This is a genomic window from Telluria sp. ZT3P26 (assembly GCF_059686035.1).
Genome location: NZ_JCASII010000007.1, coordinates 115,344 through 229,331, shown reverse-complemented (window position 1 = coordinate 229,331; position 113,988 = coordinate 115,344). Strand labels below are relative to the sequence as shown.

The 113,988-nt window shown below is 66.3% G+C and carries 97 protein-coding genes, 9 tRNA genes and 1 pseudogene (2 of these 107 running past the window's edge); 56 read left to right on the top strand and 51 right to left on the bottom strand.

All coding sequences use genetic code 11. The features are described 5' to 3' along the window. The 3 genes from AC56LN_RS21230 to AC56LN_RS21220 all read right to left on the bottom strand — a co-directional run. Positions 1–1,802, bottom strand: the 5' portion of a protein-coding gene (locus AC56LN_RS21230; RefSeq protein ID WP_499574575.1) for a helicase C-terminal domain-containing protein. 547 nt of this gene lie to the left of the window's left edge; the window shows 1,802 of its 2,349 coding nt (coding positions 1–1,802); it begins with the start codon at positions 1,800–1,802; its stop codon lies beyond the left edge, outside the window. Further along, positions 1,741–3,396, bottom strand: coding sequence for a VRR-NUC domain-containing protein (locus AC56LN_RS21225; RefSeq protein ID WP_499574574.1), 1,656 nt, complete (start codon positions 3,394–3,396; stop codon positions 1,741–1,743). Before AC56LN_RS21225 ends, AC56LN_RS21230 begins: the two co-directional genes overlap by 62 nt. Positions 3,397–3,483: 87 nt before the next feature. Then, positions 3,484–4,197 carry a hypothetical protein gene (locus AC56LN_RS21220; RefSeq protein ID WP_499574573.1) on the bottom strand — a complete coding sequence of 238 codons (714 nt, stop codon included), beginning with the start codon at positions 4,195–4,197 and terminating at the stop codon, positions 3,484–3,486. Positions 4,198–4,257: 60 nt separating this feature from the next. On the opposite strand from AC56LN_RS21220, the gene AC56LN_RS21215 reads away from it, so the two are divergent. From AC56LN_RS21215 to AC56LN_RS21200, 4 genes are all read left to right on the top strand, one after another. Next, positions 4,258–5,106: a M15 family metallopeptidase gene (locus AC56LN_RS21215; RefSeq protein WP_499574572.1), complete on the top strand. Its 849-nt coding sequence runs from the start codon at positions 4,258–4,260 to the stop codon at positions 5,104–5,106. Between the two features lie 119 nt (positions 5,107–5,225). Beyond that, positions 5,226–8,984 carry a type VI secretion system membrane subunit TssM gene (gene tssM, locus AC56LN_RS21210; RefSeq protein WP_499574571.1) on the top strand — a complete coding sequence of 1,253 codons (3,759 nt, stop codon included), beginning with the start codon at positions 5,226–5,228 and terminating at the stop codon, positions 8,982–8,984. Beyond that, positions 8,984–9,931 carry a type VI secretion system-associated protein TagF gene (tagF, locus tag AC56LN_RS21205; protein WP_499574570.1) on the top strand — a complete coding sequence of 316 codons (948 nt, stop codon included), beginning with the start codon at positions 8,984–8,986 and terminating at the stop codon, positions 9,929–9,931. Before tssM ends, tagF begins: the two co-directional genes overlap by 1 nt. Position 9,932: 1 nt before the next feature. Then, entirely contained in the window at positions 9,933–10,697 is a 765-nt protein-coding gene (locus AC56LN_RS21200; protein ID WP_499574569.1) for an OmpA family protein, read from the top strand. Between the two features lie 42 nt (positions 10,698–10,739). On the opposite strand, the gene icmH is transcribed toward AC56LN_RS21200, so the two are convergent. From icmH to tssJ, 3 genes are read right to left on the bottom strand one after another with little or no spacing between them, the layout of a single operon-like run. Further along, positions 10,740–11,504, bottom strand: a complete 765-nt coding sequence (gene icmH / locus AC56LN_RS21195) for a type IVB secretion system protein IcmH/DotU (protein WP_499574568.1) — start codon at positions 11,502–11,504, stop codon at positions 10,740–10,742. Continuing rightward, complete coding sequence (gene tssK / locus AC56LN_RS21190; RefSeq protein WP_499574567.1) at positions 11,501–12,883, bottom strand: type VI secretion system baseplate subunit TssK; 1,383 nt, start codon at positions 12,881–12,883, stop codon at positions 11,501–11,503. The genes icmH and tssK overlap by 4 nt, the downstream gene beginning before the upstream one ends. Positions 12,884–12,937: 54 nt before the next feature. After that, a complete protein-coding gene (tssJ, locus tag AC56LN_RS21185) occupies positions 12,938–13,501 on the bottom strand; it encodes a type VI secretion system lipoprotein TssJ (protein WP_499574566.1) in 564 nt (187 codons plus the stop codon). A gap of 203 nt (positions 13,502–13,704) precedes the next feature. Between tssJ and AC56LN_RS21180 the strand changes: the two genes are divergently transcribed. The 7 genes from AC56LN_RS21180 to tssA all read left to right on the top strand — a co-directional run bounded on the left by AC56LN_RS21180 (position 13,705) and on the right by tssA (position 21,140). Next, positions 13,705–14,286, top strand: a complete 582-nt coding sequence (locus tag AC56LN_RS21180; protein WP_499574565.1) for a tetratricopeptide repeat protein — start codon at positions 13,705–13,707, stop codon at positions 14,284–14,286. Between the two features lie 37 nt (positions 14,287–14,323). Next, positions 14,324–14,839 carry a type VI secretion system contractile sheath small subunit gene (gene tssB, locus AC56LN_RS21175; RefSeq protein ID WP_499574564.1) on the top strand — a complete coding sequence of 172 codons (516 nt, stop codon included), beginning with the start codon at positions 14,324–14,326 and terminating at the stop codon, positions 14,837–14,839. Position 14,840: 1 nt separating this feature from the next. Continuing rightward, positions 14,841–16,331: a type VI secretion system contractile sheath large subunit gene (gene tssC, locus AC56LN_RS21170; RefSeq protein WP_499574563.1), complete on the top strand. Its 1,491-nt coding sequence runs from the start codon at positions 14,841–14,843 to the stop codon at positions 16,329–16,331. Positions 16,332–16,386: 55 nt separating this feature from the next. After that, entirely contained in the window at positions 16,387–16,878 is a 492-nt protein-coding gene (locus tag AC56LN_RS21165) for an Hcp family type VI secretion system effector (RefSeq protein ID WP_183551309.1), read from the top strand. Between the two features lie 76 nt (positions 16,879–16,954). After that, entirely contained in the window at positions 16,955–17,443 is a 489-nt protein-coding gene (gene tssE, locus AC56LN_RS21160) for a type VI secretion system baseplate subunit TssE (RefSeq protein WP_499574562.1), read from the top strand. Positions 17,444–17,455: 12 nt separating this feature from the next. Continuing rightward, complete coding sequence (gene tssH / locus AC56LN_RS21155; protein ID WP_499574561.1) at positions 17,456–20,113, top strand: type VI secretion system ATPase TssH; 2,658 nt, start codon at positions 17,456–17,458, stop codon at positions 20,111–20,113. Between the two features lie 16 nt (positions 20,114–20,129). Further along, entirely contained in the window at positions 20,130–21,140 is a 1,011-nt protein-coding gene (gene tssA / locus AC56LN_RS21150; RefSeq protein WP_499574560.1) for a type VI secretion system protein TssA, read from the top strand. 25 nt (positions 21,141–21,165) lie between these two features. Here the strand turns inward: tssA and phaP are convergent, their stop codons facing one another. Together phaP and AC56LN_RS21140 are read right to left on the bottom strand one after the other, a co-directional pair. Further along, positions 21,166–21,729 (bottom strand): TIGR01841 family phasin, encoded by a 564-nt coding sequence (gene phaP / locus AC56LN_RS21145; protein WP_482898379.1) that lies wholly within the window; start codon positions 21,727–21,729, stop codon positions 21,166–21,168. A 73-nt stretch (positions 21,730–21,802) separates the two neighbouring features. After that, entirely contained in the window at positions 21,803–22,018 is a 216-nt protein-coding gene (locus tag AC56LN_RS21140; protein WP_499574559.1) for a hypothetical protein, read from the bottom strand. A 115-nt stretch (positions 22,019–22,133) separates the two neighbouring features. Between AC56LN_RS21140 and cueR the strand changes: the two genes are divergently transcribed. Then, positions 22,134–22,523 (top strand): Cu(I)-responsive transcriptional regulator, encoded by a 390-nt coding sequence (cueR, locus tag AC56LN_RS21135; RefSeq protein WP_499574614.1) that lies wholly within the window; start codon positions 22,134–22,136, stop codon positions 22,521–22,523. A gap of 99 nt (positions 22,524–22,622) precedes the next feature. On the opposite strand, the gene AC56LN_RS21130 is transcribed toward cueR, so the two are convergent. The 4 genes from AC56LN_RS21130 to AC56LN_RS21115 all read right to left on the bottom strand — a co-directional run bounded on the left by AC56LN_RS21130 (position 22,623) and on the right by AC56LN_RS21115 (position 23,090). After that, positions 22,623–22,707 (bottom strand) — tRNA-Leu (locus tag AC56LN_RS21130). 52 nt (positions 22,708–22,759) lie between these two features. Continuing rightward, positions 22,760–22,844, bottom strand: a tRNA-Leu gene (locus AC56LN_RS21125). Between the two features lie 37 nt (positions 22,845–22,881). After that, positions 22,882–22,966, bottom strand: a tRNA-Leu gene (locus tag AC56LN_RS21120). A gap of 39 nt (positions 22,967–23,005) precedes the next feature. Beyond that, a tRNA-Leu gene (locus tag AC56LN_RS21115) sits at positions 23,006–23,090 on the bottom strand. A 398-nt stretch (positions 23,091–23,488) separates the two neighbouring features. On the opposite strand from AC56LN_RS21115, the pseudogene rnr reads away from it, so the two are divergent. The 3 genes and pseudogenes from rnr to AC56LN_RS21100 all read left to right on the top strand — a co-directional run. Continuing rightward, positions 23,489–25,748 (top strand): annotated as a pseudogene (gene rnr, locus AC56LN_RS21110) (ribonuclease R); the annotation flags it as partial. Positions 25,749–26,972: 1,224 nt separating this feature from the next. Further along, the gene (gene rlmB, locus AC56LN_RS21105; RefSeq protein ID WP_183551326.1) at positions 26,973–27,716 is read left to right on the top strand and encodes a 23S rRNA (guanosine(2251)-2'-O)-methyltransferase RlmB; all 744 of its coding nucleotides are present in this window, start codon (positions 26,973–26,975) and stop codon (positions 27,714–27,716) included. Between the two features lie 186 nt (positions 27,717–27,902). Beyond that, positions 27,903–28,568 (top strand): YceH family protein, encoded by a 666-nt coding sequence (locus AC56LN_RS21100; protein WP_258837690.1) that lies wholly within the window; start codon positions 27,903–27,905, stop codon positions 28,566–28,568. Here AC56LN_RS21100 and AC56LN_RS21095 read toward each other — a convergent pair. The 7 genes from AC56LN_RS21095 to AC56LN_RS21065 form a co-directional block, all read right to left on the bottom strand. Continuing rightward, a complete protein-coding gene (locus AC56LN_RS21095; RefSeq protein ID WP_499574558.1) occupies positions 28,528–29,316 on the bottom strand; it encodes a hypothetical protein in 789 nt (262 codons plus the stop codon). The two genes, AC56LN_RS21100 and AC56LN_RS21095, sit on opposite strands and share 41 nt — an antisense overlap. 5 nt (positions 29,317–29,321) lie before the next feature. Beyond that, the gene (locus tag AC56LN_RS21090) at positions 29,322–30,305 is read right to left on the bottom strand and encodes a hypothetical protein (RefSeq protein WP_482898383.1); all 984 of its coding nucleotides are present in this window, start codon (positions 30,303–30,305) and stop codon (positions 29,322–29,324) included. After that, complete coding sequence (locus AC56LN_RS21085) at positions 30,302–31,174, bottom strand: ABC transporter ATP-binding protein (protein ID WP_499574557.1); 873 nt, start codon at positions 31,172–31,174, stop codon at positions 30,302–30,304. The genes AC56LN_RS21090 and AC56LN_RS21085 overlap by 4 nt, the downstream gene beginning before the upstream one ends. Then, positions 31,171–31,539 (bottom strand): GntR family transcriptional regulator, encoded by a 369-nt coding sequence (locus tag AC56LN_RS21080; RefSeq protein ID WP_499574556.1) that lies wholly within the window; start codon positions 31,537–31,539, stop codon positions 31,171–31,173. The genes AC56LN_RS21085 and AC56LN_RS21080 overlap by 4 nt, the downstream gene beginning before the upstream one ends. A gap of 163 nt (positions 31,540–31,702) precedes the next feature. Beyond that, a complete protein-coding gene (locus AC56LN_RS21075) occupies positions 31,703–32,461 on the bottom strand; it encodes a UDP-2,3-diacylglucosamine diphosphatase (protein ID WP_499574555.1) in 759 nt (252 codons plus the stop codon). 31 nt (positions 32,462–32,492) lie between these two features. Then, positions 32,493–32,984: a peptidylprolyl isomerase gene (locus AC56LN_RS21070; protein ID WP_482898387.1), complete on the bottom strand. Its 492-nt coding sequence runs from the start codon at positions 32,982–32,984 to the stop codon at positions 32,493–32,495. 59 nt (positions 32,985–33,043) lie between these two features. Further along, positions 33,044–33,661: a peptidylprolyl isomerase gene (locus AC56LN_RS21065; RefSeq protein ID WP_499574554.1), complete on the bottom strand. Its 618-nt coding sequence runs from the start codon at positions 33,659–33,661 to the stop codon at positions 33,044–33,046. 287 nt (positions 33,662–33,948) lie between these two features. Between AC56LN_RS21065 and cysS the strand changes: the two genes are divergently transcribed. The 8 genes from cysS to AC56LN_RS21025 all read left to right on the top strand — a co-directional run bounded on the left by cysS (position 33,949) and on the right by AC56LN_RS21025 (position 43,017). Beyond that, a complete protein-coding gene (gene cysS, locus AC56LN_RS21060) occupies positions 33,949–35,349 on the top strand; it encodes a cysteine--tRNA ligase (protein ID WP_499574553.1) in 1,401 nt (466 codons plus the stop codon). Then, the gene (locus AC56LN_RS21055) at positions 35,349–36,038 is read left to right on the top strand and encodes a DNA-3-methyladenine glycosylase family protein (protein WP_482898390.1); all 690 of its coding nucleotides are present in this window, start codon (positions 35,349–35,351) and stop codon (positions 36,036–36,038) included. Before cysS ends, AC56LN_RS21055 begins: the two co-directional genes overlap by 1 nt. A 100-nt stretch (positions 36,039–36,138) precedes the next feature. Beyond that, the gene (locus AC56LN_RS21050) at positions 36,139–37,116 is read left to right on the top strand and encodes an acetyl-CoA carboxylase carboxyltransferase subunit alpha (RefSeq protein WP_482898391.1); all 978 of its coding nucleotides are present in this window, start codon (positions 36,139–36,141) and stop codon (positions 37,114–37,116) included. Between the two features lie 26 nt (positions 37,117–37,142). Continuing rightward, positions 37,143–38,567: a tRNA lysidine(34) synthetase TilS gene (tilS, locus tag AC56LN_RS21045; RefSeq protein WP_499574552.1), complete on the top strand. Its 1,425-nt coding sequence runs from the start codon at positions 37,143–37,145 to the stop codon at positions 38,565–38,567. A gap of 147 nt (positions 38,568–38,714) precedes the next feature. After that, positions 38,715–39,962 (top strand): aspartate kinase, encoded by a 1,248-nt coding sequence (locus tag AC56LN_RS21040; protein ID WP_343027264.1) that lies wholly within the window; start codon positions 38,715–38,717, stop codon positions 39,960–39,962. 97 nt (positions 39,963–40,059) lie between these two features. Beyond that, a tRNA-Ser gene (locus tag AC56LN_RS21035) sits at positions 40,060–40,152 on the top strand. 418 nt (positions 40,153–40,570) lie between these two features. Further along, positions 40,571–41,692 (top strand): Gfo/Idh/MocA family protein, encoded by a 1,122-nt coding sequence (locus AC56LN_RS21030; RefSeq protein ID WP_499574551.1) that lies wholly within the window; start codon positions 40,571–40,573, stop codon positions 41,690–41,692. Positions 41,693–41,793: 101 nt separating this feature from the next. Continuing rightward, a complete protein-coding gene (locus AC56LN_RS21025; protein ID WP_499574550.1) occupies positions 41,794–43,017 on the top strand; it encodes an MFS transporter in 1,224 nt (407 codons plus the stop codon). Positions 43,018–43,029: 12 nt separating this feature from the next. Here AC56LN_RS21025 and AC56LN_RS21020 read toward each other — a convergent pair whose 3' ends face one another. Together AC56LN_RS21020 and AC56LN_RS21015 are read right to left on the bottom strand one after the other, a co-directional pair. Continuing rightward, positions 43,030–43,527, bottom strand: coding sequence for a hypothetical protein (locus tag AC56LN_RS21020; RefSeq protein ID WP_499574549.1), 498 nt, complete (start codon positions 43,525–43,527; stop codon positions 43,030–43,032). Then, the gene (locus tag AC56LN_RS21015) at positions 43,524–46,892 is read right to left on the bottom strand and encodes an nSTAND1 domain-containing NTPase (RefSeq protein ID WP_499574548.1); all 3,369 of its coding nucleotides are present in this window, start codon (positions 46,890–46,892) and stop codon (positions 43,524–43,526) included. The genes AC56LN_RS21020 and AC56LN_RS21015 overlap by 4 nt, the downstream gene beginning before the upstream one ends. A gap of 309 nt (positions 46,893–47,201) precedes the next feature. On the opposite strand from AC56LN_RS21015, the gene AC56LN_RS21010 reads away from it, so the two are divergent. The 5 genes from AC56LN_RS21010 to AC56LN_RS20990 all read left to right on the top strand — a co-directional run bounded on the left by AC56LN_RS21010 (position 47,202) and on the right by AC56LN_RS20990 (position 52,683). Then, positions 47,202–48,023: a hypothetical protein gene (locus AC56LN_RS21010; RefSeq protein ID WP_499574547.1), complete on the top strand. Its 822-nt coding sequence runs from the start codon at positions 47,202–47,204 to the stop codon at positions 48,021–48,023. Between the two features lie 4 nt (positions 48,024–48,027). After that, positions 48,028–48,459: a hypothetical protein gene (locus AC56LN_RS21005; RefSeq protein WP_499574546.1), complete on the top strand. Its 432-nt coding sequence runs from the start codon at positions 48,028–48,030 to the stop codon at positions 48,457–48,459. Positions 48,460–48,648: 189 nt separating this feature from the next. Further along, the gene (locus tag AC56LN_RS21000; protein ID WP_482898399.1) at positions 48,649–49,080 is read left to right on the top strand and encodes a DUF2231 domain-containing protein; all 432 of its coding nucleotides are present in this window, start codon (positions 48,649–48,651) and stop codon (positions 49,078–49,080) included. Between the two features lie 29 nt (positions 49,081–49,109). Beyond that, positions 49,110–50,369, top strand: a complete 1,260-nt coding sequence (locus AC56LN_RS20995) for a PQQ-dependent sugar dehydrogenase (RefSeq protein ID WP_499574613.1) — start codon at positions 49,110–49,112, stop codon at positions 50,367–50,369. A 259-nt stretch (positions 50,370–50,628) separates the two neighbouring features. Beyond that, positions 50,629–52,683, top strand: coding sequence for a TonB-dependent receptor (locus AC56LN_RS20990; RefSeq protein ID WP_499574545.1), 2,055 nt, complete (start codon positions 50,629–50,631; stop codon positions 52,681–52,683). 5 nt (positions 52,684–52,688) lie between these two features. On the opposite strand, the gene AC56LN_RS20985 is transcribed toward AC56LN_RS20990, so the two are convergent. From AC56LN_RS20985 to AC56LN_RS20975, 3 genes are all read right to left on the bottom strand, one after another. After that, the gene (locus tag AC56LN_RS20985; RefSeq protein WP_499574544.1) at positions 52,689–53,318 is read right to left on the bottom strand and encodes a Rossmann-fold NAD(P)-binding domain-containing protein; all 630 of its coding nucleotides are present in this window, start codon (positions 53,316–53,318) and stop codon (positions 52,689–52,691) included. A gap of 97 nt (positions 53,319–53,415) precedes the next feature. After that, positions 53,416–54,045, bottom strand: coding sequence for a superoxide dismutase (locus AC56LN_RS20980; protein ID WP_499574543.1), 630 nt, complete (start codon positions 54,043–54,045; stop codon positions 53,416–53,418). A gap of 249 nt (positions 54,046–54,294) precedes the next feature. Continuing rightward, positions 54,295–54,783 (bottom strand): nuclear transport factor 2 family protein, encoded by a 489-nt coding sequence (locus AC56LN_RS20975; RefSeq protein WP_499574542.1) that lies wholly within the window; start codon positions 54,781–54,783, stop codon positions 54,295–54,297. A gap of 180 nt (positions 54,784–54,963) precedes the next feature. On the opposite strand from AC56LN_RS20975, the gene AC56LN_RS20970 reads away from it, so the two are divergent. The 3 genes from AC56LN_RS20970 (at position 54,964) to AC56LN_RS20960 (ending at position 60,714) form a co-directional block, all read left to right on the top strand. Further along, entirely contained in the window at positions 54,964–55,302 is a 339-nt protein-coding gene (locus tag AC56LN_RS20970; RefSeq protein WP_499574541.1) for a hypothetical protein, read from the top strand. A 59-nt stretch (positions 55,303–55,361) separates the two neighbouring features. Next, a complete protein-coding gene (locus AC56LN_RS20965; RefSeq protein WP_499574540.1) occupies positions 55,362–57,815 on the top strand; it encodes a heavy metal translocating P-type ATPase in 2,454 nt (817 codons plus the stop codon). A gap of 163 nt (positions 57,816–57,978) precedes the next feature. Then, positions 57,979–60,714: an ATP-binding protein gene (locus AC56LN_RS20960; RefSeq protein WP_499574539.1), complete on the top strand. Its 2,736-nt coding sequence runs from the start codon at positions 57,979–57,981 to the stop codon at positions 60,712–60,714. Here the strand turns inward: AC56LN_RS20960 and AC56LN_RS20955 are convergent. From AC56LN_RS20955 to AC56LN_RS20940, 4 genes are read right to left on the bottom strand one after another with little or no spacing between them, the layout of a single operon-like run. Then, complete coding sequence (locus AC56LN_RS20955; RefSeq protein ID WP_499574538.1) at positions 60,711–62,123, bottom strand: multicopper oxidase family protein; 1,413 nt, start codon at positions 62,121–62,123, stop codon at positions 60,711–60,713. The two genes, AC56LN_RS20960 and AC56LN_RS20955, sit on opposite strands and share 4 nt — an antisense overlap. Next, entirely contained in the window at positions 62,120–63,511 is a 1,392-nt protein-coding gene (locus AC56LN_RS20950; RefSeq protein WP_499574537.1) for a TolC family protein, read from the bottom strand. Before AC56LN_RS20950 ends, AC56LN_RS20955 begins: the two co-directional genes overlap by 4 nt. Next, positions 63,511–63,852 carry a hypothetical protein gene (locus AC56LN_RS20945; RefSeq protein WP_499574536.1) on the bottom strand — a complete coding sequence of 114 codons (342 nt, stop codon included), beginning with the start codon at positions 63,850–63,852 and terminating at the stop codon, positions 63,511–63,513. Before AC56LN_RS20945 ends, AC56LN_RS20950 begins: the two co-directional genes overlap by 1 nt. A 59-nt stretch (positions 63,853–63,911) precedes the next feature. Further along, positions 63,912–64,328 carry a hypothetical protein gene (locus AC56LN_RS20940; RefSeq protein WP_499574535.1) on the bottom strand — a complete coding sequence of 139 codons (417 nt, stop codon included), beginning with the start codon at positions 64,326–64,328 and terminating at the stop codon, positions 63,912–63,914. Positions 64,329–64,440: 112 nt separating this feature from the next. On the opposite strand from AC56LN_RS20940, the gene AC56LN_RS20935 reads away from it, so the two are divergent. The 3 genes from AC56LN_RS20935 (at position 64,441) to AC56LN_RS20925 (ending at position 68,145) form a co-directional block, all read left to right on the top strand. After that, positions 64,441–64,851, top strand: a complete 411-nt coding sequence (locus AC56LN_RS20935) for a hypothetical protein (protein WP_499574534.1) — start codon at positions 64,441–64,443, stop codon at positions 64,849–64,851. A gap of 148 nt (positions 64,852–64,999) precedes the next feature. Further along, positions 65,000–67,705: a bifunctional acetate--CoA ligase family protein/GNAT family N-acetyltransferase gene (locus tag AC56LN_RS20930; RefSeq protein ID WP_499574533.1), complete on the top strand. Its 2,706-nt coding sequence runs from the start codon at positions 65,000–65,002 to the stop codon at positions 67,703–67,705. 134 nt (positions 67,706–67,839) lie between these two features. Beyond that, positions 67,840–68,145 (top strand): hypothetical protein, encoded by a 306-nt coding sequence (locus AC56LN_RS20925; RefSeq protein ID WP_499574532.1) that lies wholly within the window; start codon positions 67,840–67,842, stop codon positions 68,143–68,145. Positions 68,146–68,155: 10 nt separating this feature from the next. On the opposite strand, the gene AC56LN_RS20920 is transcribed toward AC56LN_RS20925, so the two are convergent. From AC56LN_RS20920 to AC56LN_RS20900, 5 genes are all read right to left on the bottom strand, one after another. Further along, positions 68,156–69,400, bottom strand: coding sequence for a DEAD/DEAH box helicase (locus AC56LN_RS20920; RefSeq protein ID WP_499574531.1), 1,245 nt, complete (start codon positions 69,398–69,400; stop codon positions 68,156–68,158). 109 nt (positions 69,401–69,509) lie between these two features. Continuing rightward, a complete protein-coding gene (locus tag AC56LN_RS20915) occupies positions 69,510–69,638 on the bottom strand; it encodes a hypothetical protein (RefSeq protein WP_499574530.1) in 129 nt (42 codons plus the stop codon). A gap of 82 nt (positions 69,639–69,720) precedes the next feature. Further along, positions 69,721–71,448, bottom strand: coding sequence for an ArnT family glycosyltransferase (locus AC56LN_RS20910; protein ID WP_499574529.1), 1,728 nt, complete (start codon positions 71,446–71,448; stop codon positions 69,721–69,723). Next, positions 71,420–72,124, bottom strand: a complete 705-nt coding sequence (locus AC56LN_RS20905) for a TVP38/TMEM64 family protein (protein ID WP_499574528.1) — start codon at positions 72,122–72,124, stop codon at positions 71,420–71,422. The genes AC56LN_RS20910 and AC56LN_RS20905 overlap by 29 nt, the downstream gene beginning before the upstream one ends. After that, the gene (locus AC56LN_RS20900; protein ID WP_499574527.1) at positions 72,121–72,885 is read right to left on the bottom strand and encodes a glycosyltransferase family 2 protein; all 765 of its coding nucleotides are present in this window, start codon (positions 72,883–72,885) and stop codon (positions 72,121–72,123) included. The genes AC56LN_RS20905 and AC56LN_RS20900 overlap by 4 nt, the downstream gene beginning before the upstream one ends. A 311-nt stretch (positions 72,886–73,196) precedes the next feature. Here AC56LN_RS20900 and AC56LN_RS20895 point away from each other — a divergent pair, with 311 nt between their 5' ends. The 3 genes from AC56LN_RS20895 to AC56LN_RS20885 all read left to right on the top strand — a co-directional run bounded on the left by AC56LN_RS20895 (position 73,197) and on the right by AC56LN_RS20885 (position 76,635). After that, complete coding sequence (locus tag AC56LN_RS20895; RefSeq protein ID WP_499574526.1) at positions 73,197–74,471, top strand: sensor histidine kinase; 1,275 nt, start codon at positions 73,197–73,199, stop codon at positions 74,469–74,471. Continuing rightward, positions 74,468–75,238: a LytR/AlgR family response regulator transcription factor gene (locus AC56LN_RS20890; RefSeq protein ID WP_499574525.1), complete on the top strand. Its 771-nt coding sequence runs from the start codon at positions 74,468–74,470 to the stop codon at positions 75,236–75,238. The genes AC56LN_RS20895 and AC56LN_RS20890 overlap by 4 nt, the downstream gene beginning before the upstream one ends. Positions 75,239–75,333: 95 nt before the next feature. After that, the gene (locus AC56LN_RS20885) at positions 75,334–76,635 is read left to right on the top strand and encodes an NAD(P)/FAD-dependent oxidoreductase (RefSeq protein ID WP_499574524.1); all 1,302 of its coding nucleotides are present in this window, start codon (positions 75,334–75,336) and stop codon (positions 76,633–76,635) included. A gap of 76 nt (positions 76,636–76,711) precedes the next feature. Here the strand turns inward: AC56LN_RS20885 and AC56LN_RS20880 are convergent, their stop codons facing one another. Continuing rightward, positions 76,712–77,431, bottom strand: coding sequence for a sensor histidine kinase (locus AC56LN_RS20880; protein WP_499574523.1), 720 nt, complete (start codon positions 77,429–77,431; stop codon positions 76,712–76,714). 192 nt (positions 77,432–77,623) lie between these two features. On the opposite strand from AC56LN_RS20880, the gene AC56LN_RS20875 reads away from it, so the two are divergent. Beyond that, a complete protein-coding gene (locus AC56LN_RS20875; protein ID WP_499574522.1) occupies positions 77,624–78,103 on the top strand; it encodes a hemerythrin domain-containing protein in 480 nt (159 codons plus the stop codon). A 224-nt stretch (positions 78,104–78,327) separates the two neighbouring features. Next, positions 78,328–78,747 carry a hypothetical protein gene (locus AC56LN_RS20870; protein ID WP_499574521.1) on the top strand — a complete coding sequence of 140 codons (420 nt, stop codon included), beginning with the start codon at positions 78,328–78,330 and terminating at the stop codon, positions 78,745–78,747. Positions 78,748–78,904: 157 nt separating this feature from the next. Here AC56LN_RS20870 and AC56LN_RS20865 read toward each other — a convergent pair whose 3' ends face one another. The 3 genes from AC56LN_RS20865 to AC56LN_RS20855 all read right to left on the bottom strand — a co-directional run bounded on the left by AC56LN_RS20865 (position 78,905) and on the right by AC56LN_RS20855 (position 84,055). Continuing rightward, on the bottom strand, positions 78,905–79,909 hold the full coding sequence (locus AC56LN_RS20865) for a response regulator (RefSeq protein ID WP_499574520.1): 1,005 nt from the start codon (positions 79,907–79,909) through the stop codon (positions 78,905–78,907). Positions 79,910–80,039: 130 nt separating this feature from the next. Beyond that, complete coding sequence (locus tag AC56LN_RS20860; RefSeq protein WP_499574519.1) at positions 80,040–83,060, bottom strand: ATP-binding protein; 3,021 nt, start codon at positions 83,058–83,060, stop codon at positions 80,040–80,042. A 161-nt stretch (positions 83,061–83,221) separates the two neighbouring features. Further along, complete coding sequence (locus AC56LN_RS20855; RefSeq protein WP_499574518.1) at positions 83,222–84,055, bottom strand: response regulator; 834 nt, start codon at positions 84,053–84,055, stop codon at positions 83,222–83,224. Positions 84,056–84,394: 339 nt separating this feature from the next. On the opposite strand from AC56LN_RS20855, the gene AC56LN_RS20850 reads away from it, so the two are divergent. Genes AC56LN_RS20850 through AC56LN_RS20840 form a run of 3 tightly spaced genes read left to right on the top strand, consistent with a single transcriptional unit; the run spans position 84,395 to position 88,831 of the window. After that, entirely contained in the window at positions 84,395–86,341 is a 1,947-nt protein-coding gene (locus AC56LN_RS20850) for a TOL_0244 family TonB-dependent receptor (protein WP_499574517.1), read from the top strand. Positions 86,342–86,357: 16 nt separating this feature from the next. After that, positions 86,358–86,939 carry a TOL_0243 family YfiR-like periplasmic protein gene (locus tag AC56LN_RS20845; RefSeq protein ID WP_499574516.1) on the top strand — a complete coding sequence of 194 codons (582 nt, stop codon included), beginning with the start codon at positions 86,358–86,360 and terminating at the stop codon, positions 86,937–86,939. Continuing rightward, positions 86,939–88,831: a sensor histidine kinase, YfiR-like protein-associated gene (locus AC56LN_RS20840; protein WP_499574515.1), complete on the top strand. Its 1,893-nt coding sequence runs from the start codon at positions 86,939–86,941 to the stop codon at positions 88,829–88,831. Before AC56LN_RS20845 ends, AC56LN_RS20840 begins: the two co-directional genes overlap by 1 nt. Before the next feature lie 132 nt (positions 88,832–88,963). Here AC56LN_RS20840 and AC56LN_RS20835 read toward each other — a convergent pair. The 5 genes from AC56LN_RS20835 to AC56LN_RS20815 form a co-directional block, all read right to left on the bottom strand. Further along, a tRNA-Arg gene (locus AC56LN_RS20835) sits at positions 88,964–89,040 on the bottom strand. Positions 89,041–89,190: 150 nt separating this feature from the next. Beyond that, positions 89,191–89,267: transfer RNA gene (locus AC56LN_RS20830), tRNA-Arg, on the bottom strand. 47 nt (positions 89,268–89,314) lie between these two features. After that, positions 89,315–89,977 (bottom strand): NUDIX hydrolase, encoded by a 663-nt coding sequence (locus AC56LN_RS20825; protein WP_499574514.1) that lies wholly within the window; start codon positions 89,975–89,977, stop codon positions 89,315–89,317. 89 nt (positions 89,978–90,066) lie between these two features. After that, positions 90,067–90,143, bottom strand: a tRNA-Arg gene (locus AC56LN_RS20820). A 239-nt stretch (positions 90,144–90,382) separates the two neighbouring features. Continuing rightward, positions 90,383–90,459: transfer RNA gene (locus AC56LN_RS20815), tRNA-Arg, on the bottom strand. Between the two features lie 109 nt (positions 90,460–90,568). Between AC56LN_RS20815 and AC56LN_RS20810 the strand changes: the two genes are divergently transcribed. Then, the gene (locus AC56LN_RS20810) at positions 90,569–94,453 is read left to right on the top strand and encodes a sensor histidine kinase (protein WP_499574513.1); all 3,885 of its coding nucleotides are present in this window, start codon (positions 90,569–90,571) and stop codon (positions 94,451–94,453) included. On the opposite strand, the gene AC56LN_RS20805 is transcribed toward AC56LN_RS20810, so the two are convergent. Next, entirely contained in the window at positions 94,450–95,391 is a 942-nt protein-coding gene (locus tag AC56LN_RS20805; protein ID WP_499574512.1) for a D-2-hydroxyacid dehydrogenase, read from the bottom strand. The two genes, AC56LN_RS20810 and AC56LN_RS20805, sit on opposite strands and share 4 nt — an antisense overlap. A 122-nt stretch (positions 95,392–95,513) precedes the next feature. On the opposite strand from AC56LN_RS20805, the gene ligD reads away from it, so the two are divergent. Continuing rightward, complete coding sequence (gene ligD, locus AC56LN_RS20800) at positions 95,514–98,072, top strand: DNA ligase D (protein WP_499574511.1); 2,559 nt, start codon at positions 95,514–95,516, stop codon at positions 98,070–98,072. Positions 98,073–98,092: 20 nt separating this feature from the next. Here the strand turns inward: ligD and AC56LN_RS20795 are convergent, their stop codons facing one another. Genes AC56LN_RS20795 through AC56LN_RS20785 form a run of 3 tightly spaced genes read right to left on the bottom strand, consistent with a single transcriptional unit; the run spans position 98,093 to position 100,359 of the window. Further along, on the bottom strand, positions 98,093–98,326 hold the full coding sequence (locus AC56LN_RS20795) for a hypothetical protein (protein WP_482898439.1): 234 nt from the start codon (positions 98,324–98,326) through the stop codon (positions 98,093–98,095). A 2-nt stretch (positions 98,327–98,328) separates the two neighbouring features. Then, on the bottom strand, positions 98,329–99,369 hold the full coding sequence (gene ku / locus AC56LN_RS20790) for a non-homologous end joining protein Ku (RefSeq protein WP_499574510.1): 1,041 nt from the start codon (positions 99,367–99,369) through the stop codon (positions 98,329–98,331). A gap of 24 nt (positions 99,370–99,393) precedes the next feature. Then, positions 99,394–100,359 carry an SDR family oxidoreductase gene (locus AC56LN_RS20785; RefSeq protein WP_499574509.1) on the bottom strand — a complete coding sequence of 322 codons (966 nt, stop codon included), beginning with the start codon at positions 100,357–100,359 and terminating at the stop codon, positions 99,394–99,396. Positions 100,360–100,536: 177 nt separating this feature from the next. Between AC56LN_RS20785 and AC56LN_RS20780 the strand changes: the two genes are divergently transcribed. The 10 genes from AC56LN_RS20780 (at position 100,537) to AC56LN_RS20735 (ending at position 109,565) form a co-directional block, all read left to right on the top strand. Continuing rightward, a complete protein-coding gene (locus AC56LN_RS20780; RefSeq protein WP_499574508.1) occupies positions 100,537–102,009 on the top strand; it encodes a GGDEF domain-containing protein in 1,473 nt (490 codons plus the stop codon). Positions 102,010–102,112: 103 nt separating this feature from the next. Further along, positions 102,113–102,952: an urease accessory protein UreD gene (locus tag AC56LN_RS20775; protein ID WP_499574507.1), complete on the top strand. Its 840-nt coding sequence runs from the start codon at positions 102,113–102,115 to the stop codon at positions 102,950–102,952. A 27-nt stretch (positions 102,953–102,979) separates the two neighbouring features. After that, positions 102,980–103,282, top strand: a complete 303-nt coding sequence (locus AC56LN_RS20770; protein ID WP_499574506.1) for an urease subunit gamma — start codon at positions 102,980–102,982, stop codon at positions 103,280–103,282. A 12-nt stretch (positions 103,283–103,294) separates the two neighbouring features. Then, positions 103,295–103,627 carry an urease subunit beta gene (locus tag AC56LN_RS20765; protein ID WP_499574505.1) on the top strand — a complete coding sequence of 111 codons (333 nt, stop codon included), beginning with the start codon at positions 103,295–103,297 and terminating at the stop codon, positions 103,625–103,627. Beyond that, complete coding sequence (ureC, locus tag AC56LN_RS20760) at positions 103,627–105,327, top strand: urease subunit alpha (protein ID WP_499574612.1); 1,701 nt, start codon at positions 103,627–103,629, stop codon at positions 105,325–105,327. Before AC56LN_RS20765 ends, ureC begins: the two co-directional genes overlap by 1 nt. A gap of 9 nt (positions 105,328–105,336) precedes the next feature. Further along, a complete protein-coding gene (gene ureE, locus AC56LN_RS20755; protein ID WP_499574504.1) occupies positions 105,337–105,879 on the top strand; it encodes an urease accessory protein UreE in 543 nt (180 codons plus the stop codon). After that, positions 105,876–106,541 carry an urease accessory protein UreF gene (locus AC56LN_RS20750; RefSeq protein WP_499574503.1) on the top strand — a complete coding sequence of 222 codons (666 nt, stop codon included), beginning with the start codon at positions 105,876–105,878 and terminating at the stop codon, positions 106,539–106,541. Before ureE ends, AC56LN_RS20750 begins: the two co-directional genes overlap by 4 nt. A 23-nt stretch (positions 106,542–106,564) precedes the next feature. Next, a complete protein-coding gene (gene ureG / locus AC56LN_RS20745) occupies positions 106,565–107,188 on the top strand; it encodes an urease accessory protein UreG (protein ID WP_482898448.1) in 624 nt (207 codons plus the stop codon). Between the two features lie 16 nt (positions 107,189–107,204). Next, positions 107,205–107,783 (top strand): HupE/UreJ family protein, encoded by a 579-nt coding sequence (locus AC56LN_RS20740; protein WP_499574502.1) that lies wholly within the window; start codon positions 107,205–107,207, stop codon positions 107,781–107,783. Between the two features lie 87 nt (positions 107,784–107,870). Continuing rightward, positions 107,871–109,565: a SulP family inorganic anion transporter gene (locus tag AC56LN_RS20735; protein ID WP_499574501.1), complete on the top strand. Its 1,695-nt coding sequence runs from the start codon at positions 107,871–107,873 to the stop codon at positions 109,563–109,565. Positions 109,566–109,603: 38 nt separating this feature from the next. Here the strand turns inward: AC56LN_RS20735 and AC56LN_RS20730 are convergent, their stop codons facing one another. Then, positions 109,604–110,464, bottom strand: coding sequence for a LysR family transcriptional regulator (locus AC56LN_RS20730; protein WP_499574500.1), 861 nt, complete (start codon positions 110,462–110,464; stop codon positions 109,604–109,606). A 145-nt stretch (positions 110,465–110,609) separates the two neighbouring features. Here AC56LN_RS20730 and AC56LN_RS20725 point away from each other — a divergent pair, with 145 nt between their 5' ends. Then, complete coding sequence (locus AC56LN_RS20725; protein ID WP_499574499.1) at positions 110,610–111,056, top strand: ester cyclase; 447 nt, start codon at positions 110,610–110,612, stop codon at positions 111,054–111,056. 25 nt (positions 111,057–111,081) lie between these two features. On the opposite strand, the gene AC56LN_RS20720 is transcribed toward AC56LN_RS20725, so the two are convergent. Then, complete coding sequence (locus AC56LN_RS20720) at positions 111,082–111,714, bottom strand: 1-acyl-sn-glycerol-3-phosphate acyltransferase (RefSeq protein WP_499574498.1); 633 nt, start codon at positions 111,712–111,714, stop codon at positions 111,082–111,084. Positions 111,715–111,904: 190 nt separating this feature from the next. On the opposite strand from AC56LN_RS20720, the gene arsC reads away from it, so the two are divergent. Continuing rightward, positions 111,905–112,252, top strand: coding sequence for an arsenate reductase (glutaredoxin) (gene arsC / locus AC56LN_RS20715; RefSeq protein WP_499574497.1), 348 nt, complete (start codon positions 111,905–111,907; stop codon positions 112,250–112,252). On the opposite strand, the gene AC56LN_RS20710 is transcribed toward arsC, so the two are convergent. The 3 genes from AC56LN_RS20710 to pepN all read right to left on the bottom strand — a co-directional run. After that, entirely contained in the window at positions 112,236–112,700 is a 465-nt protein-coding gene (locus AC56LN_RS20710) for an acyl-CoA thioesterase (protein WP_499574496.1), read from the bottom strand. The two genes, arsC and AC56LN_RS20710, sit on opposite strands and share 17 nt — an antisense overlap. A gap of 85 nt (positions 112,701–112,785) precedes the next feature. Next, positions 112,786–113,544 carry a hypothetical protein gene (locus tag AC56LN_RS20705; protein ID WP_499574495.1) on the bottom strand — a complete coding sequence of 253 codons (759 nt, stop codon included), beginning with the start codon at positions 113,542–113,544 and terminating at the stop codon, positions 112,786–112,788. A 7-nt stretch (positions 113,545–113,551) separates the two neighbouring features. Further along, positions 113,552–113,988, bottom strand: partial view of an aminopeptidase N gene (pepN, locus tag AC56LN_RS20700; protein ID WP_499574494.1) — the 3' portion only. Its footprint extends 2,218 nt past the window's final position; the window shows 437 of its 2,655 coding nt (coding positions 2,219–2,655); the start codon falls outside the window, past its right edge — the gene reads right to left on this strand; its stop codon occupies positions 113,552–113,554.

The following is a 113,988-nucleotide window of genomic DNA, read 5'->3' as shown; positions in this document are numbered from 1 at the left end:
GCGGCGCGCGCCTGGTAGCGGGTCGAGATGCCCTTGGCGACATGGACGTCGAGCTGGCTGGCCGTGAACGGCGAATCCACCTCGACCCAGGCCGTGTTGGCCGGCAGTCCAAGTGTATCGGTGCAGTATTGCCAGGTGCCGAGCGTACCGGAGAACAGCGTGCTCGAATGCGACGCAGCAAAGCGCGGACCGAGGAACGGCGCCGGCACCACGTTGCGGATGCAGATCGTCGAATCGCGCAGGGTAGGGCGGTCGGCGTCGCGCGACAGGTCCACGAGAGAGTGCGGGCCAAACGACTCGGCCAGGCGTGCAAACTGCAATGCGTCGAAGTGGAAACGCTGCAGGTCGGGGTCGAGCGGACCGGGGAACGCGGCCAGGTGTTCGTTGATGGTGCTGGACGCATCCTGCAGCGCGTCGACCAGTTTCGCCGGCATCGACTCGAGCAGCTGGTACGGCGCGGGGGCACCTTTGTCGACATTGGTCCAGGCGCGACCGACGCGTTCCAGCGCTTTCTTGACCGCGGGAGGCGCGACGGCGCGCGCGGCGCGCAGCAACTCGCGGTCGATCTCGGCGCTGTACATCGAGCGCGCGCGGTTGACCAGGTTGTGGGCTTCGTCGACCAGCACGCTGGCCTTCCAGCCGTTGGCCTGCGCCAGCGCGTACAGCATCGCGCCGCCGTCGAAATAATAGTTGTAGTCGCCAACGATCATGTCGACCCAGCGCGTCATCTCGCTGCCCAGGTAGTACGGGCAGACGTCGTGTTCGAGGGCGACGGTGCGCAGCGCTTCGCGGTCCAGCACCAACACATCAGCCGCAGCGGCGCGCGCGGCCGGCAGGCGGTCGTAAAAGCCACGCGCCAGCGGGCAGGCGTCGCCGTGGCACGCCTTGTCCGGATGCTCGCAGGCCTTGTCGCGCGCGGTCAGTTCCAGCACGCGCAGCGGGGTTGACGTTGCGGAGCACAGTTTGGCCGCGCCATCGAGTGCCAGGCGCCGGCCCGGCGTTTTCGCAGCCAGGAAAAACACCTTGTCGATGCCTTGCTGCGGCATGGCCTTCAACGTCGGGAACAGGCTGCCGACCGTTTTACCGATGCCGGTCGGCGCTTGCGCCAGCAGGCAGCGCCCGCTGGTATTGGCGCGGTAGATGCTCTCGGCAAGGTGGCGCTGGCCGGGCCGGAAGTCGGCATGCGGGAAGCGCAGGTGCGTCAGCGCGTCATTGCGCTCGGCGCGGTGCGCGCTTTCCTGCGCAGCCCAGCTGGAGAAGCGTTCGCACAGGCCCGCAAAATGGGTCTGCAGCCACGCGCGGTCGCGCTGTTCACGCAGCACTGTTTCAACGCCGCTGCCGATGTCGTAGTAGACCAGGGCCAGGTTGACTGCGTCCAGGCCGCGCTCCTGGCACAGCAGGTGGCCATACACGCGCACCTGCGCCCAGTGCAGGTAACGGTGGTTGTCGGGGATGGACTCGGGGCGGCCGCGGTGCGTTTTGATCTCTTCGATCAGGTTTTCGGTTTCGTCGTAGCCATCGGCGCGACCGCGCACGCGCAAGCCGTTCCATTCGCCGGACAGCGGCAGTTCGGCGCGGTAGCCGTCGCCCCGGCGTGCGGCGACGACGGCGTGGCCGGCGATGCCTTCCTGCGCGCTGGGCGAGGGCGTGAAGCGCAGGTCGAGGTCACCCGCCTTGGCGGTGAACTCGCACAGCGCGCGCACGGCGATCGTGTAGGCGGGTTGCGTGGTGCCGGTCAAATCAGGCCGCCATTTCGGGCGCCAGATCCCAGACCAGGTAGCAGACCGCCACCGGCATCGCATGCGCGGCGCAGTACTCGATCCAGCGCTGCTGGTTGTCCTGCAGGCGGTCGCCCGGGCCCTTCACTTCGATCATCGTGTAGCGGCCTTCGAGGGGGAAGAACTGGATCAGGTCGGGAAAGCCGGTGCGGTTTTCGCGCACGTCGGCCAGGATCCGCTCGCACCACTTGCGCAGGTGCGCGGCCGGGATGCAATCGAGGGCCAGTTCGACCAGCTCGAGGCTGATGCCGTCCCAGTGCACGAATGGGGACTGCAGGCCGGCCTTGTCGCGGTAGGTCGCGCGGATCGTGTCGCGGTAGGCGCCTGACTCGAGTTCGTCGAAGCAGGCAGAGAATTCGGCCAGGCGGCGCCCGTAGAAGTCGGCGCTGTACAGGTCGGCCGGCCCGCGGTGGAACGGGTGGAAGAAGGCGCCGGGGATGGCGGCGAAGATCGCGCGCCAGCACAGCAGGCCAAACAGCGTATTGGCCAGCGCGTTTTCGACATAGAACACGGGCGCGCCGTCTTGCGTCAGATGGTCGCGCACCGCGCCCTCGACCCAGCGCTCGCCGTTCGGCGGTGCCAGGCGCAGGTCGATGCGCTGCACCTCGGTCTTCGGCAGCCGGCCGAGGCGCGCGTGGCCCAGGCGGCGTGCCAGGCGCGGCGCGATGCGGGCCAGGTGCTGGCGCTCGGCGTCGTTTTCGGGTGCGGCCTGGGCCTCGGTCAGCAGGGCCCAGGCGTCGTTAAAGCGCTCGTGTTTTTCAAGGACGCGAATCGCGCGGCCCCGCGCGCCGGGGTAGCGGCAGCGTGCGTAGGCGGCAAACGCGCCGTCCCAGTCCTTTTGCTTTTCGTAGTGCTGGCCGATCTGGAACACGAGCTTTTCACGCCGGCTGGCCAGCCAATCGTTGTCGAACGCATGCTCGGGCAGGTCGCGCACGACATCCTCGACCGCTTCACCGGCAGCGAAGCGCTCGCGGCATGCGTGCAGCAGGATGTAGTGGTCGATGTCGGCGCGCTGGCGGAAACCGCGCGAGGCCGGTGAGATGTCGACCTGCTCGTAGCGGAACAGGCCCAGGTCGGACAGCACGAAGTCGGTCCAGCCCTGGCGCAGGTTGCCGAAAAAAACCAGACGCAGGCGGTCGCACAGCGGCTTGACGAGAATGCGCCAGGCGACGTCCGGACAATCGCCGTACCAGCCCGAGAAGCGGCGGGGATCGGCGCAGTCGGCGCGCAAGGTTTCGAGCAGGTCGCCCTTGCGCGCGCTTTTCTGGCGCAGGTGCGGGAAGGCCTGGGCAACTTCGGGCTTGGAGAGCAGGTCGAACAGCTCGTCGAGCGACAGTTCGGGATCGGCTTCGATCCAGCCGGTGCCGAGCAGATGGCCGGCGGCTTCTACCGGGCAGCCGATCTCGGCGTAGCGCAATTTGCTGGCGCGAAACAGCGTGCCTTTTCGCATGACCATGCGCACGAACAGCGCGCGTGCCGCATGCGGCAGGGCAGGGAAGGCGGCCAGGAACGCGTGCTCCTGCGCGTCGAGCAGGTCGGCATAGCGTTCGCCGATCCAGTCGAGAACGCGCTGAAAGTTGTCCAGATAATAAAACTCGTTTTCCAACAACCTGATCATGACCACCTGCGTTACTGTTCTTATGTACAGTATAAGCGCGGGTGGACGGGGAATCCAGCAGTTTCGGCGCGATCGTCCGGTGCGGTGCTAGCGCGTTGGCCGTGGACGACAGGCGTCGTCGGCGCAACGCGCCGGGTCCGCGTCGGGTTCAGGCACGGCGTGGCCATTGGCGTGATAGATGACGGCCGAAATCAAGGCGACATCGCTGTCCGGCACCTCGGCGATGCGTGCCGGTAACGCATGTTTTGCCGGCCGGGCTGGCTGGCGCGGTACGGCAGCGCGCGTGCGCGCCGGTGGCGGGACGGGCGCCGTGGCCCGCACGATGGCCACGCTGCGTTCCGTCACAGCGGGCGTGCGTGTGGGCTTGACTGGCGCCGGTTTCAGCAGGCGCAGCGGCGGCAGCGGATGGGGTGCGAGGTCTGCCGTCGCGACCACGGTCGACACCGGGACCGGCGGCGCGGCGTCGACGATCAGGGCAGACGCTGCCGGCGCAACCGGTTCTTCCGCCGCGACCATGCTGCGCGCCGCGTCGCCTGCGCGCGCGACTTCCAACCTGGGTAACGCGTCCTGCCCCGCCGCCAGCCAGGCCAGTGTGCAGGTCAGCCCCAGCGCGACGACGACGGCGCCGCCATACCAGGCCAGCCGCAGGCCGCTGCCGCCTGCCAAGGCGCGGCGGGCCGGCTCGCGTTCGAGCTTGGCGAGGATGCTGTCTTCGTTGCCGCCGCGCCGCGCCGATGACATCAGATTGGGCCGCAGGTGCGGGTGCGTGGGGTTCGCTTGATTTTCGTCGGGTGGACGCACGGCAGCACTCCTAAGATGGGATTTTTCTTGTTCCGATTAGAAACAATCCCGGAGGTACCGATGCTGATTTTTATCGCGCTTCTGTACGTTTGTGGCGCATCCGGCCTGATCTGGCTTGCCGTGTTCCCGGCCGGTCGCGCACTGGCAACGCGCAGCATCGGCAGCCTGCGCGCGCTGGCGCGGCGTGCCGGTGCCTGGCGTCACGCGGGTGGAAGGGCGCTGGATGCCGCACGCAACACCGCCGGGCTCACCGTCCGCGAGCGGATCGTGCGCACCGTGCGCGCCGTGCGCCGGCATCGGGTGCTGCTTGCCATCGGCGCGCCGGTGATCCTGATTCCGTCGCTGCTGGCGCTGGCGCTGAGCAATCCCGCCATGCTGCCCGTGTACGAAGGCAGCGCCGCCATGCCGGACGAGCAAGTGGCGGCGCTGCTGGCCGGCGAACAGCTGGCGCCCCCCGTGGCGCTGCCGCCCGACGTGTTTACCACAGCCGAAGTGGAACTGGTGCGGCCGATGCTCGTGGGCGCGAGCCGCAACTGGGGCCTGCTGCACCCCGATTTCAGTGCGCGCCTGCTGCTGGCATTCAAGATCATGAAGGAGCAGCACGGCTACGAGATGGCGCTGCTCGAAGGCTACCGCAGCCCGGCGCGCCAGGATGCACTGGCCGCCAGTGGCAGCAACGTCACCAATGCGCGCGCGTTCCAGAGCTGGCACCAGTACGGCCTGGCCGGCGACTGCGCGTTCCTGCGCGACGGCAAGCTGGTCATTTCAGAAAAAGACCCTTGGGCGATGCGCGGCTATCAGGTCTACGGGCAGGTGGCCGAATCGCTGGGGCTGACCTGGGGTGGACGCTGGAAAGTGATGGATTTTGGCCACACCGAGCTGCGCCTGCGCGGGGTGATGCAGCGGTGACGCAGCGATGACTGAGCGTTGCACCAAGTCCGCCGTGTTGCGCCCGCTCAAGCGACGGCGGCCATGCGCATGCGAGCATTTCCTGTGAGACTCTTTTTTCAACGGACCTGGGCCCCGCCATGGCACGATTCTGGAAGTTCCTGTCCGACAGCCGCCTGCCGATCCTGATCCTGATCGGCGTGGCGGCCGTCGCGGCGCTGCTGGTGCTCGGCGCCGTGGCGCTGGACATTGGCCTCGTGTGGTCTGCCATCGTGGGCCTGGCCTTGCTCGGTATCTGGGGCGTCGGGTGGATGATCCGGCGTGCCTGGCGTGCGCGCGAAGGGCGCAGGCTCGCGTCGGCCATCGCCACGGAGGATGCCGGGGACGATGGCGCGAACGATGGCAGCAAGGGCGACGTCGCCGTGCTGCGCAAGAACCTGCTCGATGCGGTCAGCACCATCAAGACATCCAAGCTGGGCCTGACGCGCGGGGCCGCCGCGCTGTACGAACTGCCCTGGTACATGGTCATCGGCAACCCGGCGGCGGGCAAGAGCAGCGCCATCGTCCGCTCGGGATTGACGTTTCCGATTCCCGGCAACAAGGCGCTGCAGGGTGTGGGCGGCACCCGCAACTGCGACTGGTTCTTCACCACCGATGGCATCCTGCTCGACACGGCCGGCCGCTATTCGGTCCAGGAAGACGACCGCGACGAGTGGTTCGGCTTCCTCGACCTGCTGCGCCGCCATCGCCAGCGCGCGCCGGTCAACGGCATCCTGATTGCCGTGAGCGTGGCCGAACTCATGGCTGGCCCGGCCACGGCATCGCATGAACTCGCCAAGAACCTGCGTACCCGCATGCAGGAGCTGACCGAGCGCCTGGGCGTGCATCCCCCCGTGTATGTCGTGTTCACCAAAGTCGACCTGGTGGCGGGATTCCTGGATTTTTTCAGTGACAGCGAACAGGCCGAGCGCGAACGCATCTGGGGCGCCACGCTGCGCTACAACCGCCGCAGCGCGCCGCAGGACGTGCTGGCATTTTTCGACGCGCAGTTCGAAGAACTCGTCGATGGCCTGAAAGAGATGAGCCTGGCCGGGATGGGGGCGAACCGCAGCACGCTGATGCGCCCGGGCGTGTTCACCTTTCCGCTCGAATTCGCGGCGATCCGCACGCCGCTGCGCGCCTTCCTGGCCACGCTGTTCGACGAAAACACGTACCAGTTCAAGCCCGTGTTTCGCGGCTTTTACTTTACCAGCGCGCTGCAGGAAGGCAGCGTGCAAGACCTGTCGAGCCTGCGCGTAGCCAGTCGTTTCGACCTGGCGCTCGGCGAACGCGAGGGCGCTGTCGCGACGCCGGCAGGCGAGCAAACGGGCTACTTTTTGCGCGACCTGTTTCGCAAGGTGATCTTCGCCGACCGCGACCTGGTCAAGCGCTACACGAAACCGGCGGCGGCGCGCTGGAAGCTGGGCCTGTTCTTCGGGGCCACGATCCTGCTCGGCTGCGCGATGGGCGGCTGGTCCTGGTCGTACCTCGGCAACCGCCAGCTGGTGGCCAATGTGCAGGCTGACCTCGATAAAGTCACCAGGCTGCAGGCCGGGAGGATCGACCTGCAGTCGCGGCTGGAAGCGCTCGACATCCTGCAGGACCGCATCGAGCTGCTGGGCGGCTACCAGCAGGACAAGCCGTGGGCGCTGGGCTTGGGCCTGTACCAGGGCGGGCAGCTATCGCGCAAGCTGCGCGACGAATACTTCGCCGGCGTGCGCGCGGTGATGGTCGAACCCGTGACGGCGGCGCTCGAAACCATGCTCACCGAGGTCAACGCCAACGCCGCCAGCCTCGATCCGTCGCGCCAGGCCGCCACGCCGGCGCCCAGGCCCGGCCAACCCTACCAGGATGCGTCGCCCACCAGTGTCGGCGACGCCTACAACGCACTCAAGACCTACCTGATGCTTGGCGAGAAAAGTCACGCCGAGCCGGGGCACCTGAACGACCAGCTGACGCGTTACTGGCGCGGCTGGCTGGAAGCGAACCGCGGCGCGATGCCTCGCGAGCAGATGATCCGCAGCGCCGAGCGCCTGCTGAGCTTCCACCTGGCCAATATCGATGACCCCGCCTGGCCGCAGATGACGCTCAAGCTGGGCCTGCTCGACACCACCCGCGAGCACCTGCGGCGCGTCGTGCGCGGCACGCCGGCGCGCGAGCGCGTGTACGCCGATATCCGCACGCGCGCCGCGACGCGTTTCCCGGCGGTGACGGTGGCGCGCATCGTCGGCGAACAGGATGGCGCCCTGGTGGCCGGCAGCCATGCGGTCAGCGGCGCGTTCACCCGCGCAGCGTGGGACAAGTTCGTGCTGGGCGCGATCCGTGAAGCATCGAGCCGCGAACTCAATACCGTCGACTGGGTGCTCAAGACCACGGCGCGTGACGACCTGACGCTCGAGGGCAGTCCCGAGCAGATCCAGAAGGCGCTGGTCGACCTGTACAAGGCCGACTACGCACGCGAGTGGGTCAAGTTCCTGCAGGGCGTGACGATCACCGACCTGCGCGGCTTCGATGCCAGCGTGCAGGCGATGAATCGGCTGGGCGATCCGCAATCCTCGCCCATCGCCAGGCTGCTGCGCACGATCCATGAAGAGACCGTTTGGGACAATCCGGGCGGATTGCGCCTGCCCGCGAGCAAGACCGAGCGCGGCGTCGCCGAGTGGATCAAGCAAAAAATCCTGCGCCGGGCCCCGTCCGACGCGCGCACGCTGGCCGACGCCATCGATCCCGGCGAGTTGGCGGGCGGTGCGCAAGGCGCCGGACCGATCGGTCGCGAATTTGCCGGCGTGGCGCGCCTGGTCGGTGCCAGGGAAAAGGAAGCGTCCCTGATGACGGGTTACCTCGATGCGCTGTCGCGCCTTCGCACGCGCCTGAACACGCTGAAAAACCAGGGTGATCCGGGACCCGGCGCCAGGCAGTTCATGCAGCAGACGCTCGAGGGCAGCGGCTCGGAACTGGCCGAGGCGCTGCGCTACGTCGACGAGCAGATGCTGACCGGGATGAGCGACAGCCAGAAAAGCGCGCTGCGGCCACTGCTCGTGCGTCCGCTGACGCAGACCTTCGCCATGATCGTGCTGCCGTCCGAGGCCGAGATCAACAAGACCTGGCAGGCGCAGGTCGTCGAACCGTTCACGCGCACGCTGGCGACCAAGTACCCGTTCGCACAGGGGGCCAGCGTGGAGGCCACACCAGGCGAGATCAGCCAGGTGTTCGGCCCCGACGGGGCAGTGGCCAAATTCGTGGGCACTGCCATGGGCCCGCTTGTGGTGCGGCGCGGCGACGTGCTGGCCGCGCGGACCTGGGCCGACATCGGCATCTCGCTCGTGCCGCAGGCGGTGGCTGCGTTCCCGGGCTGGATCGCGCCGCTGTCGAACAACGGCGTGGCGGCCGGCACGGCGGCGCAGACCGTGTTCCAGATACTGCCGCTCACGGCGCCCGGCACGCTCGAATACACGGTCGAGATCGACGGCCAGCAGCTCCGCTATCGCAACACCCCACCCAGCTGGAGCAATATGGTGCATCCGGGGCCGCAGGGCGTGTCGGGTGCGCGCGTGTCGGCCCTCACGTTCGACGGCCGCACGGTGGAACTGTTCAACCAGCCCGGCCAGTTCGGCCTGCAGCGCCTGTTCGAGTCCGCGCAGCGCACGAAGAAGGATGGCGGTGTGTTCGAGCTGCGCTGGAGCGCGGGGAATGTGACGGTGGCGGTCGACCTGAAGATCGTCAGCAGTGCGCAGGCGGGCGGCGGCGGGCAGGCGCAGGGCCAGGGTTTTCGAGGCATGCGGCTGCCGCCGACGATCGTCGGGCGCTTCGATGCGCCGCCGCCGGCGGCCCCGGCCCTGGCCAGCACGGGAGGCCAGTGATGCGCGCCGACCGCATCGGCTACTTCGGCAAGCTGCCGGCACGCGCCGACTTCGTCAAGCTGGCGCACGACCCGGCCGCGATCGGCATGCTCGATGCGTGGCTGGCGCAGGTCATGACGCTGCTGCCATCCGATGCGCGCTGGCGTTTTCATTACGACGCGCTGGCGCCGGTGAGCTTTGCCCTGGTCGGCCCGGCGCGTCACCACGCGGTGGCCGGGCACCTGCTGGCCAGCCATGACCAGTCGGGCCGCCGCTTTCCGTTCCTGGCCACGCGCACGCTGACGGTGGCCGATCCGGTGGCATTCGTGGCGAACTGCCCGGTGGCCTTCGCACCGCTGTGGGAGTTTCTGCAGGACATCTGTCCGAAGGTGCTGGCCGACGCCGATCCCACGGCCTCGCTGCAGGCGATCGCCGACAGCGCGATCGGCCTGGGGGACGCCGATGCTTACCTGCACTGGCTGGAGGCCGGCACGCTCGGTTCGCTCGACGCGCTGCTGGGCGGTTGCGGCGTCGAACGGCTGGTGCTGGCACTTGGCCTGCTGCTGCAGCCGGTGATGCACAGCCAGCCAGCCACGCTCGACAAGAGTCTCGTGCTGCCGCTGCCACTCGTCACGGCGGCGCGCTATCCGGTGGCTGCATTCTGGCTCGGGCTGATCGCGCCGTTCCTGCGGCGCGCCGGTTTCGACCTGGCGCTATTCATCACGCACCAGGACGAGCGGCCGGTGCTGGTGGTGGGTTTTTGCGCTGCGCTGGCCGACACGCTGCGCGCCATGATCGACCCGCTGGTGGGCGCCGAGCTGCAGGTACGCCTGCGCCACACCGCCTGGATCGACGAGCAGCTGCAGCTTGACCCCGACGTGCGCGCGCTGGCGAGCCAGCTGGCCCAGCCCGACCTGCCGCTGGCGCTGGCGCGCGAGCTGTTCATGACCACCTTCATCGGAGCCTGACATGCCACTTCGCACGCTGATCGTCATGCTGGGACTCGCGGGCCTGGCCCAGAGCGCCGCGTATGCCCAGGCCGAAGCGCCGGTCCTGATCACCGGCACCGTGGCCGACGAGGCCACCCGGGCGGCGCTGCTCGAGCGCCTGCGCAGCGTCTACGGTCCGGCGCGCGTGGTCGATCAGCTGTCCGTTGGTACCGTGTCGACGCCCGCCAACTGGAGCGCGTATGTCGGCCGCCTGATCGGGCCGAACCTGCGCCTGGTGAAAGGCGGCCAGCTGAAAATCGACGGCAACAGTGTCAGCCTGCGCGGCGATGTGCTCAACGAGGGCCAGCGCCAGCAGATCGCGGGCGACATTGCCGCGAGCCTGAATCCCACCTACACGGTCAACAACGGCCTGCGCGTGCAAGCGTCGCAGCAGGGCGTCCTGGACGCAGCGCTGGCCGACCGCATCATCGAATTCGAGTCAGGCAAGGCGACCCTGACGCCGGCCGGCACCGCCGTGCTGGACGGGATGACGGCCGCGCTGCAAAAGATCAAGGGCGTGAAGGTACAGGTGATCGGGCACACGGACAATGCCGGCTCGCGCGCCGGTAACCTGTCGCTGAGTCAGGCGCGCGCCGAAGCGGTCAAGGACTATGTGGTCGCGCAGGGGATTGCGGCCGAGTTGATTGCAGTATCGGGCGAGGGGCCCGACCGGCCGGTGGCTGACAACCGCACGCCGGAAGGCAAGGCGCGCAACCGGCGCATCGAGTTCAAGGTGATCCAGTAAGGCGCCCCGGCCCGCGGCCTGCGGGCCGGGGCCGCCGGCGCATCATGGCAGGGTGATCGTCACGTGCGCCGCTTTCGGCGGCAGCTTGACCAGATCGTTGTACTGCGCCAGCGCGTGGCGCGTGTCATTGCCCAGCACCGTCCGGAAGCCCACGTACGCGCCCAGGCCGGCCACCATGAACACCGCGCCCAGCACCCACAGCGACAGGTCGCTGCGCACACGGTTGATCACCTGGTCCGGCCGTTCAGCCTGCGGCGCGAAGCCGCGCGCGCGGCCGCGCATGCGGGCGATCTCGTCGCCCAGTCGCGCCACCAGGTAATCGAGCTTGTCCTTGCCGTCGAGCGCATAGCGCCCCTGGAAACCCAGCAGCAGGCACATATGGAAGACCTCGAGCGCCTCGACGTGCTGCGCACCGCGCGCGCGCAGGTCTTCGAGGCGGTGGAAGAAGTGTTCGCCGGCCAGCTGGTCGCCGAAGACCCGCAGTTGCAGGGGCCGCGTTTCCCACGCCTCGCGCACGTCGAAGGTCGAACGCAGGATGATTTCGTCGACCGCCGAGCAGAATGCGTATTTGGCCGCCTGGATATCGTCGGCGCTGATGCCGAGCGCCTTGGCGCTGCGGTCGACGTCGCCGAGAAAGCTGGTCATGTTGTCGGCGAAGGCGCCCTTGTCCTGCGGCCCGCACCCTGTCTTGAGCAGGAACAGCGCATAGAACCCCTCGTACATGATGTCGCTGAGGCGTTGGGTGCGGATGACGTGTTCGCCGGCATCGGCCTTGGGCGCGGCGCGGCGCTCGATGAACGCGCTCATGCCGACACCGCGATCAGTTCGAGCCGCAATTCGCGCAGTCCGTTGGGAACGTACACCGAGATCGCCTGCGCCTTGAGCATGGCCTCGTACAGCAGCGCGCGCGCCTCGAGCACGAAGTACACCAGGTCGGGCCGCACCGGAATCGCGCTGGGCACCTGCGGCGCGTGCAACAGCTTCACGCCCGGCAGTGCCGAGAGCACGCAGCGGTCGACGTCTTCGGGTGCGCCGACCTTGAATTGCAGCGGCACCGTCTCGACCAGGCGCAGCGCCGGCAGGTCGGCGGCCACCGCCAGGTACAGCGTGGTCTGGGGCGTGATGCGGCCCGAGTCGAGTACGCCATGGTAGTACGACGGCCGGTCGTGGCGCAGCGCGATGGTGAAGTAGCGCGACGAAATCACGGTGTCGAGCAGGTCGCGGATGATGTCGTCCAGGCGCGCGAACTGCGGCGCCGGATCGGCGTGGACATACGACGGCAGGTCGCCCAGGCGGTAGCTGCGCGAATAGGTCATCAGGCCACCGGCCAGGTGCAGCAGCGCGCTGAAGAGACGTTCGGGATGCAGATCGCGGTGGTGCAGGTAATGGGCCAGCGCCGCATAGCCGGCGCTGGCCGTGTGCAGGAGCCAGAACGACGACACGTCGCCGCCGCGGATCTCGACCACGTTGCGGCTCGGTTCGCGCAGGTCGCCATACAGCGCGGCCACCTTGGCCTGCAGCTTTTCCATCAGCCGCGCCAGGGCGCCGTACAGGCCCATCCCCGGGCCGGACACCGCATCGATCGACAGGCTGGGCGGGATGAAGCCGGGATCGGGCTCGAAGCCGCCGGTGGCCACGCGGCGCAGGCGCAGCAGCGGAAAACTCTCGTACGCTTCGAGCGCATCGCCATCGGCCACCAGCCGCAGCGCCTTGCGCAGATACGTGACGGGGGCCTCGGCGGCGGTGCTGTACAGGTCGTGTGTTTCGTGCGTAGCGCGCTGGTAACGGGCACAGCGCAGATCGCCATCGGCGTCATCCGGCGCGTCGTCGATCGCGATGGCGCAGTTGTCGCCATGGGTGCGCAGCGCCGGCAGGGCGGCGTGGTACGTCACGCTTTGCAGATCCGGCGGCAGATCGGCCAGGCGTACCTGTGGCGGCAGCAGGTCGCCGTCGGGCGCCCGGTACACCTCGCCCTCGGGGAACAGCAGCGAGAGCCCCTCGATGCGCAGCACGTCGTTCCTGAGCGCGTCGAGATCGATCGTCAGCCTTCGCACGCCCCAGCAATACGGATGCAGCGCGCAGGCAGTCTGGTGCAGGCGCGCCTCATGGTAGCGTTCCTGCTGCTGGAAATGCTGGGGCCGCAGAAACAACCCTTCGTCCCACAAGACCCTGGATGGCATGCTCACGTTGGCCTCGCTTAATGTCCGACACTGTTTAGCTTGCAGGAAGGATTTTGCCGTTTATTGACAGCGCGCAGACGCCAGCGCCGTCACCGCACTGGCGGGCCCGCCCGCCACATTCAGCGCACAGGCATGCAGGCCGATGGTGACGCCGTCGCGCTCGGCGTCCACGCTGCTGAGCGTCGTGCGCCAGTGGCCGGCTGCCGGATTGTGGAACAGCGCCACGATGCCGATATGGCGGGCTTCGCGCGTGACGCTTTCAGTGACCTCGTAACGTTGCCCCGGCACCAGCATGATTTCGCGCACGTCCACCAGGTCGGCGCCGAGCCGCTCGCGTTCCTGCTGCGGGTCGAGAAACGCTGCGTATGGCGCGCCCTCGAAGGCGTCCTTCTGGCGCAACTTGTACAGGCGCACGGCGAGTGCCAGCGGCTGGCCGCGCTCGCTGACGTTCAGGCGCGTCGCCGCATGCATGCGCAGCAGTACATTGCGTGGCGGCTTTTGCGATTCGGCCAGCGCGGTTGGCTTGCGCAGGTTTGCCAGTGGGCCGAGCGTCCCGCCGCCGCAACCGGACAGCGCCGCAGCGAGGGCAAACGTGAGCACCACACAGCGGTGGGTTGCCATCATCCCGTTCTCCTTGGAATTTTCCTGAGCACCAACGTTGGATTGAATCCGTTTCCAGCCGGGATGCGCTGCGCCAGCGCAAGTGCAGGCAGGTTCGGACCGCGATCCCACACGCGGTTGCTGAATTCGCTTGCCATTGACAGTGCGCAACTTCGCGTCGGTCTCGATGCGAATAATGGTGGCTTGTTTATCCACCGGAGCCGAACATGATTCGCCAACGACTGTTACCCATGCTGCTCGGCGTCGCCGTCCTGGCAGGGTGCGCCACAGAAGGGGCGGGCGGGAGCGCACCGCGCGCCGCCGTGTCCGGGAACCTCTACGCGCAGGCCGATGCGGCAGTGGCGGCGCGCCAGCCCGAACAGGCGATCCTGCTGCTCAAATCGGCCAGCGTGGCCCATCCCGTCGACAAGAAACCGTGGGTGCGCATGGCGCAGATCCGCTTCGACGCCAGCCAGTATGGCGAGGCGATCAGCAATGCCCAGGAAGCCCTGGCGCGCGATCCCAACGACACGCTGGCCTACAGCATTCTGGCCGTCAGCGGCCTGCGCGTGGCCAGCAAGGCGCTGGCCGACCTGACGCGCAAGAACAATCTGCAGGGCTCGGTACGCAGCGAGGCGCAGGATCTGGCCAGGCTGCTGCGCACCAGCCTGGGCGAGGAAGTGCTGGTCAACCCGCGCCCGGTCGTGCGCGCACCGGTGCGCAAACCACCGACCCAGACGGCGGTGGCGGCGCCAGCGCGACCTGCGCCGGCGCCTGCGGGCGGCAGTCCGTTCGATGTCCTGAAATAACGCCGCAGCCTTTACCCCATCCCCCACTGGAGTCGATATGGCCAAGAACGAGAGCGTACAAAAACGGTTGCAGAAAGTGCGCGCGCCGCGCGTGCAGATGACGTATGACGTCGAGATCGGCGACGCGACCGAAAACAAGGAGCTGCCCTTCGTGGTTGGCGTGGTCGGCGATTTCGGGACCGATCCGCAGGTCGAAAAAAAGCGGCTGAAGGACCGCAAGTTCGTCAATGTCGACGCCTCCAATTTCGACGAAGTGCTGGGCGGTGTTGCACCGGTGGCGAGCTTCCAGGTCGAGAACCACCTGTCGCCCGACGGCGGCACGTTTGGCGTGCAGCTGCAGTTTCGCGAAATGGCCGACTTCCGGCCCGAATCGGTCGTGCGCCAGGTGGCGCCGCTGGCCGGTCTGCTCGAGGCGCGCACCAAGCTGGCCGACCTGCGCAACAAGCTGGCCGGGAACGACAAGCTCGAAGACATCCTGACCGACGTGCTGGGCAATACCGAAAAGCTCGACGGCCTGCGCAAGCAGCAGGGCGACACCGGCAAGGAGGGTTGAGATGGCCGCAGTCCTCGAATCAACGGGTGCACAGCCGGGCGCCCCCGAACTGGATGCGACGCTGCTCGACCAGATTGTCGAACAAAGCCGCGTGGCCACGTCCAGCAGCGAGCATGTGCGGGCGCGCGACCTGATCTCGGAGCTGGTCAGCCAGGTCATGCAGGGCACGATGGTGATGTCCTCCAGCCTGTCGGCCACGATCGATGTCCGGCTGGCCGAGCTCGACCGTATGATCTCCGACCAGCTCTCCGCCGTCATGCACGCGCCCGAATTCCAGAAGCTCGAGCGCAGCTGGACCGGCCTGCAATACCTGGTCAGGAACAGCACGACCGGCGCGAACCTGCAGATCCGGATGCTCAATGCATCCAAGCGCGAGCTGGTGAAAGACTTCCAGTCGGCCATGGAATTCGACCAGAGCACGATGTTCAAGAAAATCTACGAAGAAGAATTCGGCACCTTCGGCGGCGCGCCGTACGGCACGCTGATCGGCGACTTCGAGATCTCGCGCCAGCCCGAAGACATCTACTTCCTGGAGCAGATGTCGCACGTGGCCGCCGCCAGCCATGCACCGTTCATCACGTCCTCCAGCCCCGAACTGTTCGGTGTCGAAAGCTTCGGTGAACTGGGCAAGCCGCGCGACCTGGCCAAGGTGTTCGACACCGCCGAATACGTGAAGTGGAAGGCGTTCCGGGAATCGGAAGACGCTCGCTACGTCGGCCTGACGCTGCCGCGCTTCCTGGGCCGGCTGCCGTACCACCCGGCCGACGGCATGACCACCGAGGGCTTCAACTACGTCGAGGATGTCGACGGCAGCGACCATTCCCGCTACCTGTGGTGCAACGCCGCGTATGCGTTCGGCGCGCGCCTGACGCGCGCGTTCGAGGATTACGGCTGGTGCGCGGCGATCCGCGGCGTCGAGGGCGGCGGCCTGGTCGAAAATCTGCCGACGCACACGTTCAAGACCGACGAGGGCGAGGTGGCGCTGAAGTGCCCGACCGAAGTGGCGATCACGGACCGGCGCGAGAAAGAACTGTCGGACCTGGGCTTCATCTCGCTCGTGCACTGCAAGAACACGTCGTACGCCGCGTTCTTCGGCGCGCAGTCGGCGCAGAAGGCGCGCAAGTACAACAACGAGGCGGCCAATGCGAATGCGGTGCTGTCGTCGCAACTTCAATACATCTTTGCCGTGTCGCGGATCGCGCACTACATGAAATCCATGATGCGCGACAAGATCGGCAGCTTCGCCGCAGCGTCCAATGTCGAGGATTATCTGAACCGCTGGCTCACGCAATACGTGCTGCTCGACGATAACGCGAGCCAGGACCAGAAAGCGCAGTTCCCGCTGCGCGAAGCCAGTGTGCAGGTCTCCGAAGTGCCGGGCCGGCCCGGCGTCTACCGCGCCGTGTCGTTCCTGCGCCCGCATTTCCAGCTCGACGAGCTGTCCGTTTCGCTCCGTTTGGTCGCGGAGTTGCCGCAATCGACCAAGAACTGACCGCTGCAACCATTTTGTTATTCAACCGACGTTTCAATCACACTTGGAGTAGAACATGGCAATTGACGTGTACCTGCAGATCGACGGGATCAAAGGCGAGTCGCAGGATGACCGGCACAAGGACTGGATCGAGTGCACCTCGGTGAACTGGGGCGTCAGCCAGCCCCGTTCGGCCACGGCATCCACCGGCGGCGGCCACACCGCCGAGCGCTGCGAGCACCAGGAAATCGCGCTGACCAAGCTCGCCGACCTGGCCTCGCCCATCCTGTTGCAGACCTGCTCCGCAGGCAAGACCATCCCCAAGGCCAAGCTGGAATTCATGCGCGCCGATGGCCAGGGCGAGCGCATCAAGTACTTCGAGATCGAGCTTGAAAACGTGCTGATCGGCGGCGTCCAGCCGAGCGTGGCCGAAGGTAGCATCATCCACGAAGCGGTGGGCCTGAAGTTCTCGAAGATCAAATGGAAATACACCCAGCAGAAGGTGACCGGCGGCGCCGGCGGCAACACCTCGGGCGGCTGGGACCTGGCGGCCAACAAGATCGTCTGAGCGGCGCCCGCCGCTTTCCACGCGGCGGCCGCGCGCCGCCGCGTGTTCGTCGTACTCAACCCCCATCGGAGACACCATGAAAGGCTGTACGCCTGGCCTGCTCGACCGCCTGATGGACGAGCGCCGCGACCTTGCGCCCGGTGCGCAGGCCGGTGTCGAGCGCGTCAAGGACAGCATCGCGCGCGACCTCGAAGCCTTGCTCAATACCCGCCTCGCGCCCGATGCAGCCTGCCTGGCCGGCTACCCGCATGCGCTGGCGTCGCTGCTGCATTACGGCCTGGCCGATTTCGCGGGCCTTTGCCTGACCAGCAGCATTGACCGTGCCGCCATCTGCGCCAGCATCGAAGCGGCGATCAAGGCGCACGAGCCGCGCCTGTCCGACGTGCGCGCCGTGCTCGAGCCGGATGCGGGCGACGTCAATCGCCTGCAGTTCGCGATCCACGCCTGTCTGGCGCCGGGCGGCCAGCCCGAAGCAATCAACTTCAACGCGGTGCTGCAACCGTCGTCGCTGCACTACGAGATCCACCGCACCGTCCGGCCTGGCAAAGGCCGCGAACCCACCTGACCAGGAGGCACGATGGACATCAACCTCAAGACGCTGATCTCGAAGCTCAACGACACCACCCGCGCGGCGGCCACGCGCGCGGCCGGCATCTGTGTCGGGCTGGGCCAGTATGAAGTCGACGTCGAGCATCTGTTCCTGGGCCTGATCGAGCAGCCGGGGAGTGACCTGGCTGCGATCGCGCGCCATTGTGATATCAGCCTGACCGGCCTCGAGACCGACCTGCGCCGCGAAGTGGCGCGCTTTGCCACCGGCAGCGCGCGCACGCCCGTGTTTTCCCGTCATCTGCCGCTGCTGTTCGAGCATGCCTGGCTGATCGCCTCACTCGGCGTCGGCGGGCCACCGCAGATCCGCAGCAGCCATCTGGTGCTGGCCCTCTTGAGCGAGCCGTCGCTGGCGCAACTGGCGCAGCGCGCGTCGCCGCTGTTCGCGCGCTTTCCGCTCGACCGCCTCAAGCACGATCTCGAACGCCTGACGCGCGGCTCGGTCGAGGCGCCTGGCATCGCGCCCGAGGTAGGCGAGTCGGGGCCGGACGCGGCGTCGGCGCTGGCGCAGTCTGCTGGTCGCGCGACGCCGGCCCTCGATCAGTACACGACGTGTCTCACTGCGCGTGCACGTGACGGCAAGCTCGATCCGGTCATTGGCCGCGACATGGAAATCCGCCAGGCGATCGACATCCTGATGCGGCGGCGCCAGAACAACCCGATCCTGACCGGCGAAGCGGGTGTCGGCAAGACGGCCGTCGTCGAAGGGCTGGCGCTGCGCATCGCGCTGGGCGACGTGCCGGAGGTGCTCAAGGGCGCCGAGATCCACACGCTCGACATGGGGCTGCTGCAGGCCGGCGCCAGCGTGAAGGGCGAGTTCGAAAACCGTCTCAAGAACGTGATCCAGGAGATCAGGCAGAGTGCCCACGCGATCATCCTCTTCATCGACGAAGCGCACACGATGATCGGCGCTGGTGGCGCGGCTGGCCAGAACGACGCGGCCAACCTGCTCAAGCCCGCGCTGGCGCGGGGTGAGCTGCGCACGATCGCCGCGACGACCTGGGGCGAATACAAGAAATACTTCGAAAAGGATGCGGCGCTCGCGCGGCGCTTCCAGGTGATCAAGGTCGAGGAGCCCGACGAAGACACGGCGGCGGCGATGCTGCGCGCGATGGCGCCGCTGATGGAGCAGCACTTCGGTGTGCGCATCTACGACGAGGCGATCACCGAGGCGGTGCGCCTGTCGCACCGCTACATCAGCGGACGCCAGTTGCCGGACAAGGCCATCAGCGTGCTGGACACGGCCTGCGCCAGGGTGGCGCTGGGCCAGAGCGCGACGCCGGCACTGCTGGAAGATTGCGGGCGCCGCATCGAGCGTTTCGACGCCCGCATCGGCGCGCTGCGCCGCGACACGAGCGCCGGGGACGATCACGCGCAAATGCTGGCGACGCTGGACGAGGACCGCGCCGCGGCGGTGGCCGAGCAGGCCGCGCTGCAACGCCGCTGGGCCGACGAGCAGGCGCTGGCGGGCCAGATCGGCACACTGCGCGCCGAACTCGAAGCGGCCGGATCGAACGCAGCAGGTGGCGGCAGCGCGCAACTGCGGGCGCTTGGCGAACGCCTGCGCAGCCTGCAGGGCGACGCGCCGCTGGTGCCGGTGCAGGTCGACGGGCACACGGTCGCCGCCATCGTCGCGGCCTGGACCGGCATCCCGCTCGGGCGCATGGTCAAGGACGAAATCCGTACCGTCGTCAATCTGCAGGCAATGCTCGACGAGCGCATCCTGGGCCAGCGCCACGCGAGCGGCGTGGTGGCCCAGCGCGTGCGCACGGCCCGTGCCCATCTCGACGATCCGAACAAGCCGAAGGGCGTGTTCCTGTTCGTCGGCACCTCGGGCGTGGGCAAGACCGAAACGGCGCTGGCGCTGGCCGACATCCTGTACGGCGGCGAGCGCAAACTCATCACGATCAATATGAGCGAATACCAGGAGGCGCACAACGTCTCCGGCCTGAAAGGCTCGCCGCCCGGTTATGTCGGTTATGGCGAGGGGGGCGTGCTGACCGAAGCGGTTCGGCGCAATCCGTACAGCGTCGTGCTGCTCGACGAAGCCGAGAAAGCGCACCCGGACGTGCTCGAACTGTTCTTCCAGGTCTTCGACAAGGGCGTGATGGACGACGCCGAAGGCCGAGAAATCGACTTTCGCAACACGATCATCATCCTGACGTCGAACGTGGGCGCCAGCCAGGTGATGGCCGCGTGCCTGAACAAGCCGGCCGCCGACATGCCCACGCCCGACGCGCTGGCCGACCTGCTGCGCCCGAGCCTGATGAAGCATTTCAAGCCGGCGTTCCTGGGCCGCTTGAGCGTGGTGCCGTTCTATCCGATCGGTGACGAGGTGCTGGCCAATATCATCCGCCTGAAGCTCGCGCGGATCGGCGCGCGCGTGCTGGACAACCACAAGGCCCTCTTCGAGTACGACGATGCACTGGTGGCGGCGGTGCTCAGCCGCTGTACAGAAGTCGATTCCGGCGCACGCAATGTCGACAATATCCTGGGTGGCACGCTGCTGCCGGAAATCGCCGACAGCGTGCTGGCGCGGATGATGGAAGGCGGCGCCATCGCGCGCGTGAAAGTCGGCGCCACCCGCGCCGGCAAGTTCAAGTATCTGATCGAACCGGTGCAGGCTTGATCCCACGGAGACACCCATGCTCGATATCGCCTCGCTTCTCAAACCAGTTACGCCCGACAATCCGTGCGGCGCCGACCTGGCGTTCGCGCCCGAAGTCGACGCCATTGCCCGTGCGCGCCTGGCCGACGATCCGTCGCTGGAGCAGGGCGCCTGGGTCACTGCGCTCAAGGAAGCCGACTGGAAATTCGTCGGCAAACACTGCGCCATCCTGCTCGAAACGCGCAGCAAGGATCTGCAACTGGCCGTCTGGCTGGCCGAAGCAACTACCCGGACTGGCGGCATGCGCGGGCTGGCCGACGGCGTGACTCTGGTGGCTGCGTTGTGCGAGCGTTACTGGGACGGCGTGCATCCGCAGGCCGACGAAGACGGCGTCGAGCGGCGCATCGGCATCCTGGCCTGGCTGGCGGGCCGCGTGGGACCACTGGCCAAGGGCGTTGCGCTGGACGAGGGCGGCGCGCTGACGCTGCAAGCGTGGGAAGTGGCGCGGGCACGCGGGCCGGAAGCGGTCGCTGAACTCGAGGCGCTGCGCGCGCGTGGCAAGCCGGCGTTTGTTCAGGCGCTGCTGGCCGACTGCGAAGCGTGCGTTGTGGCGCTGGACGAACTGGAACGCGTCGTCGACGTGCGGCTGGGCAACGATGGCCCGAGCTTTCGCGCGGCGCGCACGGCGCTGCGCGACGTCATCGACCTGATGTCCCCTGGCTTGCCGGCGGCCGTGGCAGAGCATGCGTTATCAACGCTGGGGGAGGGCGGCGCGATTGCCGTGGCACGCGCCTCGCGACAGGATGGGCCGGTCCAGGGGCGCGACCAGGCGCTGGCCCAGCTGCGCCAGGTCGCCGAGTTTTTCCGCCGCACGGAACCGCACAGCCCTGTCGCGTATCTGGCGGAAAAAGCAGCGCGCTGGGGCGAGCAGCCATTGCATGCCTGGCTGCGTGCGGTGATCAAGGATGAAGCGTCGCTGGCGCGGCTGGAAGACTTGCTGGGAATCGACGGCCAGGCGGACCAGCCGGTGAAGCTCCCGGCGCCCTGAGGGGCCGGGTTGCTGAAGGACGAGCTTACTCGGGTTTGTCCTGCTTGCCACCGCCCGGGGTGACGATGGTGCTGGCGCGTTCGAACTGCGCTTCGACCGTCTGCACGGCCTGGCGCGTGGCGGCGGTTACCTGTTCATACCCTTTGAAGGCGTTGTCGATTGCTGCCTTCATGATCTGGACCGCATTCTCTGACCCCGGCTTGACGTTCTGGGTGACGTCATAGATCAGCGCCGACAGCGTGTTCTTCGCTTCGACCGCATGCGCATCGGCCGCACCGCGGAACTCGTTGTGCATGTCGTCGATGATGGCTTTCAACTGCGTCGTGTACTCGGCCGCGTTGGTCACGCCGGCAGCCGGCTGCATGCGCGCCGCGAGCGTCTCGAATGCGGCTTTCGGATTGCCGGCCTGGGCGATGTCGCGGCCCGCCTGCAGGGTGCTGTCCATCGTGCTCTTGGCAGCGTTCATGTTCAGGGCGACGACCTGCTCGACGCCCTTGACGGTCTTGCCGGCCAGCGCGTTGAAGGTCTGCATCTGCAGGTCGAACAGGGTTTTCGTGGCGTTGGCAAACTGTTCCGGGCTGGTAAACATGGGGTGTCTCCTCAGTGGGTAAGCTGTTTTTGAAAGCTGAACAATGACAGACAAACGACGTCTGCCGCGTTCATTATTTAGCAACGATGGGTTTTTCGCAACGCGCGTCACGATACGGGCCGTTCGTCTTCACCCAGCCTTCACCCAGCGGCGTCGGGGAACAGGCCAGTGCGCCCGTGAGCTTGCTGCGCCATTGGTAATACGGCGCCGGTGCAGCCAGGCTGGAAGCGACAACGACGATGAGCGCCACCCCGAGGGCGGCAGAGCGAAGAATCTGCATGACTTCCATGCTCGACCGTTACGGCGTTCAAGTCAAGCGCGCACTTGTCCTTCCCATCGTGGGAAGGTGTAAGCTGGCGCATGAACCCGTACAGGAGCGCACCTTGCAAGCGACCCCATCCAGCATGAACATCGGCGACGCCGCCCGCGCGTCTGGCGTCACGGCCAAGATGATCCGCCACTACGAATCCATTGGCCTGGTGCCGGCGCCGCGCCGCACCGACGCCGGCTATCGCCTCTACAGCGAGCGCGAGGTGCGCGTGCTGCAATTCATCCACCGGGGACGAGCACTGGGCTTTTCGCTGGACCAGATCCGGAACCTGCTGGCGCTGTGGGAAGACGAGGGCCGGGCCAGCGCCGATGTGCGCGCACTGGCGCAGACGCATATCGAGGAACTGGACCGCAAGATTGCGGAGATGGCGGCGATGCGGCGCACGCTGGTGAGCCTCGCCGCGTCGTGCCATGGCGATGCCCGCTCAGCCTGCCCGATCCTCGATGATCTGGCGGCGCACTGAGCCTGCGCCAGAGGCAGGCACAACGCAAAACGCCGTAACCCTGTTTCAAAGGCTACGGCGTTTTGCGGGACACGGGGTCCACAAACTCACTACAATTTCTGGTGCCCACGGAGGGACTCGAACCCCCACACCTTGCGGCACATGGACCTGAACCATGCGCGTCTACCAATTCCGCCACGTGGGCACTGCAACTGCTGACAACGATACTGCGAACTACTTACTACGAGATAGACTTTTGGTGCCCACGGAGGGACTCGAACCCCCACACCTTGCGGCACATGGACCTGAACCATGCGCGTCTACCAATTCCGCCACGTGGGCACTGGGACTACTCAACAACGATACTGCCTGAAACCTTTGGTGCCCACGGAGGGACTCGAACCCCCACACCTTGCGGCACATGGACCTGAACCATGCGCGTCTACCAATTCCGCCACGTGGGCACTGCAACTACGGTACTACTGACAATCAGATGAACTATTTGGTGCCCACGGAGGGACTCGAACCCCCACACCTTGCGGCACATGGACCTGAACCATGCGCGTCTACCAATTCCGCCACGTGGGCACTGCAAGAACATCTCTGCTACAATAGCAGGGTTTGTCATTTTCCGCCAGATCAACTATTCCTGAAAATAGCTGACTTCGCATCAAACATCCTCTGCTACTGCTGCTTTTCATCGCCCCGGCGTTGTCGCCGTTGCTGAAGAGAGCGAGATTATAGCGGATCATTTTCAATAGTCAAAGACCCAAGGTGAAGTTCTCGACAAGAACTCACGTGCAAGCATCCCGCGCACGCATTCCGCGCATGCATCCTGTTGTACGGGCGCAGGTCGTTGGCGCACATCATGTTAGGCGAATCGGATAGACCTCCGTTACACTACGCCTGTCATGGTGTCAATTAACCACGCTGCCGCCCTTATGTGATGTGCGGCGCTCTACTGGCCAAAAGAAAAAAGAATCGATTTGAAGCAACCTACTCATACCATTCCAAGCCGCGAGGAAATCCTCGCTGTCTTCCGCGACGCCGCTGAATCGCTCGATGCAGCCGCCCTGGCACATGCCCTTGATGTTCAGCCCGCAGCGCAGGAAGTCCTCGGCCGCCGCCTGAACGCCATGGAGCGTGACGGCCAGATCCGTTCCGACCGCAGCGGCACCTATATGCTGGCCGATCATTCCGCCTTCGTGGCCGGCAAGGTCAGCGCGCATCGCGACGGTTTTGGCTTCGTGATTCCCGACGAACCAGGTCCCGACCTGTTCCTGTCCGACCGCGAGATGCAGAAAGTGCTGCACGGCGACCGCGTCATGGCGCGCGTGACGGGCATGGACCGCCGCGGCCGTCCGGAAGGCTCGATCGTCGAAGTCGTCCAGCGTGCCAACACGCACATCATCGGTCGCCTGCTCAATGAAGAAGGCGCGTGGATCGTTTCGCCCGAAGACCAGCGCATTGCCCAGGACGTGATCGTTACCGGGCCGACCGGCAACGCGCGTGCGGGGCAGGTCGTCAGTGTCGAACTGCTGGAGCAGCCAGGCCGCTTCCAGAAGCCGACCGGCCGCATCGTCGAAGTGCTGGGTGAGCTCGATGACCCGGGCATGGAAATCGAAATCGCCGTGCGCAAGTTCGGCGTGCCGCACATCTTCTCGCCGGCCGCGCTCAAGCAGGCAAACCGCCTGCCGAACGAAGTCATCGATGCCGATCTGGCCAACCGCGTCGACCTGCGCGACGTGCCGCTGGTGACGATCGACGGCGAAGACGCACGCGACTTCGATGATGCCGTCTACTGCGAACCGGTGACCATCAAGGGTGTGAACAGTTTCCGCCTGCTGGTCGCCATCGCCGACGTGAGCCACTACGTCAAGCCGAACGACTCGCTCGACGCCGACGCCATCGAACGCTCGACGTCCGTCTACTTCCCGCGCCGTGTGATTCCGATGCTGCCCGAGAAGCTGTCGAACGGCCTGTGCTCGCTGAACCCGGCGGTCGACCGCTGCACGCTGGTGTGCGACATGGTCGTGTCGCAGGACGGCGAAGTCACCGCGTACCAGTTCTACCCGGCCGTGATGCACTCGGCTGCGCGCATGACCTATAACGAAGTGGCCGACATCCTGGCTGACGCCAACGGCGAGCAAGCCAAGAACCGTCCAGGCATCGTGCCGCATCTGCAGCACCTGAACCAGGTGTTCCGCGCGCTGCTCAAGGCGCGCCAGGAACGCGGTGCCATTGACTTCGAAACCACCGAAACCTATATCGTTTGCAATGCGCTGGGCAAGATCGAGAAGATCATCCCGCGTACCCGCAACGATGCGCACCGCTTGATCGAAGAGTGCATGCTGTCGGCCAACGTGTGCGCCGCTGATTTCCTGCTGCGCCACAAGCACCCGGGCACGTTCCGCATTCACGCGACGCCGACCGAAGAAAAGCTGAACCAGCTGCGCACCTTCCTCAAGCAGGTGGGCCTGAATCTGGCCGGCGGCAACAAGCCGAGCGCGCGCGATTACGCCGCCGTGATGCAGCAGATCAAGGAGCGTCCGGATGCGCAACTGCTGCAGACGATGATGCTGCGCTCGATGCAGCAGGCCGTCTACAGCCCGGACAACGTCGGCCACTTCGGTCTGGCGTTCGAGGCCTATGCGCACTTCACCAGCCCGATCCGCCGCTATCCCGACCTGCTGACGCACCGCGCGATCAAGGCGATCCTGCTTGGCAAGAAGTATGAGCCGAAGGGCATTGACCTGGCCAAGCTGAACACGACGCAGTCGAACTCGGCCCGCAAGCAGGCCGCGAAAGACAAGGCTGACGGCAAGGCGCCGAAGAACGAAAAAGACCTGACCATCTGGGACGCGCTGGGTGTGCATTGCTCGGCCAACGAACGCCGCGCCGACGAAGCGTCGCGCGACGTCGAGAACTGGCTCAAGTGCTTCTTCATGCAGGACAAGATCGGCGAAGAGTACACCGGCACCATCGCTGGCGTGACCACCTTCGGCATCTTCGTGCAGTTGGACGAGCTGTTCGTTGAAGGCCTGGTGCACGTCACCGAGCTGGGCGCTGACTACTTCCAGTACGACGAAGCGCGCCACGTGTTGCGCGGCGAGCGTAGCGGCCAGAGCTATGGCCTGACCGACAAGGTGACCGTCAAGGTTGCACGCGTCGATCTGGAATCGCGCAAGATCGACCTGACGCTGGCGTCTACGCCGGGCGCCGAGTCGTCGGGCGACGATGCCGGGCGCGAGCGCAATCAGGGTGGCCGCAACAAGGAACAGCGCAGTAACGAGCCACGCACGAACGATGGCCGTCAGAACAATGGCGGCAACGGTGGTGGCAACGGTGGTGGTAACAACGGCGGCGGCAACGGAAATAACAACGGCAACAACAACGGCGGCAACGGCAAGCGTTCGCGCGGTGGTCGTTCGCGTGGTCCGAAGCCAGGCAACAACGGCGGCAATCACGATAACGGTCGTCCACAGCAGTCGCCACTCGAGATCGCGCGTCCGCTTGGTCAGGACGGCATCGAGCCGCAACAGGCCAAGCCGAAATCGCGCAAGGCCCGTCAAAAGGCCAAGGCGGCCGAGCGCGCTGCAGCAGCAGCAGCGGCACCAATGACGACAGCGACGCCACAGGCACCAGTGCAGGCAGCGAAGCCGGCGCCAGCACCAGCACCAGTCCAGGCGCCAAAGCCAGTGCAGACGCAAAAACCTGCGCCTGTGCCAGCACCAGCGCCAGTTGCAGCAGCGCCAGCACCAGCACCGGTCGCGCAGCCAAAGCCTGCCGAAGCAGTTGCTGCGCCAGCACCAGCCCGCAAGCCGCGTGCAACCAAGGCCGCCGTCAACGACGTGGTCGCGGCTGCACCAGCCGCTGCACCAGCGCCGGTTGCCGACGCCAAGCCAGTGAAAGCCGCAGCAAAGAAAGCGGTCGCGAAAGCGCCAGTTGCAGCAGCACCAGCTGCAGCGGCACCGGTCGTGGCAGCGCCAGCGGTCAAGGCCCCAGCCAAAAAAGCTGCTGCCAAGACGGCTGCCGTGAAAGCGCCAGTCGAGGCAGCACCAGTCGACGTGCCGGCCAAAGCAGCAGCGGTCAAGGCACCAGCGAAAAAGGCAGCGGTCAAGGCACCAGCCAAGTCAGCAGCAGTCAAGGCGCCGGCCGAAGCCGTTGCTGTCAAGGCGCCGGCCAAGGCGGCGGCAGTCAAGGCCCCGGCCAAGGCAGCAGCAGTCAAAACGCCAGCCAAGGCAGCAGCGACCAAGGCCCCGGCCGAGGCAGTCGCTGCCAAAGCACCGGCCAGCAAGGCAGCAGCTGCACCACGCAAGGCCGCAGCCAAGGCTGTCGCTGAGCCGGCCGCACCGAAAGCTGTCAAGGCCCCGGCCACGACCGCAGTGAAGACCGCGTCGAAGACTGCAGCAAAGACCGCAGCCAAAACCAGCAAGAAGTAAGTCCCTGAAAGTATTCGAAAAGTAGCAAATGAAAAATAAAATGATTTTCGGCTTCCACGCCGTGACCTCGCGACTGCGTCACGAGTCGCAGTCGGTGGAAGAAATCTTCGTCGATGCCGAGCGCAACGACGGCCGCATGAAGGACCTGATCGCCAACGCCAAGGCGGCCGGCGTGCGCGTGATGCCGGTCGAGGCAGCGCGCCTCGACAAGATCACCGGCACCCGCCGTCACCAGGGCGTGATCGCGTTTGCCAGCCAGCTCGCGCTGGCGCGCAATCTTGATGAGCTGCTCGACGCCATCGAAGGTCCGCCGTTGCTGCTGATCCTGGACGGCATCACCGATCCGCACAACCTGGGCGCCTGCCTGCGCGTGGCCGACGGTGTCGGCGCGCACGCGGTCATCGTGCCGAAGGACCGTGCGGTCGGCCTGAACGCCACCGCCGCCAAGGTCGCCAGCGGCGCCGCCGAAACGGTCCCTTACATCACGGTGACCAACCTGGCGCGCACGATGCGCGAGCTGAAGGAGCGCGACATTCTCCTGATCGGCACCACGGACGACGCCGACAAGGGCCTGTACGAAGCCGACTTCTCGGGCCCGGCCGCACTGGTCATGGGTTCCGAAGGCGAGGGCATGCGCCGCCTGACGCGCGAGACCTGCGATGTGCTGGTCAGCATCCCGATGTTCGGTTCGGTCGAAAGCCTGAACGTGTCGGTGGCCTCGGGCGTCTGCCTGTACGAAGCGCGCCGCCAGCGTATCGGCCGCGACAGCTGATTGTGCTTCATGCCCGGATTGCTGCGCTCGCGGCAATCCGGGCAGTTTCATCCCTCCGCAGCACCCAATTCCCATCCAGTAACGCTATTCCCGAACCGGCGACGAAGCACGCCAGGCCATCCTGCGCCAACGAGGGTGGTAAACTCGCTTCGAACAACTGAACCGTTTGGCATAACAAGGAATCGCATGACGAATGAAATGGTGGCGGTACTCGATCCTGTCGAGCTGCGCGTGCTGGCCGTGCTGGCCGAAAAAGAAGGCCTGACCCCCGATAATTATCCGATGTCGCTCAACGCGATCGTCAACGGCTGCAACCAGTTGTCGAGCCGTGATCCGGTCATGCAGATCAGCGAAGCGGTCGTGCTCGACACGCTGCAGCGCCTGGCCGAGCGCAAGCTCGTGAATGCCATCTCGCAGGCCGGTGCGCGCGTTGTCAAGTACGAACACCGCATGCGCATCAAGTGGACGCTCGAGCAGGACAAGCTGGCCGTGCTCACGATCCTGATGCTGCGCGGCCTGCAGACCGCAGGCGAAATCCGCACCCGCAGCGGGCGCCTGCACGAATTCAAGACGGTGGCCGATGTCGAAACGGCGCTGCAATTTTTGATCGACAAATACCCGCCGCTGGTCGTGAAACTCGAGCGCGCGCCGGGCACCAAGGAATCGCGTTACGGCCAGCTGCTGGGCGGCGAAATCACCATCGTCGCCGGCAGCGAGCAGACCTCAAGCAGCGCGAGCAACCTGACGCAGGGTGGTCGCATCGCGCAGCTCGAAGAAGAAGTCGCCGCGCTGCGCGGCGAGATGGAAGACCTCAAGGGCCAGTTCGAGGCGTTTCGCCAGCAGTTCCAGTAACCGGCTCGAACGCCAGTTCGATCAGCGCATCGTCGCCCCAAGCCGGGTCGTTCATGGCGGTGCGAAAGCTCCGCCCTTCGACTGGCAGATCCTTCGTGCGATCACCTTCACGCAAGGTGGCGCGCGCGAGGCGCTCCGGCGTGTCGAACTGAAAGCCCTCGCGCTCGGCATTGAAGAAGTTGCACCAGTTGGGCGTCAGCAGCACGCTGTTGACGAACAGCGTGCGCATCAGGCCAAGCTCCTCCTTGCCGATCGCGACCATCACGTGGCATTCAAGCCGCAGGTCGCCGAGGCGCCGTACGTTCTCCGGCAGGCCGGGCGAGCGCACCAGCGGCGTCACGCGGTACATGCGCCGTTTCCGATTGAGCACCAGTTCGCTGTCCGCCGCCAGCGCGGCGCTGCTGCGCGGCACGATCGTTTCGAAAGCATCGTTCAACACCAGCGGCAGCACGAAGTCGTCCTTGCCTTCCAGGCGCAGCGCCAGTGGCGCCTCACCCGGCTTGGGCGTCTTGTCGGTCCAGGCGCGGCGCTCGACGCGGAAGCGCAAGGCCTCGGCTTTTGGTGCCATGCTGTGATGGCGCTCGAAGGCGTCCAGGCCCGCGACGATCGCCGTGTACTTGCGCACTTCCGGTTTGCGGATCGCGTTGACGTGGATGGACTCGGGGCTGTCCGGTGGCGTGTCGGCAGCGCTGGCGCTGGTGTTCATACCCAGCAGCATGCTCAACATCAGGATGTGATGAAGTCGCATCGCGCTTACCCCTCGTCACGCCAGCGGCGCAGGCGGATCGCGCCGTAGATCATCGCGCAGCCAGCGGCCGCCGCGATCCAGACACCCGGCGTGAGCAGCGTGGCATACGACGTGCCCAACAGCAGCGGACCATCCAGACCGGCCTGTTGCTGCTGCGCTAGCGCCGCGCCATTGACTTCGCCAAACCAGATACCGGGGAACACGCCCAGCAGCACCCGCGCCACGATCTCTTCGCCGAACCACTTGACGTTCATCGATACCCCGGCAAACCGGCCAGCCAGGAAATCGAACCAGGCCAGGATGGCGAGCGCCACCAATGGCGCACCGACGGCCCACAGGAACACGCGCGACTTCGCCCAGCTCGACACCAGCAGCAGCCAGCCCACTGTCGGCAGCGCCCACAGGATGTACAGCGGCAGGAAGCTGATCAGATACACGGGCGCCAGGTAGAAGTCGACATTGGCCAGCACCGGTGCGATCAGGTTGATGCCCTTGATGGCGCCGCCCAGCAGGCCGATCACCAGCAGGATCAACGAGGCGGCGATGCCGATCGCGATCGTCGCCAGTGGCGCAACGAGCAGCGCCGTCGCGACCTTCGACAGCACGGTCTGCGCATCGGACATCGGCAGCGATTTCCAGAACAGGATGCTGCGGTCGCGCCGGTCGTCGTACAGCGCCGCCATGCAGTAGAAGAACACGACCACCGGCAGCACGAAGAACAGCGGCGCCGTGATCACCAGGTAGCTCGAGGCGGCGGCGGTGGCCAGCTTGGCCAGCACCGCGGGCGGCAAGCCATTGACCGTCATGACTTGTTCGCCGCTGACCTGCATGTGGAACGACGGGTTGGCGATGATCGCGTACAGGAAGCCGCCACCGAACAGCAGCACGATCACGGCGGCCACGGCCAGCGGCGCCCAGAAGAAGGCGCCCTTGTGTTCCCACAGTTCGCGCCGGATCAGCCATTTCATGGTGCTCATTGGCGTAGTCATGCGTAGGTTCCTTTCATGGTGGCGACGAACAGGTCGGCCACGCTCGGGTTGCGTACCTCGCCCAGTGCGGCCAGCTGGGTGCGGGACAGGCCGCCGGCGCGCAGTGCGTCGAACAGCATCACGGATTTGCCGAACACGGTGCGCTCGTCGATCGGTTGCAGCGCCCTGGCCGCCGCCACCTTGTCGGTGCCCACCATGACCTCGACGTAGCGTTCGCCGATTTCTTCCATCGACGCGGCCAGTGCGATCTTGCCATCGCGGATGAACAGCAGATCGGTCAGAATGTGCTCGACTTCCTCGACCTGGTGCGTCGTGATGACGATCGTCTTGTTCTCGTCAAAATAGTCTTCGAGCAGGTTCTGGTAAAACGTCTTGCGGTAGATGATGTCCAGCCCGAGTGTCGGTTCGTCCAGCACCAGCAGCTTCGCGTCGATTGCCATCACGAGCGCCAGGTGCAGCTGCACGATCATGCCCTTGGACATTTCCTTGACCTTCATCGTCGGCGTCAGCTTGGTATTGGCGATATAGCGTTCGGCCTTGCTGCGGTCAAAGCGCGGATGCACGCCCGCCACGAAGTCGACCGCATCCTTCACGCGCAGCCAGCGCGGCAGGATGGCGACGTCGGCGATGAAGCAGACGTCCTTCATCAGCTCATCGCGCTGGGTGCGCGGGTCCAGGCCCAGCACCGACAGCTCGCCCTCGCACTGGATCAGGCCAAGGGCCGCCTTGAGCGTCGTCGTCTTGCCCGAGCCATTCGGGCCGATCAGCCCGACGATGCGGCCGGCGGCGATCTCGATGTCGATGCTGTCGACGGCGACCCGCTTGCCGTAGTGTTTGGTCAAGCCCCTGGCGGAAATGACGGCGTTCATGCGGCACCGTCCTTGTCCGCGTTGTTCAGCAATTGCTTGATGTCCAGGCCCAGTCGGCGGATGCGCTCGAGCATCGCCGGCCACTCTTCACTGATGAAACGTTCGCGCTCGCTGGCCAGCAGTTTCTCGCTGGCGCCTTCGGTGACATACATGCCAATTCCCCTTCGTTTTTCCACCAGGTTGTCGTCGACCAGTTCCTGATAGGCCTTCGACACGGTGATTGGATTGAGTTGATAGTCGGCCGCGATCTGGCGCACCGAGGGCAGGGCGTCGCCAGCCTTGAGAACGCCGTCGAGCATCATGCCAACGACGCGTTCCTTGAGCTGGCGGTAAATCGGGGTCTTATCGTTCCAGCCGACGGTCATCTAGGGCCTCCGTGGTGGTTCGGTGCAGCGTCAGGGTGTTGCGCATGCCTGCCTCCTCATGGTGGTGTGTTGAAGTGGTGTTGTAGTTGAGTATAACAGTGGTCGCGCAAACGTCAATATGCAGACGCGAGATCATGCGGGGCGGGTAAAACGCGGGAGGACGTTAGAGAATGGCGCCGTCGACGTCGTGACGGACGAGGCTGCCGTCTGCGTGCAGCGCGATCCAGCCGCCACGGTGTGGCGCTTCGTCGAGCTCCCAGTCGGGCAGCACGTAGCGCAGCTTGTCGCCGTGCGCGTGCACGGCGGGCCGGTGCGTGTGCCCGTGAATGATGACGTCGGCATCGAGCGAAGCAAACACATCGGCTACCGCATCTGGTGTGACGTCCATCGTCTCGTAGGATTTGCCCGTGTGGGCTTCGCGTGAACCTTCGCGCAGGCCGGCAATAATGCCCTTGCGCTGCGCCAGCGGCATGCCGAGAAATTGTGCCTGCCAGTCGGGAGCGCGTACCTGGGCGCGAAACGCCATGTACTTCGTGTCGAGCGTGCACTGCGCGTCGCCATGCACGAGCGCGACGCGGCGTGTGCCGGCCTCGATGACATGGGGTTCCTGCAGCAGGGTCAGGTGCGCAGCGTGCGCAAAGCCTTCGCCAATCAGGAAGTCGCGGTTGCCCGCAATCCAGAAGACCGCCACGCCGGCATCGGCGACGGCGCGGATCGCCGTGATGATGGTCTGGTGAAACGGATCGGCAACGTCATCGTCGCCGGCCCAGTATTCGAAGATATCGCCGAGCAGATACAACTGCTCGGCATGCACCGCGCGCGCGGCCAGGAAGCGTAGAAACGCGTCCAGCGTGCGCGGGTGCGAGACCTGCAGGTGCAGGTCGGAGATGAACAGCGCGAACTGGCGCGCAGGCAGCGTCATGAGACTGGCTGAGGCTGGCGCGCGCCGCGCATTACAGGACTTCGATTTTCTCGATGATGACTGGGTCCACCGGCACGTCGGAGTGCATGCCGCCGCGGCTGGTCTTGACGTTGTTCAGTGCATCGACGACGTCCTGGCCTGCAGTGACTTTACCGAACACGGCATAACCCCAGCCATCCTGGCCCGGGTAGTCGAGGAAGGCATTGTTCTTGGTGTTGATGAAGAACTGGGCCGATGCCGAATGCGGATCCGACGTGCGGGCCATGGCCAGCGTGTACTTGTCGTTCTTCAGGCCGTTCTTGGCTTCGTTCTCGACGGTGGCCGGGGTAGGCTTTTGCTTCATGCCTGGCTCGAAACCGCCGCCCTGGATCATGAAGTCCTTGATCACGCGGTGGAAGATCGTGTTGCTGAAGTGACCCTTGTTGACGTAGTCGATGAAGTTGGCAACGGTCTTCGGTGCTTTTTCAGCGTCCAGTTCAGCGGTGATGTTGCCCTGGTTGGTGGTGATGAGAATCGTCGTCATGCGGTGTCCTTGTTGTTGGTTGATGAGCGTGCGCGCCGGATGCAGGCGCGGCGGAACCGTTATTTTACTAGCTTGTCGCCCTTGAGCAGCGTCACGGACGTAATCTTGATCGGGACGACCGGCACGTTCTGCATGCCGCGCACGTCGTCGACCACGACGGCCTTGATCTTGTCGACCGTTTCCTGGCCCTTGACCACCTTGCCGAACACCGTGTAACCCGAACCGCCGACGAACGGAAAGTCGATGCCCGAATTGTCGGCCACGTTGATGAACCATTGCGACGTGGCGCTGTCAGGATTGTCTTCGCGTGCCATCGAAATCGTGTACGGCTGGTTCGACAGGCCGTTGTTCGATTCGTTCTTGATGGGTTTCTGCGTCTTGCGGCCCTCGAACTTTTCGTTCATGCCGCCGCCCTGGATCATGAAGCCGTCGATCACGCGGTGGAAGATCGTGCCGTTGTAGGCGCCCGATTTGGCGTAGGCCGCAAAGTTGGCCACGGTCTTGGGGGCTTTCTCCTGGTCGAGTTCAACGACGATCTCGCCCATGCTGGTCTTGATCGCATACTGCGGCATGTCGGCTGCCAGCGCGCTGCCGGAGAACAGCATGCCGCAGGCGAGGGCGGCGGTCGCGCCGGCCATGCGCACGAGGGCAAAGCGGCGGGTGAATGACGATGACATCTGGCTTCCTCTGATGGACTGCGCACGGGGCGCTGTCAAGGGTTGTCCCGAAAATAAAGCTGGTCCTGATGGGGCCAGCCGGGTTTTTATCAATGCTATACTTTCCCGGAAGCGTTTAAGAGAAGCGTTTGCATCCGAACGTCCCATTCTATCAAATAAGAATAACACCGAGGACCCAGGCGAACCCCACGCCGCACCCGTCTGGCTGGCGCGCATGCAATGCTGCGCCGGGATGGTCGTTGCGGCGCCGGCGGCCGTTTGCCAGCCTCGTGCGAACCGAAAATTCAATGAGCCAACTCAAGATTTACAACACGCTGGCGCGTGACAAGCAGGTCTTCGTCCCGAAGGTCGCCGGCAAGGTCGGCATGTATGTCTGCGGCATGACCGTCTACGATTACTGCCACGTTGGCCACGCACGCATGATGATGGCGTTCGACGTCGTGTACCGCTGGCTGCTCGCGTCCGGTTACGAGGTCGAGTACGTGCGCAACATCACCGACATCGATGACAAGATCATCAAGCGCGCCGTCGAGAACGGCGAAACCATCGGTGCACTGACGGGCCGCTTCGTGCAATACATGGACGAAGACACGGCCGCGCTCGGCATCCTGCCGCCGACCGTCGTGCCGCGCGCCACTGAGTACGTGCCGCAGATGCTGTCGATCATCGGCAAGCTCGAACAGAAAGGCCTGGCCTATCAGACCGCGGACGGCGACGTCAATTACGCGGTGCGCGGCTTCGACGGCTACGGCAAGCTGTCCGGCAAATCGCTCGACGACCTGCGCGCCGGCGAGCGTGTCGACGTCAACACCGGCAAGCGCGATCCGCTCGACTTCGTGCTGTGGAAAGCGGCCAAAGCATCCGAGCCGGCTGAAGCCAAGTGGGATTCGCAGTGGGGGCAGGGGCGGCCGGGCTGGCACATCGAATGCTCGGCCATGTCGTGCGCGACGCTGGGCGAACACTTCGACATCCACGGCGGCGGCGCCGATCTGCAGTTTCCGCACCACGAAAACGAGATCGCCCAGTCCGAAGGCGCGTTCGGCGCGCCGATGGTCAACTACTGGATCCACAACGGGTTCGTGCGCGTCGATAACGAAAAGATGTCCAAGTCACTGGGCAACTTCTTCACGATCCGCGACGTGCTCAAGAAGTACGACGCCGAAGTCGTGCGCTTCTTCATCCTGCGCGCCCATTACCGCAGCCCGCTCAATTATTCCGATGTCCACATCGACGACGCGAAGGCAGCGCTGACCCGCCTGTACACGGCGCTCAATGGCATCGAGCTTGGCAGCGAGCCAGTTGCCGTCGACTGGGATGAAGCCCATGCGCGGCGCGTGCGCGACGCGATGGACGACGACTTCAACACGCCACTGGCGGTGGCCGCGCTGTTCGATCTGGCCGGCGAAGTCAACCGCACGCGGTCGATTGACGCAGCGCGCCAGCTCAAGGCGCTCGCCGCCGTGCTCGGCCTGCTCGAGCGGTCGCCGCAGGCGTTCCTGCAGGCAGGCAGTCCCGATGCGGGCGAGGGCGGGCTGGACGAAGCGGCGATCCGGGATGCGATCGCACGCCGCGCGGCCGCCAAGGCAGCGCGCGACTTCGCTGGCGCCGACGCCATCCGCAAGCAGTTGACGGAGGCGGGCATCGTCCTGGAAGACAAGGCCGACGGAACGACCTGGCGCCGTACATAATGCCAGCGAACAAGGACAAGTCGGGCAGCGTGGCTGCATTGGCAGGCGCGTCGCCGGCGCACGATGCGCTCGCCGTGCCGATCTACTGGGCCGAGGCCAAGCGCGAACTGATGCAGCGCGACCGCATCATGAACAAGCTGATCCCGCAGTTCGGCGACCTGCACCTGCGCGGCCAGCCCGACCCGTTCACGACGCTCGCGCGCTCGATCGTCGGCCAGCAGGTCACGCCAAAAGCGGCGGATCTGGCCTGGGGCAAGCTGCTGGCCGTCTGCCCGACCCTGGCCCCGAGCCAGATCATCAAGCTGGGCGCGGTCCAGCTGTCCGGCTGCGGGCTGTCCAAGCGCAAGACCGAATACATCCTCGACCTGGCCGACCATTTCAAGGCCAAACGCGTCCATGCGGACCTGTGGTCCGAGATGGATGACGAAGCCGTGATCGCCGAGCTGATCCGGATTCGCGGCATCAGCCGCTGGACAGCCGAGATGTTTTTGATATTTAATCTGCTGCGGCCGAACGTCCTGCCACTGGACGATCCCGGCCTGATCCAGGGCATCAGCCAAAACTATTTCTCGGGCGAACCTGTGTCGCGTAGCGATGCGCGCGAGGTGTCGGCCAACTGGGAACCCTGGCGCACGGTGGCGACCTGGTATTTGTGGCGCAGCCTGGACCCGGTCGCCCCTGCGGCCTGAGCCCCCGATCCGCCCGACACGCCACCGGCTTACGGTAGAATAGCGCCCTGATCCGCCGCGCAGCCACAGAGCGCGGCCAAGACATTACCCCGGAGTGACAATGACTAAATTAACTTTCCTCGATTTCGAGCAGCCGATCGCCGAGCTCGATTCCAAGATTGAAGAGCTGCGGTTCGTACAAGATGATTCCGCTGTCGATATCTCCGAGGAGATCGATCGCCTGGACAAGAAAAGCCAGCAGCTCACCAAAGACATCTATGCCAAGCTGACTCCGTGGCAAGTGTCGAAGATTTCGCGTCACCCGCAGCGTCCGTACACGATGGACTACGTGAATTCGATCTTCACCGATTTCCATGAACTGCACGGCGACCGCACGTTTGCCGACGACCAGTCGATCATCGGCGGCCTGGCCCGTTTCAACGGTCAGCCCTGCATGGTCATCGGCCACCAGAAGGGCCGCGATACCAAAGAGCGCGCGATGCGCAACTTCGGCATGCCCAAGCCCGAAGGCTACCGCAAGGCCATGCGCCTGATGAAGCTGGCCGAAAAATTCGGCTTGCCGATTTTCACGTTCGTCGACACGCCGGGCGCATTCCCCGGCATCGAAGCCGAAGAGCGCGGCCAGTCCGAAGCCATTGGCCACAACCTGTATGTGATGGCCGAACTGAAAGTGCCACTGATCGCCACCATCATCGGTGAAGGCGGCTCGGGCGGCGCGCTGGCCATCGCGGTGGGCGACGCCGTGCTGATCCTGCAGTACGCGACGTACTCGGTGATTTCGCCGGAAGGCTGCGCATCGATCCTGTGGAAGACGTCCGAGCGCGCGGCCGATGCTGCCGACGCACTGGGCCTGACCGCGCATCGCCTGAAGGCCATGGGCCTGGTCGACAAGATCGTCAACGAGCCGCTGGGCGGCGCGCACCGCGACCCGAAACAGATGGCGCAACTGCTCAAGCGCGCTCTGGCCGACACGCTGCGCCAGTTCCAGGGCATGAAGACCAAGGACCTGCTCGAAGCCCGTCACGCCAAGCTGATGGCGTATGGCAAGTTCAAGGAAACGTTGCCGCGCGAAGAGTAAGCAACAAGAGTAAGCGAGTCTCAACAGTGAGCAGAACCAATCGCGGGACCGATCCAGCCGGATCGGTCCCGGCAGCATGCAATGAGGCGCTCGCGCGCCTGTCCACCACCTACGCGCCCACCTCGATCGCGATCGCCTGCAGTGGCGGCCTCGATTCAATGGTTCTGCTGCACCTGGCCCATGCCTGGTGCGCGCGGCAGGGGATCCCCTTATTTGCCTTCCACGTCCATCACGGCCTGAGCCCGAACGCCGATGCCTGGCTCGCGCATTGCGAACGCAGCTGCGCAGCGCTGGGTGTGCCGTTCGACCACCGTCGCGTGACGATCCCGGTCGACGGTTCCGGCGTGGAAGCGGCCGCACGCCGCCCACGTTATGCGGCGCTGGGCGCCATGTGCCGTGAGCATGGCGCGACGCTGCTGCTGACCGCCCACCACCTCGACGACCAGGCTGAAACCGTGCTGCTGCAATTGCTGCGCGGCTCGGGCCCGGCCGGCTTGTCCGGCATGGAAGCGGCCAATCGTTCGCCAAACCTGTTGGGCGACGATGTCACCGTGATGGCGCGCCCGCTGCTGACGCAGTCGCGCGCAGCGCTCGAAGCCTACGCCGCGACGCACGCGTTGCGCTGGGTCGAGGATGAATCCAACCAGGATGCGCGCTATGCACGCAATGCGTTGCGCCATCAGGTGATGCCGGCGCTGGCCGCGAACTTCCCTGGCTTCCAGGCGCGCCTGGCGCGCGGCGCCGCGCACGTCGCGTCTGCCCAGCGCATGCTCGAAGAGCTGGCGGCGCAGGACTTGGCCGCTTGTCTGGATGGCGATGCGGTCGATTTGGCGGTGCTCGGCGCGCTTAGCGCCGACCGCATCGACAATTGCCTGCGTCACCTGTTCGCCGTACGCGGGCTGGCGATGCCGTCGACGGCGTGGCTGGCCGAAATGGTCTGGCAATTGTTCTCGGCGCGCGACGATGCACAGCTGAAGGTCACGCACCCTGACTGCCACATCCGCCGCCATCGCGGCAAGCTGTACCTGACGCCGCATTTGCCCGAACTGGAAGGCATGCGCGACCCCGACGACCTCGGCATCTTCGTCAAGGAAGGGCAGCGTTTCCGCTGGCAGGGCGAAGCGTCGATGGCGTTTCCGGCATATGGCGGCGTGCTGCACTTCGTGCCGGCCGCGCGCGGCTTCGACGCTGCCTGGCTGCGCGTGCTGCCGTTGATGATCGATTTCCGCAAGGGGGGTGAGCGCCTCAAGACCGCCGCCAACCGGCCCACGCGCGGCCTGAAGGCGCACTTCCAGGCGCTGGGCGTGCCGGCCTGGGAGCGCGAGCGGCTGCCCACCGTCAGCCGTGGCCGTGAGCTGCTGTTCGCCGCCGGCATCGGGATGGATTGCGCGCATGTGCTGGAAGGCGGCGAGGAGAGGATCGAATTGCGCTGGGAAATGGCTGCTGTCTGACACGCTTGGGCAGCTTCGATGCGAAACGCATTAGGTTATGTTCTTTTCGTATAGCTTTTGCGCCAACGAGCCTTGTGATGCCGCGCTGCACCATGCTAGAGTGAGGGTCCCTTTTTGATCCTTACCCTAGCTGGAACCCTTCCTGATATGGCTTTAATTGTCCACAAATATGGCGGGACGTCGATGGGATCGACGGACCGTATCAAGAATGTCGCGGCCCGTGTGGCCAAGTGGCACGACGCAGGTCACCAAATCGTCGTCGTACCGTCCGCCATGTCGGGCGAAACCAATCGCCTGATCGGTCTGGCCAAGCAGATCATGGACCAGCCCGATCCACGCGAACTGGACATGATCGCCTCGACCGGCGAGCAGGTGTCCGTTGGCCTGCTGGCCATGGCGCTGCTGGCCATCGGCAAGGACGCGGTCTCGTACACCGGCTGGCAGGCGGGCATCCGCACCGATTCGTCGTTCACGAAAGCACGCATCCAGTCAATCGACGACACGCGCGTCATGCGCGACCTGGCCAATGGCAAGATCGTCATCATCACGGGTTTCCAGGGCATGGACGAGGATGGCAATATCTCGACCCTGGGCCGCGGCGGTTCGGACACTTCGGCGGTGGCAATTGCCGCGGCGCTGAAGGCGGACGAATGCCTGATCTATACCGATGTCGACGGCGTCTACACGACCGATCCGCGCGTGGTCGACGAAGCACGCCGCCTGTCGAAGATCACCTTCGAAGAAATGCTCGAGCTGGCCTCGCTGGGCTCGAAAGTGCTGCAAACCCGCTCGGTGGAATTTGCAGGTAACTACCAGGTGCCGACGCGCGTGCTGTCGTCGCTGACCGATCCCCTGATGCCCCTGGCTGAAGAAGCCAGCTCCGGCACCCTGATTTCGTTTGAGGAAGAAAGCAATATGGAACAAGCCGTCATCTCCGGCATCGCCTTCAATCGCGATGAAGCAAAGATCACCGTCCTGGGCGTGCCGGACAAGCCGGGCGTCGCGTTCCACATCCTGGGCCCGATCGCCGAAGCCAATATCGAAGTCGACATGATCATCCAGAACCAGTCGGTCGACGGCAAGACCGACTTCACCTTCACGGTGTCGCGCAACGACTACGTGCAGGCAATGAAGGTGCTGGAAGACCAGAAGGACAACCTGGGCGCGGCCAAGATCGTCGGCGACGCCAAGGTGTCGAAGGTCTCGGCCGTGGGCGTGGGCATGCGCAGCCACGTCGGCGTGGCCTCGGACATGTTCCGCACGCTGTCGGAAGAGGGCATCAACATCCAGATGATCTCGACGTCGGAGATCAAGATCTCGGTGCTGATCGACGAGAAGTACATGGAACTGGCCGTGCGCGCCCTGCACAAGTCATTTAATCTGGAACAAAGTTAAGTCAGTCTGCAATTTTTTGGGTGTGTTTTCTTGACCAAATGAGCACCAACCCTTAAGATGCTTGCACTCAGCGCTGACGGAAACGTTGGTACTGATTGGAGACGTGGCCGAGTGGCCGAAGGCACATCCCTGCTAAGGATGCATACGGCTTATACCTGTATCGTGGGTTCGAATCCCACCGTCTCCGCCAAGAACGATGAAAAAAGCCACCGCAAGGTGGCTTTTTTCTTTACTGTCCCGTTTCCTTGCCACCTCGCACAGCCGGGGTCAGGTTTGACATTCGGACACGGCCTCAGCAAAGCCGGGGTCAGGTCTGACATTCGGACACGGCCTCAGCCCTAAGCGTTTCCAGTGGTGTTTTGCCCAGAACATGGGTAGTCCGGCGCCTGCCGTTTCCGGCTACCCCACTGGTGAGTTCGTGTCCGAATGTCAGACCTGACCCCAGCTTTTGACCCCCGCCTTTTGACCGGACTGTCGAGATCGTGTCCGAATGTCAGACCTGACCCCGGCTGTTCACTTTCGCCGGCTCTGGAGCAGGATCGGTGCACCCCCGTTAAAATGCTGGATGCCGCAATTGCTGGTCCAACAGTTTCAAGGGAGTCTCTCGCATGAACGTTTCATCCACTCCCGCAGTGTCCGTTAAAAAAATCCGCGTCGGCATCGTCGGCGCTGGTACCTGGGCCGAGTATGGCCATATCCCGTCGCTGGCTTTGTTGCCCGAGTTCGAACTGACGGCTGTCTACAGCCGCAGCGCCGACAAGGCCCAGGCCTTCGCTGTCCGTCATGGCATTGCCCATCCCCTCACGTCGCTGCAGGCGCTCGTCGGGCATCCTGAGGTTGATCTGGTGCTGGTGCTGAACCAGGCGCCGCAGCACGAGGCGGCTGTTCGAGCGGCCATTGCCGCTGGCAAGGACGTGTATTCGGAATGGCCGCTGACCACCAGCACCGCCGTGTCGACTGAGCTGGCGGCGCTGGCTGAACAAGCCGGTGTGCGCCATGTCGTGGGTCTGCAGCGCCGCCTGTCGCCGAGTTACCGCTACATGAGCGATCTGCTGGCCGATGGCTATATCGGCGAGTTGCGTTCCGTGCGGATGCATGTCAGCGTCGACGCGTTCGGTGCGCGTCGCATGGGTTATCTGGCTTATACCGTGCCGACCGAGAATTTCTCGGATCTGCTGCCGATCTTCGGCGGGCACTTCCTCGACATCCTGTTCCGGCACTTCGGTTTTCCGCGCACACTGAGCGCGCTGACGGCCAACCAGATCAAGCAAGTGACGATCGTCGATACCGGTGCCACTCTGCCGCGCACCAATCCCGACCAGGTGCTCGTTACCGGCACGTTCGCCAACGGGGCCGTGCTGACGGTGCAGCTCGAAGCAGGCAAGCGCAACAATGCCGGCGTGCAGATCGATCTGACGGGGACCGAGGGCGACCTGCGCATCACCAATGCGACCAGCTTCGGGCCGTCGGTCAACCTGATCGAAGGTGCCCGCGGCGACGCGCAGCCATTGCAGGCGCTGCCCGTGCCGGCGCAGTACGACTGGTTGCCCGAACACGACCTGGGCGGCAGCGTGGCCGAGCTGGCTCATCTGTATGCGGCGTATGCCCGCGACGTACGCGATGGCACGCAGCTGGCGCCGACGTTCGCTGACGCTGTCAGGATGCATGCGGTGATCGACGCGATCATTGCGTCCGACCGCAGCGGCAGCAGGGTCGACCTGGCCGGCTGATCCGGCAGGCCGCGCACCTTCTCACTTTTCTTCCGCGTTCGCAGCTGCGGTCCATGGGTCAACCATGCGCCGCCGCTGCGGCGTTTGCCATTGCATTTCACATGACACCAGATACCTTGCAGCACCCCGACGAACTCCGTGATCAACCCGTCGCCCCCAGGCTGCCGCTGACTTCGCTGCTGGCCCTGACAATGGTCAGCTTCGTCGTCATCCTCACCGAAGTCTTGCCCGCCGGGCTGCTGCCGCAGCTTGCCGCCAGCCTGAACAGTTCGCAGTCCGTGATGGGGCAACTGATCAGCATTTATGCGCTGGGCTCGGTGCTGGCCGCGATCCCGCTGGCGGCGGCCACGCAAGGCGTCGGTCGCCGCACCTTGCTGCTCACCGCCATGGCCGGCTTCGTGATCGCCAACACGATCACCGCACTGTCCACGAGCCTGACGCTGATTTTTGTCGCCCGTTTCCTGGGTGGCGTGGCGGCGGGGCTGGCCTGGGCCATGTTGGTCGGTTACGCCGCGCGCATGGTCGCGCCGCAGCACAAGGGCAGGGCGATTGCCATTGCGATGGCCGGCACGCCGCTCGCGCTGACGGTCGGCATTCCGCTCGGTACCTACGTCGGCAATCTGGTCGGCTGGCGCATCGCGTTTGGCGCGCTCAGTGCACTGGCCGCGCTGCTGATGCTGTGGATCGTACTGCGGCTGCCGGCATTGCGCGCGATCCCCGGCCAGCAACGCCAGCGCGTGGCGCAGGTGTTTGCGCTGCCCGGCGTGCGCACCGTGCTCGCCGTCCTGCTGCTGTACGTCGTCACGCACAACCTGTTGTACACCTATATCGCGCCGCTGGTGACGCTGGCCGGGCTGGCGCCGCGCGTGGACTTCCTGCTCGCGCTGTTCGGCGGCGCTGCGCTGCTGAGCCTGCTGCTGGTGGGGGCGCTCGTCGACCGCTGGCTGCGCCAGCTGGTCATGACGAGTACCGGCTTGTTCCTGCTGGCGAGCGTGACGCTGGCGCTGTGGCCCGGCGCGCCGGCCGCGGTGTATCTGGCGGTGGCCATCTGGGGACTGGCGTTCGGTGGCGCGGCAACCTTGTTCGTGACGTCGCTGTCGAATGCGTCGGGCCCGGCCCAGGATGTGGCGCAGTCGATGATGACGACTGTCTGGAATCTGGCCATCTTTGCCGGCAGCGTCGTCGGCGGCATGCTGCTGGGCCAGTTTGGCGCAGGGTCGTTTGCCTGGGTCGCCACGGCGACGCTGGGCGTGACCCTGCTGATCATCTGGCGCAGTCGTGCGCAGTGTTATTGGCGCGGTGCTGCGTCGAAGCTGGCCAAATGATCTCGTGCCGGCTTATTTGCCCACGCCGTTCTTGATTTCGGGATCCGTGGTGGCGATCAGCTCGACGACAGGCGCTGACGATTTGCCGGCAGCATGCTTGCTGAACACCAGGATGACACCGCGCGTCGTGTGAGGCGCCACTGGCACCAGCATGAACCGGTTGCCGTCGAACTGGCAGGCACTCGGAAGGCGATCGTCGCTGACCGACAGGGTGCGCGCCACGCCCGCGTACAGGGTGACACTCCGGTCGAGGCGATCGAGCGTCAGCGGGGTGTGCTGCAGGATGGTCTCGACGTCCGGCTGGTACAGCATCACGCTATCGGCGTCGCTCCCGCCATGCTTGGTATTGAGCTCTTTCGCGGAGATTTTTTCCCAGGCCTGCTCACCGTCCACCTCGGCGTAGTACCACACGTGTTCCACACTGCCGTCGTCGGGGATGACGGGCACCACGAAGAAGATCGGTGCACTGCCTGGCACGGCTGAGGTGGCGTTGGGGGCTGCTGTTGTCATGGTGCGTTCCTGGTTGGTACTGCGTTAAGAAATGCTGGCGATTGCGGCCGGTAGCCGCCTTGCGCCAGCGTCTGTACATCGGCGCCCGTGATGGCGCCTTCCCCTGCACATGCGCGCGCCACGAGCCAGGCTTCGCGCACGAAACCTGCCTGGCCGGTGTCGATGGCTGGTTGCAACGCACTGCGCGTGTCTTTGCACAGCGCGGTTGACCAGGATCCGGCAGAAGCGCTGGCGTCGGCCTGCAGCAGCAGCAGGTCGGCCCGTGCCTGCAGTTCGCGGCCCTGCCACAGAAACGGGTGCTGCGCCATCAGGTTGCTGACGTCCTGGGCGACGCTGCTGGCCACGGCGCGCGCAGCGGTCCAGTCGCGTGCCCGCATGGCTTGCCCGGCAACGGCAAGGCGTGTCTGCATCACGCTCTGGCGCCACTCGCGCACGGCCTGCTGGCCTTTGCCGTCGCTTGCCAGGCGGCGCTGCAGCGCGGCAAGCTGCGCAGCGATGGGCAGGCCGGCCTCTGCCTGTGCCAGCAGCAGCGCGCTGTCGGCCAGCAGGCTTTCTGCCTGCCAGAAGGCATTGCTGGCGCCATCGACCAGCGCGCGGCGCATCCAGCTCACGGCCGCCAGCCTGGCAGCGATTCCCTCGTCGCGCCGGCCCAGTGCCTGCAGGGCCTCGGCGCGCCGGCTTTCAATGACGGCCAGGTCGCGCAGCCGCACCGATTCGCCCGGGCGCGCCTGTTGCAGTTGCTGCTGTACGGCGCGCGCGGTGTCGTACAGCACCAGCGCGTGCGCGCTGTTGCCTGTCAGGTGTGCTATCTGGCCCAGCCAGGCGCGCGCACTGGCCACCGCATCCTGCGCATCGACATCGCCCGGGTGGTCGGCCAGTACCGCCAGCTTGAGCGCGAGCGACGCCTCGAAGCCACGCTGGGCGTCGCTCCAGCGCCCCCGGCGCATCGCAATCGAACTCAGGCTCCCGAGCGCATAACCGAGCTCGGCCCTGGCCTGGGGATGCGCCGGTGCAGCGGCCAGCCAGGCCTGGCTGGCGGCGCGATAGCGGGTCATCTGCATGGTGGCGTCATCGAGGCGCCCTGCGTCGTAGGCAATCTGGCCAAGCCAGAATGCGCTGGCGCCCAGCGTCTTGTAGTACTCGCCGATATCGATGCCTGGCGCTGGTCCCAGCGCCGAGAGCAGCGCGTAGGCACGCGCCAGCGCCGTGCCGGCCATCGCAAGCTGGTGCGTGCCGCGGCTGCTGTTGACTTCGCCGATCACGACCAATGCCTTGGCGCGCTGCAAGGTGTCGGCGGGCAGTTCGTCGCGCAGGTCGACGGGATTGAGTACCTGCAAGCCGTGTTCACCGATGCTGGCGAGCAGGTCAAGCTTGCCGATCGGCCGCAACTGGTCAGCCAGCTCACCCAGCATGAAGGTGGCCAGGCGCCGGCTCTGCAGTTCGCGCGCGGTGACGGTCTCGGCCAGCTGCGCGTTGCGCACGGCGGCCAGGCCGGCGCTCACCGCCAGCGCCAGGACGCCAGCCACGGCGGCCACGCGCCAGCGCGTATGCGACTTGAGACGGGCCTGCGAGCGCGCCACGAAGTCATGCTCGTCGCGCCCGAACAGTTGCGGTGAGGCGCGCACCGCGCTGCTCGCTTGCCACAACAGCGGCACCCGCGGCAGCAGGCAGGCCCTGGCACGCCCGCTGTCCAGCCAGCGCCGGACCCAGGGCGCCAGCTCGGCGCGTGCGGCCAGTGCGACCCGGTGCTGCGCCACCCACGCCGTCACGCGTGGCCACCGGCGCAGCAAGGCTTCGTGCGCGACACGAAAGCCGATGTCGCCACCGCCCAGGCGGTCTGCCACCAGCAGGCGCGCGTCGATCAGCGCCTCGGCCAGAGCCCGCTCGTGCGCGTCGGTGAGGCTGGCGCCGATCACCGAGCGGCTGGTGGGCGACGCATCCTCGGCCGACAAGGTCACCAGCCGCGGCAGCAGGCGCGCCAGCGCCGCTTGCTGCGCGCCGGGCAAGGCTGCCAAAATCGCTTCGGCCCGGCTGCTGATCGCGCCTTCCAGTCCGCCCAGTGCATCGTAGGCGGCCCAGGTCAGTTCGTCGCCGGGCGCGCGCGCCAGATACAGTGCCTGCAACGTGTATTGCAGCAGCGGCAGGGCGTCACCCGCCTGCATCGCATCGGTGCACAGGCGGTCGTCCAGCCGGTTCAGGCGGCTCGTGTCGCTGCCGTAGGTCAGGTTGGCCGCGCGCGCCGGCAGCCGGATCATCTGCATGATGGCCTGGGCGTCGGGCGGCGCCAGGTCCATATGCGCCCCGTGTTCCTTGCCGTGCATGAGCAGGCGGTGGCACGACAGGCTGGGATAAAAGTCGTTGCGGCACACGGCCAGCACCAGCGTCATGCTGCTGCGTACCAGCCGTTCGATACAGTCGAGAAACGCCTGGCGGTCCGCGTCCCTGGCCGGCTCGAACAGGCCCTCCAGGCGGTCGAGCACCAGCAGTGGCAAGCCGGCATTGTCGGCGCGCTGCGCCTGCAAACCAATGCGCAGCAAACGCAGCACCTCGTCCGGCTCGCTGCGCAGCAGCTCGGCCAGCGAGACGATGCTGTGGCCCGACAGCAGCGCGACATTGGCGAACTCCCAGTCGAGCAGCGCCCCGGCCAGCGCCTGCCACGGGCCACTTTCGTCGAGCGCGCCCAGGTCGAGCACGGTCGCAGTGCAGGCCCGCAGGCGCTCTTGCGTGAGCGCCCGCGATGGCGCCGATGCGGCCAGCATGGCCGGGATCAGACCGGCACGCACCAGCGACGTCTTGCCGGAACCGCTGGGGCCCAGCAGCACGACCAGTGCATGGCCCCGCGCCTGCTGCTCGCCGAGACGGCGATGCAGCTGCCGGATCGCGTCGTCACGGCCAAAGTACACGGCAGCATGTTCCGTGCCGAACGGTTCCAGGCCGCGAAAGGGCGATGTGCCGCGCCATGCACCGCTCAGGCTGCGCGGCCCGTGATCGGACAGCACGCGGATCGGGGCGATCAGCCGGTAGCCCTGCTTGCGGATTGTTTCGATGTAGCGCGGGCTGGTGGCGGCGTCCTGCAGTGCCCGGCGCAACCCGGCAATGACCTTGTGCACCTGGTTGTCGCCCTGGACCTGACCCGGCCAGCAGGCATCGAGCAGGGCCTCGGCGGTGACGACTTCGCCGCCACGCCGGCACAGTTCGGCCAGCACGGCCATCGGCCGCGGCTCCAGCGCAACCATGTCGTCGCCGCGCGCGATCCGGTGTGTCGCCAGGTCGACCGTCCAGTCTCCCAGCAGGAAACGGCCGGCCGCCACCACCGGGTCGCCGTCTTGCAATGCGCGTAATTCGGGTTGCGATGCGTGTGTCAAGATCACTCCGTGAGCGTGGGCGAGGCGCATCCTCGCGGGCCGGGGCAGGTCAGAAAGACCCGCAACCATGACAGGGTTTCAATATGGCACGTAAAAGATGGTTTTGTAAACCTGTCAATGTTTCGGTTGCGCTTGTCTGTCCGCCCCGGGGTGCCCGCGCACGGCATGGCTGAGACTCTTCCGGCCAAAAAAAATTTCACAAAGGAATCAATGACTTGGCGACGGGAAGGTGGCCGGAAGGTGTGATTCCGGTCGTCAACGTAGAGTGTTCGCGACGGGCTCGAGTAGCGCGACTTACCGGAGAGCACGATGAACCAACCCGCATTGTCACTGATCACCAGGGCATCGGCCGTGGACAATGAACAACGTCCCTGTTCGGACGACGCCATCCGCGAGGCATTGCGGCGTGTCCTGACGAGCAGGCAGTTTGCCAAGGCGCGGCGCTGTACGGCCTTGCTCGCCTACCTGGTCGAGCGGGTGCTGGCGTGCGATGGCGCGGATGCGTCGCCGCCGGAGCACGAGATCGGCGTGGCCGTGTTCGGCCGCGATCCGGCCGCGTATTCCCCGGCAGACGACCCCATCGTCCGGGTCCAGGCGGGACGTCTGCGCCTGCGCCTGACGGCGTATTACGCCGACGAAGGGGCCGCCGACGTCTTGCGCATCAGCGTGCCGCAGGGCCGCTACCACGCCCGCATCCTGTTTGCCGACCACCATCCCGCGGGCGGCGCCGTGTCCGCCGGTGTCCCGCTTTTGCTGTTCAGTCCGCTCATCTGCCTGTGCGCCGACTTACCGGCCAGTCATTTCACGGCAGGCCTGAATGACGAACTGGGATTCCGTCTGTTCCGTGAACTGCGCTCGCTGACCCTGCCTGGCGGCGACAGCCCGGCGCCGGGCGAAGCCCGGCCGCGCGCGCTTTACGTGCTCGAGGGCACCGTGCGCCACGATGCGTCGCTGCTGCGCGTGTCGCTGATCCTGCGGGATGGGGCCGGGGGCACGGTGCTGTGGTACGCGCAGTTCGACCGCGCCGGCGACATCGACGGTGCAATCGGCGACCAGGAGCAGATGGCTGCGCGCTGCATGGCCGCCTTCCAGCAGCACCTGCCGCCCAATATTGCCTTGCCAGGCCGGTAAGGCAATGGCCCCGTATCGCCCGCTGCTGGCCATCGTGGTCAGCCACGAACAGCCGGTGGGCACAGGCATGCATCTGCGTTTCATCCCCGACCTCGACACGGCCGCGCTGATGCTGCGCGAAAGGCTGCTGCTGCGTCATACGCCCGATGGCGCCGAACTGTGGCGCGGGGCGGCGTACCAGGACGCCGTCACGCTGCCGCTGGTGTTTCAGGTCGTCACGCGCAACGTCCAGTTGCAGTCCTGCACGCAGTGGCCGGTCGCGCGGCCACTTCGCTATGTCGGCGTGGCAGGCCAGGAGCAACTGCGGCCCGAGACCCTGGCCGCCCCGGGCGCCTCACAACGGCCCCTGCTGTCGGTCGAGATCGACTATTGTCCGGCGCCGGATGGCGCCTGCTCGACGTACCGGATCGCGCTGGCGGCCAACCGGCGCGACTGACGCCGGTACGCGTCGGCGTGGCCGATTTCGTCACGCACATACTCTCCCGTCCGGCGCTTTTTGCCCATCCCCATCGACCAGCTTCGGCGTCACCGCGACGCACGCGTCTTGCCGGACTCAACGAGGCGACAGTCTCCCGCCATAGCCGCTATAGTCTGCGTTATCAAAATTACCAATAAGGTCAACCCCATGTCTACTGTCACCACGGCCAGCGCAGCGTACGTCCGCCCGCCAGGCGTGCTCCACACGCTCCTGCTCGCCGGCAGCGTCTCGCTGTTCCTCGGCGCATTGCTCAGCGATTACACCTACTACACCACCTACCAGATCCAGTGGAGCAATTTTGCTTCGTGGCTCAACGCCGGCGCCTTGCTGTTCGCCGGGCTGGCGCTCGTGTTCGCGCTGGTCAATCTGCTGCGGGCCAGGCCAATGGCCGGTCAGCCGCTGAACTACTTCGTGCTGCTGCTGCTGACCTTCGTGATCGGCCTGGTCAATGCTTTCCAGCATGCCAAGGATGCCTGGGCGCTCATGCCGACTGGCCTGATCCTGTCGGTGATCGTGTTCATCCTGATCTGCATTACCGCTGTCATAGGCCTTAACCCACGTTCGGGAGGACTGAAATGAATCGCTCGAGCGCACTTGCCCTGTTCAGCATGACCCTGCTGGCCAGCGCCTGCAGTAACGAAGCCAATACCAACCTGGCCAGCGGTCCTGATCCGAAATTGCCGGCGCCCGAGCGCGGCCTGTTCCCGAGCATGAAGATTGCCGAGCCGACCGCATGGGGCGACCAGAAGCCGACCGTGCCGGAGGGTTACAGCATCACGGCCATCGCGACCGACCTGAAGATCCCGCGCCAGATGCTGGTGCTGCCGAACGGCGATATCCTGGTGGCAGAAGGGCGCGGCGGCAGCGCGGCCAAGCTCAAGCCGAAAGACGTCATTGCCGGCTATATCAAAGCGCAGGGCAATACCAAGGTCAAGGGCGGCAATCGCCTGACGCTGCTGCGTGATGCCGACGGTGACGGCCAGTACGAGCTCAAGACCGTGTTTGCCGAGAACCTGAACGCCCCATACGGCCTGGCGTTTGCCAACAACAAGCTGTACGTGGCGAATCAGGATGCCGTGGTCACGTTCGACTACCAGCCGGGTCAGACCAAGGCTGCCGCAGCGCCGGTCACGCTCACGCAGCTGCCCGCCGAGATCAACCACCACTGGACGAAAGCCATGACCATCAGCCCCGATGGCCGTTATGTCTACGTCGGTATCGGTTCGAACAGCAATATCACCGAGCGCGGCATGGAAGCCGAAGTCGACCGCGCAATGGTGTGGCAGATCGACGTGACGACGGGCGCCCACAAGCCGTACGCGACGGGCCTGCGTAACCCGACGGCGCTGGCAATGAACCCGGAAACGGGCCAGCTGTGGTCGGTCGTCAACGAGCGCGACGAGCTGGGCCCGGACCTGGTGCCGGATTACCTGACGTCGGTGAAAGAGGGCGGTTTCTACGGCTGGCCGTACAGCTACTGGGGCCAGAACGTCGACCCGCGCGTGATGCCGCCGAACCCGAAAAAGGTCGCAGCCGCGATCAAGCCGGACTATGGCCTGGGCTCGCACGTCGCTGCGCTGGGCCTGCATTTCTCGCTGCCGGCCATGGGCGCGAAGTTCGCCAATGGCGCCTTTGTCGGCGAGCACGGCAGCTGGAACCGCGACAATCCGGTGGGCTACAAGGTGATCTTCGTGCCGTTCGCGAACGGTCGTCCGGCCGGTGCAGCAATCGACTTCGCAACCGGCTTCCGGGATGCCAACGGCAAGACGCGTGGCCGTCCGGTCGGTGTCACGGTCGATCCGCGCGGCGCGCTGATCATCGCTGACGACCTGGCCAACACGGTGTGGCGCGTGGCGCCGAACCGCTGATCGTCACCTGAAGCAAACGCCGCAGATGACGCGAATGATGCCAGGCCTGGCGTCATTTGCGCTGCGGCTTTTTTTCGCCTTTTACTTTGTGGTACTGCATGGCAGCGCATGGATGTTCGGACTGCGGCAAATCGCACTGGGATTGAGAACACGGCACGCCCGGCGCCACCCGGCATATTGCTATCCCTACTGATAATGGTTTATCATTATTGAATTAGCAGGCATTGCCGCTTGCGCCGTCCATGACAAGGTCTTTCTGATGACATTCAAGCTCCTTCCTGCTGCCCATGCACTTGCCCTGGCAACCCTCGGTTCCACGTTGGCCCACGCGGCCGATCCCGCGATCGTCATGGGCGAGGTGCGCGTGAGCGCCCAGCGCGATGCCGGCGCACTGCGCTCGAGCCGTGTCCTGACGTCGGTCGACGTGCTGGGCGCGGACAAGATCGAAGACAAGAACGTGACCAACAGCTGGGAGCTGGTCGGCCAGTTGCCGGGCGTGCAACTGACGGAAACACGGATGGGCGCCGAATCGGGCAAGGCGAGCTTTCGCGCATTCAATGGCGAAGGCTATATCAATGGCATCAAGGTGCTGATCGACGGCATCCCGAGCAATGTCAACAGCGGCAACCAGCGCTTCATCGACATGATCTTCCCGCTCGAAGTCGACTACATCGAAGTGGTGCGCGGCACGAACGACCCGCGCTACGGCCTGCACAATATCGGTGGCAACCTGAACATCGGCACCCGCCAGGGCGGCAATTACCTCGACAGCCGGTTCACCTACGGCAGCTTCAATACGCGCGAAGTGCAGGCGGCATACGGCCGCGAAGCCGATGGCTTTGCGCAAAATTATTTCGTGGCGAAACAACTGACCGACAGCTACCGCGCGAACGGCGACTCCAATAAGTACTCGATCGGCGGCAAGTGGTTCGTCACGTCTGACGACAAGGCGGTCACCGCCGGCCTGGTTTTGCGCACCTACGAACACACGTCGGGCGAGCCAGGCTTCCTGACGGCGTCTGAGCTGGCCGCCGATCGCCGCCAGTCGCCGCGCAAGAACGCCAACGACAAGACCGACCGCGACATGCACCACGCCAGCGCGCACCTCGACTGGCACATCACGCCGAACGCGTTCCTCAGCAACAAGCTGTACTACAACGAGTACAAGGACGACCGCCGCGTCACGTTCACCAGCAACCCCGAAGGCAATGCCCCGCGCCAGCGCCGCCTGTGGGATGAAGAACAGCTCGGCTTCATGAGCACCCTGACGTGGCGGGCAAACGAGCGCGTCACCGTCGACGGCGGTGTGAATACCGAGCGCCAGGACAACGGCTACCGCCGCCTGCGCTACAACTTCGCGATCCCCACGGACTTCTCGACGCCGGCCCGCACGCAGAACGACGACCGCTACAAGTTCAACAACGTCGGTGCCTATGTGCAGGCGGTGATCAAGGCCACCGACACGATCCAGCTCGTGCCAGGTTACCGGGTCGACCGCTTCACCGGCAACCAGCCGCTGGCGGGTGGTACGAGCGTGGGGCTGCAGGATTATGGCTGGATCAAGCAGCCAAAGTTCAGCATGGTCTGGAGTCCGGCGGCCGACATCAGCGTGTATGGCAACTGGGGCCGCACGTTCCAGATCCTGACGGGCTCCGTGGGCCCCGCCTACCTGGTGCCGGGCCAGGCGCCGTTTGACGCGTCGGTCAATACCGGCAAGGAAGTCGGGGTCAAGCTCAAGCCCACCACGCGCAGCGACCTGCGCCTGGCGCTCTGGCGTCAGGATGCCACCGGCGAAGTGGCGAATATGCCGGCCACCGGCACCACGGTCGGGCTGGGCGAGACGCGCCGCGAAGGCCTGGACTTCCAGCTCTCCGGCAAGGTCACCGACAGGCTCGAACTGTCACTGTCGCATTCGCTGCAAAAGGCCGAAGTGCGCAAGGCCACGGGCACGAATGGCGTGTCACTGGCCGGAAAGGAAGTATTCTCGACGCCGCGCCACATCACCAACGTCAGCCTCGATTACAAGCATTCGGACACTTGGCGTTTCGGCCTGCAGGGCCGCTCGCAGGGCAACTACTATATCGACACGCCCAACGAGCTGGGCAAGTTCGGCGGCTTCGTGCTATTCGATGCCAATGTGCGCTACGCAATCTCGGCGCGCACCAGCATCGATGTCCAGGTCAAGAACATCGCGGATCGCAATTACGCGTACGCGTGGTACGACAACTTCTTCTGGCCGGCAAGCCAGGCGCAGCCGATGTTCTCATCAGGAAATGGCCGGGCCGCGTACATCTCACTGAACGTGAAGTTGTAACCGGCTCAGACCAGCTGGTCGGAGCTGACGATGTGCACGCCAGGGCGTGCCTGCAGCGCAGCCTCGATCAGCGCGTGCGCGATGCGCGGGGCAGGGTTGATGCGCCAGCCGCGTGGCAGCACGGGGCCCAGCAGTCCCAGCACGACGCCGGACACGCGTTCGCCCAGGCGTCGTTCCTGGCGCTGTCCGCCGATCAGGCCCGGCCGCACATGGGTCAGCGACGCAAATCCCAGCCCGGCCAGGTCGCGTTCGAGCTCGCCCTTGACGCGGTTGTAGAAAAAGCGCGCGCCGGCATCGGCGCCAAGGGCCGAGTTCAGTACATGGCACGGTGTCCCATGCCGGTGCGCCAGCCGGGCCACCGCCAGCGGGTAATCATGGTCGACACGCCGGAACGCGTCCTGCGAGCCGGCGCTGCGCATGGTCGTGCCCAGCGTGCAGATGACGGCATCGGCCTGCCACCAGGGCGCATCCTGCGGCAAGGCGTCGAAGTCGACGACGGGTGCCTGCAGTTTCGGATGCGCCGGCAGCGGGCGCCGCGTGGGCGCCACCACCGACGTGACCTTCGGGTCGGCCAGTGCCATCTCCAGCACGTGGCTTCCGACCAGTCCGCTTGATCCAACCAGCAGCAGTTTCATGGGGAGTCCCTGATCGCTAACGTAAACGGGGCGAGGCCGGCGTCATGGCCGGCCTCGCACTTGAAGACAGGCCTGCATGGCAGGCCCGGGCACCGGCTTACTTGGCCAGCGCTTCTTCGTAGCGGCGTTCGACTTCCGCCCAGTTGATGATGTTGAAGAAGGCCGCGATGTAGTCAGGGCGCTTGTTCTGGTATTGCAGGTAGTACGCGTGTTCCCACACGTCCAGGCCCAGGATCGGCGTGCCGCCCGACATGCCGGCGAACTCGCCCATCAGCGGGCTGTCCTGGTTGGCGCTGCTTTCCACCAGCAGCTTGCCGTCCTTGCCGACGGTCAGCCAGGCCCAGCCGCTACCGAAGCGGGTCTGCGCCGCTTTGGTGAAGGCATCCTTGAACTTCTCGTAGCCACCCAGGTCGTCTTCAATTGCCTGTGCGACCTTGCCGGTTGGATTGCCGCCTTCAGGCGTCAGCACCGTCCAGAACAGCGAGTGGTTGGCGTGACCGCCGCCATTGTTGCGCACGGGGCCCTGGACGGCTTGCGGCAGGCTGCCGATGTCGGCGATCAGCTGCTCGACCGGCATCTCGGCGACGCCGGCGTCGGCCAGTGCGTTGTTGACGTTGGTGATGTAAGCCTGATGATGCTTCGTGTGGTGGATTTCCATCGTGCGCGAATCGAAATGCGGCTCGAGGGCATCGTAAGCGTAAGGCAGTGGTGGCAATGCATATGGCATGGTCATTCTCCGTTCAGATGGTTGGGAACACTGTTCCGGTATGAAGCGAGGCACCAGGGCCGTGTTCGTCACGGCCCGGCGTCGTGCATGTGCTGGTCGCTCTGGGGTGGGCAATGCGCACCCCGGACACGCGCCGACATGGTGTCCGCGCGCGCCCTGACTTGTCCAGAATACCAGCATCTGCGATTGGCTGGCGCGCCGGGTGAGCGAAGGCACTTGCCCACCGCTTCCATGCACCCGCACGGTTGCTCAGCGGCCGGGGCGGATCTCGGTACTCTGCATCATCGTGTTGCGCCAGCCGTCTGCCTGCAACTGCCAGACGCGGACATAGCGGCCGCGATATGCGCGCTCCCGGACGGAAGGCGGCAGATCGGCGTGGAAGCGACCCCGTACGATCGCCGTGTGGCCGCCGTCGAGCAACTGGATTTCCATGCTGACGTTGGTGTACGAGCGAAATTCGTACTCGTCGCGCACCAGCAGTTGCAGGTATTCGCTGCGCGTGCGTACGCGGCCATTGGTTTCGACATGATAGTAATCGGTGGCGATGATGTCGCGCAGCGTATCGACATCGCGCGCGGCTACGGCGTCCGCACGCCGGCGTTCGGCATCGCGCAGGGCCGTCAGTGTTGCCGATTGCGTCGTCGTGGCGGCCGCGCCGGGCAGGGCGCCGCGCAGTGGCACCTGCGCCGTTGCCGCAGCCGTGGCAAGCGCAATCGCAATCAGCAGAACGGATGGCAAGAATCGCATGATGGGTGTGGTGAACCCGGGCGGACGTGTTCAACGGTCGGGTGTGACGTTGTAACTGCCGGTTTCGCCATTGTGGCACGTGGCGTGGCATTTGCCGCTTTTGTGTGGATGACAATGGGGCTACACTGGCGGCTCCGGCACCAGTGGCCGCCCACGCACCAGGAGAACAGCATGAACACGGCAGGCAGCGCGGACATCCACGCGAACGACAAGCGAATGCGCGCGTCAATGGGCATCGATGCGGTGCGCGTGGTACTGGCGACCTTGATGATCCTGCTCGGTCCCCTGGTGGCGATGCAGTTCACCCACGGCGTGCAGTGGACGGGCCTCGATTTCGCGGTGGCCGCCGTATTGCTGGCCGGTGCCGGCTGGACCTGCCTGCGCACGGGCCGCCGCGTGGCGCGATTGGTTGTCTGGCAGCGCATCGCGGTCCTGGCAGCCCTGGCACTGGTGTTTGGCGCTGTGTGGATCGAATTCGCCGTCGGCGTACTGTTCAACATCGGCAACTGACATCCGCAATCGCCACATTGTCTTGACCTTCCTATGGTGGGAAGGTTTATTCTTGGCGCATGGATCACGACAAACTCTCTCCGGCCACGCCTCCCGTCACCCTGCTGATTGACGGCATGACCTGCGCGTCCTGCGTGGCGCGCGTTGAAAAAGCCCTCGCAGGCGTCGCCGGTGTCACCGGCGCCAGTGTCAACCTGGCCACAGAAAAGGCCCGCATCGACGGTGCTGCGCCGCCGGCAGCGCTGGTGGCTGCCGTGACCGCGGCCGGTTACGCGGCGCGCGTCGAGACACCGGACGCCCCCGTCGCTGCCGCCAGCACCGGTTCGGCACCATGGTGGCCCGTCGCTATCGCGGCACTCCTGAGTGCGCCACTGGTGCTGCCGATGTTGCTGGCGCCGTTCGGCATTGACGCGATGCTGCCGGGCTGGCTGCAGTGGCTGCTTGCCACGCCGGTGCAGTTCTGGCTGGGCGCGCGTTTCTACCGCGCCGGCTGGGGCGCGCTGCGCGCCGGGGCCGGCAATATGGACTTGCTCGTTGCGATCGGCACCAGCGCCGCCTATGGACTGTCGCTGTACCTGCTGCTCACGCACAGCGGGCATGCCGCCGCCCACCTGTATTTCGAATCGTCGGCTGTCGTCATCACGCTGGTCTTGCTCGGCAAGTGGCTGGAAGGCCGCGCCCGGCGCCAGACGATCGAGGCCCTTGGCGCGCTGGAGCGCCTGCAGCCGGCCGACGCTCTCGTGCGCCGCGACGGTACCGATGTCCGCGTGCCGTTGGCGGCCTTGCGCATGGGTGACGTCATGGTGGTCAAGCCCGGCGAACGGGTACCGGCCGATGGCGTGGTGCTCGACGGCCTGAGCCACGTCGACGAGTCGCTGCTGACCGGTGAGAGCCTGCCGCTGGCCAAGGGGCCGTTGGATGCGGTCGTCGGCGGCGCCGTCAACGCCGACGGCCTGTTGCTGGTGCGGGCCACCGCCGTCGGCAGCGCGACGATGCTCGCGCAGATCATCCGCATGGTCGAAGATGCGCAGGCCGCCAAGGCGCCGATCCAGCGCCTGGTCGACCGCGTCAGCGCCGTGTTCGTGCCGGTGGTGCTGGGCATTTCGCTGGTCACGCTGCTGGCCTGGGGCATGACCACGGGCAACTGGCAGGGCGCACTGCTCAATGCGGTGGCGGTGATGGTGATTGCCTGTCCGTGCGCGCTGGGGCTGGCCACGCCGACGGCGATCATGGTCGGCACTGGCGTGGCCGCGCGCCATGGCATCCTGATCAAGGACGCCGAGGCGCTGGAAACGACGCACGCCGTCGACGTCGTCGTATTTGACAAGACCGGCACGCTGACCGAGGGCCGCCCGCAGTTGCTGGCGCTCGAAGGGCCGGACACGACCCGTCTGCTCACGCTGGCCGCTGCGGTTCAGCAAACCAGCGCCCATCCGCTGGCGCGCGCCGTGCTGGATGATGCGGCGCAGCGCGCTGTGAGCGTGCCGGCGGCGACCGACGGGCGCGCATTGCCGGGGCGCGGCGTCCAGGCCGACGTCGATGGCGCGACGATCCTGCTTGGCAACCGGCGCCTGATGATTGAGCTCGGCGTGCCGGCGGCCGGTGCCGAGGCGCATGAAGCCGCCGGGCGCACCGTGTCCTGGCTGGCCGAGCGGCGCGGCGACGCCGTCACCGTGCTTGGCCTGCTCGCGTTCGGCGACCAGATGAAGCCGGGCGCGCAGGACGCCGTCGCGCGGCTGGTCGCGCAAGGCATCACGCCGGTGCTGCTGACCGGCGACAGCGCCGGCGCCGCGCAGGCCGTGGCAGATGCGCTCGGCATCACGCGCGTGCATGCCGAAGTGCTGCCGGCCGACAAGGCCGCCGTCATCACGGCGCTGCGCCAGAACGGCCACAGGGTCGCCATGATTGGCGACGGCATCAACGACGCGCCGGCGCTGGCCGCCGCCGATGTCGGCATGGCGATGGCGACCGGGACCGACGTGGCGATGCACAGCGCCGGCATCACGCTGATGCGGGGCGATCCGATGCTGGTGGCCGACGCGCTCGACGTCTCGCAGCGTACCTGGCGCAAGATTCGCCAGAACCTCGGCTGGGCCTTCGTGTATAACCTGATCGGCGTGCCGCTGGCCGCTTTTGGTCTGCTCAATCCGGTGCTGGCGGGCGCCGCGATGGCGCTCAGTTCGGTCAGCGTCGTGGCCAACGCCTTGCTGCTGCGCCGCTGGCGCGCCGCGCCCCATGCCACCCCTGTCACCGGGGCACCTGCGCCCGTGACCAACCCCATTCCTGCACCCCCAACCAAAGGAGACCTTCCCATGTATGAACTGACTGTTGCCGACATGACCTGCAAACACTGCGTTGGCCGCGTGACCGCCGCTGTCCACGCTGTCGATCCGTCCGCCGGCGTGACCATCGATCTGGCCAGCGGCAAGGTCCGCATCGACAGCACGGCCGCACTGCCGCCGCTGGTCGCAGCCATCGACGGCGCCGGCTATCCCGTGACGGCCGGCGCCTGACGCATGCACTGCGGGTAACGCCGCGCAGTGCGTTTCCTGGACGATAAGCGGATAAATACGCCACCAAACAATATTCATTTAGGCTATATTTTGTAGAAAGAACAATACCAACCCCTGTGCATCCCCGACCGACCTCGTCAGCGGAATCCTCATGAGAGATGGTGTGCTCGCAGAACCGATCGACCTGGTCAGGCACCCGCCCGGCAGCGCCCAGCTGCGCAGCGCCGTGCTGGTGCTGGCGGGGCTGGCGCTGGGCTTCGCCGTCCTGGTGCCGGCGGCCGGCGTGCCCTTGCCGCATGCGCCGGAGTTCATGCCGATCTATCTGTCGACGCTGATCGCCAGCAACTTCGTCACCGGCATCCTGCTGCTCGGCCATGTGCACACGCGGCGTTCGCTGGCCCTGGGCATTCTCGCGCTCGGCTACCTGTTCACGGCGCTGATCGCGGGCGCCCACATGCTCACGTTCCACGGCCTGCTTGGCAACAAAGGCGTGCTCGGCGGCAATCCGCAGACCGCCGCCTGGCTGCACGCCACCTGGCATGCGCTGTATCCGCTGTTCGTGCTCGGTTACTCGCGCAGCGCGCGCGGACGCCTGGCCGGGGCGCCGCTGCCGCCACACTTCATGCGCATCGGTGCGCTGCTGACCTTGCTGTTCGTGTCACTGCTGGTGCTGGTCGGGACGACCGGCGCGCCGTACCTGCCCAGGCTGATCGATGGCACGCGCACGCTGCCGCTCTACCATGGCATCTCGGCCGGCATACTGGCGCTGTCGGTCTACGTGCTGTACGCCACCGTGCAGAAGCGTCCGCGCACCGTGCTCGATGTCTGGCTGACCGTGGCGATGGCGGCCTGGGTGTTCGAAGTGGGCCTGTCCTGCGTCTTCAATACAGGGCTGTTCGACCTGGGGTTCTATGCCGGTCGCCTGTATGGGCTGTCCACGTCGCTGTTCGTGCTGGGCGCGCTGGCGATCGACAATATCGCGCTGCACGCGCGCCTGCATGCCACGTTCCAGGAAATGCTCGAGACGCGCGCCCACGCCCAGTGGCAAAGCCTGCTCGGCACCGTATTGCGCCAGCTCCCCGATGGCGTGCTGATCGTGGATGCCCAGGGGCGCTGCGTGATGGCCAACGACCAGGCCACGCAGATGGCGCGTCACTTCGCCGCCGACGGCGTCGGGGGCATGCTCGACCTGATCCGCGAACCGGTGGCGCGCGCGCTCGGCGGCCGGGCCTTTCACGATGCGATGATCGAGAGCGTGCACGAGGGCGCGCGCCGCGTGTACGCCGTCAGCGGCGCGCCGCTGCGCGAGAGCGCTGCCGCACTGGCCTCCATCGTGATCGTCATCGACGACATCACCGAGCGCACCGAGGCCAGTGCGGCGCTGGCCCGCGCGCTGGACCAGACCCGCTACCTGATCGAGAACACGCCGCTGGCCGTGATCGAATGGAACTGCGACCTGGTCATCACGCTGTGGAATCGCCGCGCCGAAGAGTTGTTCGGCTGGTCCGCCGGCGAGGCCATCGGCCAGCGGATCGACCGCATCGGCATGATCCACGAAGGCGACGCCAACCAGGTCAATGCGATGATCGCGCGCCTGGTCGATTCCGGCACGCGCTACGCCAAGTCGGCCAACCGCAACCGCACCCGCGACGGGCGCGCGTTGTGCTGCGAATGGTACAACTCGGTGCTGGTCGACGACGCAGGCCAGATCGAGACCGTGTTTTCGCTGGTGCTGGACGTGTCCGAGCGCGAAGCGGCGATGCACAGCCTGCGCGAAGCCGACGGGCGCAAGGACGTCTATATCGCCACCCTTGCGCACGAACTGCGCAACCCGCTCGCGCCGATCGCCAATGCGGCGTCACTCCTGCGCAGCAAGGCGCTCGCGCCGGAACGCATCGCCTGGATTGCGGCCATGGTGTCGCGCCAGACCGACCAGATGGCGCGCCTGCTCGACGACCTGCTGGACGTGTCGCGCATCAGCCGCGGCAAGATCGAGCTGCGCCGCGTGCGGGTGGACCTGGGCCGCTTGCTGCGCGAAACCCTGCAGACGAGCATGCCGCTGATCGAGGCAGGGCGCCACCAGGTGGCGCTGCGCGTGGCCGACGAACCGCTGTGGGTCGACGCCGATCCGCTGCGCCTGACCCAGGTGTTCGCCAACCTGATCACGAACGCGGCGAAATACACGCCACCCGGCGGCGGCCTCGAACTGGGCCTGCGGCGCGAAGAGGACCAGGCCGTGGCCTGGGTATCCGACAGCGGCGTGGGGCTGGCGCCCGACATGCTCGAGCGCGTGTTCGATCCGTTCGTGCAGGCGGGCAGCGCCAGCCACCTGGCGCAGGGCGGCCTGGGAATCGGTCTGTCGCTGGCCAAGGGGTTCGTCGAACTGCATGGCGGCAGCATCCGGGCCGACAGCGACGGGCCGGGCCGAGGCGCGACCTTCCTCGTGCGTCTGCACGTGTGTGACGGGCCGGCCATGGCGCCGGGCGACATTCCCCCCGTGCCTGATGGCGCGGCGCTGGGCAAGCATATCCTGGTCGCCGACGACAATGTGGATGCAGCCGAATCGCTGGCCTGGCTGCTGCGCTCCGAAGGCGCGACCGTGATGGTGGCACACGACGGTGCAGAGGCGCTGCGCCTGCACCGTGAACGGCCGGCCCGGATCGCCGTGCTCGACCTGGGCATGCCGCATATGGATGGCCTGGAACTGGCGGGCATCCTGGCGCAGGACGCGCCGCGGCCCTACCTGGTGGCCGTGACGGGGCGCGGCAGAAAGGAAGACCGGGCCGCCTCGCTGGCGGCCGGCTTCGATGAACACTTCACGAAGCCGGTCGCGCCGCCGCAGCTCATCGCGCTGCTGCGCGAGGTGCCCGACGTGCCCGAAGCCCCCGCCGCCGGCTAGTGGTGCTCGTGGCCGGTCATGTCCTTCGTGCCGGGCTTGCGCGCATCCATGGCCTGGCCGGCAGGCGCCGGCGCAGGGCGGGCGTCCGGCGCGCGTGGCGCTGGCGGCAGCGTGCCAGCGCCGGCGCCCGTCCATTCGCGCGCAACCGTGCCGGCCGGATGCCGGTACCAGCCAGGGTCGCTGTAGTCGCCGCGTTTGAGGCCTTCGCGCACTTTCAGCACCGTGAACATGCCGCCCATTTCCAGATTGCCGAACGGGCCCTCGCCGCTCATCATCGGCAGCGTGTTGGCCGGCAGCGGCATCTTCATGTCGCCCATCGAGCCGCCCTTGTCGCCCATGACCATATAGCCCGGCACCAGCTTGTTGATCTTCTCGGCCACGCCCCGATGGTCGACGCCGATCAGCGTGGGCACGTCGTGGGCCATCGCGTTCATCGTGTGGTGCGATTTATGGCAGTGGAAGGCCCAGTCGCCCGGTGCGTCGGCCACGAACTCGATCGCGCGCATCTGGCCGACGGCGACGTCGGTCGTCACCTCGGGCCAGCGGGCCGACTTCGGCACCCAGCCGCCATCGGTGCCGGCCACCTCGAAGCGGTGTCCGTGCAGGTGGATCGGGTGGTTCGTCATCGTCAGGTTGCCCACGCGGATGCGCACCTTGTCGCCCAGGCGCGCGACCATCGGGTCCAGCCCAGGGAACACGCGGCTGTTGATGGTCCACAGGTTGAAGTCGAGCATGGTGTTGGTGCGCGGCGTATAGCTGCCCGGCTCGATGTCGTACGAGGACAGCAGCATCACGTAGTCGCGGTCGACGGCGTGCTGGCGCGGGTTCTTCGGGTGCGTGACCCAGAAGCCCATCATCCCCATCGCCATCTGCTGCATCTCGTCGGCGTGCGGGTGGTACATGAAGGTGCCCGCGTGGCGCGCGACGAATTCATAGACGAACGTCTTGCCGGGCTGGATGCCGGGCTGGGTCAGCCCCGTCACGCCATCCATCCCGCACGGCAGCAACTGGCCGTGCCAGTGCACGCTGGTGTGCTCGGGCAGCTTGTTGGTGACGAAGATGCGCACCCGGTCGCCCTCGACCACTTCGATGGTCGGGCCCGGGCTCTGGCCGTTATAGCCCCACAGGTTGACCTGCATGCCGGGCGCGAATTCGCGCACGACCGGTTCGGCCACCAGGTGGAATTCCTTGATGCCGTCCTTCATGCGCCACGGCAGGGTCCAGCCGTTGAGCGTGACGACGGGGTTGTACGGGCGCCCGCCCGTCGGGGCCAGTGGCGCGGCGGTGGCGCTCGACGTGTGGGTCGGGGCTTCCGGCAGCGACGCCGCGCCGGCACGGCTCACGAGCGAGGCGCCCAGCGCCGTGATGCCGGCGCCGGCGCCGGTCAGGAACGATCTGCGGTTGGTCATGGTGATGCGTCCTTCTTGTCAGTATTGGATGGCGTCGGCAGGAGCGTGCCGATGGCGGCTTCCAGGTCGACCTGGGCCAGCCAGAAATCCTTCAGCGCCTCGATGGTGGCGTGGACCGCCGCGGCCTGTTCGCGCGCGTCGGCCAGCAGCTCGAACGGACTGGCCAGCATGCCGTTGTAGCGCAGCAGCGTCTCGTCCGAGATCTGCTTGCGCAGCGGGATCACGTGGTCGCGGTAGTGGCGGGCCACGTCGTAGCTGGCGCGGTAGCCGAGGTAGCCCGCGCGCGCTTCGCTGCGGGCATTGACCGCGACGTGCGCGACCTGGCCGAGCGATTGCATGTACAGCGCTTCGGCGCGCGCCACGCGGGCGCCGCCCCAGTCGAACAGCGGCAATTCCAGGCCGATCTCGTAGCCGTCGCTCTTCGGCTCGCCCGTCTCGCGCTTGTCGGCATAGCCCAGGTCGAGCACATTGACGAAGCGCGTGGTGCGCGTGAGACCCAGGTCGGCGGCGGTGCCGCTGGCGGCTGCGCGCGCGGCCTGCACGTCCAGGCGCTGGCTTAGCGCCGTGCGCTCGATGCCGGCCAGTTCGACCGGCGTCGCCGGCAGGTCCGGCAAGCGCTCGGGCAGCGTGTAGAGCGCCTGCGCGCCCCACAGGCCGAGCTGGCGCGTCAGGCGTTCGCGCGCGGCATTGGCGAGGCGGTCAGCGCGCAAGACGCCGGCGGCGGCTTCGGCGTGGAAAGCCGCTTCGCGCGCCAGGTCCAGCGCGCTGGCATTGCCGGCCTGGGTCATGCGCGCCATCAGTGCGTTTGACGCGTCGGCAGCATCGGCCACCTGACGCGCATAGGCCAGGGCCTGGCCCGCCGCCACCGCCTCGACCCACGCGCGCCGGGTGGCGTTGATGTGGTGCTCGATCGCGGCGGCCACGCGCAGTGTCGTTTCATCGAAGCGCCGCGCGGCCATGCGCTGGCGCAGCGGCATCGTGAGCAGGCCGGCCAGGTCGATCGACACAGAGCGTTCGGTTTCCCGGTTGCCGCCGCCATCCATGCGCGAGAATCCGACGCCAGGATTGCGCAGGCGCGCGGCCTGGGCCACGTCGGCCTGGGCAATGCCGGCTTCCCAATAGGTAGCCTGCAGGCCGGGGTGGTTCAGCGCGGCGATGCGCACGGCAGCGTCCTGCGTCAGCGGCGCCTGCAGCCACGCGTCGATCGTGGCCTGCAAGGCCTGGCGGTCGGCATCGCTGCGCAGCAGGCGCGCATCGACGCCCGTGCGCGCCTGCGCGGCAGCGGCGCTGGCCTCGAAGGCGCGCTCGGGGGCGACGCTGGTGCAGCCCGCCAGCAGCAGGCCGCATGCGAGCACCGGTGCGGCCCGCCATGAGGTTGGGCGGGCCATCAGTGGTGCTCCTTGTGCTCTGGCTGTGCAGGTGCAGGTGCAGGTGCATGCTTGCCTTCGTGATGGTGCGCATGCGGGTCCGGTGCCGGCTTGCCGTGGCCGGCATGGCCAGCCTGGCCTGCCACGATGCGGTTATGTTCCTGCCACAGGCGATCGGGCGTGGCGGTCGCGGCGGCGGGTGCGTCGGGTGCACGCAGCACGTGCGCCGGCTGGTAGCGGGTTTCCGGTACGGCGGCGTCCGGATCGGTGACGCGGCTGGTCTGCGCTGTGGCAGGCGTCAGGGTGCTGCTGGCCAGTACGCAGGCCAGCAGCAGCGACTGTCGTCGGTGTAGGGTCGACATGATTCCTCGTTCGGTGAAATGCAGTGATGCCGCGCAGCGGGGCGCGGCGGCTTGCGGATTCAGGCGAGCGGAAAGCGGGGCGGTCGTTCGGGCAGGGCCAGGTCGACGGCCTCGAGGCGGCCGGTGGCCGTATCAGGCAGCCGGGTCGACAGGGTGTGCGGCGCAGCAGGAATCGTCGGCGTGCCCGCCATGGCGGCGCCGATGCAGCAGGCGGCGCAGGCGCTGCAGCGCTCTTGGTCATGGCCCGCGGACGCATGGTCCTTGTCCTTGGCGACCTGCGGGCCGGCGTCGTGGCAATGTTCCGTGCTGGCCACCGCGTGCTGCTTCGCTGCGGGGGGCGCAGCGACGCCATGCTGCACGGACGCGTGCGTGCACGCGAGCATGCCTGCCGAAGCAATGCCCTGGAAGGGGATTGCCAGCAGCAGCAGCAGCCAGACGAGAGCACGGCGCAGGCAGACATGGACGGTAGCATTCACGGGGCGATTTTAGCATGGCGTCGGCACAACACTGTCGTGACGCTGGCAGCCGCGAGGCTTGCGGGGCCGGGGATCGGCTGATAGCATGCGGGGTTGATTCAATGACAATCCAATGACAAGGGCAGGCATGGTGTTGATCGAGCGGCTGCTCGCTCTGCGGCGCAGGAAAAACCAGGAAGAAGTGGCGGGCAGGGCGGCCGAAGTCATCGCGCAGGTGCTGTTCGACGTCGGCGTCGACCGCTTCCTGAACGGCAGCATGCTGCTCGATCGCCAGTTCCGCTTGCGTTTCTATGCCGTTCTCCCGCCGGCGTCCGACGAGATGCTGGCGGCCATCGCGCTGTGCGACCTGCCCGAAGCGCAGTGCATGCGCAGCTGCATGGCGGGGGTGGCATTCGATGCTGCCGTCGTGGCGTACCACACGCCGGGCCTGGCCGAGGGATTGATGCGCGAACTGCTCGTCCGTTCGGCCGCGCTGCGGGCGCTGCCGGAGCGGCGTATCGGCGCCGTATTCGCCTTTCGGTAGCAGTTGCGCTGGATTTTGTGCGCGCTGCGGCGCGCCGTGGCGTTATGCTGGCGTTACTTGACGCCACTGACGCAAAGGTCCCACCCATGTCGCATGCCGCCTGCTTCCTGAACCGCCCGGCCATGCCGCGCACCTCCCCGGTGGGCCCATGAGTGTCCGCAACCTGCAGCACCTGTTCGCACCGCGCTCGGTAGCACTGATCGGCGCCTCGGCGCGCCCCGGCAGCATGGGCGCCACGCTGCTGGCCAATCTGCAGGGTGGCGGCTTCAAGGGCAAGCTGTTCGCCGTCAATCCCAAATACGACCAGCTGGGCGACATGCCGTGTTACGCCAGTGTGGCCGACTTGCCCGAGGCGCCCGACCTGGCCGTCATCTGCACGCCGGCCGCCACCGTACCGCAACTGGTGCGCCAGTTGGGTGAACGGGGCACGCGCGCCGCCGTGGTCCTCACCAGCGGCCTGGCGCGCGGGCGCGATGCGCGGGGGCGCAGCCTGCGCCAGGCCACGCTCGACGCGGCGCACCCGTATCTGCTGCGTCTTCTCGGCGCGAACAGTGCGGGCCTGCTGGTCCCGGGTCTGGGCCTGAACGCCAGCGTGGCCCACAGCGGCGCTTTGCCGGGGCGGATCGCGTTCGTCTCGCAGTCCGGTTCCCTGATGACGGGCGTGCTCGATTGGGCGCGCACGCGCGGCATCGGCTTTTCGCATTTCATCTCGCTCGGCGAATCGGCCGACGTCGACCTGGGCGACGTGCTCGATCACCTGGCCAGCGATGGCAACGCCGGCGCGATCCTGCTGTACGTCGACCAGCTGCGCTATGCGCGCAAATTCATGTCGGCCGCGCGCGCCGCCGCGCGCAGCAAGCCGGTGATCGTGCTCAAGTCGCGCAGCGATACCGACGGTGCGCGGCCGGCCGCCAGCGAAAGCGGGGCGCTGGCCACCGAGGATGATGTGTTCGACGCCGCGATCCGGCGCGCCGGCATGCTGCGCGTGCACACCACCGAGCAGCTGTTCGCGGCGGTCGAGACGCTGGCCTATGCGCGCGTGCTGCACGGCGAGCGCCTCGCCATCGTCAGCAACGGGCTCGGCCCCGGCGTGCTGGCGCGCGACGCGCTGCGCTATGGCGGCGGCGTGCCGGCGACGCTGTCGCCCGAATCGATCATGCGGCTCGACGCCGTGCTGCCGGCCGGCTGGAACGGCGCGCAGCCCGGTAATGCGGTCCGTGCGAATCCGGTGAACCTGTTTGGTGGCGCGCCGCCCGAGCGCTACGCCGCTGCGCTCGACGTGCTGCTGGCCGATCCGCAGATCGACGCCGTGCTGGTCGTGCATTCGCCGACCGCCACCGTCGACAGCCGCGAGGTCGCCAACGCGATTGCGCCACTGGCGCGCGCGGCCTCGCGTCCGATCCTGTCGTGCTGGCTGGGCGGCGCGTCGGTCGTTGCCGCGCGCGCGATTGCAGCCGAGGCGCGCATGCCCACGTACCGCACGCCCGAAGACGGCGTGAACGGCTTCCTGCAACTGGTGAACTACCGGCGCAACCAGAACCTGCTGATGGAAGTGCCGCCGTCGATGGCGGGCCACATGGCGCCCGATCGCAGCGCTGCGCGCGCGTTGGTGCGCGAGGCGATTGCCGCCAAGCGCCTGCTGTTGTCTGATCCCGAAACCAAGGCGATCCTGCGCGCGTATGGCCTGGCGCTGGTCGAAACACGCGCCGCCGCAGATGTCGATGCGGCTGTCGCGGCGGCGCGCGCGATAGGCTTCCCGGTCGCCGTCAAGATCCTCACGCCCGACGTGATGCACAAGTCCGACGTCGGCGGCGTGACGCTCGATCTCGATTCGGAAGACACCGTGCGCGCCGCCGCGCTGCGCATGCGCGCGCGGCTGGGCGAGCTGTTCCCGCAGGCGCGCTTCGACGGCTTCTCGGTGCAGGCCATGTGCCGCCGCACGCACGGCCACGAACTGATCGTGGGCGCGGCGCTCGACCCGGTATTCGGGCCGGTGCTGGTGTTTGGCCAGGGTGGCGTGGCGGTCGAGGTTCTCGACGATTACTCGGTCGGCCTGCCGCCGCTGAACCTGGTGCTGGCGCGCGACCTGGTCGACCGCACGCGCGTGGCGCGCCTGCTGGCAGGCTACCGCAACCGGCCGGCCGCCAATCTCGACGCCGTGCTGGCGGTGCTGATCCAGGTCTCGCGCCTGATCTCGGACATTCCCGAAATCGTCGAGCTGGACATCAATCCGCTCGTCGTCGACAGCCGCGGCGCCATCGTGCTCGATGCGCGCATGCGGCTGGCGCTGGCCGACCGTTCGGGCAGCACGCTCGACCGGCTCGCGATCCGCCCCTATCCGCGCGAACTGGAAGAGACGATCGAGTGGCAGGGCGCGCCGCTGCTGCTGCGCCCGATCCGTCCGGAAGACGGCCCGGCGCACCTGGCGTTCTTCGATGCGCTCACGCCGGACGACGTGCGTTACCGGATGTTCGTGCGCATCCGCGAGCTGCAGCCATCGCAGCTGGCGCGCTTCACGCAGATCGACTACGACCGCGAGATGGCCTTCATCGCCACCCGCAAGAACGCGGACGGGGTGTTCGAAACACTGGCGGTCGCCCGTGTCGTGGCCGACCCGGACAACACCAGTGCCGAATTCGCCGTCACCGTGCGCTCGGACCTGAAAGGGGTGGGGCTGGGGCGCATCATGATGGAAAAGCTGATCCGGTATTGCCGCGCGCGCGGCACCGACGAGATCGTGGGCGAAGCGCTGCCGCAGAATTCGCGGATCGTCGCGATGGTGAAAAAGCTCGGCTTCGAGGTCACGATCGACCGCGAGGACGGCACGCGAAAAATGCGCCTCGCATTACGTTGACAATTTTGCGCACCGTGTGACATTCGGAGGATTTTGGGCCTGCCTGCGGTGGTATCTTGGCGTTGTTGATTGCCCTGTCACGTCGTGACGATTCGCACCGCCTCTTGCCAACAGGGCCCGACCCTGCGTTCCCGATGTCCCGACTCGGTTTGTTGTTGTGCACGCCGTACGCGATGTTTCTGTTCGTCTGCGTCGGCATTGTTTCGCTGACTGGTGGTGACGTCGGCTCGCAGCTCGCTTTCCTGCAGATGCCGATTGCCGGCCAACTGGGGCTGGCGCAGGCGCTGGGCCTTGGCCGCGTGATCCGCTTTCTGTCGTGGCCCGAAGCGTATGGCTTGTTCGTGATGCCGGTGTTCCTGCTGCTGTACGCCATTGGCGCGTTGCTGGAGCGGGGCCTGGCGCGCCGGCGCGGGCTGGCGCCTGCGCACCGCGGCGCTTGATACGGGCCGCTCAGCGCCGGAAGCGCACGTCCTCGCTGACCACCGGCGCATTGCCCTTGGGCTTCTTCGGTTTTTTTGGCTTCTTGACGATCTGGCCCTTCGCATCAGTGACCGGCACCCGGTGCTCCGGCGCATAGCCCGGTTCTTCCACGCGTTCGAGCGTCTGGCGCGTGAGCACTTCAATGGCCGCCAGTTGCTCGACCTCGTCGGCGCACACCAGCGAGACCGCTTCACCGCTGGCGCCCTTGCGGCCCGTACGGCCCGTGCGGTGCACGTAATCCTCTGCCACGATCGGCAAGTCCACATTGATCACGGCGGGCAGGTCATCGATGTCGATGCCGCGCGCGGCCACGTCGGTGGCGATCAGCACGCGCACCTCGCCGGCCTTGAACCGGTCGAGCGCGCGCAGGCGCGCGGGCTGCGGCTTGTCGCCGTGGATCGAGTCCACCGGTATCCCCTTTGATTCCAGCAGGCCAACCAGTTCATCGACACCCTTGCGGGTGCGGGCGAAGGCCAGCACCTGCGCCCAGTCGCGCCGTTCGAGCAGGTGGACGAACAGCGCGGCCTTGCGCTTCTTGTCGACCGGGATCACCCACTGGCGGATCGCGGCGACCGTCGTGTTGCGCGGTGTGGCCTCGATGCGCACCGGTTCACGCAGCATCTGGTTCGACAGCGCCCGGATCGGGTCCGAGAACGTTGCCGAAAACAGCAGCGTCTGGCGCTTCTTCGGCAGCAATTTCAGGATGTTGTCGAGCTCGCGCGCAAAGCCCAGGTCGAGCATGCGGTCGGCTTCGTCCAGCACCAGCGTTTTCACTTCGTTGAAGTGCACCGCGTTCTGCCGGTGCAGGTCGAGCAGGCGGCCGGGCGTGGCCACCAGCACGTCCACGCCCTTGCGCAGCGTCATCATCTGCGGATTGATGCTCACGCCGCCATACGCCACCATCGAGCGCAGCGGCAGGTCGGCGCCGTAGGTGCGCACGCTTTCGTGCACCTGCTCGGCGAGTTCGCGCGTGGGCACCAGGATCAGCGCGCGCGCCGCATTGTTGCCGACCTTGCCGCCCATGACGAGGCGCTGCAGGATCGGCAGCGTGAAGCCGGCAGTCTTGCCGGTACCAGTCTGGGCGGCGGCCATCACGTCGTTGCCAGCCAGGATGGCCGGAATGGCCTGTTCCTGGACGGCGGTGGGCGTGTGGTAGGCGAGGGCGTCCAGGGTGCGGACGATCGGCTCGATCAGGCCGAGGGAAGCAAACGACATGGGCAGGAAACCTTGCGACAAATAGGGACAGGCCGCAGTTTAACCTGCCGTGGCCGGCATGGCGATCATGACGCAGCCCGGGCAGGGTGGAACGCCCGGCGCTGCGGGGTCAGGACAATGCGGCTGTGGTTGCCGACTGATGCGCGATCGGCTGGGCCGGTGCATTGTGTTCGCGGCAACCGCCGAGCAACAGGCAGGCCAGTGTCAGCACAGCGGCGGAAATGGTGCGTGGTTGCATGATGGAACCTCCGTAGGGCGAACACCCATCATACGCCCGACGCAAGTGCGCTGGCGCGTCATTGGGCCGTCCCCGACCCGCGTCAGTCCAGGATATCTTTTTTCAGTGGAACGTAGTGGTAGGGTGCGCCGTCGGCAGGCCCGTCGCAGCGCGCACGCGCCGCCGATGCGTCGAGCAGGACCCAGTCGCGCCGGTGGGCTGCGCCCAGGGCGCGTTGCCGCGTCTGGTCGAAGCACTGCAGCGCCAGGTGAGCGGGAAGCAGCAGCACGCGCGCCGGATCGGCCCGCATCCAGTGCCAGGCACGCCGTTCCTGCAGGGCCAGCGGCGCCAGATAGCTGAAATGGACCAGCGGTCGTTCGGCAAACAACAGGAACTGTTCCTTGAACTCGAGCAGGCCGACCTGCGTGTCGGGCCTGACGCTGCGTTCGAGCTGCTGCATGACGGCGCGGGGCGTGCGATGCGGGTTCAGGGCCGGCCACAGCCAGAAGCCGATGAACAGCCAGGCCAGCACACTGGCCAGGGCGAGCTGCTCGAACAACGCGCGCCTGCGCAGCAGCACGACGATGCCGGCCAGCGCCAGTCCCAGCAGCAGCAAACCCGGCGCCAGTGCCACGACGGCGTCGGCGACATCGTCCGCGCGCGATGGCAACCGGTCCGGCGCCAGCAGCGCCACGGCTGCCAGCGCCGCCAGCAGCAGGCCCATCAGTACGAGCGCTGCGCGCAACAGCCGCGACGCGACGCGGCGGGTCCGGGCTGGCGCCTGCTCCCAGACAAAGGCCAGCCCCAGGGCGAACATCGGCAGCGCCGGCAGGATATAGACTTCGCGCTTGCCGGGACTCAGCGAAAAGAACAGCAGCACAAGCGCAACCCAGCTCAGCAGGATGCGCAGCACGGTGCTCGAGGCCCACACGTGCCGGATACTGCGTAGCTGCAGCACGAACAGCACGATCAGTGGAAACCACATGCCCGGCAGCGCAATGGTCAGGTAGTAGTGCCAGGGCTTGATGTGGTGCCAGGCGCTGGCATAGCGTTCAGCGGTTTGCCGGAACAGGATGTTGTCGCGGTAGGCCAGCAGTTCCGGGCTGTGCACGCGCTCGACCGTCAGCCACATCGGCACCAGCCACAGCGCGAGCGTGCCCAGCATCAGGGCCGGCCCCCACCATGCGCGCATGCGCCACACGGCCTGACCCGACAGGTTGGCCGGCTGGCGCCAGAGGGCCAGCGGTATCAGCATCAGCACCGGTAGAAAACCGACGCCCTTGGTCATGATGCCCAGCGCCATCGCCACCCAGGCGGCGGCATACCAGCCCCAGGCGGGGCCGAGCACAAAGTGGCGCACCAGTCCGTAGCAGCCTAGAGTGATCCAGAAGCAGACCACTGCATCGATTTGCGCGCCCTTGGCCTGCAGCAGGAATTGCGGCGTGAACACGAGGGCCAGCACGGCCGAGCGTGCGACGTCTTCTCCCCACAGGCGGCGCCCCAGGTCGAATACCAGCCACAGCGTACCCAGTCCGGCCAGCGCACTGGGCAGCAGGAAAGCGATCTTCAGTTGTCCGCTCAACTGGTAGCAAAGGGCAATCAGCCACATGAAGACCGGCGGCTTGTCCGGATAGAATTCGCCGCCACGCGTCGGGAACAGCCACTGGCCCGATTCCACCATTTCGCGGGCGACCTGGGCAAAGCGCGGCTCGTCCGCTGGCCAGGGGGCGCGCAGCCCGATGCCGGCGAACAGCGCAACGAACGTCAGCGCAACGATCCACGGCCACCAGCTGGCCTCCCGGCTAAGGTCGGGGGGAGGCGGACGTTGCATGCGTGTGTCTCCGGAGCGCCTGCAGCCGCTGCTTGAACCCGTGGTGATAGAGATAGAGTACGAGCAGCGTGGACAGCGCCAGTGTCAGCAGGCTGAGCCAGAGCTGCTGCTCGTCGTGCAAGGCCAGGCCGGCGCCGGCAAAGCTGAACAGCAGCATTTGCGGCAGGTAGCCCAGCAGGCTGCCCCAGAACACCGCCGGTGTGCTCAGCCTGGTCAGCCCGACGGCGATATTGGTTGCCAGATTGCTGCCGACCGGCATCAGGCGCACGGTGCAGATCCACAGCCACGTGTCCTGGGCCAGCAGCCGGCCGATGAGCGCGACCCGCTCGCCGTAGCGCGCCTGGATCCAGGTCGTGCCGATGTGGCGCACGCAAAAGATGGCCAGCATCGCGCCGCAGCCGGTCAGCAGGGTGCTCAGCACTGCGCCCGGCACGCCACCCATCAGCCAGCCGCAGGTGAAGGCCAGTACCTGGCGCGGGCCGCCCAGCGCGGTGTAGACGATGCCGATGAGCGCGAACACGGGCCAGGCAATCGCCCGGTGCTGCCGGAACAGGTTCTCCAGCAGGTCCAGTTCGTTAAACGCGCCCCACCACTGCCAGTGCAGCGACACGAAGCCCAGCGTCAGCACGCCGCTCAGCAGCAGCGGCTTGATGAGCAAGCGCAGTGTGCCTGTCACTGCCGGACGTCCAGGCGCTCGATCAGCGGCAGCCTGGTGCGGCGGATGAGCCAACTGACCCCCCACATGTCGACGATGCCCACCCACAGCCGGTTCCAGGCCGTGTATTTCGAGACGCCGGCAGTACGGTGGCGATGGTGTACGGGCACGACGGCAATCACGCCGCCCAGGCGCTTGACCAGTGCCGGCACGAACCGGTGCATGTGGTCGAAATAGGGCAGGCACAGCCAGGTGGCGCGCGGCACCAGCTTGAGGCCGCAGCCGGTATCGGGCACCCCGTCGTCGAGGATCCGGCGGCGCACCGCATTGGCGATGCGCGACTGGAGTTTCTTCCAGCGCGTATCGCGCCGGTTCTTGCGAAAGCCGGCAATGCAGAAATGCCGCTGCGTCTCGCTCAGGGGCAGTGCCTGCGCCACCAGCGCCGGAATGTCGGCCGGGTCATTCTGGCCGTCGCCATCGATCGTGACGATAAAACGCCCGCTGGCATGCCGCGCCGCGGTCCAGAGGGCAGTGCTTTGACCGGCACTGTGCGCGTGGCGGATCAGCCGCGCAGGCATACCCCATTGCTGGCACTGCTGCAGGAATACGATGCCGGTCGCGTCGCGGCTGCCATCGTCCACCAGCACGACTTCGTAGGCGAAATGGCCGGTGAGGGCGTGATGGAGTTCGTCCACCAGATGCCCGATATTGCCGGCCTCGTCCTTCGCCGGGATCAGTACCGATACCAGGTACGTGTGCGTGTCGTTCGTCTGGTCAGTCATGTCACCCAATCTGTTCTAGCGATCGAAGAAAACATTCTGTGAATCAGGTCATGACAGCCCGGCAGCCATTCACTCTGCCGTGTAAATACAGTGCAGTATAGGTGCGCGGGAAGGCGAAGGACAGCGAAACCTGCCCTCGGGCGCATGGGGGCCCACATTTCATCCGGCGCAGGTAAGAATGCGTTGCTGGCGGGGTTGACGCCGCGGGGGCCGGTTTCGTCGGCCCAACCGCGGCTTCGTCGCATAATGCTGTTTTTCGACCCATGGCCTGCCTATGCTGGCGACATTCTTCAACACCTGAAAGACCCATCATGATGTCGAGTTTCTTCCACCATGGCCGCCTGGTCGTTGCCTGGAGCGCGGTGTACCTGGCGCTGAGTATCTTCATCAGCGAAACCGTCCTGCACGATATCGATCTGAACATCGAGGGGTATGTCGCGCTGTTCGGGTTTGCGCTGGCCGGCTGGGTACTCCTGATCGCGTTCTCGCACACGCGCCGCGTGCGCCTGGTGGCCGGCACCGTGAACGCGGCCACGCTGGCGAACCGCCAGCGGCGCCAGATCGAGATCCCGTTCGAAGCCGGCGAAGCCTTCGACATGATCGACGCCGCGATCCGCGAATTGCCTGGGGTGACTGCCGTCGACAGTGCCCGCGACAGCCTGCAGGTGCGGGCCAAGGTCGAGCGCACCGACCTGTATGGCGGCAATGCGTCGGCCGGGGCGGCGCTGGCCCGCCTGTCGACCTGGCGCAACCAGATCCGCGCCACGATCACGCCCAATGGCGACGCGGCCGGCAGCGTAACGCTGATCTGCGAGCCGGAAGACCCGGCCTGGATCGACTGGTTCCTGGTCGACCAGGGCAGCAACCTGGAAAACGCCGACGCCATCGTGCGCGCCATCACGCGCCGCATTGCCGAACGGCGTCGCCTTGAAACCCAGGCCGTGCGCGAAAGCGCGACCGAGAAGGAATTGACGGTGGCGCGCCTGAACCTGCTGCACGCGCAGGTCGAGCCGCACTTTTTGTACAACACGCTGGCCAGCGCCCAGGTGCTCACGCGCACCGATCCGGCGCGCGCCGACGCCATGCTCGGCAACCTGATCCAGTACCTGCGCCATTCGCTGCCACGCACCGAGGATGCGCCGTCGACGCTGGGCGAAGAACTGGAACGGGCGCGCGCCTACCTCGACATCCTGGCCATCCGGATGGGGCCGCGCCTGGCCCTGCAGGTCGACGTGCCGGATGAACTGCGCCGGCTCGTGTTTCCGCCGATGATGCTGCAGACGCTGGTCGAAAATGCGATCAAGCACGGGCTGGAACCCAAGCCTGGCGGGGGCACCGTCTGGATCCTGGCGCGTGCGATCGACAATGCGGCGGCCGTCACGGTGGCCGACGACGGCCGCGGTTTCTCGCTCGAGACCGCCGGCACGGGCATCGGCCTGCGTAATGTGCGCGAGCGCCTGCGCCTTGGCTACGGCAGCATGGCGAGCTTTGCGATCGTCGCCAACTTCCCGAGCGGCGTGGCTGCCACGATCACGGTGCCGCTGGCGCTGCAGGGCGCGGGTGTCCGCTCCGGGGTACAGCCATGACCCGCTGCGTGATTGCCGAAGACGAGCTCCTGCTGCAGGAAGAATTGATCAAGCAACTGGGCGACGTGTGGCCGGGCCTGCAGATCGTGGCCGCTTGCGACGATGGCGGCAGCGCGCTCGACGCGATCGTCACCCACCAGCCGGAGGTCGCGTTTCTCGACATCCGCATGCCGGGCCTGTCCGGGCTGGAGGTTGCCTCGAGCGTGCTGGCGGCCGGCCTGCGCACCGAGATCGTGTTCGTGACCGCCTACGACCAGTACGCGCTGGAGGCGTTCGACCGCGGCGCCGTCGACTACCTGCTCAAGCCCATCGGGCGCGAGCGCCTGGCTGCGACCGTGGGCCGGCTGCGCGAGCGGCTGGCGCGCGGTGTGGCAGATACGACACAGCTGGCCGCGCTGCTGGCGCGCCTGCAAACGGTCGCGCCGCCGGCGCCGCGCGCCCAGCCGCTGGTCTGGCTGACGGCCAGCCGCGGCGTCGAAACGCGCCTGATCCTGGTCGATGATGTCGCGTATTTCCAGTCCGATTCGAAGTACACGGTGGTCATGACGGCCGAGGGCGAGTCACTGCTGCGCAAGCCTATCCGCGACCTGCTCGAGGTACTTGACCCGGCCATGTTCCGGCAGGTGCACCGCTCGACGATCGTCAACCTGCGCGCTGTCGCGGGCGTGACGCGCGACGAGAGCGGCAAGGGGATCATCCGGCTGCGTAACCGGCCCGAGACGCTGACAGTCAGTCAGCCGTTCATGGCGCTCTTTCGTCACATGTAGGGACAGGTCAGCGCGCGCGACGTTGCCGTAGTAAAATCTCAGATGGCCATCAGCCCGGCGTTGTTGCCGGACGGGGCATCAAGAAGGAGGCAAGCTTGCGTAGCGATATCGTGATCGTGGGTGGCGGCGCTGGCGGTCTGGAGCTGGCATGCAAACTGGGCCGTAAACTCGGCCCGACTAAGGTGACGCTGGTTGACAGCCGCCTGTACCACATCTGGAAACCGTCGCTGCACGAAGTGGCGGCGGGCACCCTGGACATCCACCAGGAAGGTCTGTCGTACGCGATGCTCGCGCACGACAATGGATTCAATTTCGTGCTCGGTCCGATGACCGGGCTGGACGAGGCCGGCCAGGCGATCGAGATCGGGGCCGTGTATTCCGCCACCGAACACGACGAAGTGCTGCCGGCGCGTCGCTTGGCGTACTCGTCGCTGGTGATTGCCATCGGCAGCACCTCGAACTATTTCGGCGTGCCGGGCGCGCAGGAACACTCGATTTCGCTGAATGCGACCGAAGACGCCGAACGCTTCCGCCTGCGCATGCTGCGCCTGATGCTCGCGGTCGAGCAGCAGCGCGAAGAGGGCCGCGAAACGGGCCTGGACGTGGTCATCATCGGTGGTGGCGCAACCGGCGTCGAGCTAGCCGCAGAACTGCGCGAAGCGTCGGGCGCGTATGCCCGCTACGGTTTTGCGCGCATGGACGTCAAGCGCGACGTGCGCATCACGATCCTCGAAGGCGCCCCGCGTATCCTGGCGCCGCTCCCCGAGCGCGTCTCGAATGCCGCGCTGGGCCTGCTGAACAAGCGCGGCATCCGCGTCGTCAGCGATTGCCGCGTCACGGCCATCGAGAACGACAAGGTGCTCGACGCGAATGGCAATGTGTATCCGGCCGACCTGTGTGTGTGGGCAGCGGGTATCCGCGCGCCCGAAATGCTCGGCAAGCTCGGCCTGCAGACCGCCCGCGGTGGTGGCCTGGATGTCGATTCGCACCTGCGCGTCAAGGGTACCAAAGCGATCTGGTCGCTCGGCGACTGCGCCGTGTGCATCGACGGCAACGGCTTGCCGGTGCCGCCACGCGCGCAGGCCGCGCACCAGCAGGCCGACTACCTGGTGACGACGTTCCTGCGCATGGACAAGGGCCAGCCCGCCTTGACTGCGCCCTACGAATACCGTGACTACGGTTCACTCGTGTCGGTCGGGCAGAATACGAGTGTCGGCAGCCTGATGGGTTCGCTGCGTGGCGCGAGCTGGTTCGTGCAGGGCGGCATTGCGCGCCTGATGTACGCCAGTCTGCACCTGATGCACCACCGCGCCGTCATGGGCATCACCCGCACCGGCCTGCTGGCCGTGGCGCGCTTCCTGATCCGGCGCAGCACGCCGCTGGTCAAGCTGCACTGACCGGGTAACCGTCAGCACGCAAACGACAACGGCGGCCAGTGGCCGCCGTTGTCATTGGTACGCAGCCCGCTGGCTGTCAGGCCGGCAATTCGCGCGGCAACGTCATCTGCAGCATGGCGCCGCCGTTCTCGGCGCGCACCAGGATCAGGTTGCCGCCCAGCGTGCGGGCGCGTTCGCGCAGCAGGCGCAGGCCGTGGCGGTCGCTGGCACCCAATGCATCGGCACCCGGGCCAACGCCATCGTCGCGCACCGTCAGCATGGCCATCTCGCCATCGTCGTCCAGGATCACGTCCACGCGCGTGGCCTGTGCGTGGGCGGCGGCGTTGCGCAAGCCTTCTTCGGCGCAGCGCAGCAGCAGCACGGCATGCTCGCGCGACCACGCGCCGTCTTCTTCGGGCAGGCTGGCATGCGCCTTGATGCCGTGCGCGGCGCCGAACTCGGGCACCAGCTCGGACAGGGCCGTGCGCAACCCCAGGAATTCGAGCTTGTCGTTCCACAGCGCGAGCTGCATCTGGCGGTTGGTCTCGATGACGCCGCCCAGCAGGTGTTTCATTTGTGCGGCGCGGTCACGCAGCGCCTTGTCCTCGGCCGGCAGGCGCTGGGTGAGGAGGGCAAGGTGCATCGTCAGGGCCGTCATCGACGAACCCAGGCTGTCGTGCAACTGGCGCGCAAGCTGGCGACGCTCCTGGTCCCAGCTGTTGGCCAGCCAGGACACCATGTCGGAGAGTTCAGCAGTGCGCGCCGCGACCAGGCGTTCAAGCTCCGGGTCGGGATGCGGTGGGACCGGTTCAGTCATCAGGGTCTCAATTAAATGTTTCCCAAATCATACAACAATTGTCATTTATCCGTCGCGCATTGGTTACCGCAAGAGCGGTTCGTGCTGTTGGCGCCGAGTGTGAGGTCGCGAACAGTGCGGATGGCGCGGCAGGCGCACTCTGGCAATGTGGCCAACGAGTCATCATTCAACCAACAATACGGGGGTAATACCATGACCAAAGCAACGAGCAAAAAGACAAGCGGCCCGCAGGATGCGCTGGAACTTCTCAAGAGCCAGCACGACGAAGTGAAGGACATGTTCGACAAGTACGAAGAGCTGGGCGATCGTGCCAACGTCAGCAAGAAAAAACTGGCGAACGAGATCTGCGAAGCGCTGATCATGCACACGTCGATCGAAGAAGAAATTTTCTACCCGGCGCTGCGTGAAACGTCGAAGGAAATGGAAGACATGCTGGACGAAGCCTTCGTCGAGCACGCGTCGGCCAAAGACCTGATCGCCCAGGTGCAAGAAGGCGAGCCGGACGACGATTACTACGACGCCAAGGTGAAGGTGCTGGGCGAATATGTGTCGCACCACGTCGAAGAGGAAGAAGAAGAAATGTTCCCGAAAGTGCGCAAGCTCAAGCTCGACCTGGACACGATGGGCGCCGAAATGGCGGCCCGCCGCGACGAAATTCTCGCCGCCGTCTGAGGCGTCGCTGCAGTACCGGCCGGCCTTCCCGGGGCCGGCTTTTTTACGTCTGTATGGCGCGGCGCGCAGGTCGGGCAGGCTGTGACGGAAGTGCAATCTGGCAAATAAATCAACCGTGTGGCCAAGACGTTCGCTGCCGCACATACGTGTTGTTGCCACCATGCGATATTGAAAGCAAGCCGGTTCCATCGAGGACGGGGGCGTTACATAAGAGAGGACACACCATGAATATCGATACCATCGTAAATGAACAGTTCCGCGGCAAGACTTTCCGTGAATTGGCCGACGCGCCATTGTCCGCACTGCGCGGCATTGGCGAGCAGCAGGCCACTGCACTGGCCGATACGCTGGGCGTGAAGACCATCGGCGACCTGGCAAGCCTGCAGGCAGTTACCTTCGCTGTTGCCATCAAGGCGCTCGCCGGCAGCGAGACGTCGTCGAGCAAAGAGAAGGCCGAGCAGACGCTGCTCGATGACGCCGTCGAAATGACGTTCCCGGCCAGCGACCCGATCTCGGTCGATGCCGGCATCACCCGCATTGAAGTCCCGCCAGAGATGGTCGACGCAGGGCGTGATCACCAGAACGCGCGCTCGATCGAAGAGACCAGCACGATTCGCGATTGCCCGCCTGGCGAAAAGCGTTAATCACATTTTTTGCGTACCCAGGCAGGTCACGGAACGATGGTTCCGTGACCTGTTTTTGTTCGTGCATGCAAGGTTGCGGGTTGCACCTCAAAAGCAAACCGGGGCGATCGCTGATGCGAACGCCCCGGTCGGTGGTCAGGTACAGAGAAGGATGGTCTCAGCGATGCGGTGTTGCCAGTTCCGGGACGGGCGCCGCCATTGGGGCGCCGGTGGTTTTGGCCGCAGCCTGGCGGTTGGCCGCTGGCGAGCAGAAGCGGTTCTTGCCGGCGCGCTTGGCTTCGTACAGCGCGTAGTCGGCAATATTGATCAGCGCATCGACCGATTCAGCATCATCCGGATAGATGCTGATGCCGATCGACGTCGACAGGCGCAGCGTCAGGTCATTGATGAAGAATGGTTCGGACAGCGATTCGACCAGCTTGGCGGCCGGTCCCTGCGCGTCGACCAGACCGTGGATATCGCCCAGCACGACCATGAATTCGTCACCACCCAGGCGGGCAACCGTGTCTTCCTTGCGCGAACTGGCCAGCAGGCGCTGAGATACTGCTTTCAGGATCTCGTCACCATAGGCATGGCCGTAGGTGTCGTTGATCGCCTTGAAGCCATCCAGGTCGAGATACATGATCGCGGCCTTGGCGTGCGTGCGGTTGGCGTGCTGCAGCGCCGTCTCGATCCGGTCTTCCAGCAGGCGGCGATTCGGCAGGCCGGTGAGGGCGTCGTGCAGCGCCAGCTCCTGCTGGGCCTTCGAGTACTGCGCCAGCTCCTTGTACAGCAGGCGCACTTCCAGCATGTTATGGATGCGCTTGTGCACTTCGAGCAGGTCGAACGGTTTGCTGATGAAGTCGCGTGCACCGGCTTCGAGTGCGGCAATCTTGAAACTTGGCTGGGCCGTCAATGCCAGGACGGGCAGGTAGCCGCCCTGTTCAATTTCCTTGAGGCCCTTCATGACTTGAAAACCGTTCAGGCCCGGCATCTGCAGGTCGAGCAGGATCAGGTCGTAATTGTGTTCGCGATGGAGCGGGCACACCTGCTCCGGCAGCATGGTCGAGCTGACGCAGGCGTAGCCTTCTTCGCGCAATATCTCTTCCATCAGCTCGATATTGTCGGGCGAATCGTCTACCACCAGAATTTTGGCGTTCAAAATGTCTTGTCTGCTCGGCATGCTTATCTCTTTATCGAAACTGGGCGGCGCCCCATTTCGGGGTGGAATCTAACGATACCTTACCTCTAATTAGTGTATCAAGGACCACAAAATTTCTTGTAGGACAGCGCCGCGTCCGCAGGTAGGAACATCATCGACTATGGCCGCGTCCGTTTTCCGCGAGCAATCGTACAGCAGGTGGCGTGCTGACCATGCCGATTGCCGTCATCAGTTCGCTCTGCTCGACCGGCTTCGACACATGCGCAGAGAAACCGGCTTCCAGTGCCCGCAAGCGGTCTTCCGAGCGCGCGAATGCAGTCAGCGCGATGGCCGGAACCAGGCCGCCGGCGTCGCGCGGCAGGGCGCGCACGCGGGCGAGGAACTCGAGCCCGTTGACATCGGGCATGCCGAGATCGCTGATCAGGAGGTCGGGCGGACTGGCGCGCAGCTGCTCCATGGCGTCCTGCGCGCTGCTGGCCAGACGCACGCTGGCATGGCAGTCGGACAGGATGCGGGCAATCAGCTCGCGTGCATCGCGGTCGTCATCCACGACCAGTACCGACATGCCGCGCATGTCGCGCACCACCGGTTCCGGCGCTGGCTGCGGGCCGGGGGAGGGGACGCCCAGGTCGGTGCGCAGGTCGGCGCCGCTGTCGGCACCGCGCACTGGCCGGGGTATGCTCGACAGCGCCGCCGGCAGTTCGAGCGTGAAGCTGGCGCCCTGGCCGGGCCCGGCGCTCTCGGCGCGCACCGTGCCGCCGTGCTGTTCGATCAGGTGCTTCACGATCGACAGGCCCAGGCCCAGGCCGCCATGGCTGCGCGTCATCGAGGCGTCGCCCTGGCGGAAACGCTCGAACACATGCGTGATGAATTCGGGCGCAATACCCGAGCCCGTGTCACGGATCGTGATCGCGACCTGCCCGTCGTGGTAACCCAGTTCGATCGTGACCAGCCCGTCGCGGGGCGTGAACTTGATCGCGTTCGACAGCAGGTTCCAGACCACCTGCTGCAAGCGGCCCGGGTCACCCGCAACGGACGGGATGGCAACGCCTTCCGGGTAGCGCCGCTCGATCCGGATGCCCTTGGCGTCGGCGGCGGGACGCACCGTTTCAATGGCCGCATCGATGAAGCTGCCCGGGGCCAGCGTCTGCATGTCGAGCAGCACCTTGCCCGACGTGATGCGGCTCATGTCCAGCAGGTCTTCGATCAGTTGCGCCTGGGCGCGCGCATTGCGCTCGATCGTCGACAGGCCGCGCTGCAGATCGGCGCCGTCGCGGCTGCCGCGGCGCAGCACCTGCGACCAGCCGAGAATGGCCGACAGCGGCGTGCGCAGCTCGTGCGACAGCGTGGCCAGGAATTCATCCTTCATCTGGCTGGTGCGCTCGGCTTCGGCGCGTGCTTCGCGCTCGTTTTCGAGCAGCACCTTGCGTTCTTCGGCGGCGCGGCTGGCCACTTCATACAGGCGGATATTGTCGACCGCGATCGCGGCCTGGGCAGCGATACCGCTGACGATGCGTTCGCTGCGCTCGGTGAAGACGTTCGGTTCCGGGTGCCCGAAGAACATCGTGCCGAGCAGCTCGCCGGAACGCGCCATGACCGGCACGGTCAGGTAACTGCGCACCGCCGGCTGCTCGCCGTCCAGGCCGAATTGCAATGCGCCGCCAGCCTTGACCGGATCGGCCGCCAGATCGGCCACGCGCTGCAGGCCGCCGGTGCGCAGGCCCGGGCCGAACAGCGCGCTGGCGCCCGGTTCAGCGAAGTCCTTGAATTGGGCCGACGTCGCACCCGACAGCGTATGGCGCAGATACAGCGTGCCCTCGCCATCCGGGCCGTAATGGACAAAGGCGGCATGGCGCGCGCCGCAGACGCCACCGGCGACATCGGTAGCAGCCTGCATCACCGAGCGCAGATCGCGCGTCGAGGCCAGCATGCTGCCAGTGCTGTTGAGCAGCTCGAGCACGTGCGACTCGTCGCGCAGTGCCTGCTCGGCGCGCTTGACCTGATCGACGTCGGTGTTCGTGCCGAACCAGCGCACGACATTGCCGTCGCGGTCGTGTACGGCTTCAACCCGGGTCAGGAACCAGCGGAAATTGCCGTCGGCGCCCCGGATCGGGAATTCCATTTCGAACGCGGTGCCGGTGCGGACCGACTCGTCCCAGTGTTCGAGCACGGCGGGCAGCACGGCCGGGTCATACACTTTTTGCCAGCCCCAGCCGGTCGATTCTTCCGGCGTGATGCCCGTGTATTCGTACCAGCGCTCATTGAACCAGACAATCGAACCGTCGGGATCGGCCATCCATGCCAGCTGGGGAATGGTATTGGCCAGCGCGCGCAGTTCTTCTTCGCTCTGGCGCAGGTGGTCATCGGCCGCGCGCCGGGCACTGATGTCCTGGGCCATGCCCGTCATGCCCAGCACGCCGCCGCCGTCGACGGCGCTGGCGTAGTCGGGGCGGCCGACCAGGGCCACGCAGTGCGCCGCGCCACCAGCCAGGTTGCCGGGCGGGAGCAGGCGGCATTCGAGATCGAGGTCGGTGCCCTGCGAGAACGCGGCGAGCACGGCGCGGCGCACGACCTTGCGGTCTTCGCGCTGCAGCCGCTCGCGCAGGCGCGGCCAGGCCAGCGCGACGTCGGCCGGCAGGCCGAGAATCTGGGCGGCGCGCGCGCCGAACGTGACGCGGTCGGTGGCCGCATCCCAGCGCCAGTCGCCCAGGCGCCCGGCGGCGATCGCCAGTTGCAGGCGGTTGTTGTTGTCGATCAGTGCCTGCTGGTCGAGCTTGCGCGCCGTGATGTCCTGGAAATACAGGGTCAGGCCTTCGGGGGACGGGTAGACCCGCATGTCGAGCCAGGCATTCAGGCGACGGTAATAGAATTCGCGGTTGACCGTGACGCGCTGCTCCATCGCGCGCACGCAGTCGAGGGCGACGGTGGTGCCGTGCAGGTCTTCGAACTCGTCCCACAGCCTGGCCCCGACCAGGTCGCCACGCCGCTTGTTGAGCGGCTCGACCATTTGCAGGGCGCGGCCATTAATGTAGGTGATGTTCCAGTCGCGGTCCACTGCGCAGAAGCCGTCAGTGAGGCTCTCGAGCATGTTTTCCATGCGCTCGGTGGCGCGCCGGAGCGCGTCCTGCGCGGCGACCAGATCCTGGCCGGACACGTCGCGGGCAATGCTCATGCCTGCCTCCGGAGGTGGCACGCAATGCGACGGACGTGTTGTGATGAAGAGTTCATGCCGGGGTTGCCATGCGCCCGAAGCCGGGCAGGATGCGTTTCATTGTAGACCAGCCGGGCGCGTCCGACCCACACTTTGTGAGTGCGGGCCGTTGCGCCTGAGGGTCAGCGTCGGCCCGGTTGACGCACTACCTTGGCCAGTGCATCCTGCAGCTGGTCGATTTCATAGGGTTTTTGCAGCGACTGGTACGGAAACTCGAGGTGACGCAGCAGTGTGTCGCCATAGCCTGACGCGAAGATGATCGACAGCGCCGGATCGTCGCTGATGGCGCGCTGCACCAGTTCGACGCCGGACATGCCCGGCAGGCTGACGTCGGAGAACAGCACGTCATAGCGCTGTTGCGCCAGCAGGGTCAGCGCATCGTCGGGATGCGCCACGCCATCGGCTTCGTGGCCGAAGGCCTTCAGCATTTCGCATACCAGGTATTGCGAGTCGACATTGTCTTCCACGACCAGAATGCGCAGGCCCGCGTCGTCTACCGGTTCCGCGGCCGGCTGCGCAGTGGCCGGGGCCAGCGCGATCTGCACCCCGCGCACGGCGCCGGTCTCGTCGCGCACCGGCGACAGGCGCAGGTCGAAACGGTTTTCCGCACCGCCGTCAGGGCGGCGGAAGGTCAGGGCGGTGTCAGCCAGCACGCCAGCTTCACCACGCCAGGCTGCGGCCAGCGTCGGGCCGGCCGCAGCCAGCGGTGGTGGCATGACGGGCGGTACCGAGCCGCCCGGCACGCGTCCGTAGCCAGGGCCGGCCAGGGCCGCATATGCCTCGTTGAATACCAGAACCGTTTCCGGTCCCCACACCAGAAGCGTTGGCAGCGGCGAATTGAGCAGCAGATCGCTGCACAAACGCAGTGGGAGGGGCCAGCGGGCGGCATCGCCCAGGGCGGTCGCGCTCCAGTCGTAGGAAGCGGTGCTCCGGGCGGAAAGGTCGAAATCTGGCATGGAATGTTGTAAAAACGAAAATATGGGCGGCATCCTACACCAAACCGCACGCGCCTGCTCGGGCAACCGTGCGCGCGCGTCCGTTGCGACGACCTCGCGAACGGGCAATCAGGACCGGCCGGCCGTTACGGACAAAAAAAAGCCCGCTTCATACGAAGCGGGCTGAATCTATTTCCTGGGAGGAGAATAGAGGAGACAGTGCAATCATGCTGCATTGCGTCAAATCAGTCCAATTTATATTACCAATAACCGTCATTGCTTTAATCAATATCCCTGAGCCTTGTCAAGGATGGCGTTGTGGTGTGTGCGCACTTGGTGCGAACGAGAAAATGTTCTACGATGGCAACTATGCCATTTTCTCCGTTGTACGCCTGCGTCGTAGCCGCCCTGTTGTCGACCGCTTATTCCCTTGATGCGCACGCGCATGACGAGCCGGGCGCATCGCCTTCGGCTCCGCTGCCCTGGGCTGATTATTCTCTAGAACAATTGTCCGATATTGCCGTGACCTCCGTGTCGCGTCAGAGCGAGCCGCTGGCACGCGCGGCAGCGTCGGTGTTTGTGATCAGCGCTGCGGACATTGCCCGCTCGGGCGCCACCACGTTGCCGGAGGTCCTGCGCCTGGCGCCAAACCTGCAGGTGGCCCGTATCAACACCCATGAGTACGCGATCAGTGCGCGCGGGTTCCTGTCTCCCGTGTCCAACAAGCTGCTCGTCATGATCGATGGCCGCAGCGTGTATTCGCCGCTGTTCTCCGGCGTGATCTGGGAGATGCAGGATGTCGGGCTGGAAGACGTCGCGCGCATCGAGGTTGTCAGCGGGCCGGGCGGCACCGTATGGGGGACGAACGCCGTCAACGGCGTCATCAATATCATCACCCGCAGCGCCGCCGAGACCCACGGCGGCGTGGTCACGGCGTACGCGGGGCCGGACGAGCGTGGTGCCAGCGTACGCTACGGCGGGCAGTTCGGGAACGGGCCGCACTGGCGCGTGTATGCCAGGCAGGCCCGGATCGAGGCCGACCGGGCTGACACGGCGTCCGGCGCCGACAACCGCATGACGCGCGAACAGGCGGGCTTCCGACTCGACTGGGAAGGCAGCCAGAATGATGTCGCGCTCAGCGGCGACGTGTACGACGGGCGCCTGCGCAACACCTCGCTGTTGTCGAGCGGGACGATGTCCGGCGCCAATCTGCGCGCAGAGCTCGAGCGCGACCTAGCCGCTGCCGGGCAGGTGCGCCTGCATGCGTGGCTCGACCACACGCGCCGCAACAAGCCGGGCGTGGGCATGCAGCAGATCGATACCGTTGATATCGAGGCCCAGCATCTGGTGCGCCTCGGTGCGCATGGCGTCACCTGGGGCGGCGGTTATCGCAACAGCCGCGACCGGATCGACGGCGGTCCGGTGCTGCAATTCACGCCGGCGCACCGCAACCTGCGCTGGTCGCACCTCTTCGTGCAGGATGAATTGACCCTGAGCCCGAGTCTGCGCGCCGTGGCGGGGATGCGTGTCGAGCACAATGTGTACACCGGCAGCGAGTTGCTGCCGAACCTGCGGCTGGCATGGGATGCCACCGACCATGCGACGCTGTGGGCGGCGCTGTCACGCACGGTGCGCGCGCCGTCGCGCATCGACCGCGATCTGTTCGTCATCAATCCGGCCTCGCCGGGGCAGTTCCTGATCGCCGGGGGCGCCGATACCGTGGCGGAAACGGCCCGCGTGGCCGAAGTGGGATACCGCGCCCAGCCCATGCCGACGCTGTCGTATTCGGCCACGTTGTTCTACACCGACTTCGAGCGGCTGCGTTCGCTCGAGCCCGCAATGCCCGGCGCAGGCTTGCCATATGTCATCAACAGCCTGGGCAAGGGCAATTTGCGCGGCATTGAATTCTGGGCCAGCTGGCAGGCCGCGCGAGGCTGGCGCCTGCACGCCGGTGGTGTGCTGCAGGATGTGGACATGGGCCGCGAACCGGCCAGTCGTGACACCACGGGGTTGTCCGGCCTGGGTGGCAACGACCCCAACCTGACCTGGACGCTGCGCAGCGCACACGACCTGAGCGAGCGCATCTGGGCGGATTTTTCACTTCGTTACGTCGCACGGCTGCCGCAGCTGGCCGTGCCAAGTTATCATGAGCTCGACGCGCGTCTCGCATGGCAGGTGCGTCCGGATCTCGAGCTCGCCCTTGTCGGGCGCAACCTGTTGCATGCCCGCCACGCCGAATTCGTCGGGGCAGGCAGCCGCCAGTTGCTCGAGCGCACGGTGTTTGCCAGCGCAACGCTGCGTTTTTGACGTGCGAATGGATTTCATGACTATCAACCCACCAGATTGTCTGCAGCGCCGCAGGATGTGCCGGGCCTTGATGCTGCCGTTGCTGGCCAGCCTGGGCGTGCCTGTGCTTGCCGTCGGGGCCGAGACTGCGCCCGGGCTCGAACGCCGCGTCAAGGCAGCGTTCCTGTACAAGTTCCTGGGCTATGCCGATTTTCCGGCCGGTTCGTTTGCCGATGCCTCCACGCCGGTCAGCATTGGCGTGGTCGGCGCCGACGACATGGCGGCCGAACTGACCCGGATTGCCGCCGGCCGCCTGGTGACCGGGCGCATGATCACGGTGCGCGCGCTGCGCGAGCAGGACCTGGCGCAGCCGCTGCATGTATTGTTCGTCGCCGGCCAGGATGATGCGCGCGCTGCGCGCCTGCTGCGCGCGGCCAATGCGCAGCTGACCGTGACCGAATGCGACGGTGGGCTGCGCAGTGGCAGCGTCATCAATTTTACGATCATCGACGATCGGGTCCGTTTTGACGTGTCACTGGATGCGGCGGAGAAAAAGAATGTGAAGCTCAGTTCGCGCCTGTTGACGGTCGCGAACCGCGTGCAAAAAGGAGCCTCCTGATGTCTATGCACGATACCGGCTCCGTGCGCAGCAAATTGATCCTCATGGCGGTGTCCACCACCGCAGTGGCGTTGCTGTGCGCGGGAATCGCCATGCTGTTGCTCGACCTGCGTACCTTCCAGCGTTACTGGATCGATGACCTTACCACCCAGGCCGACATCGTCGCCAGCGTCACCGCGCCTGCCGTTTCGTTCAACGATCCGGCCGACGTGGCGCAGAGCCTGACCCTGCTGCGGGTGCGCCCGCAGATCGTGGCCGCGGCCGTGTTTACCGCCAACGGCACGCGCTTTGCCACGTACGTGCGCACCGGCGTCAAGGCCAGCCTGCCCGAGCGGCCCGAGCCGGCCGGCTACCGCATCGAGCGCGGCGAAGTCGTCCTGTACCACGACATCGTTGAAAACGGCGAGCGGGTCGGCACCGTCTACCTGCGCTCGCGCTATGGCGTGCTGGACCGCGCCCTGAGCTACGGTGCGATTCTTGGCGGCGTGCTGCTGGGCGCGCTGGTGATTGCCGCCGTCGTTGCCTCGCGCCTGCAGGCCTCGATCACGCAGCCGCTCGAAGCCGTGACCGACATCGCGCGCCAGGTGATGATGCGCCGCGACTTCAGCCTGCGCGTACCGGGCCACGAAAAGGGCGAGATCGGCGTGCTGGTCGAAGCCTTCAACGACATGCTGGCCGAAATCGGCCGGCGCTCGGATGCGCTGCAGACGGCCAACCGCACGCTCGAGCACGAAATGGATGTGCGCCAGAGAGCCGAAGGCGCGCTGATCCTGGCGGATCGCCGCAAGGACGAGTTCCTCGCGACGCTGGCCCATGAGCTGCGCAACCCACTGGCGCCGATCCGCACGGGCCTGGACATCCTGCGCATCCGCAGCGGCGACGCGCAGGCCACGCAGCGCGCGACCGACATCATGGAACGCCAGCTGCGCCAGATGGTGCGTCTGGTGGACGACCTGCTGGATGTCTCGCGCATCAATACCGGCAAGTTCACGATCAAGATGGGCCGCGTGGAACTCAAGGCCGTCGTCAATGATGCGCTCGAAGTCGTGCGCTCGTACATCGAGCTGCACGGCCACGAGCTGGTGCTTGAATTGCCCGACCGCCCCGTGTTCCTGCACGGCGATGCAACGCGCCTGGCCCAGGTGCTGTCGAACCTGCTCAACAATGCGGCCAAGTACACGAACCGCGGCGGGCGCGTCGTGCTCAAGGGCGAGGTGGACGAGAACACGCTGATCCTCGAGGTGGCCGATACCGGCATCGGGCTGGCGCCGGAGATGCTCGACTCGGTGTTCGACATGTTCGTGCAGGTCGACTCGACGCTCGAGCGCAGTAATGCGGGGCTGGGTGTGGGCCTGTCGCTGGCGCGCAAGCTGGTCGAACTGCATGGCGGCACGATCACGGCGCACAGCGAAGGCCTCGGCCATGGCAGCCGCTTCGTGGTGCGCCTGCCGATCGTCGTCGAACCGGAGCCGCCCACCAAGCCAACGCCGGCGGCCTTCATCAGCGCCGAGAGTTACCGCATCCTGCTGGCCGATGACAACGTCGACTTCGTCAACAGCATCGGCGCGCTGCTCACGGCGATGGGGCATAGCGTGGTCATCACGCACAACGGGCCCGACGCGCTGGCCGCCGCGGCGCGGTTCTGCCCGGATTATGCGTTCCTGGATATCGGCCTGCCGCACATGTCCGGTTACGACCTGGCGCGCGGCATCCGCAAGCTGCCGGCCGGTGCGCTGACTGTGCTGATTGCGGTCACGGGCTGGGGCCAGGAAAAAGACCGCCAGCTGGCGTTCGAGTCCGGCTTCGACCATCACATGGTCAAACCGGTGCGCTTCGAGCAGATCGAGGAAATCCTGGGCAGCCGCAGCATCATCAAGAAGCTGCGTACCTGAGCATGGCACGTCATCCGGAGGGCAGGGCCAGCCTGTTCTCCGGATGACGTGGTCGTCCTTGCGTCACCGGGAAAACTGCAGACGCAAAGAAAAATGGCTCAGAATTTCTTCTGAGCCATTCTCTTGAAACTTTGGTGCGGCTGGCAGGAATCGAACCCACGACCCCTTGGTTCGTAGCCAAGTACTCTATCCAGCTGAGCTACAGCCGCCCGAAGCACGCATTATAGCAGCATGTCCCCGATTGGCAAAGTCGGCCGTGTTTCTGCGTGATCGCTTGCAGCGAAATGTCCCGGGCAGGAAACGGACGCGCAAAAGAAAAATGGCTCAGAATTTCTTCTGAGCCATTCTCTTTGAAACTTTGGTGCGGCTGGCAGGAATCGAACCCACGACCCCTTGGTTCGTAGCCAAGTACTCTATCCAGCTGAGCTACAGCCGCCCGAGGCACGCATTATAGCGGGGCGTGGTGATCTTGGCAAACCCTGATCAACAGATTGTGGTGCCGCCATGCGTGCAGTGGCCGATCCGGCGCAGCGCGTCGATGATGGCCGCATCGTTCGGGTTGCCCAGCACCGTGTCCAGCAGTGCCATCGGCACCAGGTGCACGGCCTGGCTTTCCCAGCCCATCAGCGCCGGATTGCCGCCCAGGCGCCGGGCCAGGTAGTAGCGCGTCATCGTTTGCGTGCGCCGGCAATCGATCAGGTGGCGGACGATCTGCACGCGCAGCCCGGATTCCTCGAACGCTTCGCGGATGGCCGTCGCCTGCAGGCTGATGTCGGGGTCGACGCGCCCCTTTGGAAAGGTCGCGTCATACCCGCCAAAGCGGTTCGACGGCGCGACGGCCCACACGCGGCCATCGTCTTCCTGAATCACCACACCCGCAGCGGGCGCGAACGCCGCTGGCACGACAAAGGGCGGCTCGTCGATCGCGGCCTGGCCGGCGACCGTCTGCCAGTCGGCATTGCTGGCGGGGAGGTCGAGCCAGGGCGCAAACGGCACGTCGTTCAAGACGGCGGGAAGGGCGCCGAGCGGGATGACCGTGGCGACGCTGGCCGGATCATGCCAGGAAGCGACTGTGGTTGGCGTCGACGGATGTGCGAGACGCACCGGCGCACCGTGTTCATCGGGTTGGGGGTGGAAGGTGGTCATCGTCGGGGAGTGTATCGGGAGGAGCGTGTGACACGGGCCCAAATGCAATAAGGGCACTTCTTGCGAAGTGCCCTTATCTTGAAAAGGTTTGGTGCGGCTGGCAGGAATCGAACCCACGACCCCTTGGTTCGTAGCCAAGTACTCTATCCAGCTGAGCTACAGCCGCCCAATGCGAGCATTATAGCGGGTGGTGAGCATCTTGCAAAGACTGAATATTCACGCGTCATTGTCAGTACACGCGGTGCCCAGCAAAAAGCGCAGCGCGCGCTGCTGATCACCGACAGCCTTGCCGCCTGTCGCGCCTTTTCACGCAAGCACGGGATTGCGCACCGGGCGGGCAAACAGATAATGTTGACTGCGCCATGAAAAAGGGCCAGATCTCGCGATCTGGCCCTTCGTATTTTCTGGTGCGGCTGGCAGGAATCGAACCCACGACCCCTTGGTTCGTAGCCAAGTACTCTATCCAGCTGAGCTACAGCCGCCCGAGGCACGCATTATAGCAGCGACATTTTATTTCGGGAAGACTCAAATTATTTCACGGCAACAAAGTCCTCTGGTAGATTGGCTGCAGCGCACATTGATCGGATGACCATGCCAGGTTCTACCTGGGCCGCCCCGAGCGGCCTGTTTCGTTTCACGTTCTTCCTGCTGCTGGCACTGGCCTTGCCGGCCGACGCCAGCCAGCGCAACCTGCGTTTCGAGCGGCTGTCGGTCGAGGAAGGTCTGTCGCAGCACTCGGTGATGAGCATCCTGCAGGATCGCCAGGGATTCATCTGGTTCGGCACCCAGGCCGGGCTGCATCGCTATGACGGCTACCGGATCGTCATCTACCGCAACGATTCCAAGGATCCCGACAGCATCCCCGACAATTTCATCTCGGCCTCGTATGAGGATCCGGCCGGCCGCCTGTGGTTCGGCACGAAGGGCGGGCTGGCGCGCCACGATCCCGCGACCGGGCGCTTCGAGCGGTTTGCGCTGACCCAGCCGGGCCGCACCGTGAAGCGCTCGGTGGGCGCGATCGTGCCGGGGCCCGATGGCGCGCTGTGGCTTGCAACGAACGACGGCGTGGTGCGCTTCGACCCGCACACGGGCCAGCAACGTTACCATGTGACCGACCCGGACAACGCGGCCAGCCTGCGTGACAACCGTGTCAATGCGCTCGCGTTCGACGAGCGCGGTGCGCTGTGGGTCGGCACTGCTGCCGGACTCGACCGGCTGGACCCGGCCAGTGGCCAGGTCGCGCACTTTGCGATGGCGCCGGCCGCTGACGCCGAGCGTAACGCCGTGCTGGCGCTGTCGATGGGGCCGCGCCAGACGCTGTGGATCGGTACCGCGGGCGGCCTCGAAGCCTGGCGCATCGACGGCGATGTGCCGCAGCGACGGCGCTTTGGCGCGGCCGAGGGCATGCACGGCGCGCGGATCCGCACGCTGTACCACGACAGCGGCGCCCAGCTGTGGGTTGGCACCGCGGCCGATGGCTTGAAGTGGCTCGATCCGGTCAGCGGCCGCTTCACCGGCTACCGCCATCTGCCGCAGGACCGGCACAGCCTGTCCGACAACCAGGTGTCGGCGGTGCTGGTCGACCGCACCGGCACGCTGTGGGTCGGCACGTATTTCGGCGGGATCAACCGCACCGACCTGGCCAGCGGCGGGTTCGCGCGCTTCGGCGAAACGGAAGGCATGGGCCGCGCCAGGGTGCGCGCCATCGTCGACGACCCGGCCGGGCGCCTGTGGCTGGGTACCAGCGGCGATGGGCTGATGCTGCTCGACCCCGCCACGCGCACGACCCGGCGCTTCGGCACCGATGCCGTCACCGGCAAGGTCGTTACTGCGCTGGCGCTGGCCGGCGGGCGGCTGTGGATCGGCGCTCCCACTGGCCTCGCGTGGCGCGACGCGCGCGGGCGGATGGGACGGATCGAACTGGGCCAGAGCCCCGGCGCCATCCATGTTCAGGCGCTGTGCGAGGGCCGTGATGGCACGCTGTGGGTGATGACGCGGGATGGCCTGTCGGCCGTCGCCCCGGGCGCGACGACCGCGCGCAACTGGCGCAACGTGCCGGGCGACGCCACGAGCCTGGGCGACAACTATGGTTTCGCCCTGGTCGAGGACCAGCGCGGCGTGCTGTGGATCGGCACCGAATCGGGCCTGGAACGCTTCGACCCCGCCACTGGCACCTTCAGCCGCTTTCGCCATGATCCAAACGACAGTACCAGCCTGCGTCACAGCCGCGTGTACCACCTGCTCGAGTCCAGGGCCGGCGACCTGTGGGTCGGTACCGCCGGTGGCCTGCACCGGATGGTGCATGCAGGCGGACGCACGGCCTTTCGCTATTACCCGTTCAGCAGTCAGGACGCACAATCGATCGGCGCCATCCTCGAGGACAATGATGGCGTCATCTGGGTCAGTACGACCGCCGGCATCACGCGCGTCGATCCGGTCACCGGCCAGACCAAGAGCTATAACGCCAAGGATGGCCTGATCGACGGCGCGTATTTCGTGGGCGCCGGCCGGCGCGGCGCCGACGGACAGCTGCACTTTGGCGGCGTGAGCGGCGTCACGTCGTTCAACCCGGCCGACGTGCACGACAATCCTTTCCCGCCCACGGTCGCCATTACCGACCTGCAGGTGCTGAACCGATCGCGCGGAATCCACAACCTGGCGGCGCAACGCGAGATCACGCTGTCGCACCGCGACTCCGTGATCTCGCTCGAATTCGCGGCGCTGCACTACGCTGACCCGATGGGCAACCTGTACGCCTACCAGCTCGAGGGCTTCGACGCCAATTGGGTCAATACCGGTGCCGGCCGGCGTTTCGCCACCTACACCAATCTCGACCCCGGCCACTACGTGTTCCGGGTCCGGGCCAGCAACAAGGACGGGGTCTGGAGCAAGGAGGCGGCCACGCTTGCGCTCACGATCACGCCGCCCTGGTGGAAGACATGGTGGTTCCGCACGCTGGCCGTGGCACTGGTGGTGACGTTGTCGTACCTGGCCTACCGGCTGCGCATCGGCGCGCTCGTGACACGCCAGGGATTGCTGGCGCGCGAAGTCGACGCCCGCACCGGCGAACTGCTGCTGCAGAAAGAAGCGGCCGAGCGGGGCAAGCGCGAGGTCGAACGCCAGAAGGAATCGGTCGAACGCGCGCACCGCAATATCGCGCTGCTGTCGGACATGGGGCGCATGCTGACCACGAACCTCGACCACGAGGCGATCATGCTGACGCTGTACCAGCACGTCAAGGCGCTGATGGATGCACCGCTGTTTGCTGTCGCGCTGCGTCACGGCGAGCGCGGCGTGCTCGAGTTGCCGTTCGCGATGGCGTTCGGCCGGCGCGAGGCGCAGCGCGAGCTGGTCTTCAATCCGGCCGCGCACCTGCTGGCGCGCTGCGTGGACGAGAACCGCGCATTCCTGCTGGCGGACGTCGACGCCGAGCTGCGCGCCTGCCTGCCCGGCGCGCCGGACCTGGCCGCGGCGGTGGCGCTGGTGGTACCGGCCGATGCGCTGCCGATGCCGGCTTCGCTGCTGTGCGTGCCGGTGACGGCGGGCGAGCGCGTGCTGGGCGCACTGACGGTGCAAAGCCTGGAGGCGGGCGCCTACGGCCAGGTCCATCTCGACATGCTCGGTACGCTGGCCGCCTACGTCGGCGTAGCGATGGACAATGCCGAAGCCTATGCACGCCTGAAGGAAACCCAGGTGCAACTGGCGGCGCAGGAACGCCTGGCGTCACTGGGTTCGCTCGTGGCCGGGGTGGCGCACGAACTCAATACGCCGATCGGCAACAGCCTGCTGATGGCCAGCACGCTGCAGGAGCGCACGCACGCGGTGGCGGCGCAGTTCGAGGCGACGACGCTCAAGCGCTCCGACCTGGCCGACTACATGGGGGCGGCGCGCGACGCGTCGCAGCTGATCGTGCGCAGCCTGCACAATGCGGCAGAACTGGTCAGCAGCTTTCGCCAGGTGTCGGTCGACCAGGCCAGTGCGCAGCGGCGCCGGTTCGACCTGGCCCAGGCCTGCCAGGAAATCGGCGCGACGCTGATGAACACGGTGCGCCTGGCCGGGCACCGCCTCGACATCGACGTGCCGTCCGGGATCGCCATGGACGGCTTTCCCGGCCCGCTGGGCCAGGTCATCATCAATTTCGTCAACAACGCGATGCTGCACGCGTTCGATGGGCCGGGCGGTGTCATGACGCTGACGGCGATGGAAACCGATGGCCGCGTCGCGCTCACGTTCCGTGACGACGGGCGCGGCATCGACGCGGCCCATCTGGGCCGCATCTTCGATCCGTTCTTCACGACGCGCATGGGGCAGGGCGGCACCGGCCTTGGACTGAACATCGTCTACAACATCGTCACCACGCTGATGGGCGGGACGATCCGCGTGATGAGCCTGCCGGACGCCGGCACCGCCTTTCTGCTCGAACTGCCGCAGAAAGCGCCCGAGGCCCTGGTACCCACGGCCAGCGCTGTCGCCTAGACGACGTTGGTCGGCGTGCCGGCCTGCCACGCCTCGATGTTATCGACCAGCATGTCGGCCAGCGTCTGCATCGCACCGAAGCTGGCCCACGCGATGTGCGGCGTGAGCAAAAAGTGCGGCAGGCGCAGGCGCAGCAGCGGATTGTTGGAGCCGGGCGGCTCTTCGCTCAGGACATCGAAGCCGGCGGCGATCCGGCCTTCCATCAGCACGCCTGCCAGCGCGGCCTCGTCGACCAGGCCACCGCGCGCGGTGTTGATCAACACCGCGCCGGGCTGCATCAGGCCGAGTTCGCGCGCACCGATGATATGGCGCGTTGCATCGGAAAGTGGCAGGTGCAGGCTCACGACCTGCGAGGTGGCCAGCAATTCGTCCAGCGGCAGTTCCGTGACGTTCGTATCGGTGACCGGCGAGCGCGAGGTGGCGACGACGTCCATGCCGAAGGCGCGCCCGATGCTGGCCACCTGGCGGCCTAGCGCGCCGTAGCCGACGATGCCCAGGCGCGTGCCGGCCAGGTCGCCGATCGGATGGTCGAGCAGGCAGAAGCGGCTCGAAGTTTCCCACTTGCCCGCTTCGACGTCGGCCGCGTAGGCGCGCAGGTTGCGGCGCAGCGCCAGGATCAGCGTGAAGCAGTGCTCGGGCACCGATACCAGCGAATAATTGCGGATGTTCGCCACCACGATGCCGGCTGCGCGGCAGGCCGCCAGGTCGACGTTGTCGGTGCCGGTCGCGGCGACGGCGACCATTTTCAGGTCGGGCAGGCGGGCAATGGCGTCGGCCCGCAGCGGCACCTTGTTGGTGATGGCCACCGTCGCGCCGGCAAGGCGCGTCACGACGTCATCAACCGGGGTGGCGGCATGGTCTTGCCAGGTATGCTCGAAAGCGGGTATGCGGACATTCGCGCGCAGGCTGTCACGGTCCAGAAAAACGATTCGCTGCATGGTGTCCTTTCGCGGTTGGCGGCTTGCGTTGATGATAACAGCCCCCGTCAGCGTGAGTTGCCGTACAGTGAATGGTGCGCCACAGCGCTACGCTGGCACGATCGAACTTCCCTGGGGTTGCCATGACGGACGCGCTCAAAGCCTACAAAGCCAAACGCAATTTCGCGATCACATCCGAACCGGCCGAGGGCGGGGAGGCGGGGCAGGACGTGCTCACCTTCGTGATCCAGAAGCACTGGGCCAGCCGCCTGCATTACGACCTCCGGCTGGAGCTCGACGGCACGATGAAAAGCTGGGCCGTGCCGAAAGGCCCCAGCTACGACACGCATGACAAGCGCATGGCGGTGGAGGTCGAGGACCACCCGATCTCGTACTCGGATTTCGAAGGCACGATTCCGGCCAAGCAGTACGGCGCCGGCAAGGTGATCATCTGGGACAAGGGCACCTGGGAGCCACTGGAAGACCCGCGCGCGGGCTTTGCCAAGGGCAGCATCAAGTTCGCGCTGCACGGTCACAAGATGCGCGGCCGCTGGGCGCTGGTGCGGATGAAGGGGCGCGGCGAGAAGCAGCCGCCCTGGCTCTTGATCAAGGAGAACGACGATTACGCGCGCCCGGCCGCCGAATTCTCGCTGGTCGACGAACTGCCCGACAGCGTGAAGGCATTGCCGATGCCCAAGCGGGCCGCGCAGAAGGTTGCAGCGCTGCGCAAGGATGCAAAGGCGGCGCCTGCGAAGAAGGCACCCGCCAAAAAAGCAGCAGCAAACAAGGCGCCGGCAAAACGTGCCGCAGCCGATGACGCCAAGGTGCCACTGCCCGCGAAATTTGCCCCCGAGCTGGCCACGCTCGTCGATGCGCCACCGCCCGATCCTGAAAACTGGCTGTTCGAAGTCAAGTTCGACGGCTACCGCATGCTGGCGCGCATCGAGGAGGGCGCCGTGCGTTTGATTACCCGCAACGCCAATGACTGGACCGACAAGCTCACGCCGCTGAAGGAAGAGCTGGAACGCATGGCGCTGCCCGACGGCTGGTACGACGGTGAGATCGTCGTGCACGACGAGGATGGCAAGCCTGATTTCGGCCTGCTGCAGGCAGCGTTCGACGGCAACGGGGCCGCCGACATCGATTACTTCCTGTTCGATGTGCCGTATTTTGATGGCCACGATTTGCGCGAGATGCCGCTGGTCGACCGGCGCACGGTGCTCGAACAGGTGCTCAGGAAAGCCAAATCCGACAAGGTGCGGTTTTCCGCCGAATTCGGGGCTAACCCGGACGAACTGATTGTCGCGGCCTGCAAGATCGGCCTCGAAGGCGTGATCGGCAAGCGGCGCGACGCCCGCTATGTGTCGCGCCGCTCGCCCGACTGGATCAAACTGAAATGCGGCCGGCGCCAGGAATTCGTTATCGGCGGCTTCACCGATCCGAAAGGCGCGCGCACCGGCATCGGCGCGCTGCTGCTCGGGGTCCATGACGAAGACGGCGTGCTGCGCTACGCCGGCAATGTCGGCTCGGGCTTCAACCACGCGACCCTGACCAGCATCGCGACACAACTCGAGACGCTGCGCACCGACACCAGCCCGTTTCCGCCGCGCGCCGTGCCGGGACGCGCGCACCACTGGGTCAAGCCGGTGCTGGTGGCGGAAGTGAGTTTTTCGGACTGGACGAGTGGCGGCGCCGTGCGCCATCCGGTGTTCCAGGGCCTGCGCAAGGACAAGCCGGCCAGGAACATCACGCGCGAGCAGGCGCTTCCCGTAGAGGACGTGGCGGCGGATGACGAGCCGGTGGCCGCGCAGGGCAAGCTGCCTGCATCGCTGAAGATCACCAACGGCGAGCGCGTGATCGACAAGTCGACCGGTGCCACCAAGCTGGCGCTGGTGCGCTACTACGCGCTGGTGGGCGAGCTGATGATGGTGCACCTGAAAGGCCGTCCGGTTTCGCTCGTGCGCGCCCCTGAAGGCGTGGGCGGGGAGCTGTTTTTCCAGAAGCACGTCGACGTGCGCAAGATGGCTGGCCTGCGCGACCTGGACCAGGCGCTCGACCCGGAACATCCACCGATGCTCGAAGTGGCCACGCCGCTCGGCATCCTGTCGTCGGCGCAGTGGAACGTGGTGGAGATCCACACGCAGAATGCGTTCAAGGGCAGTTACCGGAAACCGAACCGGATGGTGTTCGACCTCGATCCGGGCGACGGTATCAAGTGGCCTGAGATGCAGGAAGCGGCGCAGCTGATGCACGCGTTCCTGGACGAACTAGGTTTGCCGGCGTTCCTGAAAACCAGCGGCGGCAAGGGCTTGCACGTCGTCGTGCCGATCAAGGGCAACCACGACTGGGACACGGTCAAGCGCTTCTCGCAGGCGATCGTGCACCACATGGCGCAAACGCTGCCGGAGCGCTTTGCCTTCAAGAGCGGGCCGAAGAACCGGGTGGGGAAAATTTTCATCGATTACCTGCGCAACGGGCAGGGCGCCACGACGGTGGCGGCATGGTCGGCGCGTTCACGCCCGGGGTTGGGGATTTCCGTCCCGCTGGCCTGGGATGAACTGGAGACGCTGACGTCGAGCGACCAGTGGACGATCACCAATGTGCACGAGCGGCTCGATGTCGGGAATGCGCCGTGGCAGGACTATGCCACGGCAGCGAAGACACTGACCAGAGCGATGAAGCAGCTCGGGTTCGTGCCGTAGGGGTATGCGAGCGAGGTGCTCTATGCTTCGTTCCTGAAGATGCCGCGCACGTTCATGGCCAGCAGCGCCACCTGCAGCGCGATGAGCGCCCACGCTTCATCATGCCAGCCCCAGACGATCCACAACACATTGCTGAAGATGAAGGTCCAGAAACCCAGGATGCGGCGTTCGGCGCGCTTGGCGCCGACCAGGTAGGCGGCAATCAGGCTCACGGCCATCGCAGGCCACTGAAGAAAGTCGATGAATCCGTCCATCCTCACGCCGCTTTCTTGCGCGCAGGCGCCCTGGTTGCGGACTTGGCCGCCGCCTTTTTTGCTGCCGGCTTGGCTGCCGCCTTGGTGGCCGTGGCGCGCGCGCCCGACCTGGCCGGAGACTTGCGCGCCCGCGGCGGCGGCATATCGTCGTCGCTGTCCTCGTCATCCGCCGGTTTGCGCGACTTGCGTGGCGGCGGATCATCATCATCATCGTCGTCATCAAGTGCTTCCAGCGCCGCCTTGGCCGGCTTCTTGCCAAGGCTGGCCTGCAGCAGCGCGACGAGGTCGATGACCTTGCCGGTGGTGCGCTTTTCCTTCTCCGGCTCGGGCTGCGTGATGGTCTTGGTCTGTTTGGCCTTGATCTTTTTCTTGACCAGGGCCAGCACGTCTTCGCGATAGCTGTCGTGGTACTGCGCCGGCGCCCAGTCTTCGCTCATGCCCTCGACCAGGGCCATTGCCATCTTGAGTTCCTTGACCGTCACGGCCGCCGTTTTCGAATTGGGCGACGGGATCTTGAGTTCGCCCGCATCGCGCATCTCGTCCGGGTAGCGCAGCGTATTGAGCACGATCGTGTCGCCCACGCAGATCAGCGCCGCCAGATGCTGCTTGACGCGGATGACCACGTGCGCGATGCCGATCTTGCCCGCTTCGCGCAGTGTCTCGCGCAGCAGTGCATAGACTTTCGCGCCACCCTTGCCGGGCGCCAGATAGTACGGCTGGTCATAGTAGATCAGCGGTACATCGCCGGCATCGACGAACGCCTGGATGTCGATCGTCTGCGTCGCTTCCGGGTTGGCGCGGCGCAGATCCTCGTCCGACAGCACGACGTACTCGCCGTCCTCGTACTCGTAGCCCTTGACGATGTCGTCCCAGACCACTTCCTTGCCATTGCCCTTGTTGTAGCGTTTGAACCCGACCGGCGAAAAATCACGCCGGTCGAGCATCGTCAGGTCCAATCCCCTGGGTTCGACCGCGGGGTACATATCGACCGGAATGTGGACCAGTCCGAAACTGATCGCGCCTTTCCACATGCTGCGTGCCATTGCCTGCTCCTCGTTGTGCGAACGTTATTCGCCGACCACGCCCGTCACCGGCAGCACGATGCCGGTGATGTAGCCGGAACAGACGGGCGAGGCGAGAAAGACATAGGCCGGCGACAGTTCTTCGGGCTGGGCCGGGCGCCGGTAGTCGGTGCTGGCGCCGAACCCGGTGATGTCGTCCGGGCCCTTGTCGGCCGGGTTCAGCGGCGTCCAGACGGGGCCGGGCGCCACCGCATTCACGCGGATGCCCTGGTCGAGCAGGTTGCCGGCCAACGACATCGTGAACGCGTGGATCGCACCCTTCGTCGACGAATAGTCGATCAGCTTGGACGAGCCTTTCAGGCCGGTGACCGAGCCCGTATTGATGATCGACGCGCCGCGCTTGAGGTGCGGCACGACGGCTTTGGCCATGTGGAAGTAGCCGAAGATATTGGTGCGGAAGGTTTCCTCGAAGCGTTCTTCGGTGATGTCGAGGATCGAATCGGCGTGCTCCTGGAATGCGGCGTTGTTGACCAGGATGTCCAGCCGGCCGAATGCCTTCACCACCTGCTGCACGGCGTCGTTGCAGAACGCCGGATCCTTGACGTCGCCCGCGATCGTGATGCAGCGGCGGCCCTCGGCCTCGACGCAGCGCTTCGTTTCTGCGGCATCGACGTCTTCGTTCAGGTACATCACGGCCACGTCGGCGCCTTCGCGTGCGAACAGCACCGCCACCGCGCGCCCGATGCCCGAGTCGGCGCCGGTGACGATCGCGGCCATGCCGTCGAGCTTGCCACTGCCCTTGTAACCCTCGGCCATGAACTTCGGCTTGCTTTCCATGTCCGCTTCGAGTCCCGGCTTGGCCAGGTGTTGCGCCGGCATCGGCGGCGCCGGCTGGTCGACGCCGGTCTGGACGGCGTCTTTACTCTCGGACTTTTTTTTCCTGGCGTCGCGTGCATCCTGCTCTTGCTGGATGGCGCGCTGCTTTGCTGCTACATCGTCCTGGTGTGCCATCGTCATTCTCCCGTAATTGTGCATTCGTTCACGAGAGTATTCGGCGCGCACCGTGGCACGACGGTGCGCTCCCACACACAGGGGTGACAATTGCTATGCCGGAGTCGTCCGCTTATGGCAAACTTGCCATGCAGCCATACCGGAACGGTGCGGCTGGACCCAATCTGGAGAATGACCATGTATCAAGAAGGTGGCGCGCGTGACGACTTTACCTGCGTCTTCGTCAATCCGGTCGGCCAGCGCCGGGCCGATTTCCAGCACTGCTGCGACGGCATGTTTGCCAATCTGCGCGTGGCCGCCGGCGCCGAGCAGGCGCGCGGCCTGCTGGTGCGCGAGCCTGCTGACCTGCTCGTGCTGGACCTGGAACGCTGCGATCTGGGCGTCGACCTGGCGGCGCTGGGCGCCCTGATCGGCGCACGCGCCGGTGCGCCCGTGCTGGTGCTGTGTCCCTTCACGAATGCGCGCTGGCTGCCGGCGCTGATGGCGTTCGGCCCGCTCGACTACGCAATCGGTCCGCTGCGCGCGCAGCAAACGCGCGCGCTGCTGGCCGCGCGCATGCGCACCGGCTTTGCCGTCGCAACGCCAGCTGCGTCCACGCCGGCCGACGCCGAACTGCGCGCGCTGCTCGCGTTGCGTACCGCCTGCCAGCAGGCGCTGGACGACGCCGACGACAGCGCGCGCTTTGCCGCGCACCTGTGCACCGCGCTGACAGGCTGGCCGGGCGTCGTGCATGCGGCGCTGTTCCAGCATCGCGACGGCGACCTTCACCTCGAGGCCGAGCAGGGCGTGGCGGGCCTGCACCTGTCGGCGCTGCTCGGGCAAGAAGGCAGGCTGCTGCAGTCGCCGCTGCGCCATGCCTTCCCGGGGTTGCTGGCGGCAATGACGGGCGAATTGACGCTGCTCGATGCACCCGACAAGCCTGGTGAGCCTGCGCTTGCTGCCTGCCTGCAGGCGTGTGGCGCGCGCATGGCCGTCGGTGTGCCGATCCCGGGGCAGGGGCCGGGCGGCCCAATGGGTTCCCTGTGCCTGCTGTTCGGTAACGCCCGCCCGTTCTCGCTGGCGCAGTTACAGGCGCTGGACGACCTGGCCGGCCTGGCCGGCTATGGCCTGCGCATGGCCGAGGTCACGCGCGAGAACGAGGCGCTGCTGGCGCGCGTCACGCACCTGGCCTCGACCGATGCCCTGACCGATCTGGCCAACCGGCGCCATGGCGAAGCCTTGCTGGAACAGGAGATCAGGCGCGCACGCCGCTACCGGCTGCCGCTGGCCCTGATCGCCCTGGATATCGATCGCTTCAGCCAGATCAACGACACCTTTGGCCAGCCGGTGGGCGACCTCGTGCTGCGCACGGTGGCCGACACGGCGCGCGCGATGCTGCGCGCGAGCGACGTGCTCGTACGGTCGGGCGGCGAAGAATTCCAGGTCATTGCCTCGCACACGAGCGCCATCGACGCGCTGAAGATGGCCGAGAAGCTGCGCGCGGCGATCGAACAGGTGGAAATTCCCGGTTGCGACCACGTGACGATCAGCCTCGGGGTGGCCCAATTGGGCGAAGGCGAGAGCGGCGACTCGATGGCGGTGCGGACCCACGCCGCATTGGCGCGCGCCAAGCGGGCCGGCCGCAACTGCATCGAGCTGGCGATGTCCTGACGCGTTCGGGTGCAGCGCGCACCTTCGCGGTGCGCGCCGCTTGCAAAATAAGCGTCCCACGCCACGTCAGGACGCTGGCACACATCGTGCTGTTTCATCAAGCATGCGCGATTGCACCTCCACCGATGCACCCACCGTCTTCCCCGCCTGGCAAGCCAGCCTGGCGCTGGGCTTCGCGCGCGATGGCGACACGACGCGCCTCGTACGCCGCGCGCACCGCGGCCCGCTGCGTGTGCAGAAGGCGCTGTATCCGGAAGGCCCCGGCGCCTGCCACGTGATCGTCGTGCACCCGCCGGGCGGCGTGGTCGGGGGCGACCGGCTCGAAATCGACATTGACGCCGGTCCTGCCTGCAGCGTGCTGGCCACCAGCCCCGGCGCGGCCAAGTGGTACCGCGCGAACGGCCGCGTGTCGCAGCAGGCGGTACGCCTGCGCATTGCTGCCGGCGCCGCCATCGAGTGGCTGCCGCAGGAAACCATCTTCTATGACGCGGCCAGCGTCGACCTCGAACACGACGTCGATCTGGCTGCCGGCAGCACCTATATCGGCAGCGAAGTGCTGTGCTTCGGGCGCGTGGCGGCCGGTGAAGCGTTCACGCGCGGGCAGGTACGCCAGCGCACGCGGATCCGCCAGCATGGGCGCCTGTTGTGGTGGGAGCAGGGCATCCTGACCCCGGACGGCATCGCCAGCCCCCTCGGCATGCGCGGTCACGCGGTGTGCGCGACCTTTCTTGCCGTCGGCCGGCCCGTGCCCGCCGCGCTGCAGGCGCGCGTGCGCGCGCTCGACCCGCAGCTGGCATCGAGCCAGGTGAAATCGGTGTTTGTCGCGCGCTTTCTCGGCGACGACGGCGAAGCGGCGCGCGCCGTCATGGCGCAGGTATGGGCATTGCTGCGCCCCCATCTGCTCGACCGCCCGGCGTGCCCGCCGCGCATCTGGCTTACCTAGACTGGCTTACCTGGAACGGACCCGCCCATGGACCTGACGCCCCGCGAAAAAGACAAGCTGCTGATCTTCACTGCCGCGCTGCTGGCCGAACGCCGGCGCGCACGCGGCCTGAAGCTGAATTACCCCGAAGCCGTGGCACTGATCACGGCGGCCATCATGGAAGGCGCGCGCGATGGTCGCAGCGTGGCCGAGCTGATGAGCGAAGGCACCATGATCCTCGCGCGCAGCGACGTGATGGAGGGCGTGCCCGAGATGATCCCGGACATCCAGGTCGAGGCCACGTTCCCGGACGGGACCAAGCTCGTGACCGTCCACCATCCGATCCCCTAGCCGGAGCCCACCGTGATCCCAGGCGAATACTTCCTTGACGACGGCGATATCGAACTCAACGCCGGCCGGCGTACGGCCACTGTGGTCGTGGCCAATGCCGGCGACCGGCCGGTGCAGGTCGGCTCGCATTATCACTTTTACGAAGTCAATCCGGCGCTGCAGTTCGAGCGCGACGCTGCGCTCGGCATGCGGCTGAATATCGCGGCCGGGACTGCGGTGCGCTTCGAGCCGGGCCAGCGCCGCACGGTGGAACTGGTCGACCTGGCCGGCGAGCGGATCGTGCATGGCTTCCAGGGGCGCGTGTCGGGGCCACTGCCCGTGCCTCTGGTATCGGGAGACGCATGATGGTCACGCTCAGCCGCCAGGCCTACGCCGACATGTATGGCCCGACCACGGGCGACCGGATCCGCCTGGCCGACACCGACCTCTTGATCGAGATCGAACGCGACTTCGCCACCTACGGCGAAGAAGTCAAGTTCGGCGGTGGTAAAGTCATTCGCGACGGCATGGGCCAGTCGCAGCGCCTGCGCGACGGCGTGATGGACACCGTGATCACCAACGCCGTCATCGTCGACCACTGGGGCATCGTCAAGGCCGACATCGGCATCAAGGATGGCCTGATTGCCGCCATCGGCAAGGCCGGCAACCCGGATATCCAGCCGGATGTCACGATGGCCATTGGCGGGGCCACCGAAATCATCGCCGGCGAAGGCATGATCGTCACGGCCGGCGGCGTCGATACGCACATCCACTTCATCTGTCCGCAGCAGATCGACGAAGCGCTGTACTCGGGGATCACGACGATGCTGGGCGGCGGCACGGGGCCCGCCGTCGGCACCGCGGCCACGACCTGCACGCCGGGCGCCTGGCATATTCATTCAATGCTGCAGGCGGCGGACGCGTTCCCGATGAACCTGGGCTTTTTCGGCAAGGGCAACGTCAGCCAGCCCGGCCCGCTGGAAGAGCAGATCCATGCGGGCGCCGTGGGCCTGAAGCTGCACGAGGACTGGGGCAGCACGCCCGCCGCGATCGATAACTGCCTGTCGGTGGCCGAACGACTGGACGTGCAGGTGGCGCTGCACTCCGACACGCTCAACGAGGCGGGCTTTCTGGAGTCGACCGTGGCAGCGTTCAAGGGCCGCACGATCCACACCTTTCACACCGAGGGTGCTGGCGGCGGGCACGCGCCGGACATCATCGCGGCCGTTGGCTACGACAACGTGCTGCCGTCGTCGACCAATCCCACCCGGCCCTTCACCGTCAACACGCTCGACGAGCACCTCGACATGCTGATGGTCTGCCACCACCTCGACCCGGCGATTGCCGAAGACGTGGCGTTCGCCGAATCGCGCATCCGGCGCGAGACCATCGCCGCCGAAGACATCCTGCACGACCTGGGCGCGATCTCGATGATGTCGTCGGACTCGCAGGCGATGGGCCGTGTGGGCGAGACGATCATGCGTACCTGGCAGACGGCGCACAAGATGAAGGTGCAGCGCGGCGCCCTGGAAGGCGACTCGTCACGCAACGACAATGCGCGCGTGAAGCGCTACATCGCCAAGTACACGATCAATCCGGCCATCACGCATGGCATCGCGCACGTCGTCGGCTCGCTCGAGGTGGGCAAGATCGCCGACATCGTGCTGTGGCGGCCTGCGTTCTTCGGCGTCAAGCCGTCGATGGTGGTTAAGGGCGGCATGATCGCTGCCAGCCTGATGGGCGACCCGAATGCCTCCATCCCGACGCCGCAGCCGGTGCATTACCGGCCCATGTTCGGCGCGTTTGGCGGCGGCTTGCGCAAGTCGTTCACGTTCGTGTCGCACAGCGCATTCGACGCCGGCATCGCAGGCGCGCTGGGCTTGAGCAAGACGACGATCGCCGTGCGTGGCACGCGCGGACTGCGCAAGCGCGACATGATCCACAACGGCGCCACGCCGCACATGGAGGTCGACCCTGAAACCTATGAAGTGCGCGCCGACGGGCGCCTGCTGGTGTGCGAAGCGGCCAGCAGGCTGCCGCTGGCGCAGCGTTACTTCCTGTTCTAGAGACTATCGATGATTTCCCTGCATACCCGTATCCCCGTCGCCGATGTCGTCCACGACACGCTGCTGCTGCCGTTCGAACAGCGGGAGCGCTGCCGCCAGCGCGCGCGCCTGGCCTCGGGCGAAGAGGTCGCGCTGTTCCTCGTGCGCGGCACCGTGCTGCGCGATGGCGACCTGCTGCTGGGCGAAGGCGGGCGGGTGGTTCGCGTCGAGGCCGCGCTGGAGCCGACCTATGTCGTGCGCTGCGGCGACGCGACGCTGCTGGCGCGCTGCGCTTTCCACCTGGGGAACCGCCATACGCAGACCCAGGTGGGGCCAGGCTGGCTGCGCATCCGTGTCGATCCGGTACTGCGCGAGATGGTCGAAGGGCTCGGCGCCGACGTCGGTGAAGAAATGGCCAAATTCGAGCCGGAGGCAGGGGCGTATGGCGGCGGCCACGGTCATCATCATGAGCACGGGCCGGGCGGCCTGCTGGCCCCGGTGCCGCTGCGCCAGAAGATCCACCGGCCGTCGGATGGCGCGCCGGTCGCGCCGGTCGAGCCAGGGCCGCCATGAACGCCGCCAGTCTGCTGCACCTGCTGCAGTTTGCCAGTCCGGCCTTGCCGATCGGCGGCTACAGCTATTCGCAGGGCCTCGAAGCGGCGCTCGAAGAAGACCTGGTCACGGACGCCGACAGTGCCCGCGCCTGGATTGCGTGCTACCTGCATGACGTGGTGGCGCGCTGGGATGCGCCCGTGTTGTGGCGTCTCCTCGGCGCTTTTGCTGCGCGCGACGCCGACGCGATCGCGCACTGGGGCCAGTGCTTCCTCGCGTCGCGCGACACCGCCGAACTGCGCGCCGAATCGGTCCAGATGGGGTATTCACTCAGTCGCCTGATCGCGGAGCTGGGCGTGGCCGACACGCGCGCGCTGGGCGAGGACGTCACGCTGCCGCTGGCGTTTGCCTGCGCCGTCGACGGACTGGCGATCCCGCACGAAGAAGCGTTGCTGGCGATGGCGTTCGCGTGGGTCGAGAACCAGGTGCTGGTGTGCGTCAAGTCGGTGCCGCTGGGGCAGGTAGCCGGCCAGCGCCTGCTGCTGTCGCTGCGGCCCGACATCGAGCGCGCCGTCGACATGGCGCGGTGTTTGCAGGACGACGAATTGTCGAACTGGGCGCCCGGCCTGTCGATGCTGTCGATGCGCCACGAAGTGCAGCATGGCCGCCTGTACCGATCGTGATCATCCATCAAGAAGGAGTAACCATGACAACCTCCAATCCGCTGCGGGTCGGCATCGGCGGGCCGGTGGGCTCGGGCAAGACCGCGCTGTGCGAACTGCTGTGCCGCCACATGCGCGACGATTACGACATGGCCGTGATCACCAACGACATCTACACGCGCGAAGACATGGACATCCTGCTGCGCGCCGGCGCGCTCGCGCCCGAGCGGCTGATGGGCGTGGAGACGGGCGGCTGCCCGCACACGGCGATCCGCGAAGACGCGTCGATCAACCTGGAAGCCATCGCGCGCCTGCAGGCCGACTTTCCCGACCTGGAACTGGTGCTGGTCGAATCGGGCGGCGACAACCTGGCCGCGACCTTCAGCCCGGAGCTGTCCGACCTGACGCTGTACGTGATCGATGTCGCCGGCGGCGAGAAGATCCCGCGCAAGGGCGGCCCGGGCATCACGCGCTCGGACCTCCTGATCATCAACAAGACCGACCTGGCGCCGCATGTGGGGGCGGACCTAGCGGTGATGGCAAGCGATGCACGGCGCCAGCGCGGCGAGCGGCCATTCGTGTTTACCAATATGCGCACGGGCGAGGGCGTGCAGGACGTGGTCGCGTTCATCCGCAACCAGGGCCTGCTCGACGCAATCCACCAATAACACCAGGGAGATGACCATGACGACACATCCGGCTTCGCTGCGCCACGCGATCCGACGCCACCTGGCCCGCGCGGGCGTGGCCATGACCACCCTCGCAGTCTCGCTGCCGGCGGCCGCCCATCCGGGGCACGCGCCCGACAGCGGCTTCGCGGCCGGCCTGCTGCACCCGGTGACGGGCGTCGACCATCTGCTGGCGTTGCTGGCCGTGGGCCTCTGGAGCCGCCAGCAGCACGGCTACCTGCTCGCGCCGACCTTCCTCGTGATGATGGCATTGGGCGCGGCCAGTAGCAGCGGCGTGGCGTTGCCGGCACTCGAACTGTCGATCGCGGCGAGCGTGCTGCTGCTGGGCGGGCTGGCGGCATGTGCGCCGCGCCTGCAGCAGCCGCAGATAGCGGTCCTCACCGTCGGCGCCTGCGCCTTTGTGCATGGCCTTGCGCACGGCAATGAACTGACCGGCATGGCCAGTGGTGCCGGCTTCATCCTGGCCAGTGCAGTCCTGATGCTGCTGGGCGCCATCCCGGGCGAGCGCCTGCGCCGGCCGCTGGGCGCGGCGATCGGCGTCGCGGGCATCTGGCTGGTGGCGCTGGCCCGTTGAAACGTCGGTCCTGAGGCTCGGCGTGGGCTGGTAATCATGCTACGCTAGCGCTCTTTTTACTGTCGGCCGTCCCGGCCAGGACTTTCCATGCTTGAGTGGTTGCGCCCCTACCGGCGCGCCGCGTTGCCGGGCGATATCAGTGCCGGCATCGTGGTGGCGATGATGATGATCCCGCAGGGCATGGCCTACGCACTGGTGGCGGGCCTGCCGCCGGCGGTCGGCATCTACGCCAGCATTGTCCCGCCCTTGCTGTACGCGCTGTTCGGCACCAGCAGCACGCAATCGGTCGGACCGATGGCGATCATTTCCCTGATGACGGCGTCCACGCTGGCGCCGCTGGCAACGCCCGGCACGGCGCTGTACGGGGTGCTGGCCGCGCAACTGGCCTTGCTGTCCGGCCTGGTCCTGCTGCTGTGCGGGCTGCTGCGCATCGGTTTTCTCGCCAATTTCTTTTCGCGGCCCGTGATGAGCGGCTTCACCATCGGCTCGGCGATCGTCATCGCGTGGGGGCAACTGCGCACGCTGGTGGGCAGTCCCATCGAGGTCGGCATGACGCCGCACTGGCCCAGCATCCTGCTGGGCGTCGGTTCGCTCGTCCTGCTGCTGGCCGCGCGCAGCCACCTGGCCCCGCTGCTGCGCCGGTTGCGCATCCCGGCGGCAGCGGCCGACGTCGGGGCCAAGCTGGCGCCGATTGCCGTCGTGCTGGGCGCGATGGCCCTCGTGCAGCAGCTGGGTCTCGTGCAGATGGGCGTGGCCACGACCGGTGCCGTGCCGACCGGCCTGCCTGGCCTGAACCTGGCGACATCGTCGCAGCATTGGCAGGCGTTGCTGCAACCGGCGCTCCTGATCGGCTTCATGGTGTTTTTGATCAGCATGTCGGGCGCGCAGGCGCTGGCGCTCAAGCGCGGCGGCGAAAAGCTGGTCAGCAACCGCGAACTGGTCGGCCTTGGCGCCGCGAACGTCGGCAGTGCGCTGACCGGCGGTTTCCCCGTCACCGGCAGCCTGTCGCGGTCGGCCGTCAATTTCGCGGCCGGCGCCAACACGCAGCTGGCGAGCCTGATCACGGCGGGCCTGCTGGCGCTGGCGCTCGTGCTGCCCACCGGCTGGCTCGCGCTGCTGCCATTGCCGACGCTGGCGGCGACGATCATCGTGGCGGTGCTCGGGATGCTCGACCTGTCGACGCTGCGCACCGCCTGGCGCTACGACCGCGCCGATGCACTGGCGCTGCTGGCCACCGCCGGTGGGGTGCTGGTCCTGGGCGTCGAAGCCGGGGTGCTGGTGGGCGTGGCGCTGTCGATGGTGGTACTGATCTGGCGCGCCAGCCGGCCGCATATCGCGGTGCTGGGCCGCATCCACGGCACCGAACACTTCCGTAACGTCGACCGCTATTCGGCCGAAACGACGCCGGGTCTGCTGATGCTGCGGGTCGATGCCGGCCTGTTCTTCGGCAATGTGGACGCCGTCAACGAGCGCATCGATGAAGAACTCGTTGCCCATGCGGGCACGCGCCATCTGGTGCTGGTGCTGTCGGCCGTGAATGCGATCGACACGTCGGCACTGTTTGGCCTCGAAGAATTGAACAGCTCGCTGAACCGGCGCGGTGTGCTGATGCACCTGGCCGAAGTGAAGGGGCCGGTCATGGACCGGCTCAAGGAAAGCGACCTGCTAAGCAAGCTCAACGGGCAGATATTCCTGAGCGCCGCCATTGCGTGGGACCAGCTGGCCGGATCGCGTGCAGCCGGCACGCCGGCAGCGGCCACGCAGCCGCCGGGTGCGCCGTAGCAGTCCTCGTGCGCTGCTGGGCTCAGCGTCAGGGATACTTACAAGGCGGCTGACTGCTCTGCAATGAACTCCCTGAACCATTGTTGGGCGGGGTTGCTGTCGCTACGGCGATGCCAGATCAGGTGGAACGTGATGTCCGGCAGCGCCAGGGGTGGCGGGACCATGACAAGCCGATGGCTGGCCTGCGCCTGAATCGCTGCACGCTCGAGGATGGTGGCAGCCATCTGCGTGCGCGCAATGACCGCGGGCACGGCAAATAGTTGCGGCACGGTCAAGGCAAGCTTGCGTTGCTTGCCCTGTTGCGCAAGGGTTTGATCGACGAGACCATGCAACTGCCCTTCGGGTGACACGAGCACGTGCCGCAGGTCGAGATAGGTGCGCAAGTCCATCGGACCACTGGCCGCCGGATGGTCGGCCGACACGACCGTGACAAACGCATCGCGCATCAGAGGCCGCGTCAGGATGCGGGCATCCATCAAGCCCGGTGCTACGCCAACGGCGACGTCGATCGCCCCGGCATCGAGCAGATCGACGGCAGTGTCACGGTCGTTATACGCGAGAATATTCAACGATATGCCGGGCGTGGCGTGTTCGAGCGCGTCGACGAGCGCCGGCAACAGGACCAGCGTGGGATAGTCCTGCAGGCCCAGTTTGAAGGTGACCGACGCTGTCCCGGGTTCAAACGCGGGTTGGCTCAGCATCGCCAGCGCGATCTGATGCAGGGCCGCGGCCACGGGCTGCGCCAGGTCGCGGGCGCGCGCAGTCGGGACCAGGCCGGCACTGCTGCGCTGGAACAACGGGTCGCCCAACAAGTTACGCAAGCGCGACAGGGCAGCGCTCATCGCCGGCTGACTGACGCCCACCCGGGTCGCAGCGCGCGTGACGTTGCGTTCGCTCATCAAGGCGTCGAACGCGACCAGCAGATTCAGATCGATGCCATGAAAATCCATGAACCGAATAATACGGTATATCGCTTATCTGTTGGACTGATTGAACTGCGCAGAACACACTGGCGCTTCGTTCAACTTCAAGCAGATCCTTCCGATGACGATGTCAACCACCGCCTTGTCGCACCAGTTACGCACCGAACTTACCGCCGTGGAAACGCTGTACCGCGCGTTCAGCGAGCAGAACCCGGATCTTGTCGATGCCGTACTCGCCCCGGCATGGGAGGACATTCCACTGGCCCCGGGCCAGGAGCAGGGCCCTGCTGGCATCAAGCCGATCATTCGCATGGTGGCAGCCGCATTTCCGGACGTGCACATCACGATCCACGACACGATCCAGGCCCCCGGGAAGGTCGCCGTGCGCGCTGAAATCAGCGGGACGCATCTGGGCGAGCTGTTCGGCATCGCGCCAACCGGCAAGCAGGTCAGCTTCCGGTTGCACGAATTTCACACGCTGGCCGGCGGCCTGATCACCACCACCTGGCACATGGAGGACTGGTTCGGTCTCTTTCTGCAGCTTGGGCAGTTCCCGCCACAAGGCTGAACCTGCTTGTTGCCACTGAACGGCGTCAGGCGCGCTTGCGCTGCGCCGGCTGTTCGTCGCGCGGCGGGGCCAGCACGATCGGCGCCGCGTTTTCCGGGTACAGCGCCTGGCTGCCGACGTAGACGGCGCGGATGGCGTCCATGTCGCGTTCGACGTCGCCGGTCGGCGTCATCGTGTCGACCAGGCTCAGCTCTTTCTTGCCATAGTCAAAGCGCACCAGCACCATCGGCACGTTGGCCGTCAGGGCCAGGTGGTAGAAGCCGCTTTTCCAGTTGGGACGATAGGCGCGCGTGCCTTCAGGGGTGATGCCGATCCAGAACGATGGCGCGGCCAGCATCGTGTCGGCCAGCTGGCGCGTCGCGCCCATCGGTGCACGGCGGTCGACCGGGACGCCGCCCCAGTGGCGCATCAGGCGGCCCATCGGTCCACGGAACAGCGTGTCCTTGGCCAGCCATTTGAACTGCGTGCCCATGGCCCATGTGGCCAGCAGGCCGATCGGGAAATCCCAGTTCGACGTGTGCGGATAGATGACGCAGACCCCGTGCGGCCCTGGCAACGGTTTGAAGAACACCTTCCAGCCAAACAATTGCAGCACGCGCAGCGCGGCGCGCTGGCGCAGGGTAGGCAGGGCTGCAGGGCGCAGCAGGTAGTCGGTCATCTGGTCTCCAGGGTGGCGTCAGCACATTGCAAGGCTTGCAGTTGGCTACGCGCAAGAAAATCAAGCGTGCGATTCTAGCCCGTGCGGGGAGGGGGTACAAGCAAAATAGTGATGACGGGTATGCGCTGTGGTTATCATGTGCGTGTCCGATCCACCACAACCTGACAGGAAACACCCCTTTGCTATGACCATGGCCATCACGATTTACCACAATGCCCGCTGCGGCACCTCGCGCAACACGCTGGCTGCCATCCGCGAAGCCGGCCACGAACCACAGATTGTCGATTACCTGGTCAATCCGCCAACGCGTGACACGCTGATCCGCCTGATTCAGGAAGCGGGCATCACGGCGCGAGAGGCCGTGCGCAGCAAGGAGACAGTGTTCACCGAATTGGGGCTGGGCCAGCCAGGCGTCGGCGACGATGCGCTGCTGGACGCGATGGTCGTGCACCCGATCCTGATCGAGCGGCCATTTGTCGTGACGCCCAAGGGTGTGCGGCTGTGCCGGCCATTCACGCGCGTCAACGAGATCCTGTAGGCGGCCCGCCCACGCTCGCCGACACAATCACCGGCATGTAGGTCTCCAGGAATTCAGCCGGCATGCGGCGTGGGCGCCCGCTCGACAGTTCGATGCAGACCAGGTCCCAGCGGCCCCGCAGCACGGTGGCGCCATCGCTGTCGCGCACGAGCTGGAAGCGCCGTTCCATCGACAGCTTGCCGTCGCCGCCCACGAGCCAGGTGGCCAGGCGCAGCGCTTCGCCAACGAACGTGGGCAGCAGGTAATCGTACTCGCCGCGCCGGATTGCCATTGCCCGGTCCAGGCGCCGGTAGTCGTCGAGTGACAGGCCCAGGCTGTCGGAATGCGCCCAGCCGGCCTGCTCGCACCAGCGCACATACACGGCATTGTTGGTGTGGTTCAGGCCATCGATGTCGCCGGTCTGCGGCGTCACCGCCAGGATGAACGGTTGCGGAAAATCCCAGTCCAATGTCTTGTCTCCATGCGCGGCAGCGCCGCAAACCCGGCCATTCTACGGCAGGGCCGCCAGCGCGGGTGCGCGCGCTGCCAGCGGCTCAGTTGGGCTTGAATTGCACGCGCGTCGGGCATTGCACCAGACCAGCGAAGCCGCCACCACCGGCCTTGTCGAACAGCGCCGCGCCGCCGCCCTGGGCGCCGAACGGGCTTGGCCTGATGTCGCCGCCGGTGCGGCACCAGGTGCGGCCGCCCAGGCGGAAGCGGTAGACGACGACGCCGTCCGGCCCCGTGTAACTGTCCGATGTCAGCGTGCGCGAGGTATCCACGCGTGCGTCGCCGACCGCCTGCGCAAAGCGCTCCCACTTGTTGTCGCCCGGCTCGAGCGGCGCGAGTTTTCCCTTGCGCAGGTCGTGGTCGATGGCGCCTGCCGTGCGTTTGCCGCGGCTGGCCAGGCTGTCGTCGCCTGTGGCAGTGCTGTCCTGTGCTGCCCCGGACGGGGTGGGGAAGGGATCCGCAGCAGGTTCGCTGATGGCCGCAGTCGCTGGCGTGACCGGTTGTGGCACCGCTGGCACTACGGCAGGAACGGCAGGAACGGCAGGAACGGCGCGCGCAGCGCTTGCCTGCTTTGCGCGCGGTCGTGCTGACGCTGCGGCAGCGGGTGCAGTGGAAGGACGGGAAGGCGCCGGCGCCAGCACCGCCACCACGATGAATTCACGGAGCGCCGGCACATCCGCCGGCAGCACCCGCACGCCCGTCGCCTGCAACCACCACCAGCCCAGCAGCAGGTGCAGGCCAAGGGTGAGCGCAAGCGGCCAGCCGGGCCTGCGGCGCGGCGTCAGGATCCCGGCAGCCAGCATGTGGCGATCAGCCTTTCGGTGCGCTCAGCTTTGCCTTGATTGCCACGCAGCGCTGATCGTCCTGCAGCGTGTCGAGCAGCGTGCGGCGCGTGAACGCCGACAGGTCCGTCATCGTTGCCGCTGCGCGGCTCAGGCGCGCCACGCTTTGCGGCGTGCAGGTCGCCGGGATCATCGTGCCGGCATACGCGCGCATGAAGACCGGGCCGCCCGTCTTGTCCACCTGCGGTAGGCGTGCCAGGCGCGCATCGGCGTCGCGCTCATTGAGCGCGCCCTGTTCGGCCGGGAAGATGCTGCCCATTGCGGTGCGGATGCGCGAGAACGGCAGCGCCGTCTTCTGGTCTTCGATCTGCTTGACCCAGTCCGCCTTGACAGCGGCGTCAGGGCGGACGACCGTCGCTGCCACGGCCGCGATCTGCCCGGCGTCCGACTTGTCACGGCTGGACT

Excerpts from the sequence above, each read along its gene's own strand:
- AC56LN_RS21225 (WP_499574574.1), bottom strand. The coding sequence starts at position 3,396 with ATGATCAGGTTGTTGGAAAACGAGTTTTATTATCTGGACAACTTTCAG.
- AC56LN_RS21215 (WP_499574572.1), top strand. The coding sequence starts at position 4,258 with ATGCTGATTTTTATCGCGCTTCTGTACGTTTGTGGCGCATCCGGCCTG.
- tssM (WP_499574571.1), top strand. The coding sequence starts at position 5,226 with ATGGCACGATTCTGGAAGTTCCTGTCCGACAGCCGCCTGCCGATCCTG.
- tagF (WP_499574570.1), top strand. The coding sequence starts at position 8,984 with ATGCGCGCCGACCGCATCGGCTACTTCGGCAAGCTGCCGGCACGCGCC.
- AC56LN_RS21200 (WP_499574569.1), top strand. The coding sequence starts at position 9,933 with ATGCCACTTCGCACGCTGATCGTCATGCTGGGACTCGCGGGCCTGGCC.
- icmH (WP_499574568.1), bottom strand. The coding sequence starts at position 11,504 with ATGAGCGCGTTCATCGAGCGCCGCGCCGCGCCCAAGGCCGATGCCGGC.
- tssJ (WP_499574566.1), bottom strand. The coding sequence starts at position 13,501 with ATGATGGCAACCCACCGCTGTGTGGTGCTCACGTTTGCCCTCGCTGCG.
- AC56LN_RS21180 (WP_499574565.1), top strand. The coding sequence starts at position 13,705 with ATGATTCGCCAACGACTGTTACCCATGCTGCTCGGCGTCGCCGTCCTG.
- tssB (WP_499574564.1), top strand. The coding sequence starts at position 14,324 with ATGGCCAAGAACGAGAGCGTACAAAAACGGTTGCAGAAAGTGCGCGCG.
- tssC (WP_499574563.1), top strand. The coding sequence starts at position 14,841 with ATGGCCGCAGTCCTCGAATCAACGGGTGCACAGCCGGGCGCCCCCGAA.
- AC56LN_RS21165 (WP_183551309.1), top strand. The coding sequence starts at position 16,387 with ATGGCAATTGACGTGTACCTGCAGATCGACGGGATCAAAGGCGAGTCG.
- tssE (WP_499574562.1), top strand. The coding sequence starts at position 16,955 with ATGAAAGGCTGTACGCCTGGCCTGCTCGACCGCCTGATGGACGAGCGC.
- tssH (WP_499574561.1), top strand. The coding sequence starts at position 17,456 with ATGGACATCAACCTCAAGACGCTGATCTCGAAGCTCAACGACACCACC.
- tssA (WP_499574560.1), top strand. The coding sequence starts at position 20,130 with ATGCTCGATATCGCCTCGCTTCTCAAACCAGTTACGCCCGACAATCCG.
- phaP (WP_482898379.1), bottom strand. The coding sequence starts at position 21,729 with ATGTTTACCAGCCCGGAACAGTTTGCCAACGCCACGAAAACCCTGTTC.
- AC56LN_RS21140 (WP_499574559.1), bottom strand. The coding sequence starts at position 22,018 with ATGGAAGTCATGCAGATTCTTCGCTCTGCCGCCCTCGGGGTGGCGCTC.
- cueR (WP_499574614.1), top strand. The coding sequence starts at position 22,134 with ATGAACATCGGCGACGCCGCCCGCGCGTCTGGCGTCACGGCCAAGATG.
- rlmB (WP_183551326.1), top strand. The coding sequence starts at position 26,973 with ATGAAAAATAAAATGATTTTCGGCTTCCACGCCGTGACCTCGCGACTG.
- AC56LN_RS21100 (WP_258837690.1), top strand. The coding sequence starts at position 27,903 with ATGACGAATGAAATGGTGGCGGTACTCGATCCTGTCGAGCTGCGCGTG.
- AC56LN_RS21095 (WP_499574558.1), bottom strand. The coding sequence starts at position 29,316 with ATGCGACTTCATCACATCCTGATGTTGAGCATGCTGCTGGGTATGAAC.
- AC56LN_RS21090 (WP_482898383.1), bottom strand. The coding sequence starts at position 30,305 with ATGACTACGCCAATGAGCACCATGAAATGGCTGATCCGGCGCGAACTG.
- AC56LN_RS21085 (WP_499574557.1), bottom strand. The coding sequence starts at position 31,174 with ATGAACGCCGTCATTTCCGCCAGGGGCTTGACCAAACACTACGGCAAG.
- AC56LN_RS21080 (WP_499574556.1), bottom strand. The coding sequence starts at position 31,539 with ATGACCGTCGGCTGGAACGATAAGACCCCGATTTACCGCCAGCTCAAG.
- AC56LN_RS21075 (WP_499574555.1), bottom strand. The coding sequence starts at position 32,461 with ATGACGCTGCCTGCGCGCCAGTTCGCGCTGTTCATCTCCGACCTGCAC.
- AC56LN_RS21070 (WP_482898387.1), bottom strand. The coding sequence starts at position 32,984 with ATGACGACGATTCTCATCACCACCAACCAGGGCAACATCACCGCTGAA.
- AC56LN_RS21065 (WP_499574554.1), bottom strand. The coding sequence starts at position 33,661 with ATGTCATCGTCATTCACCCGCCGCTTTGCCCTCGTGCGCATGGCCGGC.
- cysS (WP_499574553.1), top strand. The coding sequence starts at position 33,949 with ATGAGCCAACTCAAGATTTACAACACGCTGGCGCGTGACAAGCAGGTC.
- AC56LN_RS21055 (WP_482898390.1), top strand. The coding sequence starts at position 35,349 with ATGCCAGCGAACAAGGACAAGTCGGGCAGCGTGGCTGCATTGGCAGGC.
- AC56LN_RS21050 (WP_482898391.1), top strand. The coding sequence starts at position 36,139 with ATGACTAAATTAACTTTCCTCGATTTCGAGCAGCCGATCGCCGAGCTC.
- AC56LN_RS21040 (WP_343027264.1), top strand. The coding sequence starts at position 38,715 with ATGGCTTTAATTGTCCACAAATATGGCGGGACGTCGATGGGATCGACG.
- AC56LN_RS21030 (WP_499574551.1), top strand. The coding sequence starts at position 40,571 with ATGAACGTTTCATCCACTCCCGCAGTGTCCGTTAAAAAAATCCGCGTC.
- AC56LN_RS21025 (WP_499574550.1), top strand. The coding sequence starts at position 41,794 with ATGACACCAGATACCTTGCAGCACCCCGACGAACTCCGTGATCAACCC.
- AC56LN_RS21020 (WP_499574549.1), bottom strand. The coding sequence starts at position 43,527 with ATGACAACAGCAGCCCCCAACGCCACCTCAGCCGTGCCAGGCAGTGCA.
- AC56LN_RS21010 (WP_499574547.1), top strand. The coding sequence starts at position 47,202 with ATGAACCAACCCGCATTGTCACTGATCACCAGGGCATCGGCCGTGGAC.
- AC56LN_RS21005 (WP_499574546.1), top strand. The coding sequence starts at position 48,028 with ATGGCCCCGTATCGCCCGCTGCTGGCCATCGTGGTCAGCCACGAACAG.
- AC56LN_RS21000 (WP_482898399.1), top strand. The coding sequence starts at position 48,649 with ATGTCTACTGTCACCACGGCCAGCGCAGCGTACGTCCGCCCGCCAGGC.
- AC56LN_RS20995 (WP_499574613.1), top strand. The coding sequence starts at position 49,110 with ATGACCCTGCTGGCCAGCGCCTGCAGTAACGAAGCCAATACCAACCTG.
- AC56LN_RS20990 (WP_499574545.1), top strand. The coding sequence starts at position 50,629 with ATGACATTCAAGCTCCTTCCTGCTGCCCATGCACTTGCCCTGGCAACC.
- AC56LN_RS20985 (WP_499574544.1), bottom strand. The coding sequence starts at position 53,318 with ATGAAACTGCTGCTGGTTGGATCAAGCGGACTGGTCGGAAGCCACGTG.
- AC56LN_RS20980 (WP_499574543.1), bottom strand. The coding sequence starts at position 54,045 with ATGCCATATGCATTGCCACCACTGCCTTACGCTTACGATGCCCTCGAG.
- AC56LN_RS20970 (WP_499574541.1), top strand. The coding sequence starts at position 54,964 with ATGAACACGGCAGGCAGCGCGGACATCCACGCGAACGACAAGCGAATG.
- AC56LN_RS20965 (WP_499574540.1), top strand. The coding sequence starts at position 55,362 with ATGGATCACGACAAACTCTCTCCGGCCACGCCTCCCGTCACCCTGCTG.
- AC56LN_RS20955 (WP_499574538.1), bottom strand. The coding sequence starts at position 62,123 with ATGACCAACCGCAGATCGTTCCTGACCGGCGCCGGCGCCGGCATCACG.
- AC56LN_RS20950 (WP_499574537.1), bottom strand. The coding sequence starts at position 63,511 with ATGGCCCGCCCAACCTCATGGCGGGCCGCACCGGTGCTCGCATGCGGC.
- AC56LN_RS20945 (WP_499574536.1), bottom strand. The coding sequence starts at position 63,852 with ATGTCGACCCTACACCGACGACAGTCGCTGCTGCTGGCCTGCGTACTG.
- AC56LN_RS20935 (WP_499574534.1), top strand. The coding sequence starts at position 64,441 with ATGACAAGGGCAGGCATGGTGTTGATCGAGCGGCTGCTCGCTCTGCGG.
- AC56LN_RS20930 (WP_499574533.1), top strand. The coding sequence starts at position 65,000 with ATGAGTGTCCGCAACCTGCAGCACCTGTTCGCACCGCGCTCGGTAGCA.
- AC56LN_RS20925 (WP_499574532.1), top strand. The coding sequence starts at position 67,840 with ATGTCCCGACTCGGTTTGTTGTTGTGCACGCCGTACGCGATGTTTCTG.
- AC56LN_RS20920 (WP_499574531.1), bottom strand. The coding sequence starts at position 69,400 with ATGTCGTTTGCTTCCCTCGGCCTGATCGAGCCGATCGTCCGCACCCTG.
- AC56LN_RS20915 (WP_499574530.1), bottom strand. The coding sequence starts at position 69,638 with ATGCAACCACGCACCATTTCCGCCGCTGTGCTGACACTGGCCTGCCTG.
- AC56LN_RS20910 (WP_499574529.1), bottom strand. The coding sequence starts at position 71,448 with ATGCAACGTCCGCCTCCCCCCGACCTTAGCCGGGAGGCCAGCTGGTGG.
- AC56LN_RS20900 (WP_499574527.1), bottom strand. The coding sequence starts at position 72,885 with ATGACTGACCAGACGAACGACACGCACACGTACCTGGTATCGGTACTG.
- AC56LN_RS20895 (WP_499574526.1), top strand. The coding sequence starts at position 73,197 with ATGATGTCGAGTTTCTTCCACCATGGCCGCCTGGTCGTTGCCTGGAGC.
- AC56LN_RS20890 (WP_499574525.1), top strand. The coding sequence starts at position 74,468 with ATGACCCGCTGCGTGATTGCCGAAGACGAGCTCCTGCTGCAGGAAGAA.
- AC56LN_RS20880 (WP_499574523.1), bottom strand. The coding sequence starts at position 77,431 with ATGACTGAACCGGTCCCACCGCATCCCGACCCGGAGCTTGAACGCCTG.
- AC56LN_RS20875 (WP_499574522.1), top strand. The coding sequence starts at position 77,624 with ATGACCAAAGCAACGAGCAAAAAGACAAGCGGCCCGCAGGATGCGCTG.
- AC56LN_RS20870 (WP_499574521.1), top strand. The coding sequence starts at position 78,328 with ATGAATATCGATACCATCGTAAATGAACAGTTCCGCGGCAAGACTTTC.
- AC56LN_RS20865 (WP_499574520.1), bottom strand. The coding sequence starts at position 79,909 with ATGCCGAGCAGACAAGACATTTTGAACGCCAAAATTCTGGTGGTAGAC.
- AC56LN_RS20860 (WP_499574519.1), bottom strand. The coding sequence starts at position 83,060 with ATGAGCATTGCCCGCGACGTGTCCGGCCAGGATCTGGTCGCCGCGCAG.
- AC56LN_RS20855 (WP_499574518.1), bottom strand. The coding sequence starts at position 84,055 with ATGCCAGATTTCGACCTTTCCGCCCGGAGCACCGCTTCCTACGACTGG.
- AC56LN_RS20850 (WP_499574517.1), top strand. The coding sequence starts at position 84,395 with ATGGCAACTATGCCATTTTCTCCGTTGTACGCCTGCGTCGTAGCCGCC.
- AC56LN_RS20845 (WP_499574516.1), top strand. The coding sequence starts at position 86,358 with ATGACTATCAACCCACCAGATTGTCTGCAGCGCCGCAGGATGTGCCGG.
- AC56LN_RS20840 (WP_499574515.1), top strand. The coding sequence starts at position 86,939 with ATGTCTATGCACGATACCGGCTCCGTGCGCAGCAAATTGATCCTCATG.
- AC56LN_RS20825 (WP_499574514.1), bottom strand. The coding sequence starts at position 89,977 with ATGACCACCTTCCACCCCCAACCCGATGAACACGGTGCGCCGGTGCGT.
- AC56LN_RS20810 (WP_499574513.1), top strand. The coding sequence starts at position 90,569 with ATGCCAGGTTCTACCTGGGCCGCCCCGAGCGGCCTGTTTCGTTTCACG.
- AC56LN_RS20805 (WP_499574512.1), bottom strand. The coding sequence starts at position 95,391 with ATGCAGCGAATCGTTTTTCTGGACCGTGACAGCCTGCGCGCGAATGTC.
- ligD (WP_499574511.1), top strand. The coding sequence starts at position 95,514 with ATGACGGACGCGCTCAAAGCCTACAAAGCCAAACGCAATTTCGCGATC.
- AC56LN_RS20795 (WP_482898439.1), bottom strand. The coding sequence starts at position 98,326 with ATGGACGGATTCATCGACTTTCTTCAGTGGCCTGCGATGGCCGTGAGC.
- ku (WP_499574510.1), bottom strand. The coding sequence starts at position 99,369 with ATGGCACGCAGCATGTGGAAAGGCGCGATCAGTTTCGGACTGGTCCAC.
- AC56LN_RS20785 (WP_499574509.1), bottom strand. The coding sequence starts at position 100,359 with ATGGCACACCAGGACGATGTAGCAGCAAAGCAGCGCGCCATCCAGCAA.
- AC56LN_RS20780 (WP_499574508.1), top strand. The coding sequence starts at position 100,537 with ATGTATCAAGAAGGTGGCGCGCGTGACGACTTTACCTGCGTCTTCGTC.
- AC56LN_RS20775 (WP_499574507.1), top strand. The coding sequence starts at position 102,113 with ATGCGCGATTGCACCTCCACCGATGCACCCACCGTCTTCCCCGCCTGG.
- AC56LN_RS20770 (WP_499574506.1), top strand. The coding sequence starts at position 102,980 with ATGGACCTGACGCCCCGCGAAAAAGACAAGCTGCTGATCTTCACTGCC.
- ureC (WP_499574612.1), top strand. The coding sequence starts at position 103,627 with ATGGTCACGCTCAGCCGCCAGGCCTACGCCGACATGTATGGCCCGACC.
- ureE (WP_499574504.1), top strand. The coding sequence starts at position 105,337 with ATGATTTCCCTGCATACCCGTATCCCCGTCGCCGATGTCGTCCACGAC.
- AC56LN_RS20750 (WP_499574503.1), top strand. The coding sequence starts at position 105,876 with ATGAACGCCGCCAGTCTGCTGCACCTGCTGCAGTTTGCCAGTCCGGCC.
- ureG (WP_482898448.1), top strand. The coding sequence starts at position 106,565 with ATGACAACCTCCAATCCGCTGCGGGTCGGCATCGGCGGGCCGGTGGGC.
- AC56LN_RS20740 (WP_499574502.1), top strand. The coding sequence starts at position 107,205 with ATGACGACACATCCGGCTTCGCTGCGCCACGCGATCCGACGCCACCTG.
- AC56LN_RS20735 (WP_499574501.1), top strand. The coding sequence starts at position 107,871 with ATGCTTGAGTGGTTGCGCCCCTACCGGCGCGCCGCGTTGCCGGGCGAT.
- AC56LN_RS20730 (WP_499574500.1), bottom strand. The coding sequence starts at position 110,464 with ATGAGCGAACGCAACGTCACGCGCGCTGCGACCCGGGTGGGCGTCAGT.
- AC56LN_RS20725 (WP_499574499.1), top strand. The coding sequence starts at position 110,610 with ATGACGATGTCAACCACCGCCTTGTCGCACCAGTTACGCACCGAACTT.
- AC56LN_RS20720 (WP_499574498.1), bottom strand. The coding sequence starts at position 111,714 with ATGACCGACTACCTGCTGCGCCCTGCAGCCCTGCCTACCCTGCGCCAG.
- arsC (WP_499574497.1), top strand. The coding sequence starts at position 111,905 with ATGGCCATCACGATTTACCACAATGCCCGCTGCGGCACCTCGCGCAAC.
- AC56LN_RS20705 (WP_499574495.1), bottom strand. The coding sequence starts at position 113,544 with ATGCTGGCTGCCGGGATCCTGACGCCGCGCCGCAGGCCCGGCTGGCCG.